Here is a 115,343-nt window from a genome sequence, read left to right on the forward strand (position 1 = left end):
AACGGATGCTAAATTCAATGTCTTCTTCTTCCTTTTGCTTATTGTTTTTGCGTTCAGCTTCTTCGGATGGTTCGAACTTCGCTTACCATCTTCTTGGGGCAACGCTGTCGACAACAAGGCTTCTGCGACAACTGGTTTGCTTTCTATCTTCCTTATGGCATTCACCTTGTCATTGGTAAGCTTCTCTTGTACTGCTCCTGTCGTAGGTCTTCTCCTTGTTCAGGCAGCGACAAGTGGAGACTGGGTAGCTCCTGCAGTGGGTATGTTTGGTTTTGCTTTGGCTCTTGCCTTGCCATTTACCTTCTTTGCTCTCTTCCCAACTTTGCTTAAGAAGGCCCCAAAGTCAGGTTCATGGATGAACATGATTAAGGTCGTGTTGGGTTTCATCGAGTTAGCATTCTCACTGAAGTTCTTGTCAGTAGCCGACCTCGCATACGGCTGGCATATTCTTGATCGTGAGACATTCCTCTCTATTTGGATTGTACTCTTCGGTCTCTTGGGTCTTTACCTCATTGGTAAACTTAAGTTTCCACATGATGATCCAGACCAGAAGGCTATGCCTGTACCTGCTATCATGCTTGGTCTTTGTTCATTGGCATTCTCTGTTTATATGCTTCCAGGACTCTGGGGTGCTCCTTGTAAGGCAGTTAGTGCGTTTGCACCACCTATTAATACACAGGATTTTAACCTTGCTCCACAGACGGTGCACGCTACTTATACAGATTATGATGAGGGTATGCGCGCAGCTGCAGCAGCAGGAAAGCCTGTCTTAGTTGACTTTACAGGCTTCGGATGTGTGAACTGTCGTAAGATGGAGGCATCTGTATGGACTGATTCACGAGTAGCAGATAAGTTGAATAAGGACTATGTTCTCATCTCACTTTATGTAGATGATAAGACTCCATTGAAGCAGCCTGTTGAGGTGAAACTCCCAGATGGAACTTCACGTACACTGCGTACTATCGGTGATAAGTGGAGCTACTTGGAGCAGACTAAGTTCGGTTATCTTGCTCAGCCATTCTATGTGCCATTGGATAATGCGGGTAAACCATTGAATGGTAGCTTTAGCTTTAAGGAGGATGTACCTGCTTATCTTGAGTTCCTTGATAAGGGATTGGAGAATTATCGTGCACAACAGCAGTAAAATAATAATGAGATAATGTCGCTCTTGGCTGTCTTTAGATAGTTAAAAGTCGAATAGTTATATATCCAATAAAGGGGTTGTATCAAAGAAACTGTTAATAGTTTCAATTTGATACAACCCTTTTCTTTTTTGTAATTGAATGGCTTTTGGTTCGCAATTTTGCTTTTGTGTTATCTAATAAATGCTTTCTAAACGAGTTAATCATACATGTCCTTTATAAATAATAACAACTATAATGAACGGTTCAATCCATTTTTTCTTGGTGTATTGGTGATTAGCTCCCATCGTGTTAATGGTCCGCACCAATGGTGTTAAGCCTTAGCACCATTGGTGCGGAGGGTAAAATGCGTTTCAAAACATAGTGGAGATGTGTGTAAACTGATGTAAGTATTTTGCTATATGACTCTTCTGAAAGTAACAAATGTTTGTTTTGATGAAATTTAGATTTTAGAAATAGGATGCTTTTGTCTATGGTATGTGAATGTTGGTATATATTAAGTGTGTGTTTATATTTGATAGAATAGCTTTGAAAGCATAAAAGTGAAAAAGTAAAAGAAAATCTTATATGATTCTGACATTTGGTTCAAAGTTTACTAACAATTAGTAAAGAAAATAGCATTAAAACGTATATTTCACTATCAAAAATCAATAATAATGGTAGTTTTTCTTTATTTTTAATAATAAAATCGCTTGGATTTTTATTTTTTTTCGTACTTTTGCAGAATAATATATAAATAGGTATTGTCTACCTGTGAAGGTGACTATCTCAATAGTATTAATAGTTATAAAGAAATCTTTTCTTCTCTCTGAACAATTATTAACGTAAGGGTTTTCGAGTTTAAAAGGATTGTATTTTCAAGTAACAAATTCATAATTTTAGAGAACGATGCAGAAGATTAAATTCCTCCAGCGCGTAATATGCGTTCTACTTCTGAACCTTTTATGCTTTGGACCATTAAGTCTCCCCATGTCAGCGCAAGAGCTGAATGGTGCAAAAGTAACTCTCTCTATGCACGATGCCACAGTAGAGGATTTCGCTAATGAGGTTGCTAAGCAGACAGGATTGAATGTAAAGTTTGCAGATGAAGATGTGAAGGCACTAAAAGGTGTAACCCTTGACGTGCGTGATCAGTCTGTTTCAAGTTTGTTGTTAAACTTGGCAAACCAGTTCCCACTTTCATACACAGTTGAGGGTAATACCCTGACGCTTGCAAAGAAGGAAGCTGTACAGCGTAAAGGCGGCGTTCGTGGTCAGGTTACTGATAGTAGCGGTGAGCCTATCATCGGTGCGGTTATCCGTGTGGATGGCGTAAATGGTGGTTATGTGACCGATATCAATGGTGAATATGAGATTAAAACCGATCTTAAAGAGGTACACATGAATGTGTCATATATCGGTTATAAGACTGTTACGAAGACTGTAAAGAATGGTGCTACAGCTAATATTACTTTGCGTGAAGACTCAAAGGAAATGCAGGAAGTCGTTGTAACGGGTTATCAGACTAAGAATAAGAATTCGTTTACAGGTTCTCAGGTTGCTGTAACACGTGATCAGTTGATGAACGTGGGTACAAAGAATGTACTGCAGAGTATTTCAAGCTTCGTTCCTGGTATGGTTATCGCAGATGATAACCTCAAAGGTTCTGACCCTAATAAGGTGGCAGAACTCAATATCCGTGGTCGTGCAACTTTTGAAGGTCAGGCTAACACACCTGTCTATGTTGTAGATGGTGCACAGGTAAGTGCTGAGTATGTTGCCGATATGGATATGAATGATATCGAGACTGTTACTGTATTGAAGGATGCTTCTGCGTCTGCTCTTTATGGTGCGAAGGCTTCTGCCGGTGTTATCGTTATCACGACAAAGACATTGAAGGGTGGTAAGTTGAAGCTGAATTATAGTGGAACAGTACGTTTGTCAACACCTGATTTGTCTGACTATAACTTGTTGAATGCAAGTCAGAAACTTGAATATGAGCGTCTTGCAGGCTTGTTTACTGACACAAGTCCAGCAACTCAATATACACTTGACAAGGATTATGCACGTATATATAATGATGTTCAGAGAGGTGTTGAGACTGACTGGCTGTCTAAGCCACTGCATAATGCCATCTCTCAGTCACATAGTTTGAGTGTAGATGGTGGTGACGACCGTGCAAAGTATAACCTCGGTATTCGTTATGGTAATGACGCTGGTGTTATGAAGGGTTCTGATCGTACCCGTCTTTCAACTAATTTCCGTCTCTCTTACAATATTGCAGGTAAGTTCTTTGTGTCAAATAGTTCGACACTTTCGTCTGTAACAAGTAACGTGTCACCTTATGGTGATTTCTCTGATTGGGTTAAGATGAATCCTTATGAGAATCCATATAACTCTGACGGACAGTTGCGTTCTTCACTCTATCATGACTTGGCGAATCCATTGTATGATGCTTCGTTGGGTAGTTATAGTAAGTCAAATAACTTCGACTTCCTTAATACGACCAGCGTACAGTTGTGGTTTGGTGAGAAGATTCGTTTGGATGGAGACTTTACTGTAAACCGTAGCAAGCAGGATAGACGTACTTTTACATCTCCTTTTGCTTACAGTGAGATTCGTAATAAGTCGGCTGACCAGCGTGGTTCATTGACAGATAATTGGGTGAATAGCACAACATTGCAGGGTAAGGCTATGTTGTCATATAACAACTACTTCTTTAAGAAGCTCTTCCTTACAGCAATGGGAGGTGGTAGTATTGAGTCTACATCATCAGATGCAGCTACTTATACCTCAATAGGCTTCTATTCTGATAAGCTCGGACACCCAGCTTTCGCCACATCGTACGCTGCTACGCGTCCAAGTGGCTCTGATACACAGACAAGAGGTGTAGGTTTCTTTGTTAATGCCAATACAATTTGGGATAATAAGTACTTCCTTGACCTTATCTATCGTTATGAGGGTTCATCTCGTTTCGGTAAGAATCAGCGCTTTGCTCCTTTCTGGAGTGTCGGTGGTGGTTGGAATGTTCACAACGAGAAGTTCATGAAGGGAACACCAGTTTCGCTTTTGAAGCTTCGTGCCAGCGTAGGTTACTTGGGTAACATCAACTTTAACCCATATCAGGCATTGACCACTTATAGCTATAACAGTTCTTACTTCTATGGTAAGGGTACTGGTGCTACACCAATTACTATTGGTAACCCAGACTTGAAGTGGGAGCGTACGTTGAGTACCAATATCGGTGTTGACTTCACTGCTTTCCGTGGACGTGTAGACCTCTCGGCTGATTATTATATCAAGAATACTGATAACCTGCTCTTGGATATTACCAAGGCTCCATCAGTAGGTGTGACAACTTCACGTGAGAACATTGGTGAGGTACAGAACTCAGGTTTTGAGCTTCGTCTGCGTACTTTCCCAATTCAGAACAAGGATTGGCAGTGGTCACTCGGTCTTACCTACGCTTATAACAAGAATAAGATCAAGAAGATCAGTAATTCTCTGCGTGAACAAAACGAGAAGAACAAGTCTGATAATGGCGTTGCACCACTTCCTATCTATGAAGAGGGTCAGTCTTTGACAGCCTTGAAGGTTGTTCCTTCTGCTGGTATCGACCCAGTAACTGGTCAGGAAATATTCATTAAGCGTGATGGTACTTATACCTTCGTGTACGATTCAAATGATAAGGTAATCTTCGGTGATACCAATCCTTTAGGTACGGGTTCTATCACCTCATACCTTACTTATAAGCGTTTTGCGTTGAGTTGTTCGTTCTTGTACTCTTTCGGAGGTTCTCTCTATAACGAGACATTAGCAACAAAGGTTGAGGGATCAAACCCTAAGTACAATGCTGATGAGCGTGTATTGAATGACAGATGGAAGACTCCAGGCACTGTTGCGAAGTATAAGCGTATTGATGATACAACAACTCCATATCAGACATCACGTTTCGTAGAGAAGAATAACTTCCTGCGTATGAGCAGTCTGTCACTCTCTTATGAGGTTCCTACAACCTTTATTCAGAAGTACGGATTGAAACGTATGTTCTTGGAACTTCTTACCAATGACCTCTTCTACCTGTCAACAGCGAAGAGAGAGCGTGGTTTGAACTATCCATACGACAGAAGTTTTGAATTCTCATTACGTTTCTCACTCTAAAACTAAATAGGATAACAATGAAGAAGATAACGAAATATATAGGAATATCTATGGCGCTTGCACTGCTGACATCGTGCAGCGACTTCTTGGATGTACAGTCAAAAGGACAGCTAACAGATGACGAGATGTTTACTGACCTTACTGGTTATGAGGATGCTATGTTTGGTATCTATGGTAAGTTGGCTTCATCAAATCTCTATGGTAGTAACCTTTCATGGGGTATGGTGGATGAGTTAGGTCAGCAGTTCGGTTATGACAACACACAAGATGTTAGTTATTATCTTAACCGCTATCAATATACCAATCAGCAAGCACGTAACATCGTGGATGCTGTTTGGAACAATATGTACAACAATATCTCTAATGTCAACAATGTGTTGAAGCACATTAATGATATTAGTGCAGGTGCACAAGAACGTAAGATGATTCATGGTGAAGCCTTGGGTCTGCGTGCCTTTATGCATTTCGACCTCGCTCGCCTCTATTGTACAGACTATACGCGCAGTGATGCAAGCACTCTTGGTCTGCCATACGCAACAGAGTTCAATTTGAAGAACCGCCCACGTTACACCTTGCAGGCAACATTCAACCTTATTCTTAAGGACTTGAATCAGGCTGATTCATTGTTGACTGATGACAATGATGTTACATACGATAATACTTTCGTACGTGATTACAGTAAGGGTCGTGTGATACTTTTCAACAAGTATGCTGTAAAGGCGACCAAAGCTCGTGTCTACTACGCTATGGGTAAGTATACAGAAGCTGCACAGTATGCTCGTGAAGTCATCAATGCAACACAGAATTTTAAGCTGAATACAAGTACATCACTTGATTCTGTGATGCGTTTCCCTGCAAGTAAGGAGATGATTTTCGGTGTTTATGCTGCCGACCGTTCAATGTCAATTCGTACAGCGTTCTTGCGCTCTACTGGTTTTGGATCGTTTGTTGAGGGTCGCCGTGATACACGTAGTCTCTATGAGACCGACCTCTTTACAGCACTTAGCTCTGACCTCCGTTTTACCTCTTTCTTTAGAGAGAATACGTCAGGTTCAACCTCATCTTTCAGCTTTATCCGTTTGATTCAGAATGATGCTGAGGCTACAAGAGGTGTATTGAAAGGCTTTGTGTTAATCAGTTTGCCAGAGATGTATTACATCTTGAGCGAAAGTCTTTATGACTCAAATCAGACAGAGGCAATCAATCTGCTCAATCAGGTAAGAAAGAGTAGGGGATTGGGTGATGTTGATGCAACTAAGGTGGCTACACGTTCTCTCTTCGAGCAGGAGATGATGCGTGAACGTATGCGTGAGTTCCCTGGTATGGGACAGACATTCTATGCGTTGAAGCACTACAACCGTAGTTTCACAGACTTCAGAAATATTGACACGTATCAGCCTTCTGATGCTATCTTCAACCTCCCTTGGCCAGAGAGAGAGAAGGAGTATGGTGATCAGGCGGTACACAACGAATAGTTCATATCAAAGAGTCAGTTTGGTTTAGCACTGCTAAATGACAAGAACAAGACAACTTGTAGAAAGCGTTCAGCATAGCTAAATCACTGACTTGAATGTATAAAAGAAGAGTTATAAACATAAAAACGAATATTGTAATCCGATAATACTTAAAAAGTATAGGCTTTTAAATGGGCTGATTAATATGCAGCACCATTGGTGCTAAGCAAGAGCACCATGTGTGTTAGGCCTTAGCACCACCCGTGTTCGACCTTAACACATCGGTAAAACATAGAAAGTTCAGTTTCTTATAAGCCTATATGGTAAGAGAAGAAAGGCTAACCTACATGGGAGATGCTTATCGGATAACACTAAAAAACAAATGATTATGTATAAATCAATCATAAACTTCTTCGCTATCGGTGTCGTTGCACTGTCGTTGACAGCGTGTTCAAACGATGAATACAAAGGCGAATATTCAAAGGATGGTACTTATGAAGGAGGAAATCAGGTTTATTTCGACCTCACAAATGCTTCTGACACATTATATAACTATTCGTTCGGAACACAGCCAGTCAGCGTGACTACTGAAACTGTTACAGTAAAGGTAAAACTTGCTGGAGTAAGAAAGTCACAGGATCAGCATTATAAGGTTGTTGTTGATCCAAGCAGTACTGCGAAGTCTGGTGTACATTATGAGGCAATCAATAGTGATCAAGTAATCCCAGCTGATAGCCTTGCATCAAGTTTTCGTGTAGTACTCTTACGTCAGAATCTTAGTGATACAAGGAACGATAGTATTCGACTTGTTTTGCGTTTAGAGGCAACTGACGACCTTGGTGTTCGTTTCCCTAATGCAATTAAGAGAACGATTACGTTTGACAACGTACTTGAGAAGCCTTATTGGTGGGATAATCCTACGTTGCAGGCTATGGGTCTTCCAGCTTATACACCAGCTAAGTTCCGTTATCTCTTAAGTTTGTATAACTCAGATTTAAGTGAACTTGAGTCAGCAATACGTAACAACAGAAAGTGGACACAGCTCTATCGAAATATTCAGAAGCTGAAAGCTTACTTTGCTGCTAATCCAGAGTAGTCAGGTTCATAGGCATAACCATTAATATAATTGCACGAATTATGGTAAAGAAATATTTATATATCTTAGCTGCTACAGCTCTTACCTTCTCTTCTTGTATTAAGGATGATTCAACAGAAGGAGGCGATGGAGTATCTGTAATCAGTTTGCAGACACCTTTGAACAGCAGCTACACGCTCAATCAGGGTGATACATTGAAGATTACTCCAACAGTATTGCAGAGCAATGGAAAGCAGAAGCTCACTTACGAATGGGAGATTAATCATAAGTTGGTTTCAAGTGATACTGCACTTGTTTATCCTATTCAGAGTTCTGGTACCTATGCTGGACGTCTTCGTCTAAGCAATGGTCAAAATATTCAGATTTATGAGTTCAATGTGAATGTTGAGTATGCTTATACAAAGGGTGTTTATCTCTTGGCTGAAAACAACAGCAAGGCTATCCTTTCATACGTACCAACAGAGGATGTTGATAAGAGCTTCCACCTTGACGTATTGGCTCCAAACAACCCTAACATTAACTTTGGAACACCTTGCTCAATGGCATGGAATAAGACTATCGGTGGTCAGGCAAATAATGTTCTCATTATTGCAGCAGGCAATCCATCAACACTTTATCAGCTTGATGGCTATGAGATGTTGTCACTCTTCCAGACTCCAGTTGGTGAGAAGGTGATACAGGTAGAGGCTAACTCTGATCCAGGTTCACCAAAGACAATGGCTATCACAAAGAATAACTTGTATTCATTGGGTCTGAACACAACCAACTTGATTTCACAGACTTCACGTTTCACAAGTTCTACTGGTGGTTCAGTTACATTTGCAAACTGCATGACTCCATGGTGGAGAGATGACCTCTTCTATGCACATGGCGATGCTTACTTTGACAATGCACGTGGTTCTTTGTTGGCAATGGCTATTGAGAATACATCTGTTCCAGCAGAAATCTTGAAGGGAACCTTCACTGGTGATACATTGGTAGGTATGGGTAGTGTTAACAAGCAGCGTAACCTTGCTTTGATTACTAATCAGACAAGCACTGGTATGTTCTACTTTACATATATCTTCCCAGGCTATTACTCTTCAACAGCAGATAAGAGAATTGCAGCTAATGTACTTTATCGTGTTGCAATGCCTTCTACCTCAGGTATCGCTAACGGTTCTGTAGTACGCTCTGCTCGCAGCAAGAACATTGTTTATTACACCAATGGCAATGCTGTCTATGCACATAACGTACTTGCAAATAGTAACTTCCCAACTGCAGCACTGTTCACAGTGGGTAACAGTTCTGAGACAATTGTCGATATGGCTTTCTCAGATGATGATAATCTCATTTATGTTGCTACAAATGATGCTTCGGCTTCTATGCCAGGTAGTCTTTACTGTTATGATACACAGACTAACTCACTGCGCTGGTCTAAGCAGAATATTACAGGACGCATTGTGAAGGCATTATTCAGAAATAAATAACTTACAAATGATAAGAATGAATTTCTCATTTAAGAACTCTGTACTTGGAGGGGCATTATTGCTCCTCCTTGTATTGCAAAGTACTGTTGCAAAAGCTGATGATGACAAGTCAAAGTCTAAACCAAAGAAGGAGACGAAGTATGACCGCCTCTTCAAGGATAGAAAGACAGAGACAGCACGCAGTATGTTTATTACTGTTCATAAGCTTGACAACAAGATTTATTTTGAGTTGCCACGTACTTTGTTGAAGAAGCAAATGATGCTTGGTGGAGCGATTACCTCAACAACCGACGCATCTACAGTTACTGTTGGTTCAACAAGTTCTAATCCTGTGTTGTTCTATTTTGACATACAGGATAGCTCTGTGGTGATGAAGACTCCAAACAATGTTCTTTTCAAGGAGAATGCAAACTCTGCTGACCTTGATGCGGCATTGGCTCTGAACTATCGTGATGGTATTTGGCAGGGCTTTAACATTATGGCTTATAACAACGACAGCTCTGCAGTTGTCTTTGATGTAACCTCTTTGATGGGTAAGCCAAATAACCTCATTTCTGTTATGCCTACAAAGAATGGTAACTATAGCATCAAGGCTACTCCAAAGTCTGAACTTTCGTTCATTCGCGGCATAAAGAGTTTTGATACAAACGTTATTGTTAATAATGACTTCACTTATGGTGTGTCTACTTCTTTGATGTCTATGCCTATCGGTGGCGAGCGTCCTACAACTGTTGGTGTTAGTTATAGCGTAGCGCTTGTGTCAGAGTCTGCAATGCGTCCACGTATTATGGACTCACGCATCGGTGTGAATTATTCTGCTCGTTTGGGTATACCACAGGAGGGAACTGGTACAAAGCGTATCTTCTTCTCTCATCGTTGGAACCTTGTACCAAAGGATAAGAAGGCTTATGCAAAGGGTAAGTTGACTCAGCCTGCTAATCCAATCCGTTTCTATTTGGATGATACCTTCCCTGAGGCATGGAAACAGCCAATCCGTGAGGGTGTTCTTGAGTGGAACAAGGCTTTTGAAAAGATAGGTTTTAAGAATGCTATTGAAGTAGTTGACTTCCCACAGAAGCAGGGCGATTTTGACCCAGACAACATTCAGTATTCTTGTATTCGCTATATACCAAGTGGTTCTTCATCTGCTCCAAAGAGTGATATCCATGTCAATCCTAATACAGGTGAGATTGTGGCAGCTTCTATGTTCATCTATTCTGATGTAGAGAAGTTGTTACATAAGTGGCGTTTGATTGAAACAGGTGCTGTTGACCCATCAGTACGTAGCAATCGTTTGTCAGCTGCTAAGTTTGCTGAGGGCTTGAAGATGTTGGTTACAAAGGAAACTGGTAGTATGTTAGGACTCTTGGATAACCTTGGTGCTTCAGCTACTTATTCTACTGACTCTTTGCGTAATGCGCGTTTTACCACAACAATGGGACTTGCTCCTTCTGTTATGGATGACGTTCATTATAACTATGTTGCACAGCCAACAGATAATGGTGTACGCCTTGCTCCAACAGGACTTGGTATGTACGACTACTTTACAATTGATTGGAACTATCGTTACTTTGATACTGACAATGTTTCAATCAATGAGGAAAAGAATACACTTGAGGCATTTGTTGACAAGAAGGTAACAAACCCACGTCTTCGTTATTATGCTGAGCGCAATGCTAAGTGGGACCCACGCCTTGTAGCTGGTGCACTTGGTAACGATATGATTGCGAGTGCAAACCTTGCAAATAAGAACTATACTATTGTTGAGAACAATCTCTCTAAGTGGATTAGGAACGATGAGGACACTCGTATCAAGGAGCAATTGTATCTTCAGATCTCACAGAATCGTTACTCTTTGTTTAAGCAGGTGTTGAGTAATGTTGGTGGTATGTATCTCAACAATATGAAGATTTCAGCAGGAGTACCACAGTATCAGGTTGTTTCTAAGGATCTTCAGCGTCGTTCACTCTTGTGGTGTTTGCAGGAGGCGATGAGCTTCAAGAAGTATGCTAACCGTGACTTCGAGCGTAAGGGTTACTTGGCAGTAAGCTATTATGACCAGAGTTTGGAGTTTATGGGTTACGATTTGATGGCAGCACGTATGCGTGTAGCTATCACTTCTTACTTGAACCCAAACAGTTACACACAGAAGGAGTACTTTGATGATATGTACAATACGCTCTTTAAGAGTGTTGCTGAGATGCGCGCACCTTCTCAGGGCGAGCGTGTTTTGCAGCGTGCATTTATGAGTCAGGCACAGAGTGTTGTCTCTAAGGCTACTGGTAACGGTGGCTCAGGTGGTGGCTCTGGTTCAAGTATGGCTTTGAAGGGTGATGACCTCGGTGCTACTCCGGGCTTTGGTGACCCTTCTCAGAATCTTGCTCCAGCTGTTGATATCACCCTCGCAGACAATTCAGAGCTTTACTTCTACAACTGTCTTTTGAAGTTGAGAACTGCTTTGGAGAAGTGTTTGAAGGCTAATTTGCCACTTGAAGCGCGTACACACTACGAGATGATGCTCTTCAAAATCAATAAGACAATGGAGGTGAAGAAATGAAAAAGACTTCATTTTTATCAATGAAATCGGTTCATGTAACCATACTGGCAGTGGGATTCTTCAGTCTTTCACTGTCAGCACAGGCTTTCCCTTTCTTTAAGAAGAAGAAAAAGAAGGCTACAACCACTACCTCTGTGGTGAAGAAAGATGCCTATGAGCGTATTCTAACCGAAGAGAAGACGGATTCTGCAAAGGGACCATTTGTTTCGTTCTATAGAACAGGTGAGAAACTCCTCATGGAGTTGCCACCTTCTTCTATCGGTCGTGATATGCTTATTGGTGCAACGATTTCATCTGTATCAAGCCCACAGTTTGCAGAGGTAGGTACTCGTGCTGGTTCTGTTTCACACGTTCGTTTTGTAGAGAAAGATAGCTCTATCGTTATGCAGGCAATCAATTCAGAGTTGCTCGATGCACTACCAACGGACAAGGCAAAGCAGGCACAGGCTACGAACTATCGTAACCTTGACTTCTATAGCTTTCCTATCAAGGCAAGAAACAAGAAGACTGGTGGTATTCTTTTTGATGTTTCCTCTTTCTTCTTGAGAGAGAGCAAGTACTTCCCAGTTATCGCAAAGGTAGCTGGTCCATATCGTGTGGATGCTGACTTAAAGCCAGAGTGGATTAAGGTAACTTCTTTGAAGTCGTTTGCAAACAATGCTTGTATCTCGATGGAGCGCAACTATGTTACCAACATGAGTGGTAATAGTGGCAATGTTGCTATTAGTAATCATCCAGTTTCTGTTGGTGTACAGTTTACTTTGGCTCTCTTACCAGAGGATAAGATGATTCCTCGTCTAAGTGATACTCGTCTTGGCTACTTCCTTACACCGAAGTCTATCGTCAATGACAGTCTTATCGACCATGCAAGCTTTATCAATCGTTGGCGTTTAGAGCCTAAGGATCCAGCAGCTTACTTTGCTGGTCAACTTAGCGAGCCTGTAAAACCTATTGTGTTCTATATCGATAATGCGTTCCCTGAAAAGTGGAAGCCTGCGATAAGACAAGCTGTTCTAAGATGGAATAAGGCTTTCGAGCGTATCGGTTTCAAGAATGTGATGCAGGCTGTGGACTTCCCAACCAATGATCCTAATTTCGATCCAGATAACTTCTTGTATTCTACTATTCGTTATCTACCTACTGCGACAGAGAATGCAATGGGTCCTTCATGGGTTGATCCACGTACAGGTGAGATTATCACAGCGACCGTATTGGTTTATAATGACGTTGTGAATGTTATCAATAGCTGGCGATTTATTCAGACATCACAGATTGATCCTGCTGCACGTACATTGGATATGCCTGACAGTCTTTTGCTACCATCACTCGAATACATTGTGACACATGAGGTAGGACATACACTCGGCTTGATGCACAATATGGCTTCATCGGCTGCAATCCCAACTGATTCGCTTCGTTCTGCAAGCTTTACACAGAAGTATGGTACAACAGCATCTATTATGGACTATGCTCGTTTCAACTATGTTGCACAGCCAACAGACAAGGGCGTGTCACTGACTCCTCCTGAGTTGGGTGTCTATGATAACTATGCTATCGAGTGGGGATATCGTGTTTTCCCTAACTCAAAGACTTTCCGAGATGACGTGAAGCCATTGATGGCACTCGTAGAGTCTCATGCGCACGATCCAATGTATCGTTACGTACTTCAGCAATCACGCTATCGTTATGACCCAACTGCCATTGAGGAGGACCTCGGTGACGATGCTGTGAAGTCAAGTACATACGGCCTTAAGAACCTTGAGTATATTCTCAGTCACTTCGATGAGTGGATTCCGGATGGTGCTGATGGCACCCGTAAGGCAAAACTCTATCGTCAGATTGTCTCACAGGCATACGGTTACGTTCGTAATGTTTATCCTATCATTGGCGGTATCAAACTGAATCAGAGTACTGAGTCTTCAGGCATACCTCGTTATGAGGTGATGCCTAAGGAGAAACAACGTGCTGCTGCGATGTGGTTGTTACAGGAAGCACGCAAGTTTGGCAAGCGTGGTGTTGAGAGTATCGAGAATCGTCTACCTCAGATTAACTCTCATCCTTACAAGACATTGGCAGGTGGTATTCAGGAAATGGCTCTTTCTGCAACCGCGCGTTTAGCATTGAGCTATTATGCTGACTCTACTTCTTATTCTCCATTGGAGTATTGCGAAGACACGTATAATAATGTTTGGGCTAAGACAATCGCTGGTGATGAGAATCTTGACGATGATGATATCGCCATGCAGCAACTCTATGTTGAACGTTTGAAGGCTAACATTGTTGAGGTTAGACAGGTTGGTAAGGTGCGTAGCTTGCGTGATGACATGCAGGATGTGGCTTTCCTTGGCTTTGGTGTTGGTTATGGTGAACCAGAGACGATGTGGACAGAGACCATCGACCGCACAGCTGAATATGTGTTCCACTATGCACAGAAACTGCAGAAACTACTTGAGGAGCGCATTAAGACAACGAAGGATACGACCGTTAAAGCTCAGTATGAGTTGATGTATGCACGTGTCCAGCGTTATATGAATGATTAATCTTCCGTGTTAACATACATTTCAGAGGGTATATCTTAGACGTTTGTATCTTGGATATACCCTCTTTCTTTTGCTTTTATTATTTGTTGGTTTTCAAATGATATACATTCTTGTGTAAGCATTGCTTAAGTAAGAAATTGTATTGTATCTTTTGAGTTACTTAACACTATCATTTCACACTTGCTTCTATTTCTCTTGCTCTATCTTGGGAGATACCATTTAGTTTGAGGATTTTATCTAAAAGGCGACGTTCTTTTTCTGTAATCTCTCCACCTACTATTATTTCTTTGTATTCGTTTAGATACTCTTGTTCTTCTTCTGTTAGTTGGAGTGTTGTCAAAGAATCTTCTAATTCTTTTGCTCTTTGCTCCGAGATTCCAAATTGAATACGTATTTTGTCTAAAAGTCTTCGCTCTCTAGGTGTTATATCTCCATCTGAAAGAATCTCTTTTAATTCTGTTATATATTCATCCTCTTCTACTGTTGTTATGTTAGAAGATGGTGTCTGAGATTTACTTGTGTTGTCTAAGAGTTGACTGATAGGTGCAAACTTTACTTTGATAGCTAATACAGCATTCTCTTGTTGTGCAAACTTTGATTCTTCAGTCTTATCTATTGCAATATCCATATCAGCATAAAGAGATTTTACTTCAGCCTTAATAGCAGATAACTCTTGTCCTTCTAACATTTGGCTTTTTTTTGTTTCAATTCTCTCTTCGTGTGAAGTAAGACATCCAGAAAGACGCTGTGAAACCAAACGTTGCCATGATGGTTCATTATCATACCAAACCATTCCCTCTGGTATTGTTGGTTTATTGCGAGGCTCAAAAGTTTGACGTAGGCTGACAGAACGACTAAGTTCATCTATCATGTGTCTACTACGTTCAATATGTTGATTTGCTTTTCCATCTACCCATAGAGTCTCAACTGATCCACTATTATTTACCTTAATTCTATTATTCTGATTACTATTTGTCGAGTTTAAACACTCAATAGAGATTTCGGTTGCTCCAAGACTTTGGGCAAGCATACAGAACTCTCTGATTCGATCTTCTACTAATTCTAACTGGTAATTTTCGAAAGGAATGTACTTAGTTGGAGTGAGTGGGTGACCAACATATAATTGATTTGCTATGGGATGCCCCATAGGGAAGTTTATGTTAGGTAAGTTCTGTATGTTAAGTACAGCTACATGCTCTTGGTATAAATCTACGTATTTCTTGACAGGCATAATGACTTTTCTATCATTATATGGAAAAGATAGAAAATTGTCTATATAATTTTTTTCATATAATTGGAAGTCTTTTACAGCCTTATCTTTAATTAGTAAATTGTTATCATCAGTCTGGTCGGTTGCATTTAACATTACATTTAGACAATCTTTACGGGCTTTATTGTTATTGCCTAATTCATGATGAGCACAATACAAACTATATTGTGGATAGATTATTGAATGACTAATGGATTCGACCTCACATTCCTTAATTGCAATAAGAGAATACTCAATGCTTTTTTGCCAATTTTTCATATATCCATATATGTCAGCCATCCATGAATGGAAAAGAAATTGGTATTCTTTGTGGTTTTTAATGCATTCATCGCAAAGTTCTAAAGCTTCTGGATAGTTTTTTTGTTGGATTAGTTTTTTGTGTTTCTCGTCAATAGCCTCAAAAATATCTGATGTGGTCGTAATAACACTTTCTGACATTTTCTTGAATACACGGGCTAGCAATCTACCAATACGTGCTATATGATTTTCATCAGAATTTTTTATAAAATAGCTCATATGAAGCGGTACTTCGTCTCCTTGATTTTTAAAATGTAGACATAACTCTTGGTATGTTATATCGGTAAAACTCTCCCACCCAAAATTAAATAGCTCTGGTTTATCATTATCTACGATACAATAGAAGCCTGCATCTGTGACAACAAGTCCTTGATCGCGCGAATTCCAGAAACCAGTATCTCTAATTAATAAAATGGTTTCATCCTTGCTGATACCAAAGTTAGATCGAGTAGCAGCTCTGTCTTTTTCTGATATTTTAGGATAAACAAGGCAATCACTACCATTATGTTCATCTCTCATGAATGAACATTCTCTCTTAAATAAATCAACGATACTCATAGGGCTTTATTTAAATTAGTTTGTTGTTTGTAAGTCTAATATTCTTTTGTCTTAATTAAGTAATTAGATGTCTTTATACTCTATGTATGAATAGCCTTTTTCTATATTTTTATTACCTCTAATTCTGTGGTGTTCAGGCATCCAGCCTTTTTGATATCAATACCATAAATGCGGTGGAATGCATCAATTACAGGCTGTCCTCCATTTGTGGTAACAGGATTGCTCATACTTTGTGTAATTACTTCTACTTGCATACCTGGTTCTATGCGAATACCATTTACATTTTTTGTATGCTTGGTCCTAATAATAAAATGTGCCATATCAATTTTTTGTTATTTTAGGTTGCCAATGAAGTCCTAATTTGGCTTATAGTTATTTATCTGTTTAGAAAAGCATGGACCTCTATTCTTTCTCCTCGTGTATTAGTTATTCTGAAATAATTATAGGGGAAATGAGAGGTTAGTTGTACATAATATGTAAATAGAATATCCATTTGAGGTTGTTATATTTTACATATTTGGTAGTTCTATTCTCGGTTTACGCTACTATAATTTTGCAGAATGTCTAATATAAAAGTTCATGGTAATATGCCCTTCCTAATGTTTTTAATTTCTTTGTAATGAATCGAGATTATTTAATTAATATGTAGCAAAGATAGTAATAATATTTGAAATAATTAACTAAATGAATAAAAATAAAATTTAATCCTTGTGTAGCATGTTGATTTCGGTAGTTTTTTATAATGTAGTATAAGTTTATTCTGTGATTGAACTAATGTAAATCAAAGTGTTATTTTATTTATAAAAATGCTTTTTAAAATTGTTTATTGTAATCCCCAAACATTGTGTTACAGGTTGTGTATATTCCTTTCTAACCTTTATTATATGCCTGATAGCTGTTGGGCTATGGCTTTTTGCAATCTATAACCTGCCGTTCAGGCTGTCTAACACTAGTTGTTTGTATCCATTATCATACCCATAAAGTCCTTTCTTCTCACTTTTATCCGTTGTGTTGTTGCTGCGCACATGACGTGTTAAGGCTTCGCACATATCGTGCTAAGGCTTCGCACCAATGGTGCGGAGTACTAAACAACATTTAATATCTTATTAAAGCAAAGCCAATTGGGGGTAAGTAGGGAGTTATTCAAGCACAAGTAAACTTAGCCTATTGGGTCATAGGCTAAGTTTACTTGTGCTTTTCTGCCGTCTATAATCTGTTCTTTTCAGCCTGTCCGGCACCTGTGCCCTTGTATTTGCTTCGTGAAGTATTGAACTTATAGGTGACAGTTAGAACAAATTGACGGCTGTCGTATGTACTAATCTGTTGCGTCTCCATTGACTCTGTGTAGCCAATTCCTCCTTCTTTTTGGGTATGGAATAAGTCTGTTCCACCAATGCGAAGTGCAAGTCTATCCTTTAGGAAGGATTTGGTAAGACTGATGTCGACGCTTCCTGAGTTTCGTACAATGGCTCCAATTTCAGCATCACCTCTCTTGATGTAGTATGACTCCATTGACAACAACCAACCTTTTCCAAAGTCAAAGTTGTTGTTGAAGCTGAATTGCCAGATTGGCTTGTTCAGTTTATAAGTCTTTGTACTCGTATGTAATGTGAGCCATTGCTTCTTCATTAATGCCGTGAATTCAGGTGTCCAGATACCGATTGTTGGCGAAAAAGCTAATTGAGTAGATACCGTCTTGATGCTTGGAAGATTCGTGTTGGTAAGACGTGTGATAGCTGAGTTATGGCTGTCTTGTTCGCTCCAGAAGACGATGGCGTGGCGACGGTCATTGTAAGAGATGCCAAATTGGATGAACTTCCACATAGCTCCTAAGCTTATCTCGTGGATATATTCGTGCTGAAGTAGTGGGTTACCCGACTGCATCAAGAAACGATTGGCGTATGTAACGTTATTGCTTAACTGACTATAAGAAGGGCGACGTGTCCTTGCTGCATAACTCAATTGCATCTGTAGGTCTCCTATCTGTGTAGCTGCAGAGATGCTTGGAAATAGGTTGCTGAACGAACGACTTTGATTAGCAATGTGCTGTCCGTTCTCATAATAGTTGAAGCGTACCGCCTCCCATCGCAGACCAGCTGTCAACTGACAGAATGATAGCATGTGTTTGTATTCCATGAAAGGGGCTATATTCGACTCCTTTAGCTGTGCGGATGAGCTTGGGACATAGTTTTCAGGATTGCTATACGTGTCATTGCGGTTCGTATAGGTATATTCTGCACCCACTGACAGATTACCTCCTAAAACGGGATAACCCAAGGTTAGCTTAGAAGCAATGAGCCTATTACGCTCTTGGTTGTCGGAAGTTACGGTGCGACTGACCTTGTTGCGACTTTCTTCTCGATAGGTAGTATGGTCACCTTTCTTGTTGTAAAGATAATCAGCATTGAAGTCTATATCCATCTTTCCTATCTTTCCAACATAGTAGAGATTAATGAATTGGGAAGGACGATGGGATTGCTTGCGTGTTGCAAAGGTGTTAATATGGTCGTAGAAAGTCCCGTTTGCCTTTACATCACTACTAAGAAAAACAGATTTGGGGAAGTCATGAGGGAAGTTAAGCATGTATTTGATACCGACAGAATTACTATCATTTAGCTGATAGTCTGCTCCTATAGTATTTTTGAAGATAGAATTCTTTTCGGGGACTTTTAGCGTGAAGTCCTGCTTCCAAAGAGTGTCAGCGTGAACAATTGTGGTTATTTCGCTGTGTTCGAGGCTGTTGTTAAGTGAATAGCCATGCGCACCAAAGAGTTCCAGATGCTTATGGCGGTATTTCCAGTTAAGCTGTTCTGAGAGGTCTACATTCTCCGACTGGTAGTAGGCAGAGCGTACATCGAAGCCAAAGCCGTCGCCAACAGCCTTCTTTGTGCGTATCTTTACGACTGCTCTTACTGCTGCATTATATTTGCTTCCAGGGTTGCTTATTACCTCAACGCTCTTGATATCGCTTGACTTTAGGCGTTCAAGCTCTGTCGCATCACGCATCTGACGACCGTTAATATAGATGATAGGTGTACCTTTACCAAAGACTTCATAGCCATCTTTCTTCTTCGTCAGTCCCGGGACATGTGCAAGAACATCCTCACAAGTACCGAGCTTGCTCAGTATGGTGTTTTCTATGTTCGTTTGTATGCCCTCAGTTGTCATCTTGTGTAGGGGAGCATTGCCTTTGACAACTACCTCTTTCATCATTTTTGCATCTTCTTTCAGAACGATGGTCAGGTTGTCTTGGTTGGAAAGAACCGTAGTGAAGGGTTCATGACCTACGAAGGAGGCTTTAAGGATATTACCTAATGTAACCTCCTTGAAGTTGAAACTACCATCATCAGCGGTTGTTGTACCCACAATGAAGGTAGAATCCTTGGCTGAAAGAATAATGACATTTGCGTAGGGGATAGGCTTCTTGTTTTCATCAAGTACCTTTCCTGATACGGATTGTGCATTAGCTCGAAGTCCAGTGCAGAACAGAAGGAGGATAAGTAATAGTTTTTCCATAACTCATAAAGTTAAGTGATACGAAAGGTTCAAACTCAGTTATGCTTTTGAAAAGCGATAGGTTTCTATCGCAAAGATATAAAATTATATGATTGCTAATAGAAAAAAAGGAAAAACTTTCAGCTTAATGTATCTTTTTTAGTTGTGAGGTGGTTTAGATGTGAGGTTTTATACATAAAATAATTATCGTGTTGAGCATCAGTGATGTGCGATGTTATGATGTTAGATTACTCATGGATTGGGTGTATCTTTTGTATTATACCTCTTTTATGTGTCTTTTCATAGATAATGTTTTATAATAGAAAGAGGTTTGAAAAACGTGATAAAATGAAAAAAGCCATACCAGAATCCTGTCAAAGGATTACTGATATGGCTTTATATTTATAAGTGTTTAGCTTAGAGCAGAGCGTCGAACTTCTCTTTGAGAACGTCCTTTGAAGCTGCACCAACAAACTTGTCTACCAACTGACCACCCTTAAAGAAGAGGATGGTTGGGATGTTACGTACACCGAAGTCAATGGCTACGTCATCATTCTCCTCAACATCACACTTGCCTACAACAATCTTACCATCGTACTCTTCAGCGAGTTCTGAGATGATAGGACCAATCATCTTACAAGGGCCACACCATGTTGCCCACAAATCAACTACCAATGGTAATTCACCATTCTTGTAAGTCTCTAAATTCTCGTTAGTAATTACTACTTCCATTTTTATTCTGTTTATAAGTTTATTAATATAGTCTTTTCTATCTATTTACTCATCATCAAAGATTGTGCCACTTTCGATTTAATTAATATGGAACTCCATCTTCTCATTCGATGAGATAAAGTCTATCAGCGTACGGTCGACATTAACGCCACCATTCTTACTCCGTAGCATAAGTACAGTGTTGTCAGGCGTTCGCAACTGTATGTAAAGCTGTGTGTTGCCGATGTGTTCTTCTATGACTGTTGCTAATTCCGAAACGAAGGCATCGTCTAATGCTGTCGCATCCATAGAGATGGTAAAGCGTTCCAAACGATTTTGTTTCACGTCATAGAGTTGCTCAATCTTCTGCACCTTTAGCTCTAACATGTCTGGATTATTGCGGTAACGAGGCTGACACTTAGCTGTTATATAAACGGTGTAGTTCATTTTCAAGAGGTTGTTCCATCGTGCCCAATCGTCACCAAACAATGCTAATTCGCCCGTTCCCTCAAAGTCTTCTATCGTGACAAAGCCAAAAGGCTTACCAGTCTTTTGTGAGAAGCGTTCGTTAACGGATGTGACAATACCACCAAATGTCACTTCGTCAGCTTTTGCCAATTCTGTCATATTCGCATTGCGACCAATCTTAGAGCAGCGAGTGTTACACATATTATTCAGTACAACACTGTATTCATCGAGTGGGTGGGCTGACAGATAGATACCAACAAGTTCACGCTCCTTGTTCAATTTCTCAATAGTAGGCCACTTCTCTGCCTTTGGTGCAATAGGATGGACTACATCAATAGCATCCATTCCTCCGAAGAGGGAGTTCTGTTGTTGTGCTTTTTCAGCTTGGAAAAGCTGACCATAACGGACAATGGTATCTAAGAACAAATCACCCTTTGCAGTGACTGCAAAGTATTGTTCTCGCTGTAAACCAAAGCTGTCAAAGCCGCCACTATAAGCCAAACTTTCAAATGCTTTGCGGTTCACATTACTGAGGTCGACACGCTCAGCAAAGTCATATATATCCTTATAAGGGCCATTCTCCATGCGTTCACGTACAATACTATCAGCCGCACTTGCTCCCATTCCCTTGATAGCAGAGAGTCCGAAGCGAATCTCACCATGCTTATTCACACCAAAGCCTATCTGGCTCTCGTTGACATCAGGACCAAGTGTTGCAATCTTCAGTGCCTTACATTCCTCCATCAACTTTGTGATCTCGGTAATCTGACTGAAGCGACGTGTCATCAACGCAGCCATATATTCGGCTGGATAATGCGCCTTCATGTAGGCTGTCTGATAAGCAACCCATGAGTAGCAAGTGGCATGTGACTTATTGAAAGCATAGCTGGCAAACTTCTCCCAGTCGCTCCATATCTTCTCAAGAACTTGTGGATCGTGTCCGTTCTCTTGTCCTTGCTTAATGAACTTAGGCTTCATCTTGTCAACGATAGCCTTCATCTTCTTACCCATTGCCTTACGAAGGGCATCACTCTCACCACGTGTAAAGTTGGCTAACTGGCGACTCAAGAGCATTACTTGCTCCTGATAGACCGTGATACCGTATGTGTCTTTGAGGTACTTCTCCATACATGGGATGTCGTACTTCACCAAAGAAGGATCGTGTTTACGCTTGATAAAGTCAGGAATATAGTCCATTGGTCCCGGACGATAGAGCGCATTCATGGCGATGAGGTCTTCAAACACGGTTGGATGAAGCTCTCGGAGGTACTTCTGCATACCTGCCGACTCAAACTGGAAAGTACCAACGGTTTGTCCACGTTGATAGAGTTGGTAGGTCAATTCGTCATCAATAGGAATCTTCTCAAGGTCAATCACGTCGCCAGTTGTCTGCTTAACAACCTTACAAGCTTCCTTTAATTCGGATAGAGTTTTCAGTCCGAGGAAGTCCATCTTGATAAGACCAGTAGACTCAATCACGTGACCATCATACTGGGTTACAGGTACCTTCTTCTCTGGGAAGTCTGGGTCTGTTGCTGTAGAGATAGGCACCCATTCATCAATTGGGTTACGACAGATAATGAATCCACAGGCATGGATACCCGTTCCACGCACAGTTCCCTCCAGCATCTTGGCGTATTTAATTGTGTTGCGCTCCCTTATGTCTTCACTTACCTCTGCATGCTGTAACTCAGGGGTACACTTGATGGCATTCGTTAAGTTCATCTTCATGCCGTCAGGTAAGCGCTCTGGAATCGCCTTACAAAGGGCATTAGACACGTCTAAAGGTAGTTTCTCTACGCGGGCAACGTCCTTAATGGAGTTCTTTGTAGCCATCGTAGAGTAGGTAATAATATGTGCACAGTTTTCGTGCCCATACTTATCCATGACCCACTGCAGCACTCGTCCGCGTCCGTCATCATCAAAGTCGGTATCAATATCAGGGAGATTGACACGGTCAGGGTTGAGGAAACGCTCAAAAAGTAGGTCGTACTTCAATGGGTCAATCAGCGTGATACCAAGGCAATAAGCCACAACAGAGCCTGCCGCCGAGCCACGACCAGGACCCACCATTACGCCTAATTCTTCTCTTGCCGCATTGATAAAGTCTTGTACTATAAGGAAGTAACCAGGGAAACCCATCGTTTTCATGACATGCAACTCAAAGCGGATGCGGCTGTCAACCTCATCAGATAGTGGTTCGCCATACAGCTTTTTAGCACCGTCATAGGCTAACTTTGCAAGGTAATCAGCTTCAAACTTAATACGATATATCTTCTCATAGCCACCTAAACGATCGATAACGGCTTGTCCTTCTTCAGGTGATAGCGGATTATTTCCGTTCTCGTCCGTTGTAAACTCCTTGTATATATCTTCTTCGCTGAACTTCTTTTCCCACTCTTCTTCTGTTCCAAAGTCTTCTGGAATAGGGAAGAAAGGCATGATAGGACCATGATTAATATTGTAGGTCTCTACCTTATCAAGAATCTCCAGCGTATTTGTCATTGCTTCTGGGATGTCTGAGAAAATCTCATTCATCTCTGCACGTGTTTTGAACCACTCTTGTTTTGAGTAGCGCATACGCTTTGGATCATCCAAATCTTCATTCGTTGAAAGACAGAGTAAGTGGTCATGTGCCTCGGCTGTCTCCTTGTCTTCAAAGTGACAGTCATTGGTACATACTATCTTTATACCATATTCCTGAGCAAACTTCATGAGAACTTTGTTCGCTTTCTGCTGTAAAGGATAAGCCTCACGATTTGCTACCAGACTTGGGTCTTTTACTTCATGACGTTGCAACTCAAGGTAGAAATCATCTCCAAAGACACGATGATACCACTCGCAAGCTTCTCTTGCACCCTCGATATCATCATGAATAATTTTGTTAGGAACTTCACCTGCAATACAAGCTGTACACACAATCAGTCCTTCATGATACTTCTCAAGCTGCTCACGGTCTGTACGGGGACGATAGTAATAACCATCTACCCACGCATTAGATACAAGTTTAATAAGGTTCTTGTATCCTGTGTAGTTCTTTGCCAACACGATAAGGTGGTAGCCTGAATTATCATGCATACTCTTATCCTTATCATGCATTGTGCGACGGGCTACATACATTTCGCAACCAAAGATAGGTTTGAAAGGTTCTTCGCCCTTCTCTTTCCTACCTTTATTGACCTTAGCACAATAATCAGCAAACTCTTTTATGCCGAACATCACACCGTGATCTGTAATCGCCATACCCTTCATTCCGTCTGCAATAGCCTTATCGACAAGGCGCGTTACCTTTGACTGGCCATCAAGAATAGAATAATTAGTGTGGACGTGTAAATGTACGTAATCTTCCATTGAACTTATGCGTTTTTGAGCTGTAAAGTTACTATGAAAAGCCGACATAGCAAAAGATTGAGAGTGAAAATTTGTGGAAACGACAAAAAAGAAGTACCTTTGCAACAAAACAAATACGTCGTTTATCGACCATGGGAAAAATAAAGAAGAAACTCAAAAAGATTAGAATCCATCACGAAGGGACAAATACATTACTCTACGGAGGTATAGGTCTTGCCCTTATCGCCTTGGTTCTCTGGTTTGCAGTTCCAACGAAGATACCATTTTGGATTTTTGTAGTTGTGTTCGGTACCGTTTATGGTATAGTACTTAATTTCTATCAGTGTCCTATCCGCTATTTCGGTAGTGAGGATACTGAGGGTATTGTCGTGGCTCCAGCCGACGGCCATATCGTTGTGATAGAAGAAGTAGACGAAAACGAGTATTTCCATGAGCGCCGATTGATGATTTCAATCTTTATGAGTCTATGGAACGTTCATGCCAATTGGTTCCCTGTAGATGGAGTAGTAAAGTCTGTACAACACTTTGATGGTAAGTTCCACAAAGCTTGGCTCCCTAAGGCAAGCGAGGAAAACGAACATGCTGACACAATCATCACAACTCCTGATGGCACAGATATCCTCTGTCGTCAGATTGCTGGTGCTATGGCACGTCGTATTGTGACATACGCTAAGCCAGGTGAGGATTGTTATATTGATGAGCATCTTGGCTTTATTAAGTTAGGAAGTCGTGTTGATATCTACTTACCAGTAGGCTCTGAGGTCTGTGTTAAGATGGGTCAGACGACAACGGGTGACCATACGGTTATTGCTAAGCTGAAGCCAAACAATAAATAAAGATGAAGAAACATATCCCTAACAGCATTACTTGTTGCAATCTTATCTCAGGTTGCATCGCTACAGGCTTTGCTTTTGCTGGTAATATAAAGGTAGCGTTGCTGTTGATTATCATTGGTGCAGTGTTCGACTTCTTTGATGGAATGTTTGCTCGTTTACTGAATGTAAGTTCTCCTATCGGCAAGGAGTTAGACTCTTTGGCAGATGTGATTACCTTCGGTTTAGCACCTTCAACTATCATTTTTTCGCAGTTGCACGTGATGTCTTATCCAACATTCCTTGAGCCATTGCGTGACTATTTGCCTTATGCAGCTTTCATCATGGCAGCTTTCTCGGCATTACGCCTTGCTAAGTTTAATCTTGATGAACGTCAGGCATTAGGTTTTATAGGATTGCCAACACCAGCGAATGCACTCTTTTGGGGCTCACTTCTTGTAGGTGTAGGAGAGAAGTTAGAAACCCGTCCATGGGCTTTATACTTTATTCTTGCAGGTGTTCTTATTAGTTCTTGGCTGCTCGTATCAGAGATTCCAATGTTTGCTTTAAAGTTCAAGCACTGGTCATTCAAGGGTAATGAGGTGAAGTATCTCTTCTTAATTACTTGTTGTCCATTGGTAGTCATCTTTGGTATCTCGTCATTTGCTATCATCATTGCATGGTATGTGATACTATCAGCTATCGTAAAACAATCCCCAACACAACAGTAAGGGGTATAAGTTCAAAACTATGTCAATTATTGCTTTTATTCTGAAGTTTGCGTTCTTCTTCTTCATAGCGTTTTTTGTGATTATCTTATGGGTGGCTTTTGCATTCTATAAGCAGATGACACGCGCACGTCGTCAGTTTAATCCTAACAACTATCAGTATCAAGAACCAAGCTCTACAGAGAATACTATTATCGATAATCGCCCAATAGAGGAACGCCGTAAGCAGGTAATTCCAGATAGCGAGGGTGAGTATGTAGACTTCACGGAGTCTGATGATACTCAATCATAATAAGATATAATAGAACCATTATATACAAAAAATATAGGACAAGTCAATGTGATTTGTCCTATATTTTTATCTTTGCTTTTCCAATTGATGCTCAATTGCATTCGAATTAAGCCTTAATTACCTTCTAAAAGATGCTCTTTTGAAGTCTTACTAACGCCCTTTTGGAGTCCAATTAAGCACCTTTTCTTAAGCTGTTTTGTAACGTTTTGAATAGCAATTAGTTACAACAGTACTTGAGAAAGCCTTTTTATCCCTTTGTATCATGCTATAAGCAGTAATTTATGTAAATATATTTCGCAGTCAAACAAGGTGCTTTTCTCCTCCTATTTTTCGTTAACAAGTCAGTTTGCGAGTACCGTCAGGCTGCTCTTCGATAGTTACCTTGATGACATTCTCAGGAAGTACCTCCTCAATCAGCTCTGGCCATTCCAGCAAACAGAGGTTACCACTGTAGAAGTAGTCCTCATATCCCATGTCATATACCTCTTCCAACTTCTTGATACGATAGAAGTCAAAGTGGTAAATAGGGTCATCGTTGCCGTCAGTATATTCATTGATAATAGCGAAGGTAGGGGAGGTGATAACATCTTCTACGCCCAAGACCTCACAAAGAGCTTTTATGAAAGTAGTCTTTCCAGCACCCATCTTTCCGTAGAAAGCGAATACTTTTCCGTCGCCCATTGCATTGACAAATTCCTTTGCAGCCTCATGGATAGTGTCGAGGCTTTTGATTGTAATTTCCATATTGTTTTCTTTTTATTCTGTTTATGCGGTAGGTGGTTGTCTGCCGTTCGTCCAGTCGTATAGAACTATAGCCTTTCAAGAACTTCATAGACTCCTATGTGCGAACAGCCTTATACAACCTATGTTTATGCTATTCAGTACGCTTTTCCTTAAATAAGATATATTCTCCGTCTCATTATTTTCCTGATTCTTAGGAAACCTCCCCTCCTTTCGGAGGGGGCGGGGGAGGCTTTCTTATCTCTTTCTCGGACTAAGCGTTGCCAATGGCACAATCATCTCTTCCATAGAGATACCTCCGTGCTGGAAAGTATCTTTATAGTAAGAAACGTAATAGTTATAATTATTCGGATAAGCAAAGAACGAGTCGCCAGTAGCAAAGACATAGCTTGTACTGAGGTTTGGTGCTGGCAGCTGTGCAAGGTGAGGATTCTTGATAGCGAATACCTGACGTGCATCGTAGTTGAGGCTCTTTCCTAACTTATAACGCAGGTTGGTATTCGTATTGCGGTCACCGATAATCTTGACAGGATTTGTCGTGCGAATAGAGCCGTGATCGGTTGTAATGATGACCTTATAGTCAGACTGTGCCAACTCTTTGAATACATCTGCCAATACGCTATGTTGGAACCAACTAAGCGTGATAGAACGATATGCGCTCTCGTTGCTTGCTAATTCGCGTATCATTTTCATCTCTGTACGGGCGTGAGAAAGCATGTCGACGAAGTTTACTACAAGTACATTGAGGTCGTTCTGCGCAAGGTTCTTATATTGCTGCATGAACTTGTCTGCACCGGTAGAGTCGTTAATCTTATGATAAGAGAACTTGTCATGACGACGATAGCGTTCTATCTGTGTCTGAATGAGAGGTTCCTCGTTGAGGTTTTTACCTTCTTCTTCATCTTCATCTACCCACAGTTCAGGGAACATTGTTGCTATCTGCTTTGGCATAAGACCACTGAAGATAGCGTTGCGGGCATACTGTGTGGCAGTTGGAAGAATACTCATGTAGAGATCTTCTTCAATGTCAAACATGTCGCCAATCTCTTTTGAGAGAATACGCCATTGATCGAGTCGGAAGTTATCAATGACGATGAGGAATACCTTCTCACCTTTATCAATGAGTGGGAATACCTTGCTTTTGAAGATATCAGTACTAAGCAACGGACGATTATCAGCGTTGTTAGTCTGCTGCTTCTTCTGTCCAGCCAGCTTAGAGAAGCTATTGTTTATCTTATTGTCTTGTGGTGCGACCCAGTCAAGATAGTTCTTCGCAATATATTTAGCAAAACCATTGTTGGCTTCTTCCTTCTGCATCTTCAACATCTCGGTCATATTGCTATCTGCACTGCTTAGTTCCAGTTCCCAATGTACAAGCTTCCGATAAACTTCCTTCCAATCATTGAATGTTCGGCAGTCGGCTATCTGCATGGCAATTTGCTGGTAGTTCTGTTGATAACCGCTTTGGGTTACTTCCGTGACAATCTCCTTTTGGTGGATATTCTTCTTCAGTGTAAGGAGAATCTGGTTAGGGTTGACAGGCTTAATAAGGTAATCGGCAATCTTCGCACCGATAGCCTGGTTCATAATGTCTTCCTCCTCACTCTTCGTTACCATAACGATGGGTGTGGCAGGTTGAATCTCCTTAATGTGTTGCAACGTTTCTAAACCAGATAAACCAGGCATCTGCTCGTCCAAAAGGACAAGATCGAATGTTTGTGCTTGGCATTGGTCAATGGCATCTATGCCATTGCTGACCGTTACGACTTCGTATCCTTTCTTCTCAAGGAAGATGATATGAGCCTTTAACAACTCAATCTCATCATCTACCCAAAGTAACAATCCATTGCTCATAGTTGTTGTCTCCTTTCCTTAGAACCCTTCCAAATCGTAGTATTCATCTTCGATATTGTTCTGGATGGGTTGGTTCTTTTTATTATTTTTGTTGTTTGTCTTGTTCTGTTGAGGAACTTCATCACCAAAGTAGATTATCGGACCGTCATCCGAAACCTTCTTCTTTGGTGTAGGTGTAGCCTGTGGCTTCTGCGTAGCAGGCTGTTGAGGCTTTGCTGTTGTAGGCTTAGCAGACTTGTCCGTAGCCACTGGCTTTGTTGTTTTTGCAGGTGCTACTGGAGTTGTAGGCTTAGCTGGTACAACAGGCTTAGCCGTCTTGTTAGGACTCGTTGGTACTGTAGGCTTAGCTGGTGTCATAGGAGTAGTTGGCTTTGCAGGTTCCTCCTCTGGTATGAAGTAGGTGCTATTGTCGTCCAGTATAGGCTTTTTCTCCTCCATTATAGGCTTCTTTTCTTCTATTACTGGCTTTTTCTCAGTTGCAGGTTTCTTATCTTCTACAATAGGCTTCTTATCCTCTACTGGAATCTCAAAGGTGTTAGTGTTCTGTTCAATCACCTTTTGTTCTGTCTTTGTTGGCTTGGCTTCCTCCAATGGGATAGTCATCGTGTTGTCAACAGGTACGTCTTGTGTATCAGGATAGAGGTCAGGATCATTTGCATGTTTCTGTTCAATCTCTTGCTGTATGTCACGTTCACGCGGTGTTGCAACCTCAGCAGGCTCACTAAGTAAGTATCTTTGTGTCACTACTAATGGGGCAAAATGCTTTGCATAGAATGCCTCGTAGTCCTTGTAACTATAGGTTGTTCCTATCAGTTTAAGGTTCTTATCGCTGATAATGATGCCCTTGGTACTCTTACCCATTTGCTGTGCTACAGCCTGTGATGCAAATAGTTGGCGTGCATATTGATAAGCCTCATCAAAGCTACGGAAGCCCGATACCTGCATTTGATGTAAACCATTGAGGTCTTCTATCTCAATTTCAAAGTTACGAACGAGGAAGTTTGTGAAGTTGAATCGTGCCAATTCAAATAGCAACTTGTTCTCCTTCAGGGAGTCTGGATGGTAGACAAGCAGGAACTTAAAGTCTATGTCACGCTCTGAAGAAAGCTTAGCTTGTTGTATGCTATCGCTATCTTTCATTACGTTTGCACGATAGTTCCAGATGTCGTCAAGGTCAAACTTACCGCCACGCAGTTTCTTACCAGCTTGCACACCATTGACAATCATACCTGCCATCTCGCTGATTCGGCTGCTTGGATAGTTCTTAACAACCTCCTTCATATCGTTGACACAACCCGTAGGATCGCCATTGTTCAACTTACCTAATCCTCCAATGAAGAGGAACTTATCCCTGTTTGCACCCATTGGGAAGCGTGAATCAGAGATGCGAGTATTACCAGCTACCTCGCTATATCGGCCTTGTTTGAAGGCTTCGTAGGTTGCTGCATAGAGAGAGTCCTCTATCTGTACGCCAAAACGAAGATTCTGTTTGTAGTACGGATCGGTAAGGAGAGCAGTCCACTTGCTCTTTGGGAACTTCTGACTTAGGCGTGTAACATAGTTCTCTGCTACCTGTGGTTCGTTCTTACGCATATAGAGTAGATAGAGATGATAGTACACATCATCCATCTGTTCATAGTCAGGATAGCTGTCACTCACACGTCGCAACGCCTTTTCTGCTAACCGAAGGTTGTCAAGTCTGTCCTTAAAGATGACGCCAGAATGGTGCAATCCGTCTTCGAGAATCTTGTTACTTGCCTCCAACTGTTCCGCAGTGAAAGGTATTTGTGATAGATAATACTCACGTTTATGGGGGTCGTTCTTGAGAGAATCAGCCGCTTGTTTGATAGAATCCTGACGTGCTTCAGCACGCATGATAGAGTCCCTTTGTTGCTCCGTAAGTTCAATAGGCATATTGGTATTGCCTACTCTGCCCACAACACTTTGATTAATGCGCTGCCAGTTATCAACATTCTCTCGTTTACCCCATAGTTGTTGGAAGGTAGTTTTACCTTGTTGAACTGCTGTTGGGTTATAGAAATACCACGTACTTCCTTGCTGTTGTCTGTTATTTATAGGCTTAGGCGTCCCAAGGTTATTATTTCCAAAGTCGCCATCCATACCTTGCTGTTGTCCATTATTCAATGCAGTCTGCAAGTCTCGTTCTTCCTTTTCCTTCTTTTTGAGTGCTGTGATGACACGATCAATAGCAGCATTGCGCTCTTGTTCAGAACATTTTGCAAGATACTGAAGCGAATCTTGGAGCTGTACAGCATCCGTATAAGGAGCTAACTCGTCTAATATCTTAGAACGTTCAGATAGTTGCTCGTAGTCTTTACGGTCCTTGTCAAGCAATCCAATAGCTTCTCCATAGCATCGTTTAGCATCTCCAAAGCGCTCTTTTTCCCAGTAGAGATCACCGAGGTGGAGCAGTAATACGCCTTTCTCAATACCACTTCTTGTAGCCTTCTTATTGCCTTGCTCGTATGCATTAATAGCTGCAAGCGTATCTCGTGCAGCAAGGTGTATGTTACCCATTGCGTAATACACTTGGTCAAGATACTCCTTGTTATTGTCCGAAGCAGCCATTTGCTTGAGCTTACTAATCATCTTCTTGGTCTGCCCCTTAGCGGTAACTTCTGTCTGAGCAATACGTGCATTAAACTCCAATTCGTAGGGAGGATTGGTGCGAATAACACGTTGGAAAGTCTTGTAGGCTTCCTCATTTCTGCCAAGTGAAGCCAATACCTGTCCAAGCAGATACAGTTCACGAGCCTTCTGCTTCTTACGCATTTCATGCTTGATAACCTTTTGGAGATAAGGAACAGCCTTTTCCAACTCACCTGAGTGGAGGTAATAATCAGCATAAGTATAGTCCCATTCTTTCACAGCTCGCCAGTCCAAAGAGTCGCGTTGCATATTACGGATGATATCCTCTGCGTCATAGAGCCAGTCTTGTTCTATGTAACACTTAGCCAACCAAGCCCTTGCTTTTCCATAAATAGCAGGTTGTCCTTTGTAGATACGACTCATATAAGCAAAGGTTGCAGCCGCTTCCTCAAAGGCTCCTTTGTGGAATTGTGAACGTCCCATGAGCATCCACGCTTTCCATAGGAAGGGGTTATACTCACGGCGTGATAGCCATTCTATGTCCTTTTCAGTCTTTCGTCTACTCTTTGTCCACTCCGGTCTTTTCTTGATACTATGCTTTGCAATAGCCTTCTCTGCCTTTTCTATCGCTCTATCAAAGTTGCCCTTTCCAATATCACGACTATTCTTATTGCCGACAGTATAGAGTGGAATGAGTTCAGTGAAGTTATCTTTATTTCCCTTCTCCTTCTCCAATGAGCCATCAATATAAGCTTGTGCACCGTTATAGTAGACATTATAGCGTGTATTGAAGGCATGCCACCAGCGCGTTTGCGAGGTGTTATTCTTTGTTGAGCAACTGATTATAGTTAGTACACTGATTGCCAACAGAGAGAGGATAATATGTCTTAATATTCTTTTCTTCACGTTTTCTTTGATGTTCTGTTCTGAAGTAAGCGTCTTAAAAGTGGAGATAAATACAGATAACAAGCTTAACCTTCTATCATTGCTATCAACTCATCTTTAATTTGATTTGGTAGATTGATTTCTCGAAGGATAAGGCTTCTGTTCCAACCTTTCACTTCATGGGGCTGCATTGTATAGAGAATAGTAGCAAACTCTTCAACCTCTTCATCTGTATATTGGTCAGACGGCCTACCACGAAAACGATCAAGTTCTTCATCATCATAGTATTCTACGCCTTTCACAGCAGCCTCCATCATACATACCTGTTCGCATTTATCGTCTGTTCCATCACAAGAAGAACAATCGCCAGATGTCGGCATAACTACATCAGGCTCACCTTCTTTCTTCTTGGTGAGCTTTGTTGCTATAGCTGCAATAATCGCTAAGATTAAAAGAGAACCTATACCAATGAAAAATATATCCATTCTTTACTTCAATTTTATTGTTTGAACTTCAATTTTATTGTTTGAGCGGCTCCAAGGAGTTGGTTAATCCACTTGTTGTATATGGAAGCCCGCTTTGCGCAAATCGTCCCAATAGAGGGGATAAGACTTAGACACTACTTCTGGGTTATTGATACGTATCTCACCCAATTTGATAGCGAGTGGTGCAAACGACATTGCCATTCGATGGTCTTCGTAGGTTTCAATGATGGGTTCTGCCATTGGTTCACAGCGTTCACCATTCCACGAAAGCTCTGTTCCATTCTCATCATAGAGGATATAGCCTAACTTCTCCATCTCTCTCTTCATAGCTTCAATACGGTCAGTCTCTTTAATCTTCAGACTGCCTAAACCTGTGAAACGAAAGGGTATTCCTAATAATGGACACACTGCGATGAGTGTTTGGGCTAAGTCTGGCTGGTTGGTAAAGTCATACTCCATTCTATTCAGCATTCGTGAATGGCGTGTCAATATCGCTTCCGGTAAGCCATTAGAATCTTTATCCTTAAAACTTGTCTTTATTCCTAATAGTGAGAAGATGTAACGCACAGCCGAGTCACCTTGTCGTGAGCCATCTTTCAGTCCCTGTAATGTCACTTTTGAAACAGTGTCATCAGCCAGAGCAAGTATCTCATACCAGTAGCTTGCTGCGCTCCAATCACTTTCTATCGTATAGGCACGTTGCTGATAGGCTTGCGGCTTCACACTAATCGTGTCAAAGTCTGTCCATTCTGCCGATACACCAAATTCATGCATAAGATGCAATGTGAGGTCTATGTAAGGTCGAGAAATAATGTTACCCGTCAACTTTAGTTCTAATCCTTTTGTCAGAATAGGCGCAATCATCAGCAGTGCAGAAATATATTGCGAACTGACGTTACCTGGTATCTCCAGTGTCCCTCCTTCAAGTTGTTTGCCACGTATGTGGAGTGGGGGAAACCCCTCTTCGCCAACATACTCAATTTCTGCCCCTAAATCACGCAGTGCATCTACAAGAATACCAATCGGACGGTGTTTCATTCGCTCCGTTCCAGTGATTGTATTTTCGCTATTAGTTGCACTTAGATAAGCTGTCATAAAGCGCATAGCCGTGCCTGCTGCTTTAATGTCGATAATATCCGACTGCTTGTTTAACCCATGGATGATAACCTCTGTGTCATCGCAATCCGATAGATTTTCTGGTATCATTCCTCCCTTTGTTAGTGCTTGAATAATCAGTGCACGGTTACTGATACTTTTTGAAGCTGGAAGCGTGATAGAAGTATCAATAGGTTTGGGGCAAGTTATGATGTATTGCATGTGTATTTAGTGCAGATTTATAATAGGACAAAAGTACAAAATAAACTTGGGATAAGAGAAAAAGAAGTCCAAAAGTTTGCTAATACGGTGGAAAGTAACTAATTTTGCATTGCTTTAAAAGCAACGGGATGTAGTTCAGTAGGTTTAGAATGCTGGTCTGGGGGACCAGTGGTCGCCAGTTCGAGCCTGGTCATCCCGACACTGAAATGTAATTACAAAAGAGGCTATTATGGCCTCTTTTTTTGTTGATAAGAATCAGATTGATGACCTACTTTATGTCACATGTGCCTTTACTCCATGTTGAGAGTGGACAATAATAAATCCTTTCTTTCCTTTCTTTTCAATGTGTGGGGGCTTAGCACCAATTGTGCGGAGGCTTAGCACCAATGGTGCGCATGGTGAACACCAATGGTGCGGACAGTTTATAGCCTCGCAAAAAGCCTACTATATGTAGTGAGAAAAGGACTATTTACATCTTATACCATGGTGGAAAGAAAGCGTGTCACGAGTGATAATGTAGGGTTAACAATCTTCTTTGTATTATAGACTGAAACGAACAATACCCTTTGTGTTTAAGAAGTATGCCGATAGAAAATGTTTTTATCTCAAATCTTATTTGTATCTTTGCCTACTCTATTGGGATGATAAAACCAAAATCTATTGTATTACGTAATTAAAACAAATGAAGAAAATGGCTACAATGAGCGTAACCTCTTGGGCAAATCTATTGGAGAATTCTCTACAGTTTATTTATAAAAAAAATGTGCTAAATAGCTTCCCATCTTGGAGAAGATATGCGGGGAAAGGCATATCAATGCTTTTCGCTTGTCTTTTGTTAGGTCAGTCAGCTAATGCTCAGAATTTCAGAACTTTGCGAGATGTAAATGTGAATGAGACTGTACTTGACCTTTCACAGACAGACTGTAAAGTGATTCCTCGCAATGCGATGCACTCTTGTCATCGTCTTACATCACTTACACTCCCTCCAAAACTTGATTCTATCGGTACGCAAGCGTTCTTTGCTTGTGACGGAATAGGTGGAAAACTACATTTCCCTGCAACTACACGTGTGGTAGATGCTTCTGCTTTCAATAGTTGTAAGCAATTGACAGAACTTGTGTTTGATGGCTCTACACGCATAGGGGCATTCGCTTTTGCTAATTGTAGTGGACTCCGTGAAGTTCGTCTTTCGGCATCAGTGCCTCCAGTTTGTGCTGACAATGCTTTTGATGGTATAGACCTTAGCCGTGTGAAACTTGTCGTTCCTGCAAAAGCAAAGAAGGCATATCGTAACGCACCGGGCTGGCGTAATTTCTTTGCACGTCCAAAGTTGGAGAATGTATGCGATCCAGAGAATATTCTTGTACCTCGTCCTCTCAAATTAGAAGTCTATAAAAATAATCTTCCTCTCAAATGGCAAGATGTTGTAGGGGTAGAAGCTTCACCCGAATTGGGTAATGAAAAGATGCAAGCTGAGCGCATTCTTGGTGAGCGAACAGCATATAAGAAGGGACGTAAAACTGGTTCGATGGTGCGTTTGGCACTTGATAAGTCGCTTACAAATGATGAGGCTTACACCTTGCAGGTAAATGATAAGGGAGTAACTATCAAGGGACGTACAGCTACGGCAGTGTTTAACGGACTGATGACACTTGAACAACTCTGTATTGGTAATGGTGTTTCGGCACGTTCTACGAAGATACCTGCACTCTTTATCGCGGACCAACCACGTACGGCAATTCGTGAGTTGATGGTTGACCCAGTGCGTCATTTCATTCCATTTGAAGATTTGAAGGGCTTTGTCGTTGAGATGGCACGTTATAAGTTTAATGCACTTCATCTTCATCTTGTAGACGATCAGGCATGGCGTATAGAGATAAAGAAATATCCAGAACTTGTCGAGAAGGGTTCTGACCGTGTCGGTATGGATGATATGCCAGAGCGTATCAGCGGTTATTATACACAAGACCAGATGCGCGAATTGGTTCGTTTCGCAGCCCAGTATCATGTTATGGTGATTCCAGAGATTGAACTCCCAGGGCATGAGGTAGCTGCTGTTCACTGCTTTCCACAGCTCTCTTGCGCTAAGAAGCCTGTGCCAATTCGCTTGACTTGTGGTGTGAGCAATGAGTTGCTTTGTCCTGCAGAGCCATTTGTTTATGAGTTCCTCGATAATGTCCTGACAGAGTTAGCCGATGTGTTCCCTGCTCCATACGTTCATTTGGGCGGTGATGAGGCTGGTCAGCCACCATTGGGTGCATGGTCTGACTGTGCTGCTTGTACGGCATTGAAGCAGAAGGAAGGCTATACAGAGAACTGGCAATTGCAGCAATACCTCTTTGATCGAGTAATTAACAAACTTCAGTCTTTGGGAAAGACACCAATGTATTGGTATGAACAGGAGTTTAAGACTATTCAGCCGGGATGCGTTGTTTACGCATGGAGACATGGTCTGACGAAGACAGCTATTGATGCTGCCGTCCGGAATAAGGCGAAGATTATGCTTTGTCCGGGTGAGCACTGCTACTTAGACTATCCTCAGCAGCGGGGTGATATGCCAGAGAAGAACTGGGGTATGCCAGTTACAACACTTGAACAGACCTATCGTCTTGACCCAGCATGGGGGCAGGATAGCATCTTTGTAAGTGATAATCTGCTTGGTGTGAGTGGAACACTTTGGAGTGAATGTATTAACTCTACAGAACGAATTTATTATCAAGCATTCCCACGTGCTGCCGCTTTGGCTGAAGCTGGTTGGAGTGTACCAGAACGTAGAAGTTATAAGGAGTTCCTCACACGTGTTCGTCCATTGACAGATGATATGCAACGTCGTGGTGTTGCAGTCAACGTAAGATAGATTCTAATTGATGGTCTTCGGGATGTAAAATGAATGTCTTTACGGCTCCGACTGATTATTTATAAAAGAATTATCATCACGTAGATAATGATTTATTTACGTGATGATAATTCTTTTTTTGTATGAAAGTAAATATTTATTATCGTGAAGAAAAATATTTATTTTCATGAAAATAATTCATTATAGGTTGAAACTTATACCTGTAACGACCCATGCGCCTGGCTGTGGAACATTGCCATAGTCAACGTAATGGGCACCAAATAGGTTGTTTGCTTCAACGTATGCAGTCCACTTCTTTGCATTCCAACTCATACGACTATCAACAACGCCATAGCTCTTGTAACTTTGTCGTTGGTTATTCGTATCAATATAGTTTCCCATACGATGTTGGAAGCGATAGTAGAAACCAAGGTCAAGATGCTGCCAGAGGTTTAGTTGAAGATTGCTAACAAACTTATTCTTTAGATATTCCAAAGCATATTTGCTCACATAGCCCTGTTCGTCAACCTTCTCTTGGTGGATATAGCTATAAGCAACCCCAAACTTCTTAAAGAACTTTTGGCTTGGAAGAAGTTGATGGAGATTAAAGTCGAGTGATGCTTCGGCTCCAAAGTCTTTTATCTTTCCAAAGTTCACACTCTTCCATATCAAAGCTCCGTCAGCATCCAATGTGCCGTCACTAATCCAGTCGATGAGGTTCTTGTGGTTGTTCCAATATAGACTTGCCTTTGCAGTAATACCTTTGTTATCGTATTTTACACCAGTTTCAAATGCAGAGAGTTCTTCTGGGCGAAGGTGTTTATCTGCCTTATGACCGCCAACAGAGTAGAATAGCTCGGTGACTGACGGCATACGGAGGGATGTATTGTAGGAAGCGTAAATCTTCCAAGTGTTTCCTATACGATAGCTTGCATCAACTCCAGGATAAACACGCATTGGCATATCTGCTTGACTGTTCTTGACAGCGGTCAGACCAGCTGACAGTGTGAAGCGGTCAAGGATGATATTATGTTCAAGGACAAACTGAATGTTCGTGCGGTTCAGCCCAACTGTATAGTCTCTGTCTGTTCCATGGATATGCTTTGGACGAGAGAGTAGCTCGCCAAGATTACCACTTACGAGGTCTTCATTGCGTAGTTCTGCAGCGAAGGCTGTACGTCCAAGTGTCCAATCAAAGTAAGCATTGAGGTTTACACCATAGATATCAGTGCGGTGATAGTTGAAAGGATACTTGTTACTTGCGCCACGGAAGAGTTCAAAGCGGTCCATACTGCGGTTCCAGTAGATAGAAGGACGGATGTGAAAGCGTCCACGTAGGTTCTCTGCTTGGATGGCAGTGAAGGTCTTAAAGGTGTGTTCAAACTGGTCGTCGAACTTTGCAGAGTAGAAAGTATTTGAGCCAAAGTCTTTCAGACTCATGCCAGTATGCCAGCGTACGGCAATGTCTTCATCCGTATAATTACCTTGGTAGAAGACTTTTGCAGTGCGATAATCAGCGTTGAGGCTACCCGCTTTGTTGCGAAGATAACCATCGCTGCGCGTGTAAGACGCTGATAGCTGATTGTTCCAACGGTCTTTTGAAGCAATGTTTCCACGTATGCCAGCACTGAGATAGCCGTAGGAGCCACCTTCAATATGGGCAGAAAGACTTGTCTTTTGTGGAGTTCTGGTTACGATGTTTATAGCACCTAATAACGAAGATGTACCATAAACGCGGGCTGCTGGACCCTCGAGGACTTCTATTCGTTCGATTTCACTGATGTCAACTGGGAAATCAAAGGAGTTGTGTCCAGTCTGTGCATCACAGATATTGATACCGTTAAGGAGGACAGTGATTTGTTCTGAGTTGCCACCACGGATACTTACGTCAGTCAAGGCACCTAAAGGTCCTTTCTGTCGGACGTCAACACCGACGGCATACTTTAGCAAATCGTTTACACTTTGTACTGGTGCCGCCTGGATATCCTCACGACTCAGTACAGTTACCATTCTCGCCTGCTGACTAACTGTCAGCGGTGCTCGCGTTCCTGTTACGCTCACTTCCTCCATCATCACGCCTCGGTTAGTGATAGTTGAGTCTGTCTCTGCCTTCTCTGTCTCAACGCTAATGCCTTTGGCAGTAGCATTTTGTAAGGTAGCGACGCTCAGCACACCAATCAGAACCTCTTTCCCAAGAACAGAAAAGAGCGAATAGCCGTGGTTGGTGAAGTGTTTGAACTTCAGAACGCTGCGCTTTTGAAATGTTGGTTTGTACATAAATATAATTAAAGAAAACGTCGGAAGAGAGAACTTTTCTCCTACCGACAAACGAGTGCAAAAGTACTAAAACTTTTTGTAATGGCGTGGATTAATCGGTGATTATCAACTTTTATGTGGTTAAGGAGTAGAAAAACCTTCGTTTATGTACGTTATATTTGAGATTTTTACTACTTTTGTAGGCAATTAATTCTCGAAACAGACAAACGATTAATTGCACAATGAAAGCATTACGTGACCGTATCCTTAAGGATGGAAAGTGTTTCCCAGATGGTATCTTGAAGGTAGACAAGTTTATTAATCACCAGATGGACCCTAATCTGATGAAGCAGATTTGTGTGGAGTTTATCCGCCGTTATGCATCAACGGAAATCAACAAGATTATCACAATTGAAGCGAGTGGCATTGCTCCTGCCATTATGATGGGCTTTCTTCTCGACCTTCCTGTGGTCTTTGCGAAGAAGAAAAAGCCTTCGACAATGGGCGATATGCTTTCAACAAGCGTCTTCTCATTTACCAAGCAAAGAGAGTATCATGTCGTAATATCGAAGGAATACTTGGGTGAAGGTGATAAGGTGCTGTTTGTCGACGACTTCTTGGCTTATGGTAATGCAGCAAAAGGAATGATAGACCTTTGCAAGAAGGCAGGTGCAGAGTTAGTTGGTATGGGCTTTATCATAGAAAAAGCATTCCAACATGGTCGTGATGCGATTGAAGCAGCAGGTGTTCGCTGTGAGAGTTTGGCTATCATTGAGTCGCTTGAAAACTGTGAGATTAAAATGAGAGAAATATAAACGAGGTGGGCTTGTGTGCCCACCTTTCTTGTTTTATATGGTAATCATCTTTAATGCAAACGCTTCTTTAAAGCATTGAGATTACTCTTTAAGAGGCGTAGAACTAACTTTTAAGAAAGATGATGCTGTACTTTGGAACTACCAAAGCTACCCTCTTATTTCAGTAAAGAATAACATCTTACCTTTATTATATCGTTTTAAATAACAAAAAGAATGGAAAAGTCTAAGGAACTTATCTATGGTCTGAATGATCGTCCACCAATTCGTGAAACTATTTTTGCTGCTTTGCAGCATCTGTTGGCAATCTTCGTGGCCATTATCACACCACCACTCATTATTAGTTCAGCATTGAAATTTGATTTGGATACCACTGGTTTCCTTGTGTCAATGTCTCTCTTCGTGTCAGGATTGGCTACTTTTATTCAGTGTCGTAGGTTTGGTCCGATTGGAGCTGGTCTTCTTTGTATCCAAGGAACCTCTTTCTCTTTTATCAGTCCTATTATTGGTGCAGGTATGCTGGGTATGGTTAATGGCAAGATGAATGTAGAGATGGGACTCAGTTATATCTTTGGTGCCTGTCTTGTTGCATCTGCTGTAGAGATGATTGTGAGTCGTCTCTTGCCTTACACACGTAAGATTATCACACCATTGGTATCAGGTATCGTTGTTTCCCTCATCGGTATGTGTCTTATTAAGGCTGGTATTAACTCTTGCGGAGGTGGTCAAGCCGCTGTTGATGGTGGTACATTCGGTTCATTGCAGAACCTTGGACTTGCTTTACTCGTATTGGTTAGCATCATTTTCTTCAATCGTTCAAACAATCGTTTCCTACGTATGGCATCTATTGTGTTGGGTTTGTTGATTGGTTGTATAGCAGCGTATGCACTGAAGATGATAGACTTCTCAAACCTTACTGGTGGTGAGAGTCTAAATGTTCCAGTTCCTTTTAAATATGGTTTGAACTTTGATTTGGGTACCATCATTGGTATTGGACTTATTTATTTAGTAACAGCAGTTGAGGCTTTTGGTGATATTACAGCCAATTCGCTCATCTCTGGTGAACCTGTTGAGGGTCCTGTCTTTATGAAGAGAGCGCAGGGAGGTGTTTTCGCAGATGGTTTCAACTCTTTCTTGGCTGCTGTCTTCAATAGTTTTCCAAACTCAATCTTTGCCCAAAACAATGGTATGATACAGCTTACAGGTGTTGCCAGCCGTTATGTTGGTTATTTTATTGCAGGTGCTTTGGTACTTTTAGGACTCTTCCCTGTTGTTGGTAAGGTGTTCTCACTTATCCCTGACCCTGTACTGGGTGGTGCAACCTTGTTGATGTTCGGTACAGTTGCTGCAGCAGGTATTCGTATCATAGCTTCTACTGAGATTACTCGTAAAGCAGTGTTGGTTATGGCTATCAGTTTTGCAATGGGTCTGAGTGTAGAGATGGTGCCTGGTATTCTTGACAAAATGCCTGATATCATCAAGAACATTTTCTCAAGTGGTATCACCACAGGAGGTCTTACAGCCATCCTTGCTAATGCTCTTATCCGTATCAAGGAGTAAACTTGAACAATATTGAAAACCAAAGAATCAATAATGATTTAAGTGTTTTCAGTAAGAAATAAGCAGTTTTTTACTATCCTTTCGGTACATTCTCCTTTTAAATGTTTATCTTTGCAGAAGATAGAAGGAGAATGTACCGATTGTGTTTCTCCGTGAAGTATAAATTATTTCTTAATAGAACAGAATAATAACAAGACTATGTCAAATCAGAATAAGCAGCGTAAATTCACAAAGTCGCTGACCTTTAAAGCTCTTTGTGTACTGGTTGTCCTCGTATTCTTGGGCTTAATTTATAATTTTATTGTGTCTTCCAATGATGGTCCTATGACGGAACAAGAGCAGGAAGAGGTACAGAAGCGTAATGCAGATGTAGATACAATAGATATTGTAGGTAATTATTTATGGCCTAATATGAAGCCTTCAAAAGAAGATTTGATGACTGATGAGGAGAAAGCTGCTGAGGCTGAAAAGGCTAAGGCGGGAAAAGAAGATAAGGGGAAGGAGGCTTCTGATAAGGTGCATTCTAATGAATACGATGCTCCTATTGCTGCACCTGCTCCAGACATTACTCCATCTTCAGAACTTCCTGCTAAGCAGGCAGCACCTTCTATTGAGAAGATGGAGGCTCCAAAGATTGAGAAGATTGAATAGTATAAGAACTGTTCTTTAGGCTGAACAGTAGACTATAAGAATCTTCACAACTTTGTGTAAACATTGTTCTAACACTTGTAAAGTAGAAAGAAAAATACTATAACGACTTAAAAGAAAGAGAGGTATGCAATGAAACGTTTAGTTTTATTTCTTTTTGTAGCTGTTCTAATAGTGGGCTGTGCTACAACTTATTATGACTCAGAGGGTAATCCTGTACCAAAGGAGAAGATGGAACAGTTGCGTACAGCTGCTGTGAAGGCTCACTTGGCAGAACATCGTTACCGTATATTTGTAGACCGAATGTATCCTATGCGTGGTCCTGCTGTCTATTTGCAGAATGAATGGGGAATGGAGGTAAGCGGTGATTCTGTTGGTCTTTTCCTTCCTTACTTTGGCAGAGTCTATCATGTTCCTTACGGACGTGGTGGCGGCTTGACGCTTGTTGAGCCTCTGACGAGTTATAAGGAAGAGCCAATGAAGGACGGACGTCGCATCTTTATGACAACACGTAGCGATTTTGAGAGCTACCAGATTGTTCTTGAAGTATTCAATAATGCCACTGTTTCGCTTGTAGTTAATCCGAGTGGGAAAGAAACTATTAGCTTCTCTGGAGTGATGGAACTCAATGATACTTTTACGCCAAAAGGTCATAAGACAAGTAAGAAGCGGCAGACAACATTTATGAAATTATGATTAACCGACTTTATACTTTGTTCCTGTCACTGTTCGTAAGCCTTGTGGCTTTCGCACAGTCGGCAGGAACTGTTGCGTCTAAGGATGCCATGCTTTATGAGTCATCCCGTCACCTCTATGAAAAGGGCAATACGCTGACGATTATCTCTAATGATTTCGAATGGCCAAAGGGGTTAGATGGCTCTGTTTTGCCAGAATTACAGCATTATCTTACATCCTTTTTCTTTGGTCAACCCTCTGATAGTTATGCGGCTGGCTGGAAGCAGTTTGAGTCTTCGTTAGGTAAAGAAGTGCGAGCGATAAAGGATGATGCGGGTGCTGAAAGGCGTTTTTATGATATGGGGTTAAGATGTCTTTGGTTGGAGCCAGGCAGATATATTTCTTTTCTTGCCCGCTTGGAGGAGCGTAATGCAACAAGTGTCATTACGGCAAAGCATTCTTATTTTACCTTTGACCTTATTAATAAGAAAGTCTTAACGCAGAATGATGTGTTTAATCAGACACGTATGTGGCAGGATCCTAACGTTCGTTATCAGTTTTATGAACTGTTAGATTATACGGCAAATACGCATACTGAGGACTCTATAAATTGGGATATTCTACCCAATCAGTTTGCACTGATAGGACAGAATATACGTTTCGACCTTGGTGTTGATAACGGTGGAGGAGTTTATTCAGAAGTAAGTAATGATATGGTAGATGTGCTTTTCTCTAAGAGTTTTAAGAAGTGGCAGAAACAGTCATTATCTTATGCAGGCACTAAGAAACTTCCTAATGAGGCTGTATATGTCTCTTTATCACCTGATTCTGTCTTCCCAGAAATATTGCCACAGTTTGATGGAAATTTAGCTGCGGCTATTGGGCAGAATATTTCCTATACAGGACTTAGCCCAGCAACAACTCCTGTGGGGAGAACTTATGCCTCTTTTATTGTTGATACGGATGGTTCCTTGAAAGATATAGTCTTTCTAACGGTAAATAATATTGAGTTGAACCGCAGTTTTGCTGCTGCACTTCAATTATTAAGAGGTTGGAAACCTGCAATACATAACGGTAAACCTGTAGCTTGTAGATATAACCTTCCCCTCACTTTACACTTCCAATAAGAGTCGTGCGGAGCCTTAGCACGTGTGGTGCGGATGGTAAGCACCAATGGTGCGGAGGCTTCGCACCAAACAAACAGATGTAGATGTGATTGTCAATAAAGAGATGGTTCAGAGTCGATTAATGCTTGCAGGTTGATTGCTTATTGGAAGTTTAAAAGCTACAAGAATCTGTTGTAAGTTGTTATATCAGTATTGGATGACCTTTACTTAGAATTGTGTGTAGATAAAAGGTTGGATACTATGATGACTAAGATTAATAACTAACTGCATAACAACAGCAAAGATACATAGCTTTATGAGCCATGAAGAATTTATAAACTTACTTTGCAGCCAGTTGTAATCAGCCTCTCGGATGCTATGAAGTTCTAAACTTATCAGCACTACGGCAAGCCATAATGGGTATTCCATTAGGAAGGTGTAGGCATCTGCGAGGCTTATGTTGTGCAGGATATTGTCGATTAATGTTGTAGCAGTCGTCATATCCGCTGCACGGAAGAATATCCATGCAAGGGAAACATAGCTAAATGTTATAAACCAACTGATTCCTTTAGTGTATTTATTGTCTGGTATCTTATCCAGTCCATTGTTTCGACAGAACTTATGAATAACCAAGCCAAAGCCGTGTAGCACACCCCAAACAATGAACATCCACGATGCACCATGCCATAACCCAGCTACAATCATGGCTAAGAAGCTATTGAGATAGGTGTGAAGTTCGCCTTTTCTGTTACCTCCTAATGGAATGTAAAGATAGTCGCGGAACCATGTTGAGAGGGCAATATGCCAACGATGCCAGAACTCTGTGAGGTTCAGACTCTGATAAGGAAATCTGAAGTTGTCTTTTAGTTCGTATCCCATTAGGGCTGCAACACCTATGGCAAGGTCGCTGTAGCCCGAGAAATCGAAGTAGATTTGAACTGAAAAGCCTAATACGCCCATTAAATTACCAAAGCCACTTTGGCTTGCTGGCGCATCAAAAACAATGTTATTGTATTGTGCAATATAGTCGGCGATGAGGGCTTTCTTTATCAGTCCGCAGATAATCAGCCATAAACCTTTATAGACAAGGTTATCGTTGACGTTGTCTTTGGGTGTCTGAACCTGCGGGAGCAATACTTCAGCGCGGGTGATAGGACCAGCGATAAGGAGTGGGAAAAAAGTAAGATAGAAAGCATAGTCAATCAGTTCTGCCGTCTTAGGATAGCGTCCCTTATAGATGTCAACGGTGTAACTGATAGCTTGAAAGGTGAAGAATGAGATACCGACAGGTAGCAACATCTTCTCTGGTGTGAAGTTACTGTGTAAGAGTTCGTGGAAAATCTCAAGTGTGAAGTTTGAGTATTTGTAGTAGAGTAGGGGTAACAACTCAGTTAGGATGACAATGGCAAGTCCAATTTTACGCACTTTTCCACGCTTTAAACGCATCATAAAGCAAGTGAGATACCATGAACTAATCGTAACAATGGGCAATAGCCACATCAAAACTCCATTCGCTTTGAAAGCAAAGAAAAGACTAAAAGCTATGACGTATGCCTTTGTCCATGTTTGGCGATAGCGGTTTAATCCTATGTATATGGCGAAGAAAATGAGGAAAGAAACCATAAATGGAAATGTACACAGCGACCAGTTCTTGTCTTGTGTAGACAAGAATTCAAATAAGGCGGTCGTCAACTGTGTTATATTTACCATTTATTAGTTGTTTGTGTGGTGCTCAGATTCTATTTAATAGCCTTCAAAGGATGGTTGCAAAAGCTTTGTTTTTGTTGCCTTATGATGGGCTTTTGGCTTATTGAGTTGTAGTGGGTTAGCACATTCCTTACTCCCTATAAACTTAGCTGCAGTGTCCATCCAGTAGGCAGCTGCTGCCCATGTAGGATGATAATGGTCGCTACCTCGTTCGAGTTTGAGGTTACGACTATCGAAGAAACGTCCTTTTCCGACATTCTCCTTTATGACATCATTGATGCCTGTGTCGCCATTCCACGTGGAAGGACTAATCCATACGAAGGGTATGTTATCTAACTTCTTCACCAACTGCTGTACATATTGTGTACGAATGGCAAGGTCGTTGATGAAGAGTTCATTGCTACCCAAACAGATAAGAACGTATGTTGGCTTGTATTCTGCAATGAAATGCTCTAACGTATGTGTTGTTCCCCAACGCTCTGTAGAAGAACTATACCAAATGACGGTATATAGTTTATGTCCATTTTCACCTGCGTAATCGCCTAACCGACGCGAAAGACCTTCTACCATTGAGTCTCCAATAAAGAGGATTGTCTGGTTACGACGCACCTTCTTTACGGTCTGTTTTGTTTGTTTTGTCTTTTCAACGATTGGTTGGCTAAGGTTGGCAAGTGTTATTTTGCGGATGGTATAGCTGCCCATTGTTATCTCAGTTGGGATAACAGCATAGACAATGATGGCTGCCATGACAGCAGCCATCAAGAGTAGTGTCTTTATCTGGGCGTGCATGTGATTGTCTTATTTCAAGATAATTTCCACAGGACAGTGGTCGCTTCCCATAATCTCTGTATGAATCTTAGCATCTTCGAGGCGGTCTCTTAGACGTTCTGAGATCAGGAAATAGTCAATACGCCACCCAGTGTTCTTCTCTCTTGCACGGAAACGATACGACCACCAAGAGTAAGTAACCTGCTCTGGATAAAGGGTACGGAAGGTGTCGATGAAGCCATTACTTAGTAATTGGGTCATCTTCTCACGCTCTTCATCGGTGAAGCCCGCATTCTTATGGTTTGTCTTAGGGTTCTTAAGGTCTATTTCCTGATGGGCAACATTCATGTCACCACATACAATAACAGGCTTTTTCTCATCGAGTTTGTGAAGATAGGCTTGGAAGTCATCTTCCCATTTCATACGATATTCTAATCGACGGAGTCCATCTTGTGAGTTCGGTGTATATACAGTAACGAGATAGAAGTCATCCATCTCAAGTGTAATCACACGCCCCTCATGGTCATGCTCATCAATGTCAATACCATAAGTCACGCTCAATGGCTTATGCTTTGTGAAGATAGCTGTGCCAGAGTAACCCTTCTTATCAGCGTAATTCCAATAAGACTCATAGCCAGGGAAACTGAGATCAAGCTGTCCTGCTTGCATCTTCGTTTCTTGTAGACAGAAGAAATCAGCATCCAAGTCCTTGAATTGCTGCTCAAACTCTTTTCCTACACAGGCGCGAAGCCCGTTTACATTCCATGAAATAAACTTCATTGTATTTCTTTCTTTTCTATTGTTCTTAGTTCAAAATCAACAGGTATGCTGAATTTCTTTTCTTGTTTATATTCAATGCGTCCATCTTGATGTTCTATAAGTCTAAATAATCTATTGATTATAAATTTCATCTTGAGATTGGATGTCTTTATATCATAGTGTGCATTAAGTATATCATTTAGTAGCAGAGCATCAACTTGATAAGTACCCTGAGAGGTCTTTATTTTTGTAGTAATACGTGGAGTTGCATATAAATCTGCTGGGTCCTTAGACTCTTGATTGCCTACAAGACGAAACTTAAGGTCGGCTAAAGGAACTTCAATTAATGCTGCACGAAGTTGAGTTGCTTCACTACTGTTGTCCTCAGTAGATATTCCAAATGCAAGAGCTTCATAAGGAAAGTTCTTGCAAACAACTATACCATCTTTATAGATGTCCCATTTGATATTACCACTAAGCCCCTGATTTTTTGCATCAGCACTTATTAAACCTTTGTAACTGCCAGGTATACTATTTAAAACCTTCGAACGTGCTTCAAGGAATTGTTCTTTTGTTAGTTCTATATTCTTATCCTCTATCTTTTCGTTATTGTCGTCTTTTGAGCAACTTGCCATAAACAATGTTATTACAAGTGCGCAAATAGCCACTACAGTGGTTCTTATAGTCCCTTTCATGCTTTTGAAATTTATATTTATTGTTTGGCTTATTCTATATTCTCTTGGTCTCACCACGCAGTAAGTCCATGAACTCATTGCGGGTCTTACTTGATTCAAATACACCGCTGTAAGCACTTGTTGTGGTAATAGAATTCTGTTTTTCTACGCCACGCATCTGCATACACATGTGCTTTGCTTCGATGACAACCATTACGCCTTGTGGCTTCAAGGTGTCATTGATGCACTGCATCACCTGCTCTGTTAGGCGTTCTTGTACCTGCAGACGGTGTGAGAAGATATCCACTACACGTGCTATCTTGCTCAATCCCGTGATATGTCCGTTTGGAATATATGCAACATGAGCCTTGCCATAAAAAGGAAGCATGTGGTGTTCGCACATAGAGAAGAAGTCAATATCCTTCACAATCACCATTTGGTTGTACTTCTCTTCAAACAATGCGTCGGTCAATACCTTATGTGGATCTTGTGTATAGCCACGTGTGAGTACCTGCATTGCTTTTGCAACACGCATTGGAGTCTTCTCCAAACCTTCTCTTTCTGGGTCTTCTCCTAAGAGTGTAAGTACCTGCTTGTAGTGTGAGGCAAGTTCGTCTAATCCTTCACGGAATGGTATTTCAGGAGTCATATTACTTTTCTTTCTGATTATTTGTATATGTTAGGGTTCTCTTTAATATTGTAGAGTAGGATAACCCTTAGTAATTAACAGGTTGTGTTGTTTTTACTGTCACCATCATACGGATGACATTAGCATGCGGATAGCCCTCTTTTCGGAGTGTTCGCATAATCTTCTTTGCTGCGTCATAGTTAGTAAAGTTACCAACAAGACACATCCAGCGTGGTGGATAGAAATGTACGTAAACAGGCTGCTCTGGGAAGAGCTGCTTAGCTTTCTGTCCTGCTTTGTCCGCTTGCTGGTGTGCAATGCGAGTGTTACCACCGCTATACACCTGTACACGGAAGCCTCTAACTTTCTGTACACCTTTCTTGACACGTTTGGTCACAATCCGCGTATCTTCAATCTCATCCCATGTAGGAATGTGCGGCTTTCTGACTAAACGCTTTACTATTTTTGTTCTGACAGGTTGTAAAGTGTTGTTTTCAGGTCGTGCTATCTCTGGCTTGTGCTCGTTTAGCTTTGGGACAACCAGTTGTTTTGTGTCTGGTGTCTTGATAGTTGGACGTGCAGGTTCGGTTTGACTCTCTACTTTCTGTCGGTCTTTTTTGTTTTTCTTGTCTGCCTTTTTGCCATTCACCAATGCGTCAATCTCGGCACTCTGAGATACCGTCACCGACCCTTGGGCATTAACAGCCACAACAGCAGTCAGCATAACAACTATGATTGTAAGGAGTCTTTTCATTCTTTAGTGTATAAAAATTGAAATAGAGGTTGTATCAAATATGCTAATGGTTGTTGACCCAGTAGAATTTTGATACAGCCTCTTAAGTTTTCTTTGAATTACTTCTTCCAAGCGTCGATGATACCCTTGAAGTCAGCAGCCTTCAATGAAGCGCCACCAATCAAGCCACCGTCGATATCAGCCTTGCCGAACAACTCAGCAGCGTTGCTTGCGTTACAGCTACCACCATAGAGGATTGATGTCTCCTCAGCAGCCTCCTTGCCGTACTTCTCAGCAACGATTGAGCGGATGTAAGCCAACATCTCCTGAGCCTGATCAGAAGTAGCAGTCTTACCTGTACCGATAGCCCAGATTGGCTCGTATGCCAAGATGATGTTCTTCCACTCCTCAGCAGAAAGGTGGAATACAGAACCTTCGAGCTCAGCCTTTACTACCTCGTTCTGCTTTTCAGCCTCACGCTCCTCAAGAGTCTCGCCGCAGCAGAAGATAACCTTCAAGCCATTAGCCAATGCTAACTGTACCTTCTCTTTCAGAATCTCAGCTGTCTCACCATAATACTGACGACGCTCAGAGTGACCGAGGATAACGTACTGTGCACCAGTACTCTTTACCATAGCGGCAGAAACCTCACCAGTATAAGCACCCTTCTCCTTGTCAGCGCAGTTCTCAGCACCGAGAGCAACACCCTCTGCGTCCAATACCTGTGCAACACTTGCAAGGTGAATGAATGGAGTACAGATAACAACATCACAGTTTGGCTTCTCTGCCTTCAATGAGTCGTTAATTTCCTTTGCCAATGCAATACCTTCCTGCAGGGTCTCGTTCATCTTCCAGTTACCTGCAACAATTTTCTTTCTCATTTGTCTTTTACGTTTTAAAAGTTGATATAATTTATTTGATTGTTCTTTTTGTAATATCCATTCCTCCTTTTGCTTCAACCATTCCTCTCGTTTTCTGACCCATCGTGTCCATGACCAAATGCGGTCGGCAACAATTAGGAGTGTCAGTGGGAAGATATAGCAAATAAGAATCAAGACAATCTTTGTCCATGTCTTATTCTCTGGTTCACGTCCTGCTTCAATAAGTGATAATGGGGCGTTCAGCTCTGCCTGCTTAGGAAGGGCATTGTGACTCCACTTATTGATGATAGTACCTTTGTAAAGTAGCACCAAACCAGGATTACTACGGATGATTGTTTTCAGCGTTGTACCATCAGTTGTATAGAAAGGATACTCGGCTCCAGTAATATCTCGCCAGTGTTTAACGGCTTTATCCGTACTTGCTGTGAGTCCATAGAAACCATAACCATTCTCTTTTGCATATTCATAGATTGCATCAATCTCACCAAAGTTACTATCGTCGGCACGTTCCAATACTGGGGCTACGAGTAGGAAAGTATATCCATCTTTGGTTAGTATGCTATCAGTAAGGTCTTCTCCCGTCTTCTCGTCTGTAATAGAGAAGTCGTGAATAGGGGGTTCATAGCCTTTTTCAAGTATCTCTTGGTGTGTATCTTTGAATACCCATGTTGAGTCATCGTATGGGTAATCATTCTCTGTGAACTCCTTTGTTACACCATCTTTCTCACAAATAAAGGTTGTCTTGTAAGTTGTCTGCTTGGCACCTTCAGGAATCTCCATAGCCTTCTTGATATTCTGACCAATGTAATATGGACGGAAGTCGAAGATAGGCAAATGATAAAGACTCAGTATAGATGCCGTGAATATAAAGACAATCGTGAAGTAGAAAGCAATCCACTGATTAGTTTTTGATACAAAACGTATCTGATAAAGTGGCCAACGTGCAAGGATGAAGGCAGCAATCAAGAGTATAAGGTTCTTAATGAAAGTCTGTGTGTTTGTGAGGTGAATCGCATCACCAAAGCAGCCACAATCCTGTATTGGATTGCTTACAGTAAGCCAAAGGGTCACAAGCGTCATCACAACCATAATGATGAGTGAAAGCTTGCTGGCAAGTCGTCGACGGATAGCAAGCAGGAGCATCACACCTAAGGTGAACTCTATAGCTGCCAGTCCGACAGATAACATCAATTGCGCCCAGTCTGGAATATAAGCCGACAACTGTACCGCCTCTAAGTATTCTGCAATCTTATATTGCGAACCTAAAGGGTCAATCGCTTTGACAAAGCCCGAAAAGATGAATGTCAAAGCAAGTAGGGCACGGCTGAAGTTTACCAGTATGGACTTTATTTTATTCATGTAGTTTGATTGCTCCAAAAACAGCGTAGTTCATTATATCCATATAATTGGCATCGATACCCTCGCTGACAAGCGTTGCACCGCCAAGGTCTTCAATCTCCTTAATACGTTCAATCTTTGTTAGGATTAGATCGGTATAGCTGCTGACACGCATGTCGCGCCAAGCCTCGCCATAGTCGTGATTCTTCTTTATCATCAACTCGTATGACTCCTTTGCGTAGCTATCGTATAGTGCTAATGCCTCATCAGGTGTCATATCAACGCTGTCGACAAAGCCTTTTTCCAACTGGATAAGTCCTACGATACTGTAGTTTATCAGTGCGATAAACTCTGGGCGGATGCCTTCACCCACCAAACTCTCACCTGTAATCTCCAAAGAACGGATGCGTTTTGCCTTAATAAAGAGCTGATCAGTGAGGGAAGAAGGGCGCAGAATACGCCATGAAGCACCATAGTCATGGAGCTTCTTCCCAAAAAGACTTCTGCACTCGGCGAGTACATCTTGAAATTCCTGCTGTGTCTTTGTCAGTTGACTTACCATAGTCTTATATTGATTTGACTGCAAAAATACGTAATTTCGCTGTAATAAACGAATGAATTAACAACTATTCCTGTCATAAGGGGTGGTTTGTAAATGATTGTGAGCGATTGTAAAGTTAGTCTGTTTTTCTGTTTAATCTTTGTGTTGAGACTTTATTGCTACCTCCGCACTATTCGTGTTTACCGTCCGCACCATTGGTGCTTAGCATCGACACAATGCGTGCGGAGCCTCCACAAATAACCAAGAAAGGTTCTGTGATGTAAGAGACTATTCTTTTTTTATTTTATCTATGCGCTTTTCTATGACAGAGGAAATCCTTCAAAATTAAATTTCCTGTCATCTCTGTCATCTGCTATTTGCTTATAACTAATTGGATTACAGATGGGTTGTGTGAAGTGTTAATTGTGACAGCAAAAGAAAATTAAACTTTTATTGTAGTATATGTGTATTTCTCTGAAAAGGGAAATTCGACATTCTCTCACAAAATAAAATACAGATTGACTCGTTCAATGTTTTCATTTCTTTCGTTGAAGTGTCTCTTAATGTTGTGGCTTTTAATACTCCACATATTAACCCCGAACTGTTCATTATACCGTAATGTTTAGTTCTTAAAGACCAATTTGAGTTTATAAAAGAAAGAGAGAATATGTCACTTTCCTATGAACATATCCTCTCTTTTGAAGTATTATAACCAGATTATTGTTTAATTATGACCTTGACATTGCTATTTGGTTTATTCTTGTCACTATTGTTAGTTATGATATTCTCTGTGAATATTATACCCTTACTGTCGAAATAATCCTTTTGCTGCTGAGTCATTGTTACTTTTATCTGTTTATCACCTGTAACATCAGTTTGAAGTCCTACAGCTATATTCTCGATTGTCCCAGCTTCACTTATGTCGAGAGATGAGAGTTTACTATTTGAAACATTTATATTTTTCAATCCGTTTTTACTCCCTAACTTCAACTCGCGAATACCTGAATTATTCGTTGTTAGTTCTGTTAAGTGTGTATTATTACTTAAATCTAATGTTGTTATTCCTTTAACATAACTGAGGTTAAGTTTTTGCAGTTCTGTATTCTTGGTTACGTCTAAGGAACTTATCTGCGTACTGCCCAACTCAAGTATTTTTAAGTTAGTGCCTGCAGCTGCCAATCCTTTTATCTCTTTTACTGCAGAACCGAGGAGATTGATAGACTTCAATTTAGTCATTTTGCTAAAGTCGTAGCTTTCTATCTTATTACCCCAAGCAACAAAGTTTTCAAGTTGATCTTTATCGGATAATCCCTCTATTTGGGTCAGTTTCCCAGTTGCACTTATATTGATAGAATTTATCTTTGGTGAGTTTAAAGTGTTGATGTTTGTCAGTTCCCCATTGTTATACGCTTGCAATGTTGTCAGAGCAGGAAGATTACTTGCGTCAATCTTAGTAAGCAGTTTGTTATTATATAACGCAAGTGTAGTCATTTGAGGGTTGTTACCCACTTTCGCTTCTGTCAGTCCATCCATATGATGAGCTGATAAGAATTTTAGATCTTTCAATCCTGAAATATCAAGTTTTGTTACTAATGGGCTATTGCTGACTACAATAGTATTATTCAAATATGGGTTTTTGTTAAAATCAAGTTCTCCTGCAAGATTTTTGTTACCTTGAAGTGATACAGATGTTATATTGCGATAATATTGTAGCTCATCAATAGATGTGAGTTTGTCGTTATCTGTAATTGTCAATATTCCCTTGTACGAAAGGATTTTCTCAAGGTTGTCTCCATCGTAAATGTCTAAGTTGCCGTCTGGTTTTCTATTCAGACCTGAAACTTTTGCAGCGACAGCATCAATTATAGGCTGATTCTTAAGAATGAAATCCTTAGCTTTAGTAGGGTCAAGTGTCATCTCACCGAGGTTATAAACCTGAGCACGTTGGATATTTACTTCCTGCTTAACCTTTTTCAGGATAGCCTTGCCATTCTGTAAAACAAAAATAAGTGTCAAACCCTGTGAAAGCTTTTGCTCTGGGAGGGCTATGTAATATGACTTATTCTCCTCAAGGCTGCCAGACTCTGCTGTAAGGTTTACTACTGGAGAAGCTGCAGTGAATTTGTTTTGGGCAGCACTAATCTTACCATCATTAGCAAAAGTGATGGTTGAATTTATTGTACCTGCAAGATTTTCCTGTCCAACAGCAAGCAATTTAACCTGCTTTACGTCAGAAGTACCTTTGATGGTAAAGCAAAGTAGTCCGCCAACATTGTATGCAATGAATGGTTTTCCACGCTGTGGAATGATACCAACAGAAACATTTGCCTTTGGATCAAAGCTGCCTGCAACAGCCTTTTGATTCTTAGGGAAGTCATACTGATATTCTGCTTGAGAATTACTCTTAACTGCAATCTTTGCATTCTCCTGATAAGGATACATCATGAAGTAGGGGTTTGGTTGATCATCAGCTTGCCCCCAGAAACGTACGTCACTTCCCGTTGTCGGAGTTTTGAAAGGATAGGTTTTCTGATACCTGGCTGTCTTATAGCCAATACCTATTTGGTCATTAGTCTGCCAAGTTACAGTTGAGCCGTCTGTGCCAAGTACAGTACGTGTAACAGGCTGTGAAGAGCCTGCAATAAAACTCATGTCAACCAGTTTCTCGCTGGTTGCCTCAGTGCTATCAAAGTCGTCTTGTGAGCATGATGCTGTGGTGAGGGCAAGTCCTAAACACAGCAAGTATGTCTTAAAATGTTTCATTTTGTTCTTTTTGATTTAATTCGTTTTTGTGATAAGTTTAATCTCTTTTGATTAAAATGGTGAGTCATCATCAGTACCATCATCAACTACAGGGGTAGTGGTATTACTATTTGTGAATCCCTCGTGTTGAGTGCTATGAGCACTATCCATTAAGAAATCACCTTCAGTCTCCATTTTCACCAAAAGAGTGAATGGCTTTTGATATTCCTTCTTCATTTTGTCTTGTTTTATTATCCCTAATTATTTTTATTGATGTCGTTAACCCTTTAGGTTCTTTGTTATCCTTAAAGAACTTTGTTAAAATAGTTTTATTTAGGTTTGATTCTAAATACTTCTATTAAATAACGTGCCTGGGTTATCGCATCACAAACATATATTTTGTTGTTATTTTACTTTTAACTGGTCTTAAAGACTTGTTATCAAGTTTTTTACCTAATTTCTTTTAGTGGGGTGCAAAGTTAATTATTCTTTTGTAAATAGCAGATAGTCAATCTGGAAAGTTTCTAAAACAAAATTATAATTAACATATAAATCGTAATATAGCTGTTTCTATTAGTTCTTATTAACAGCTATTCAGTAGCTCATTCTCTTCTAAAATTTCTTTTATTATATGAATGAGTTGAGCTTGTTGTATAATCTTTTTTATTCAAATACTTGACTTATATTATGCGAATTTAATTATCATAGAACAAAGTGTAGTGAGTAAAATAGATTCTCCCGTTAAATTCATAGAATTGGAAATAGAATAAGGACTTGTGTACTTGCATAGTATGACTATCTAAAAATAGGTGAACTTAGAAGAGGGATGAGCAACGCGATAAATGCAGATAGGTATTATCTCTATCTGTCTTCTATAAATAATATTCTCTTATAGTATTTATGCTTGTAAACTATTTTCATGTAGCTCAAAATCAATACATGGTCTTTTGGCTTTTAAAAGATGCCTAATAGACTTGCAAAAGATGCCCTTTTAAGGTCTAACTAACGCCCTTTTGAAGTCCAATTAAGCATCTTTTCCTATGCCACTTTATAACTATCTGATTTTCTGTTGGTTGTAAATATGCTTTTTATGCGTGTTTTTGCCATAATTTATTGATGTTTTATTTGAAGTTATGTAATAATACTTTACCTGCTCCTTCTGTGTTTTCAACGTACTAAAATGAGGATGTTTTCAGTGTTGGTGGATGGTAACAGAATAAATAGTTGACAGTCTCTGCTATGTTTTTGTTTAATGAATAACTTTGTTTTCTCGTTAAAGCTGTACGAAAAGTATTCACATATTTAAGCGGAAGAAGCATAAAAAGCACATCCATTTAGTTTTGAACTTGTGAGAGTTGTGGAAAATATGTATCTTTGCATGATTCTTATTATAAAGATAACATTATATGCGAGATCTCTCAGATGCCGAATTGGCACAGCTTATAGACAAAGATATATTTCATCATATTTCAACAGCAGCCGATAAACTTGGCTTGGAATGCTATGTTGTGGGCGGTTACGTGCGTGATTTGTTCTTGGAACGTCCGTCAAATGATATAGATGTTGTGGTTGTTGGAAGCGGTATTCAGGTTGCAAGTGAATTGAAAGCCATCTTAGGTAAGAAGGCTCATCTGTCCGTTTTCCGTAACTTCGGAACAGCACAAGTAAAGTACAAGAATATCGAGGTTGAATTTGTCGGTGCACGAAAGGAAAGTTATAGCCATGACAGTAGGAAACCAATAGTTGAAGATGGTACATTGGAAGATGACCAGAATCGCCGTGATTTCACGATTAATGCGATGGCTATATGTTTGAATAAAGCACGCTTTGGCGAATTGGTTGACCCATTTGATGGTGTTGATGACCTTTGGGATGGTATTATCCGTACACCACTTGACCCTGATGTTACTTTCTCTGATGACCCATTACGTATGATGCGTTGTGTTCGCTTTGCTACACAACTTAATTTCTTCATAGAGGACGAGACCTTCGAGGCTTTGGAACGTAATGCTGAACGAATCAAGATTATAAGTGGGGAACGTATTGAAGAGGAGTTGAATAAGATTATGATGACTGCAACACCAAGCAAGGGATTTATAGAACTATATCGTTGTGGTCTTTTGCAGCTTATTCTTCCAGAACTTGTTGCACTCGATGTCGTGGAGACAAGAAACGGACGTGCTCATAAGAATAATTTCTATCATACGCTTGAGGTATTGGATAATATCTGTAAGTACACGGATAATCTATGGTTGCGTTGGTCTGCGTTGTTGCATGATGTGGGCAAGGCTAAGTGTAAGCGTTGGGATGCTACAGCAGGTTGGACCTTCCATAATCATAACTTTGTAGGTGCAAAGATGGTTCCAAACATCTTCCGTCGTCTTAAACTCCCGATGGATAGTAAAATGAAGTATGTGCAGAAACAAGTTGATTTACACATGCGTCCGATTGCTATTGCTGATGAGGAGGTGACCGATTCTGCGGTACGTCGATTGCTGAATGATGCTGGTGATGATATAGATGACTTGATGACCCTCTGTGAGGCAGATATAACAAGTAAGAATGCAGTTCGTAAACAACGTTTCTTAGATAACTTTCGTATTGTTCGAGAGAAATTAAAGGATTTGAAAGATCGTGATTATAAGCGTCTTTTACAGCCTTGTGTTGATGGAAACGAGATTATGGAAATGTTTAATTTGAAGCCGAGTAGGGAGGTTGGATTGCTGAAACAAACATTGAAAGATGCTGTACTTGATAACAGAGTTCCTAATGAACGTGAACCGCTTTTAGCTTTGTTACGAGAAAAGGCAAAGGAATTGGGTTTAGTATAGCCAATTATTGTTAAAAAAGAAGCTATGAACTGAGGCGATTTAAATATTAATATGTATATTTGTACGCTGAAAACTATAACGTTATCGCATAGTTCTCAGCGTACTTTGCTTAGTAACAAATAAACTTTTCGTATATAGGTTAAACCTTAGTTTTCCGATTGAATTGAGATAATAAAGAATATATTTTAATAGGTATGAAGAAAAAAAGTATCTTATTGTCTGCTATAGCAGCAGTGACAGTGTTACTTACCAGTTGTGGTGGAGGAGGAAGACAAAGTCTTCCAACAAACAATGAGTATCCAGTAGTTACAATTGGTGCAGCTAATGCACAGTTAAAAACAACATTCCCTGCAACTATTAAGGGTGTGCAGGATGTTGAGGTGCGTCCGAAGGTAAGTGGCTTTATAACAAAGCTGTATGTACATGAAGGTGAGTATGTTCGTGCAGGACAGGTTCTTTTTGTGGTAGATAACTCTACTTATCAGGCTGCAGTGCGTCAGGCAGAAGCTCAGGTCGTATCAGCGCAGAGTGGTGTTGCAAGTGCGCAGGCTCGTGTCGTACAAGCTAATGCAAGCCTTAATTCTGCCAATGCACAGGCAGCAACTTCACGTTTGGCTTATAGTAACAGTAAGAACCTTTATAGTAATAAGGTGATTGGTGATTATGAGATGGAGGCAGCTAAGAATACTTACGAGACAGCACAGGCTGCAGTTAGTCAGGCACAGAGTGGAGTTGAGTCTGCTAAGGCTGCTGTCGTACAAGCGCAAGCTGCTGTTCGTCAAGCTCAGGCAATGCTTGCAACAGCTAAGGATAACCTTGGTTTCTGCTATGTGAAAAGTCCAGCATCTGGTTATGTAGGTAGTCTTCCTTATAAGGAGGGTGCTTTGGTTAGCGCGTCTTCTGCACAGCCAGTTACTACTGTTAGCAATACTTCTTCTATCGAAGTTTATTTCTCAATGACTGAATCTGATGTATTGAAGCTTAGTCGTACTAATAATGGTTTGAACAATGCTATCAAGTCTTTCCCAAGTGTTAGTTTGTTGTTGGCTGATGGTACGACTTACAATCATGAGGGAGTAGTTGTTAAGACCAGTGGTATTATTGATGCAACAACTGGTACAGTAAGTGTTATTGCACGTTTTCCTAACCCAGAGCACTTGTTGAAGAGCGGTGGTAGTGGTCAGATTGTTATTGCAAAGACTAACAATCGTGCTTTGTTGGTACCACAAGAGGCTACTGTACAGGTTCAGGATAAGATCTTTGTATATAAGGTTGATGCTAAGAGCAAGGTTCATTATACTGAGATTACAGTTGATCCACAGAATGATGGAATTAACTATATCGTGACAAGTGGTCTTAAGATGGGCGACCGTATTGTGAGCAAGGGTCTTTCAAGTCTTGAGGATGGTGCAGAGATTACTGCACTTACTCCTGCTGAGTATGACAAAGCCATTGAGAAAGCAGAGAAATTGGGTGCAAACCAAGGTTCAGCATCAGGCTTCCTTAAAGCTATGAAGGGAGAAGATAAGTAGGTGATAGATGTTGAATGATGGGTGATGAAGAATTCTTTAACTCATTCAATATTTACAAACCCTAAATAAACAATTAGGTATTATGACATTTACGAATTTTATCAAACGACCGGTATTGTCAACGGTTATATCAATCTTCTTTGTACTCTTGGGTATAATTGGATTGATATCACTGCCTATTGAACAATATCCGAATATTGCTCCTCCTACGATTTCTATTCAGACATTTTACCAGGGAGCTGATGCCCAGACTGTATTGAACTCTGTTATTACACCGTTGGAGGAAAGTATCAATGGTGTTGAGAACATGACTTATATGGAGTCAACAGCAACCAATGCTGGTATGGCAATGATTACTGTTTACTTCAAGCAAGGAGCAGATCCTAACATGGCAGCTGTGAACGTGCAGAACCGTGTATCACAAGCACAGGCGCTGTTGCCTGCTGAAGTAACACGTGTGGGTGTGACGGTGTCAAAGCGTCAGAGCTCAAATGTGGTGATGTATTCTCTTACGACAGATGATGGACGATATGATGATGAGTTCCTTACGAACTATAACAATATCAATATCGTACCAATGTTGAAGCGTATCAATGGTGTCGGCGACGTACAGACACCTGGTATGAAAACTTACTCCATGCGTATCTGGCTATATCCTGATAAGATGAAGCAGCATAAGCTTGTTCCATCAGATGTTTCTATGGCTTTGGCTGAGCAGAATATCGAGGCTGCACCGGGTTCGTTTGGCGAGCAGAGTAATCAGAAGTTTGAATATACTATGCGTTATAAGGGTCGTCTAAAGACCCCAGAGGAATATGGTAATATCATTATCTCAAGTAATACTAATGGGCAGACCGTTCACTTGCGCGATGTGGCAAAGGTTGAGTTAGGTGGTTTGCAGTATTCTGTTATGATGAAGAACAATAGTCGTCCTGCTGTTATTGGTATGATTAATCAGGTTGCTGGTTCTAATGCTACACAAATTGCAGATGACGTGAAGACAGCCTTGGCGGATGCTCAGAAGCAGATGCCACCAGGTATGAAAGTTACTATTGAGCAGGATGTTACCGAGTTCCTCTTTGCTTCTATTGAAGAAGTACTCTTTACCTTGGTAATTACGCTTTTGTTGGTATTCTTCGTTGTGTACATCTTCTTGCAGGACTTCCGCTCTACGGTTATTCCAATGATTGCCGTACCAGTGGCTTTGATAGGTACCTTCTTCTTCCTTTGGGTATTTGGTTTCTCCATCAACCTATTGACACTTTCGGCATTGCTGTTGGCGATTGCGATTGTGGTCGATGATGCCATCGTGGTCGTTGAGGCTGTACATGCAAAACTTGATTTAGGTTATAAGAGTGCGTTGACCGCTGCTATTGATGCGATGAACGAAATCTCTGGTGCTATTATTTCTATTACTTTGGTAATGGCAGCTGTATTCGTGCCTGTATCATTTATGGGTGGAACCTCTGGTACATTCTATCGTGAGTTTGGTGTGACGATGGCTGTGTCTATCGTTATCTCTGCTTTGAATGCTTTAACATTATCTCCAGCACTTTGTGCTATCTTCTTGAAACCACATAGCAAGGATGAGGAGCATAAAAAGCTGTCACGTATTGACCGCTTCCACATGGCTTTCAATACGCAGTATGACAAGATTAATAGTAAGTATCAGACGGTTGTAGAGAAGATTATCAATCATCGTTGGATTTCGAGTGTTACGGTCATCTTGGGTATTGTAGCACTTGTTGTTACAATGAAATTCACCCAGACTGGTCTTGTTCCAAATGAGGATACAGGTACATTGTTTGCAATGATCAGTATGCCACCAGGTACATCACAGGCTGAGACTCAGAAGGTGACTGACCAGATTGATAGAATGTTGGCAAGCAACCCCTATATTGAGCGTCGTGAGCAAATTGTAGGTTACAACTTCATGGCAGGGCAGGGTTCTAACCAGTCAACCTTTATTATTAAGTTAAAGCCATTTGCCGAGCGTGAGTATGGAATGATAGATCGTATTAAGTCTGTCTTTGATGGCGCAGGTATAGCTGGTTTGTTTATTGACCCGACATCGTCTAATATGATTTTGGGTATGATATACAAGCAGACTGCAAGTATCAAGGGAGCACAGATTATTGCTTTTGGGCCACCGATGATTCCTGGTTATGGTCTTTCAAATGGTGTGTCATTTGTATTGCAGGATAAGACGGGTGGCGACCTTAATAAGTTCTATAAGGTAGCACAGGATTATTTGGCTGCATTGAACAAGCGTCCAGAGTTTAGCCGTGCACTGACCACCTATAACCCTAACTATCCACAGTATATGGTTGACGTCGATGTGGCAAAGGCAAAGCAGGCAGGTACTTCGCCTTCTGCAATCCTCGCAGTATTGCAGGGATATTATGGTGGTATGTATGCATCAAACTTTAACTCTTATGGTAAACTTTTCCGTGTTATGATTCAAGGTACGGTTGAGAGTCGTATGAGTGAGGATGGACTGACGAATATCTATGTAAGAACTACTGGCGGGATGGCACCTGTAAGCGAGTTCTGTACATTGAAGCGTGTTTATGGTCCATCAAATATCACACGTTTCAACCTCTTTACCTCTATCGCAATCAGTGCTACACCAGCTGATGGTTATTCTTCTGGTCAAGCTATTCAAGCAGCTGAGGAGGTTGCAAAACAAGTATTGCCACAGGGTTATGGTTATGAATTCTCTGGTCTGACTCGTTCAGAGAAAGAAGCATCTAACTCAACAGCAATGATCTTTGTTCTTTGTATCGTTTTCGTTTACCTGATTTTGAGTGCGCAGTATGAGAGCTACATTCTTCCATTGGCAGTAATTCTATCTATTCCAATCGGTTTGGCTGGTGCATTTATCTTCACGATGATCTTCGGGCATAGTAACGACATCTATATGCAGATCTCATTGATTATGTTGATTGGTCTGTTGGCAAAGAATGCCATCCTTATCGTAGAGTTTGCTCTTGAGCGTCGTCGTACGGGTATGGCTATCAAGTATGCAGCAATCTTAGGTGCTGGTGCTCGTCTTCGTCCTATCCTTATGACTTCACTTGCGATGATTATCGGTTTGTTGCCTTTGATGTTTGCAAGTGGTGTAGGTCGTAATGGTAACCAGACATTGGGTGCTGCTGCTGTCGGTGGTATGCTTATCGGTACACTCTGTCAGGTGTTTGTTGTGCCAGCTCTGTTTGCCTTCTTCCAGTACCTGCAGGAGCGTGTTAAGCCTCTCGTATTTGAAGATGAGGCAAGCCGTGATGTTATCAAGGAACTTGAGCAGTTCTCAAAGGGACTTGCAACGGATTATAAGATAGAAGAGTAGACACTAATAAAGGAATAACAATGAAAAAATTAAATATAATCATCATAGCTCTTGCAGGCTTGTCACTGACAGGCTGTAAGAGTCTCTATGGCAATTACGAACGTCCTGACGTTAAGACGAATGGCATTGTTCGCGACCCTGTTGATGACAAGGCAACACTTGAAGGTGCTAATGACTTCGGTAATCTGCCATGGCGTAGTGTCTTCACTGACCCACATCTGCAGACACTCATAGAGAAAGCTCTTAATAATAACCCTGACTTGCTCAATGCTGCACTGAACGTAGATATTGCTGAGCAGCAGGTTAAGGCGGCTAAGTTGTCATTCTTGCCGTCAGTTGCTTTCGCCCCAACAGGTACGATTTCCCATTTCGGTACGCATACATCATCAACACAGGCTTATACGCTTCCAATCTCAGCAAGCTGGGAGGTAGACCTTTTTGGTAAGCTTCGTTCTACTAAGAAGTCTGCTCAAATGGCGTTAATGCAGGTACAGGACTATAAGGTTTATGCACAGACAAACCTCATCGGTAGTGTTGCAAACCTTTATTATACACTCTTGATGCTCGACCGTCAGAAGCAGATAGTTGATAATATGTTGGGCCTAACCAAGAATACTTGGGATGTGATGAAACTGCAGATGGAGTTCGGTCGTGCTCGTTCAACGAGTGTACAGAGTGCTGAGGCTGCTTTCTATAGTGTTCAGACACAGGCTGCAGACATTCGTCGTCAGATTCGTGAGACAGAGAATACACTTAGTTTACTTCTTGGTGAGCCTGCTCAGACGGTTGCACGTGGAAGTCTTGAGAACCAAAGTTTACCCGCTAACTTCGCTGGTGGTATCGGTGTAGAGTTGTTGAGTAACCGTGCTGATGTTCATGCTAACGAAATGGCTTTGGCACAGTGCTTCTATAATGTTCAGACAGCTCGCAGCCGTTTCTATCCTTCATTGACCATTTCACCTACTGGTGCATGGACAAACAGTGGCGGCATGGTAAACCCAGGAAAACTTCTTTTAAGTGTTGTAGGTAGCCTTACGCAACCTATCTTTATGCGTGGTCAATTGGTAGCAGGATTACGTGTTGCAGAGGATAAGTATAAGCAGGCATACAATACATGGCAGAATAGTATTCTCAAGGCTGGATCTGAGGTGAGCAACGCACTTGTTGCTTACAATGCAGCTACTGAAAAAGAGCAGTTGCGTAAACAGCAGATTGATGTCTTGAATAAGAATGTTGAGCACACACAGATGCTCTATACACAGAGTTCAAGTACTTATCTTGAGGTTATCACCGCACAGCAGAGTCTACTTAATGCTGAGATTTCACAGGTTCAGGAGCAGTTTACAAAGCTTCAGTCGATTGTCAATTTGTACAAGGCCTTGGGTGGAGGTGCGAAGTAATTCAGAATTCATAATTCAGAATTATTCTGTGCAAAGTTCTCATTAGTACGTCATAATTATGATTACCGACATAACTGATAAGTCTATCCTTGAAGGTGATTGTCGGTAGATACTGAAAAAAATAATATTTAAGATTATGAGTAGCGAAATTAGTCCAAAAGCTGAGATTTCTCCAAAGGCAAAGATTGGAGACGGCTGTAAGATATTCCCATTCGTATATATAGAGGATGATGTTGTCATTGGTGATAACTGTGTCATCTTTCCCTTTGTGAGCATCTTAAACGGTACTCGTATGGGTAACGGAAACAAGGTTCATCAAGGTTCAGTACTTGCTGCTTTACCACAAGACTTCGAGTTTGTGGGTGAGAAGAGCGAACTGATTATAGGTGATAATAATATAATTCGAGAGAATGTTGTCATCAATCGTGCTACACATCGTGGTTGCAAGACTGTTCTTGGTTCAAACAACTTCTTGATGGAAGGTGCACATATCAGTCATGACACTGTCGTTGGTGACCGTTGTGTCTTTGGTTATGGTGCAAAGGTAGCTGGTGATTGTCACATTGGTACTGGTGCTCTTATCTCGTCCAATGTTGTTGAAAAAGCCAATACTCGTGTTGGTGAGTATGCTGTTGTACAAGCTGGTACAACCTTCTCTAAGGATGTCCCTCCTTATGTTATTGCTGGTGGGTCACCTATTAGTTATAATGGTGTAAATACAACTATCAGCAAGACTGCAGGTGTTGACGAAAAGGTAATCAAACACATAGCGAATGCTTATCGTCTGTTATTCCATGGTCAGACTTCGATTTTCGATGCTTGTATCCAGATAGAACAGCAGGTGCCAGACTCACCTGCAATCCGTAATATCCTCGAATTCGTACGAGGTACAGAAGAAGGAATCATCAGTAAATTATAATTTTCATACCTATAAATTTTTGATGATGGGAGAGCAAGCTGTGAGGTTAGCTCTCCTTTTTTTATTCGTTTATTAGATATGGGTTAAACTGAAAGCTTGATTTGGGCTTATGTTTCCCGTAGATAAGGTTTTGAAAAATCATGACATAAATTTGGGTAAAATAGCATCAAATAAAGGCAAAAACACGTGTAAAAAGTAAGTTTGCAATCAACAGGGAATCAGTTAGTTACAAAGTAGTAAAGTAAAAGGTGCTTAATTGGACTTCAAAAGGGCGTTAGTTAGACCTCAAAAGGGCATCTTTTGCAAGTCAATTAGGCGTCTTTTAGAAGCCAAAAGAGTATGTATTGTGATTGTAGTATTAGGAAAATTTATGACATTTCAGAAGGCTCTGTAGGTTCCTGGTAATGCAAGTAACCCTCAACAGAACTTAAAGTAATTTGTTTTATAAGTAAGAGAAACGGAGGATTTATACATTCGTTAAAATAAAATGGGCGCATCTGAAGTGCGTCCATTATGTTTGGTTGATACTTTCGTATTGGATATTTTTTCTATAATAGGAATCTTTCCGTGATAGGCATATTAAGAATAGAGAAACGTTAATATGATGCTGTGCAAGGGATTCCCAATGCGATGACACGATCACGGATGGCATCTAATTCTTCGTGTGTCGCCTTTTGTAGGTGTTGGTCGGGCGTCTCACGATCGATGGTGTATATCATTACTTCACGTGGAGCAATCTCTTTGATTGTCTCAAGCCACGGTGCAACAAAGGCTTCAGTTGTATTGTCAACATTATATCCGTCTTCCGTTGTCCCTTTCATAAACATTGTTTGGATAATTGCTTGTCCGTTGAAAGACTTGATATCTGCAATGATTCTGTTTACATCATAGGAAGGCTGCGTTGGGCGGTCTACTTTTTTGATATACTCGGCATTGATTGTATCGAGTTTCAAGATGTTGTTATCTACCTTTGATAAAGCCTCATGAATTTTCGGACGATGGATGAACGTAGAGTTACTGAGGACGGAAATCTTTGCTTGTGGGCAATATTTGTTACGTAGGCGGATAGTGTCGTCAATGATTTCATCAAAGTGTGGGTGGGAGGTAGGCTCGCCATTACCTGCAAAAGTCAATACATCAGGGTGAATATTCTCTTGTTGCATCTCCTTTAGCTTTGCTTCCAAAGCCTCTGCAACACGCTCACGGGTAGGGTGGGGTGTCTTTGTGCGGTGGTCTTTGTTGAATCCACATTCACAGTATATGCAGTCGAAAGTGCATATCTTGCCGTCTGCAGGCATTAGGTTGATACCTAATGAAATACCAAGGCGGCGGCTGTGAACAGGTCCAAATATAGGGGATGGATAGATAATCGTGCTCATTAAATATTTATTTTATAACAACAAAGGTAAGTATTTTTGTTGAATGTTATGTTGTTTCTTATAAAAAGAAAAGAATAAAGAGACATATACCTTAATGCAAAAGGTTTCATCTTGATAAACTTCCCCTTCTGTTTTAGCCTATCTTTCTCATTGTGTTGCGGTCTTTCTCACCATTGTAAAATATTTTTAGAACTTCTGCAAAGATATCATTTGGACTAATAGTATCGAACAATGTCATTGAGGATTTTAGCTTTAAGGCATCAACATAGCTACCCATGAGATGTTCTATCTTTCTATCTTTATGCGTTAGTAGGGTGCTGGTTATTTCGCGTAATCGTTCATTCAAGCATGAGTTTGCAAGGAATGTACGGGCTTCGTCAGTATCTGCCAAGCCGTAGTATTGTGAATAGGCACTATGTCCAAGTCCTTTTAGTTGTGGGAAGATATACCATATCCAGTGAGAGGCTTTATGCCCTCGCTGCATTTCTTCCAACGCTCGTTGGTAGGTGTTGTCAGCATTCTGAGCCTTGATAAATCTTTCAATGTGGAAAGGGTCGGGGATCAGTGTGCCAATACTTTCTTCAAACTTACAGAGAATAGTTCGCAAGTCAGGTGTCAGAAGGGCATAACAGTGAGTGGCAAGTTTTTGAGGAAGACCATAAAAAGTTTGTGCAATACTTCCAGCCATCGCTGCTAACGTGTCTGAATCTCCACCCAATGAAACTGCAATTCTTATTACATCTTCAAAGTCCTCACCTTTCAAAAAGGCTAAAATAGCAGCAGGGACAGTCTTTTGACAAGTCAGATCAGTGGTGAGAGCGGGCCAGATATCATCTAATTGCTGATTTAAATTGTACTTGTAGTCCTCCTCTATATAAGCCTTTATCTCTGCTTTCGTAGCTCCTGTGCGAGCAAGATAAGTTGCGGCAGCAATTGCTTTAGCACCTTTGATGCCTTCTGGATGATTATGCGTAACCTCTGCAGAGATTGTAGCAAGTCTTAATGTTTCCTCTAAACTCTGTGCATAGAAAGCAATAGGACTGACCCGCATTGCCGAGCCATTGCCATAGCTGTTATAAGGCTTTGGATGACAATCATTCAGCCATCGCTTGAAACCTCCGCCATACCCAGCGTTAGGATATCGTTTTCCTAAGCTTTGCATTCGCTGTACAAGTCCTTCTTTGCTGTGTTCTTTGTCTTCTGTCAGCCATTTTGCAACAGCCAAAGTCATCACAGTGTCATCTGTAAACCTACTCATTGGTGTGAAAAGAGGAAAGTTCTTTTGCTTTTTGTTCTGGAACTCATATACTGAGCCAATGATATCTCCAATGATTGCTCCTAACATAGTTGTTCTTTTTACTTGCTTAGTGTTTTGTAGTAGAAGTTATTGCTTTAACTCATCTTCAGCCCACTTAGACACTAAGCTTATTCATGGTTGAGTTATTTAAATCAATTCTTCTTATTAGATGCAAATATAAACAAAAAGTAGCATAATAAGTAACCTATATGATAAATAAAAAGAAGTTTATCTCTTTTTAAGACGAAAAGAGGCGGCTATCCGTTGTGGATTGCCGCCTCTTGGTTTATGATTAGTAAAAGAATTAATCTTTACTCTCACGCTTACGATCATTATGATCGAGCGTAATCTTACGCATACGAATGTTCTTTGGAGTTACCTCAACATATTCGTTACCCTTAATGTACTCAAGACATTCCTCAAGGCTCATCTCAGTCTTAGGGATAACGCGTGCCTTCTCGTCAGAACCAGATGCACGGACGTTGGTCAACTGCTTTGCCTTAGTAACGTTAATGACAAGGTCATTGTCGTGAACATGCTCACCAACAACCTGTCCGCCATAAACCTCCTCACCTGAATCGATGAAGAACTTACCACGATCCTGTAGCTTGTCAATTGCGTAAGCGTAGGCAGTACCAGCCTCCAAAGCAATCATTGAACCATTTGTACGTCGTACAATTTCGCCCTTAAATGGCTGATAATCTTTGAAGCGGTGTGCCATGATAGCTTCACCCTGACTGGCTGTCAATACGTTGGTACGCAGACCAATGATACCACGTGAAGGGATTTCAAAGGTGATATTCACACGCTCACCTTCTGCATCCATACCAAGAAGTTCGCCCTTACGACGAGTTACCATATCAATCATCTTACTTGAGAAGTCGGTAGGAACATTGATTGTCAACTCTTCGATAGGCTCACACTTTTGGCCGTCAATCTCCTTGTAGATAACCTGTGGCTGACCTACCTGCAACTCATAGCCCTCGCGACGCATAGTCTCAATGAGAACAGAGAGGTGAAGTACGCCACGTCCACTAACAATCCACTTGTCCATTGAGTCCTCCATAGGAAGTACACGGAGCGCAAGGTTCTTCTCAAGTTCCTTGCTCAAACGGTCACTGATATGGCGAGAGGTACAGAACTTACCTTCCTTTCCGAAGAATGGAGAGTCGTTGATGGTGAAGAGCATACTCATAGTAGGCTCGTCAACAGCGATTGGTGGCAGTGGTTCAGGATTCTCAAAATCAGCGATAGTATCACCAATTTCAAACTTCTCTAAGCCGATTACTGCACAGATATCGCCTGAATCAACGGCATCAGTCTTCTTATGTCCCATACCCTCAAAGGTATGTAGTTCCTTAATTCGTGTGCGTTCCTGTGAACCATCACGGTGACAGATAGTAATATTCTGTCCGTCCTTCAATGTACCACGGTGTACACGACCAACAGCGATACGTCCAGTATAGCTTGAATAGTCCAAAGATGTAATCAACATCTGTGGTGTTCCTTCAATCTGCTTAGGCGCAGGGATGGCCTCAATAATGAGGTCGAGCAGATATTCAATATTATCTGTTGGCTTCTTCCAATCCTCACTCATCCAGCCGTTCTTAGCTGAACCATAGACAACTGGGAAGTTCAACTGATCTTCTGTAGCGTTAAGATCGCACATAAGATCGAACACCATCTCATATACTTCCTCTGGACGACAGTTTGGTTTATCAACCTTATTGATAACAACAACAGGTTTCAACCCCAGTTGTAAGGCCTTTTGCAGCACAAAACGTGTCTGTGGCATAGGTCCTTCAAAAGCATCTACGAGCAACAGACAGCCGTCTGCCATGTTCAGTACACGCTCAACCTCACCACCAAAGTCAGAGTGACCTGGTGTGTCGAGAATATTGATTTTTACTCCTTTCCAATTAATACTTACATTCTTACTCAGAATTGTTATCCCTCGTTCGCGCTCCAAGTCATTAGAGTCGAGAACTTCTCCGCTGTTGTCTTGTCCGTCACGGAAAAGTTTTCCAGCGAGCATCATCTTGTCAACCAAGGTCGTCTTACCATGGTCTACGTGCGCAATAACTGCGATGTTACGAATATCTTGCATTTAAATATCTTAAAAAGCTTACGCTAAATTTATGCTGCAAAATTACGAATAAAAAATGGAAAACGTTTGTGGTTCCAATAAAAAGTTGTAACTTTGCACAGCATTTTCGGAACGTCCGATGCATTTGATGTCGTAACCCGTTGTGATTAAGGCGGCTAACGACGGAAAGATGTAATTGCAAATCACATTAATCAAAACAAAATTATGTATTTAGACAAGACAAAGAAGGCAGAAATCTTCGCACAGTATGGTAAGGGTCAGAGCACAACAGACACTGGTTCAGCTGAGAGCCAGATTGCACTTTTCTCTTATCGTATCAAGCACTTGACAGAGCATGTTAAGAAGAACCGTAAGGACTACGTTACTACTCGTTCATTGACACAGCTCGTAGGTAAGCGTCGTGCATTGCTCGATTACCTCTACGATCGCGACATTGAGCGTTACCGTGCTATCATCAAGGCTTTGGGTCTCCGTAAGTAAGATTTCTGAAAGCAAAAAAATAAAAGGTAAGAAAGTCAAAGTTGGTTTATCCATACTTTATTTTCTTACCTTTTTTCTTTTCTTCTTATACTATCTATATGGACTTTTTAAAGATAGTATTTCTCTTTGTTCGGACTCATATTAAAGTTTCTTTTTATCAGAATCCTTAATCTATAAACGTTCTAAAGCTTAATGGTACGTGTTGAATTTTCTTTACATTGCTTCTTGGTGTTTTAGCTTTAAATGAACGATAAAGTAAGGTTTTGTACGCTTTTATAACTGTCTTGTTATGAGAAGGTTACACGAGTGGTTGTGAAAAGGTGCTTAATAAGACTTCAAAAGGGCGTTAGTTAGACTTCAAAAGGGCATCTTTTGCAAGCTTATTGGGCGTTAATTCGAATGCAATTGAGCCTTAATAAAATTCGGTATAGTGAAAAATGTTTACAATAGTGTTGGTGATTATGTTTCTTTTTGCCTTTTCAGAAAATCGGTCATTGCGTATTATGAGATAATACACAATGACCGATTTAGTTTTTGATGTTTTTGTACGTGTTTGAAAACTCAATATTATCTGTATCTGTTATACGGATAGTCAATTCCTATTTCTTAATCACTTTCTTACCATCAATGATATAGATGCCAGCTGGGAGTTCTTCCCAAGTCTGCGATAGGCGAATACCTTGTAGTGTAAAGATATTTTTTGCGGTATTTTTGTTGTAATTAATCGGATTGATTCCAGTAGGAGTGTTTAACTCACTGATGGTGTTGAAGACGTTACGTAGTGCAAGGGGGGTCCATGTATCTTGTCGTTGTCCGTTTCGCTCAAGCTCTAAATGTATTTCGTATGAATGGTTAGGTTCTAACAGCGAAGCAGAGAATGTGATACGTGTTTCGGCTGCATTGTTGTCTACATCACAAGGAAGATAAACATTATGAGCTGTTCCTAATTCAATCCACTTGTTACTTGTCAAATCAAGAAGACGATAATGGATTGGACCGCGGTAGCCATTCTTAATCTGATAGCCAGATACTTTTGAATGTACTTGCAGACTGATATTCTTTATCTTATCGAGATTGAAGGTGCTATAATTAGCGTATGCATTATCAACATAGTAGTCAAGGAATGTTAACTCAATATTTCCATTATTGATATATGGTAATACTTCAATCTCAAATGGCTCTTTCATGTCAATAGGAAGAATGGTTTCTGTTCCTTTTCGATTGACCTTTATAGATAGTGTAACGTTATATTTACCTTTTGGAAGGTTACCTAAACTTGGTTTGTTGTAATATAGTGGAAGCATATTAATGACAAAGGTAGTTCGTCCAAGACGTTGTGCAACAACGTTTGGAGTAAGTAGATAACCATTATATTCTTTCTTTGTCTCTTGATTTGTAAGTGTCATCACAAGCTCACCACGCACCTCTTCACGTCCAGGGTTGTACATCGTGAAACTGAATGCACCTTTAAATCCAGAACCTTCATAGTAGGGTGCAAGTAGACTTGGAGCCTTCTCAATTACAACCACATCCTTAGGATTATTTGTGTTGATGTGAACAGCATCTGCAGTGAGTTTTACCTCTATTTCATTAGCATGATTGATTGGCTTCCAGTCACCGTGTTCCTTCGTCTTGATATCGAGCATCTCAGAGAATACTGGTACCAAACGGTAGTTTCCGTCAGCAATACCCTTAAAGTTAATATCAGCAACATCAAATGACATGGCAGTAAAGATGGATACCCATGTTTGGTCGCCAGCAGTTGAATCAAAGATTTTTACTCGTTCGTTCTTATCATTATAAAGGGCAAGTGCTACCTTTCCTGAGAATACGCCAAGTTCACCTTTAACTGAACTATATGAGCCTAACCTCTCAATCTTTGCACTGAAACTTTCAGAACGGCTTGCCTCTGTCTTGTCCATAGTGAATGAAGTGGTGGTTCTTGCGTCCAATCCACGCTCTATATCCTTAAAAGGTACTGCCTTACCATCGTTAGGATGGGCAAAGACAACTGAGATGTCGTCCCAGAATGTTCCGCTATTGAGAGCAAAGCCTGAAACATTAAGGGTAACTATGTTGATGTCGAAGTATCCATCGTTTTCACCTCCCCAGCCCCAGTTGGTATGAATGAGTCCCTGCTCGTCATATCCATCATAAACAAAGGCATGAGGACCACCTACTACTAAGACCGGATATCCGTCTGAGATTTCTTGCATTACCTCATTGAGGAACTCATTGGCTGGAAGGAAGTTTTTATCAAGATAACGCACAGTATAATCAAACTTGTCTCGAAGTGCATTGCAGGCACGCTGTAGATTTGAGTCACTTCCTTTAATGTAGTATCTCATGTGGACAGCCTTACCAATATCATACATCAACACGCCAACAGCCTGTCGAGATTGTTCCGTTCTCATCTTATTAGTCGTGTTCTTCATCTCATCCCACCAATAAGTAGCACTCTTCTTAGCATCATCACCAGTTGATGCTATATAATCTTGTGGTCGATTCTTAGGCCATTTATTGTAGAACATCACTTGTGCTGTGGCTGTAGCAACGCAACCAGTAGGTGTATGCTGTCCATTACTTAGTGGGGTGTACTTATTAAATGGGTCATACTGGCTCCACTTACAAGTAAGCAATGGTTCTACCTTTCGTTTGATAGGACGCTGTAGGGTTGTAGTTGTAGCTTTAGCGCGCACCTCCTTTACTACACGTTCATATTCTTTTAAGAATAGTTTGAAGTATGGGGGCTGATCGTTGGGGTTTTCTATCATCTTATCTCCATAACCCACGACCTCGTTGAGTTTACTTTCTCCAGAGATAATAACGAATTTCTTATCGTTTGGATTTGTAAAGATGTAATAGGCTGGTTGCTCATCGGCTTTTGATGAGCGGGTTTTTGGAGTATTATCCGATAGCTTTGGATTGTTGATGTATTTAGTTGCAATACTCAAAGCGCGTGCTTTGGTGATGGGTTCTGCGTTAGCAAGTAGAATGTTTGTAAACGCAGTTAGCACTAATAATAAAGTTCTTTTCATTTGTTTATCTTATTAGTCAATTATATTGGTTTGTTATATTTTATGTCAGGGTTGTGTAAGTTTGAGAATACTAAAAACGAATAGATTTAGTTTGTTTTATGACATGAGATACTCTAATCTTCCCATATCTCCTTTAAGGGAAGCATCACAAAGTCACGTTCCTTCATCAAAGGGTGGGGGATGATAAGGTCTGGTTCGTTGATATTTAACTTGTCATATAGAAGAATGTCAATGTCTATGATGCGGTCTGTATATTGTGCATTGATAGATTTCTTAACTCTTCCCATCTCTTTTTCTATGACTTGTGTAGCCTCTAATAACTGTCGTGGAGCAAGAGAAGTAGATACACATACGCAGGCATTGAGGAAGAGGTTAGGACTCTCAAATCCCCAAGGCTCCGTTTCATGGAAAGAAGATTGGCGCAAAACTGTGCCAATCTTTTCTTCTATCCGTGCTATCGCCTCATGCATGATGGCTTTTCTATTGCCAAGATTTGTGCCGAGGGATAAGTAGACTGTATGCATCTTAATCGTTGAGAATCAACAATGAGTCGCCGAAACAACCAAACTTATAACCATTCTTTACAGCCATATCGTATGCTTCCATAACAAGGTCATAGCCACCGAAAGCTGCTGTTTCCATCAACAAGGTTGAATATGGATGATAGAAGTTAACTAACATAGAGTCAGCAAAGCCAAAGTTATAAGGAGGGAAGATGAACTCATTGGTCCAACCATCATACTCCTTCAACATACCATCAGTACCAACGGCTGTTTCTGTAGCCTTAACAACACTCGCACCGACGGCACAAAGGTGATGTCCAGCTTTCTTTGCACCATTAGCGATACGACAAGCATCAGCGTTGATGTGCATTTCCTCTGAATCCATCTTATGTTTTGTAAGGTCTTCTACTTCAATGTCGTGGAAGTTACCCAAGCCACAGTGTAATGTGATGAATGCTTTTTTGATTCCCTTAATATCCATCATCTTCATCATGTGTTCAGAGAAGTGGATGTTTGTACCTGGTGCAGAAACAGCGCCTTCGTTCTTTGCAAAGACAGACTGGAAATGTTCCATGTCGTCAGCTGTTGCGTGTGCAAACTCTTCTCCGTCCTCTTTTGGACGATTATCAATGATGTATCGTGGTAATGGAGCTTCTCCCAATGCAAACAATTCACGCTTGAACTCATCGTGAGGACAGTCATAGAGGAAACGAAGAGTACGGCCACGTGAGGTTGTATTATCAATAACCTCAGCCACCATTGTGCCAGACTCGTCAAAGAAAAGCTTGTTTCCAATACGAATCTTACGTGCAGGCTCAACCAATACGTCCCAAAGGCGCATCTCCTGATTTAACTCACGAAGAAGGAATACCTCAATCTTAGCATCAGTCTTCTCCTTTGTTCCATACAGACGAGCTGGAAATACCTTAGTGTCATTGAAGATAAAGGCATCACCCTCATCAAAGTAATTGAACACATCTTTGAAACGGATGTAGTCCTCTTCCTTTGGTTCGCCATTAACCTCACCCTTAAACATGTCAATCTTACCAGACTTACGGTGTAACACCATCAGTCTACCTTCGTCACGACGTGTAACGGTAAAGGTCTGTGTGCTGCCATCAGTACGAGTCAGTACACGTTCAGATGAATGTGGATATAAGGCTACCTGCTCTTTTGGCAAGTTGAATTTAAACTGTGAAAGCTTCATATTTCTAATTTGGGGAGTTTGTTATTTTTCTATTGTTTGTTGTTGGAGCCATGTGTCAAACTGGTCATAATTGACGCAGTCTTCCACTCTTACGTTTCCAACACGTGTGCGGCGCAATGCTGTAAGATAGGCTCCGCTATTCACTGCACGACCCAAATCGCGTGCTAATGCACGGATATAAGTACCTTTACCGCAGACTACACGAATTGATAGTTGCATCTTCTCTGCATCGAAGTCTAATACTTCTATCTCATCAATGCGAATGTTCTTAGGTTTTAACGTTACATCCTTGCCCTTTCTACGATAGTCGAAAGCACGTTTACCATCTACCTTAACAGCGCTATATGTTGGTGGAATCTGCTCAATATCACCCACAAACTGTGGTAGTGTTGCATCGATCAGTTCTCTTGTGATATGTTCTGTCGGGAAGGTTTCATTCACTTCATGCTCCATATCGTAGCTCGGTGTCGTAGCTCCTAACTGTAGAGTAGCTGTGTATTCCTTTGTATGTGTCTGCAAGGTTTCAATCTGTTTTGTCATCTTACCCGTAGCAAGGATGAGTACTCCTGTAGCCAAAGGGTCTAATGTACCAGCATGACCAATCTTAACCTTTCCGTCATTAGCTTGTGTGCAAAGGTAACGTACATGTGCCAATGCTTTGAAACTGGTAATTCCGTAGGGCTTATCAATAGGGATGATTACTCCTTCTTTGAAGTTCATTAGGACGATAAATATATAAGATTAGTCAACCATATTCAGTGGAATATCACAGAGCAGCATTATAATGATGATAACGCCAACGATGATACGATACCAACCGAACCACTTGAAACCATATTTTGCAAGGAAACTTACGAACCATTTCATTGCTAACAAAGCAACGATAAATGATACGACACAGCCTACAGCGAGCATTATAAGGTTATGAGCAGACGCCCATGTGCTATCACCTTTTAATAAATCAAGCAGGTCAAGCAGTGTTGCGCCAGCCATAGTAGGTACTGCAAGGAAGAAAGAGAACTCTGCTGCACGCTTACGTGTCAATCCATTTGCCATACCACCAACGATAGTTGCCATAGATCGGCTTGTGCCAGGGATAACCGATAAGCACTGGAAAAAACCAATACTTAATGCACGTTTCTCTGTTACCTGGTTTTCTTCTTTTCCTTTGTTGAAAATCTTGTCACAGAAAAGCATGAATATACCACCCACAACAAGCATGATAGCTACAACCCAAACTGAGTCGAGTAGCCAGTCAAGTAGTCCACTCTTTTTAGCTGCCAAGCCTATGATGACTGCTGGTAGGACACCAATAAAGAGTAACCAATAGAACTTTACTGGGTGGATAAGCCTTTTGAAGGCGCTCTTCTCATCTGCTGGTACTGGTGAATGGTCAATTTGGAAAAATCTCTTCCAATACAGACATACAACAGAGAGGATAGCACCAAACTGTATGATGAAGGTAAAGGCATGCACAAACTCGTCACCTGATGGTACACCTAAAAGATTCTGTGTGATAATCATGTGACCAGTAGATGACACAGGAAGGAACTCCGTCAGTCCTTCAACGATAGAGATGATAATCGTTTGTAAAAGTGTCATTATTCCTCCACTTCTTTAGTTTCTTTCGGCTGATAGAGGATAGCACCAATGATAGAGATAAAACCAATAAAGGTAACAATAGGTGCAATCGTGATATGGCGTGCACTGAAGATGTCTGGATCAAATACGGTTTCTGTAGATGTTCCACCACTCATAAGGATAAAGCCGAGAATAACAACGGCTATACCTATAGCCAACAAAATAAAGTTGGTCTTACCAAAAGCTAAATTTCTTTTGTCCATATTATTTTTTTGAGGAGTTCAAGAGGCTGGCATTGAGAAGCTAAAGAACTTAGTTGGTGTTAAGAAGATGTTTCCTTATCCATCTAAAAGTACTCTTACTCCCTTATTTCCCCTTTTTACTGTTCCTTTTAAATCTTATATAAGTCACCTGCCTTCATACGCAGGAACTTGTTTACTGACAACCATGAGCAGAAGGTGGCAATAATCACACCAAAAGCTAACATGACTATTGCTGTGATAACCAAAGCCTCCCATGACAATACTTTCGTAATCTCAGGCTCATAATCATAGAGGAAACACATTCCAATACCCAAAACTACGATAGCCAACAGGGCAGAGACAAGTCCTTCCAATACCGCACGACGCAAGAATGGAGCACGGATGAAATTCCATGATGCGCCAACAAGCTTCATTGTGTGAATTGAGAAGCGGCGTGCATAGATACTTAATCGAATAGTGTTGTTAATCAGAGAGAATGATACGATGGTGAGCAAAACAGCAATAACCAATAGTACCAAACTAATCTTACCCAAAGTTTGATTTACACTTTCTACCAGACTCTGTGGATAAGTGATGTCGCTCACACCACGATAGGTACGCAACTGCTGAACAATATTGCGAATAGAGTCATTGTTGGCATAGTTTGCCTTCAACTGTACTTCTATCTCACCCGTAAACGGATTCTCACCTGCAAATTCGGCAGGGTTGGCACCTAATTCGCGAGTTCCTTCCTTCAATGCCTGCTCTTTACTGATAAAATTAAGGCTATTGATATAGTGCAAGTTGCGAATACGCTGACAAAGAGCAGAACTCTCTTCCGTATTCATATCGGGCTGGAGAATCATTGTAATAGTCAGATTCTCCTTTACATAAGAACTAAGATTGCGACTGGTAAAGCCTGTAAGTACAACCATACCAATCAGCATCAGCACCATAGCTGTACTGATACATAGTGTGACAACCTGCAGGCTATGACGACTGCGGGCTTTGTTTCTTTTTTTTGCCATTTCTTTAATAAGGTATAATACACCAAAGTTGTTGCAAAGATACTGCAAAATAAGATAATGACAAAGGAAATTATACTTTATTTAGAGATAAAAGGTGAAACTTGTGAGCATATTACTATGGAAGGGAAGGTAGGGGAGATATGCTCGAAAGTTTTAAAATAATTACGTTGTGTTTTTCTTTCAACCGCCATAGAGGCATTTAATATCTTTATTTTATGCATATAAGTAGGCTAAGTTTAAAGGTGATATTTTCCTGTTTTGTAATAAAAAACTCATGCTTGAAAATAAAAAGATGCTCTTTAAGACTCTTAAAGACGCCCAATTGGCTTCTAAAAGGTGCCCTTTTGAGGTCTTATTAACGCCCTTTTGAAGTCCAATTAAGCACCTTTTGCATTGTGGCTTTGCAACTATCTGATTTGTATTAAGTTACAAAGATGCTTAAAAAGGATGTTTTTTATCTTTTTAGATGAATGTTTTAAGAAATGATGTAAATAATTTTCGCAGCTCTTAATACGGTGAAACTGCTGTTGTGTTTCCGTATAAAATATTTATAAATCGTATGTGCTTTGCAATAAAATCATGCAAAATACGTTTAACATATATAGTTTTAACAAAATAAATTGCAAAACCTATGAAACGAATAGCTATTCTAATCGTATTAGTTACATCAACTTTGGTGTCAATGGCACAGAATAAACCAGGTACATGGTCAGTGATACCGCATGTTGGAGTGTCAATTTCTTCTTTGTTAGGTGGGTCTGGTATTTATGAAGTTGCTGACAATGAGGTTGTTGAGGTTAAACCCCATGCATTATTAGGCTTTATTGGCGGAGCAGATGTGATGTATCAAGCATCAGATGTTGTTGGCGTTTCAGCTGGTTTATCTTTTGTTCAAGCAGGTTGTAAGTTTAAAGATGATAAAGAGAAGAACTCTGTAGTATATAATCGTAATTTGCGAATGAATTATGTTGCTATGCCGATTTTAATCCATAGTTATCTATTACCGGGGTTTTCTGTAAAGGCAGGTATAGAGCCAACTTTGTTACTTGGTGCAAGAAGTCATGAAGTACAACAGTCGTTTGATGTGGATAAAGAGGGTAAAAAGTCTAACTTCTCTGAGGATGAGTTTACCATTGATGTGAAGAAGGGGATGCGCAATATAGGTCTTTCTATACCTATTGGCGTCAGCTATGAGTATGAAAACGTTGTGTTAGGAGCGTTATATCATGTGGGCGTATTTAATATTTACAAGGTAGGGGACTCTTCTCGCAATAGTGTGATTGAGCTATCAGTAGGTTATAAACTTAATCTTTAGTACGACTTATAAACTTTTTTCTTTTTCAAAAAGCGTTAAATTCCCGATCGGTTTCAAAAAGCATTAACCCCCAATCGGCTTGTATGATTTCGTTTCATAGTGAAGTGGAAAGAAGTTGTCTGTGCGAATAATTACTTGTAACAATTAAGTTTTTTAGCAAATAGGACTGAAAATTAAAAAAAATGCAGTAAGTTTGCACATTATATTAATGTATGATGAAACGGAACTTTTTAATCACATTGTTTCTAATAATGGGCTTGGGTGCTATGGCTCAAGTACATCATCCTATCTCTGTTCGTAGCGATGAACGGCCGTCAATGGATAAGATACAAGCGTATATCGATTCGTTAAATTCGCTGAAAGATAGCGTGTTTACAAGTAAGAATCCAAAGGGTAGACGTGAGCAGAGGCTACGTCGAAATGACATGCGATTGTTTATGCCACTGACCTATTATGGTAATGTGGCTGAAGGTTTGTTCACACGTGATAGAAAAGAAAACCCAGTTCTGTCAGAGTTGATGCACCTTTATTTGACACGTCCTGACCTTGTGCAGGGGACTGATCGAATGGTACAGCAACAGCAGACGAAGTTAGATGATATTAAAACGCCAATACATCATGATGCAACATTGGTAGAGAAGGTGACTGAGCGTCCTGTTGAGCCAACAACTGTACCAGTAGAAGTCATGGTGAAGCGTCCTAATTTCTGGACGATAAACGGTGATTATGCCTTGCAGTTCCTGCAGAATTACGTTTCAGGAAACTGGTATAAAGGTGGTGAAAGCAACTATTCTGCGTTGGCATCATTGGTTATGCAAGCCAATTACAACAATAAGCAGAAGGTGAAGTGGGAAAACCGATTGGAGTTGAAGTATGGTATGCAGAGTAGCCGTTCAGATTCTTTGCATAGTTTCAAGAGTACAGAGGATTTGATTCGTCTTACTTCTAAACTTGGTTTGCAGGCAACAAAGCGTTGGTATTATACGGTGCAGTTTGTTGGTAATACGCAGTTTAGCTACTCTTATCGTTCGAATGATCCAAAGGTTTATTCAGCTTTTGCGGCTCCATTGAACATAAACCTCTCTATCGGTATGGATTACTCGGTAGATTGGATGAATCATCGTTTGAAGGGTAATTTCCATTTGGCTCCATTGGCTTATAATATGAAGTACACTCGTATGTTAGAGTTAACTCGTCGTTTGGGCATCAAGGATGGTAAGCATTTCTTGCATGACTTCGGTTCTGAGTTTACTGTTGATTTGGAATGGAAGTTGATGGAATCGCTTACTTGGAAGACACGATTGTATGGATATACTACGTATAAGCGTACAGAGTTGGAATGGGAGAATACATTCACCTTCCGATTCAATCGTTATATCTCAAGTCGTGTGTTCATCTATCCTCGCTTTGATGATGGTGTTCGTCGTGATAATGACCATGCTTTCTGGCAGTTGAAGGAGTTTGCTTCTATCGGATTCCAATATAGCTTTTAATAGATAGCTCCTTGTTATAAGACTAATACTCTTTTAAAAATGCTTGTTGTCAGTGTTTTTCTAAGTGTAGAGGAAATTTTCAAGCTAAGCCCTATTTAAAATTTTGCAGATTAGAAACTTATAATATCTTTCAATCCCCTTCTCTTTTAGAGAGGGGGATAGTATGTTTTATTATAACTTATTTCTTTTACTTTTTTTATATTCAATTGGCTTTGAGATTCGATAAATTTATGTACATTTGCAGCGTAATCAATATTAATACCTTTTTTATGTAGAATTTGTTGAGTGCACATTTGTGAAGAGATCTAATTCTTTTAATAAGTTAATATCAAAAATAATAACAATAAAGACTAATCAATGAAGTATCATCAACACATGTTTAGAACTTTAAGAAGCTTGCCTTCTTTGGTGTTTCTGACAGCTTTTATCTTGATGATTTCGTGGAGTTCTCCTGCTTCTGCACAGACGCCAGGAAAGAAGTTCTCGATTTCGTTTAAGGATAAGAGTGTTGCTCAGATTTTGGATTTCATTTCTACAAAGGGAGACTACAAGATTAATTACTCAGACGATGTTAAGAACGACACATTGCTTCTTACCATCTCGTTTGAGGATGTAGACGAACTGAGTGCTGTGGAAAAACTATTGTCTCATTCTTCTTTCGTCTACAATATTGACGGAAAGGTGATTGATGTGTTCAAAATGAAGAACGCAACGCAGGGACAATACACAATTCGTGGTACTGTAAAAGACAAAGATGGATTGGGTGTGCCTTTTGCTATTGTGCAGATTAAGGGTACGTCGCAAGGTGTTACTGCCGATATTGATGGTAACTTCTCTATGCCTGTAGAAAAAGAGGAGGGAACGGTTACAATCTCCAGTGTGGGCTATGACGCTAAAACACTGAAGTATCATACTGGTAAGGCAATGAATGTTATCTTGACTTCTTCAGCTATTGCAATGGGTGAGGTTACGGTTGTTGCATACGGTAAGCGTAATACACGTGAGCAGGTAGGTGCTATTGCTTCTGTGAAAGTTGAAGATTTGCAGAAGGCTCCAACCGCAAGTATTGAGAACCTCTTGCAAGGCCGTATGGCAGGTGTGGATGTAAGCAATCTCTCAGGTTCACCTGGTGGTGGTGGCTCTCGTATTACAATTCGTGGCTTCAGTTCTCTTAATCAGAAGGGTATCAATGATGGTTCTCCACTCTATGTGATTGATGGTATTCCAGTGTCAAGTAGTGCTGGAGATGCAACAGGTGGTATTAACCCATTGTCAGGACTTGATCCTTCAAGTATTGAGTCTGTACAGGTTCTCAAGGATGCTGCTTCTGCTTCCCTCTATGGTTCACGTGCAGGTAATGGTGTTATCCTTATCACTACGAAGAAAGGTAAGTCTGGACGTTCTGAGGTTAGCTTCAATGTGTCACAGTCTCTCTCTTGGTTACCAAGTACACCAATGCAGACACTTGGTAAGGGTGAGCGTGATATAGCTCTTCTCCTTGCTAAAAGCCAGAGAGGTGCGCATTATGACTACATTACAGATAAGTTAGTTTATCCTGGTTCTTATAAGGATTCATACGGCTGGGATGCTGATAATGATGGTGCGTATGACTATTTGTGGCGTAACGGTAAGGTGTTGGATTCAGAACGTCGTCTGCCAGGTATTGCACAGGACTCACTTAATACCTTTTATAATAACAGAACAAACTGGTGGAAGTATGCCTTTCGTGTAGGTAGAGTTACAAAAGCTGATATGTTGTTGGCTGGTGGTACGGATAATATTAGATATATGGTTAATGCTGGTGTCTATGATGAAACTGGTATTATGATTAGTTCTAATTTCCGTCGTTTCAGTTTGTTGAGTAACCTTGACTTCAACTTGTCAACAAAGTTGAGTGCATTCACACGTATCAACCTTACATACGCTACGCAGAAAGCAGGAGCTGATGGAGGTCGTGTGCAGGGATTGACATTTGACCCGAAACGTACATCGACTCTCTTGCCAGGTAAGGGTAGTACTGCTGAACAAGTGGCGTTGAGACAGTTGAAAGATATTGATAAGACCAACTCGAACTATAATGTTCGTCTGAGTGTTGGCTTGAACTATAACATCTTGAAGGGTTTGAAGTTCTCTTCTACTTATTCACTTGACCATTACTTCACACGTGTGTACACATTCACACCTGATTACTTGAAGTATGATAAGAAGTCTGAGGTGCAGGCTTCTAACATTGCAATGACGAATGTTCAGACTGAGAATATCCTTACTTATAACCTCGCATTGCCAAGTGAACATAAGTTGGAGTTGATGGCTGGTATGACTTATAACTATGATTTGTTGCAAAATTTAAGTGGTACAGCAAAGGGTGGTCCTACTAACTCTATCAAGTATGCTGGTGAGGGCTGGCCTTCACTCTTCAATGATGGTGGAACGGTAAGAGCTGCACAGAGCTTCCTTACGAATCAGCAGGAGCAGTCATTGCTCAGTTTCTTGGGTCGTGCTGCTTATAGCTATAAGAAACGTTATATGGCAGAGCTTTCTATTCGCGCAGATGGTTCAAGTGTGTTCGGTAAGGATGTACGTTGGGGAACCTTCCCTTCTGTAGGCCTTGGCTGGGCATTCAGTGAAGAACGCTTTATGAAGAAGTTCTGGTGGTTAAGCTTCGGTAAACTCCGTGCTTCTTGGGGTAAGTCTGGACAGAAGTTTCAGGAGCCTTACTTGGCTTTAGGTGTGATGGAGGAGAGTAACATCTTTAATGGTTCGTTAGGTCTTATCCCACAATCTATGGCTAATAAGAAGTTGACTTGGGAGGAGAGTGATCAGTATGACCTCGGACTTGACTTGCAACTCTTGGATTATCGCTTGAAGTTCAAACTTGATTATTACTATAAGTATTCAAGTAAGTTGTTGATGCAGTCTTATTTGCCAGGTAATGTCTTCCTTGCAACAAATATGTGGGACAATGCTTCTGCTATCTCTAACGAGGGTATTGAGTTTGAGGCTCAATATGATGTTATCCGTAAGAAGAATTGGAATTGGAGTGTTGGTTTTAACCTCTCTCACAATAAGAATATGCTGCGTAAGACATACAATGGTGAAGACCTTAATGATAAAGTCTTAGGTCGTCCTGTTTATGGTATTTATACTTTCAAGGATGAGGGAATCGTTCAGAAGGAGGAAGATATCCCAATGTATCTCAATGCGTCTGGTAAGCAGATTCCTCTTTACTTCCAGTCTATTAACAATCCATTGCGTGTGGGCGGAAGAAAGATTAAGGATCAGAACTATGATGGTGTGATTGATGATAAGGACCTCTACTATGCTGGTAGTACACTTCCTGCAGTTTATGGTGGTTTGAATAGCCATCTGGAATGGAAGGGTTTGAGCTTTGATGTACTCTTTAGCTATACTATTAGCCGTAAGGTAATGAATATGTATAAGAACAGTGCTTTCACCTTTACAAAGGACTTTGGTGTTATTATGAACTACTTCCATTCTGGTGACTTCTGGACTACAAGCAATAGAGATGCGAAGTATCCATCACTTGAGTTCGCTGATAAGGATTATGTTGGACAGTTTGATGGTAACGTAGATTCTAACATTGAGAATATTAGTTTCTTACGTCTTAAGCAGTTGGTTATTGGCTATCAGATACCTAAGAACTGGTTGAAGGGTTCTTTCATTAAGGATGCTAATGTCTATCTCAGTGGTGAGAACTTGTTCTTGCTTACCAATTATTCAGGAGTAGACCCAGAAATTATCAACCCTTACTCTGGTAAGGACGATGGAACACAGTATCCATTGAATAGAAAAGTTACTTTGGGCCTCAACTTAAAATTCTAAGAGAAATGAAGAAGATTATAATGCTCTCAATATGTGGTTGTCTTCTGTCCTCTTGCAGCCTTGACTTGCAGCCAGAGAACGGATTGACTTACAGCAACTCGTTCAATACAGAGAAAGAGTTGAATGCAACAACCACTTCTATTCTATATTATATCAACACTGTCGTAGGTAACAACTACGTTCTTTCAACAGCAGGCATGAAGGCTGACGAAATACTCGATGGTAAGCAGTTACGCCAGTGGAATCCACGTACTGTGATTACAAGCGAGTATTCTTGGAAAGGTCTTTACGACATTATCTTTGAAGCTAACCTTCTGCTTGATAATATAGATAAGACAAAGGACTTGACAGAAGACCGTCGGAAGTATCATGTAGGACAAGCAGAATTTGCTCTTGGACTATCTTATTTCCTCTTGGCACAACGATATGGTGAGGCAATCATTACAGAGAATTCTACTGAGATAAAGCCTTACTCTTTGTCTTCTCAGAGTGATGTACTCAATGCTGCAATAGAACATGCAAAGAAGGCATTAGATATTTTGCCTACATGGGATAAGTTGACGGATTTGAATGGTGTGGCAATTACTAATCGTCAGACGGCTTCAAAGGGTACTGCCGCTGCCTTGCTTGCACAGATTTATGCGTGGAAGGGTAGTGTAACAGAACTTTATAAGTTGCAAGGTAATGCACAGGAAGATTATCAGAAGTCTATCGATTACTCAACACAACTTATCGCTGGTCAGGTTGGTAACTATCAGCTATGTTCTTCTCCAGAGGAACTCTGCACGTATTTGTCTAATGAGAAGTCTCCTAACCCAGAGGTAATCTTTAGCTTGTACTTTGACAAGACACGCTCAGAGAATGTTGTTTCACCTAATGAGGTGGCACAGAACTTTGTTAGTTGGCCTGTTAGAGAAGACCAGACCTTGGCTGATTTGCCTTCAAGCAGTATCTATCAGCTTTATACTTCAACAGTAGAGTCTCTCTTCCCTGATGCTACTGATCAGCGTTTGCAGGCATTCTTCTATGAGTGGGGTACCTCACATGAGGTAGATGGAACAGACTATGCTATCATGTATAAGTTCAGAAAAGCAATTATGGATGCCGATCAATATTCTGCAAGTGGTAAGACCTATCGTACGGTAGATGCTAATTATGTTTACTGGCGACTTGCTGATTTCTATCTGTTGAGAGCTGAGTGCTATCAAAAGTTAGGTAATGAAGCAAAGGCTATTGCTGACCTCAATGTGATTCGTTCGCGTGCTGGTGCGCTTTCTTATCCATCAACATACGATACAGAGGGCTTGAAGAAAGCTATCTTCCGTGAAAGAGAGAAGGAGTTTATTGGTGAGAATGATGCACGTTATGCAGATGTTATCCGTAATGGCTACGTGAAAGAAGAATTGCAGGGTAAGTTCCTTTTGCTGACTAATCAAGACATTCAGGGTGGTGCACTCTTCCTTCCACTTCCAAAGGATTCATGGCAGGATAAGGATGGACATATTATTAATACCCAGTTGCGCCAGAAGCCTTATTGGCAGGCTTATAACTAATATTGGGTAAGGGATGTCACAATAAATATATGTTTGATATATGAAAAAGATTATATATATAATAGCAGTGTGTCTTACAATGGGAGTACTCTCCAGTTGTACCAAGTATAATTTCGATGACACAGGTCTTGCTAATGGTAAGCATGATATGACCATGTGGGAATACTTTAAAAGCGATAGCTATAACTGGGATTCTCTTCGCGTGATGGCTGAGCGTGCTGGTTTAGTTTCTCTTTTCCAAGGTACAAGTCAGTATGGCAAGAACTTCACTTTCTTTGGTCCTACCAATCATAGTATCCGTCGTTATCTCTATGATAATGGGATGACGAGAGTATCAGATATTCCTGTTGCAGATTGCAAGAAGTTTATCTTGAATTGTGTTCTGCCTAACAAACGTGTGATGCTTGATGATTTTAAGGAAGGTGTTAAATCTTCTGATGCATCAACACCTATTGGTAAGGGAGGTGAGACTGTAGAGATGGCTTCAGGCAATCAGTTGTGGATTTATACTTTCCGCGAGTCTTACAACAGCGTTCCTGGTGCTGGACCTTTGCGTATCCACTTGGTCTCTCCTACGACAACTAAGACGTCGGACGTTGCTTCATGTAATATTGAAACAAACACGGGAGTGGTTCACTCACTTGTTTATGACTTCAACTTAACTGACTTTTAAAAAATGAAACAGATGAAGAAAGGAATCGCATTGCTGTGTCTTATGGCTCTTACAATAGGTTTTATGGTATCATGTAGCAAAATGGATGTAGGCTATTTGAGAACAACGGGTGCATCGTTTACTCCCGACTCTCTTAATGCCTTTCATAACGTTGATGCAACGAGTGAGCGTGGTATCAATAAGTTACCATTCGTTTCAACACGTATTCAAGGTGTTGCAGGTACTAACCCTATCAATTATGAATTGTCTGGAGTTAAGGCTGACAACCAAGAACAGGCACAGTTGTTTATGAAACTCTATAAGGAAGGTAAGATTTCAGTGACAGGTGGTTTGATAGTTGTTACACAAGAAGCTACACAACAGTTGTCAAATGGCAGATATCGCCTATCACTCAAGGTGTATAATCAGGACCATGAGGCTGTGCTGGAAGATATCTTTAAGGTTGTCGTAACAGATGATGAGTTGCTTGTTGACTAATATATTATAACCGTACATACTACATACAACATTGATTTTATGTGTGTCTTTATTAATGTTTGGTAGAGATAAAAACGAATAGACTCAATGCTGTAAGTAGGGTATAGTTAAATAAATAACTTGAATAAAATAACCCATTATAAACAGATTAAATATGAAAAGAAGAAGATATATCTTACTGCTCGTATCCCTTTTAATGATGGCAGTACAACTTCGTGCACAGCAGGGTGCAGAAGCAACAAATGGCATAAAATTCTTTAAGGGTACTTTCAGTGAGGCCTTAGCACAAGCTAAGCAGGAGAATAAGATTGTTTTTGTTGACTTCTATGCAGTGTGGTGTGTTCCTTGTAAGAAAATGGCAAAGACTGTTTTCACACAGGAGGAAGTAGGAAAGTATTTCAATGAGCACTTCATTAGCTTGCAGTTGGATGCTGAGAAGGGTGAGAATGTTGATATTGCTAAAAACTACAAGGTAGCTGCATATCCAACAGTAGCTTTCATTGCACCAGATGGTAAGGCTTTGTCTGTGAATACAGGTGCAATGGATAAGGACGAACTTATGGAGGCCGCTAAGATTGCAGCCGGCGAGAGTGTAAGTTTTGAAGAGCTTTATAATAAGTACAAGGCTGATAACAACGATCTTGATGTTCAGCAGCAACTTCTTCTCAAGGCACCATCTTTCTTGCAGGCACAGGAGGGTATGGATGCAGACAAGTGGGTAACACGTTTGCAGAAACTTTATAAGAGCTATGTAGCTGCAAAGGCACCATTGAAGCTTATCAATGAGAATGATTATTGTATCATTCTTACATTGGAAGGTGATGAAGATAAGGAGCACAAGCAGTATATGATTGACCTTATGAACGACCACCTTGATGATTGGATGAAGACCCTTGGTAAGGCACCAGCTTACTACATTGTTGAGGCTAACGACATCTTTGCTGAGGATATGGCAAAGGATGGCAACGTAAAGTATAAGGACTATGTAGAGAAAGTTAAGAACCAGTATGCAAAGGCATACGAGGTTGTAGGCTTGACAGGTATTACTCCATACGAGAAGGCAAAGCTTTACTTTGACGCTCTCTTCAACTTGTATAAGAACAAGGATGTAAATGGCTATGTGAAAGCCATGGAGACCTATTTCGATAAGATGGAGAACAATCTCCGTTCAGCTGACTATGGTAAGGCTGCACAGAACCTCTACATGGCAGCAGGCAAGAGTCTGAAGGCTAAGGATCATGAGGTTGCTATCAAGTGGGCTGAGAAAGCTTTGGCACAGGAAGATGCTGTGATGGATCGTGTAAACTATATGGTAATGATCGGTGACTCTTATCGTGAGTTAAAGAACTATGGTAAGGCACGTGAATACTATAACCAGGCATTTGCTGAGACACTCCGTTTAGAGAATATGGAGATGCCACAAGCTATGTTGCAAGGTGCAATCAAGCAGAAGCTCTCTACGCTCGAACTCCTTGAAAAGTAAACAATGACTATGTTCAAGAATATTATTAAATGCCTATCGAGCGTGCCAGTGGCACTGCTCATAGGCTTTTTGCTTTTTCCCCTTAGTCCTGCTAATGCGCAGATGAAAGGACTTAAAAAGGGGAAACTGGCAAATGGGCTTACTTATTATATCTACAATGATGGCTCTGCAACTGGTGAGGCACAATACTACCTCTACCAGAACGTAGGTGCTATCTTGGAGAATGATGACGAAATGGGATTGGCACACGTGTTAGAGCATTTGGCTTTTAATACGACAGACCACTTCCCTAATGGTGTGATGAACTTCCTTCGCAGCAATAACCTTAATGACTTTGAGGCTTTCACGGGTGTTGATGATACGCGTTATGCTGTTCATAACGTACCTACAAATGATGCGAAGCTTAATGAAAATATGCTTTGGGTGCTCCGTGACTGGTGTCATGGCGTCAAGATGACCCCTAACGATATCGAAAAGGAACGTGGAATTATCCTTGAGGAATGGCGTCATCGTTCGGGAGTAGACCGTCGTCTGACTGATGCTATTGCACCTGTTGTTTATAATCATGCAGGTTATGCTACTCATAATGTGATTGGTTCACAGAAGATACTGGAAACCTTCCAGCAGAAGCAGGTAAAGCAGTTCTATGATAAGTGGTACCGTCCTAATATGCAGTTTGTTGCTGTTATTGGTGATGTGGATGTAGACCAGATGGAGAAGAATATCCAGACTGTCTTCAAGACATTACCAGCTAAGCAGGCCCCTGCTGTAAATCCACAGACAAGACAGATACCTGATAATACAACACCGCTCTATATGCGTTTCATTGACCCAGAGAACAAGAGTGCTTCTTTTGGTCTTTATCAACGCTATGAGGTGAAGGGCAATGCTCCAGAAGAGGACCGTGTGCGTCAGTTCATCTTCACTAAGTTCTTCAACACATTGGCTCCAAAGCGTTTTGTGATGTTGAAGAATGCTGATAAGGAGAGTTATATAGCAGCTGAGGTGAGTCTGTCTCCTTTGGTAAGAAACTATTATCAGATGGCATGGGATATGGTTCCATATCAGGGCAATGAACAGAAGGCTCTTCAGCAGATGTTGGCTGTACGTGATAATCTGCGTGACCAAGGCTTTACAGCTGCTGAGTTCAATGCTGAGAAGGAAAAGATGTACAATGGAATGAAGGATGTTCTTGAGGCACAAGGATTAGGTACGCCAGACAATGCTTTAATGCTTTTCCGTCAGAACTTCCTCTATGACATTCCTGTACAAGACTTCCGTGGACAGATTAACCGTAACCTTGAGACTTTGGTTGAGTTAGAGGTTGAGGATATGAATGCTTGGATGAAGTCATTACTTAATGACAATAATCTTGCTTTTGTCACCTATTCCAAGTCACAGAGTGAGATGAATATTACCGAGAACGACCTTATGGCTGCATTGAAGGAAAAGAGTTCATTCAGCGATATGGCTCGTGCTGATGGTATGAAGCCTATCAGTCAGTTGATTGACTTCCCTCTGACAGGAGGAAAGATTGTTTCTGAGAAGCAGTTGAAGACTTTGCAGGCAAAGGAGTGGACACTCTCTAATGGTGCAAAAGTTCTTTATCGTAATGTTCCAGAGTTGAGTGGTAAGTTCCTCTTTGCTGGTTCTGCAGAAGGTGGTAAGTCTATTGTTCCAGCACAGGATATTGCTAACTACACTGCAATGCGTTCGCTCTTGATGCAGTCTGGTGTCTATAATTATAATAGAAATCAGTTAGCACAGTGGTTGCAGGGTAAGAATATTAATCTTTCTCTCTCGTTAGAGGATTATAGTGATGGTGTGGGTGGTAATGCACCTGTTGACAATGCTGACGATTTCTTCAGCTATCTGTATTTGATTCTCTCACGTCAGAACTTCTCAAAGTCAGCCTTTGACAAGTACATCCAGCGTAACCTCTACGTCTATGAGAATCGTGCAACAACAGGTATGGCAGCCGTACAGGATTCTATCCAGCAGTTACTCTATCCGGTTAGTGCGATGAATCCACGTCAGGATGAGACTTTCTTCAAGTCTGTTCAGTACGATAAGTTACAGGAACAGTTCCAAGCACATCTTGGTGATGCGTCACGTTTTACCTATTGTCTTATTGGTGACATTCCAGAAGCAAAGGCAAAAGAGTTGGTTCTTCGCTATATTGGTTCTCTCAAGGGCGAAGGTAAGCCTGTGAAGACAGCTATTCAGCCATTGGACTTCTCTTCATCTACGCCAGTCATTAAGCGTACCTTCGAGACGGAAACAGAAGGTGGTATGGCTGAGATTGAGATTTCCTTTGCTAATAAGCAGAAACTTTCTGAGCGTGAGCAAGCTGCTTTGGAGGTGATGCGTGGAATCTTGGAGCGTCGTTATTTTGATGTATTGCGTGAGAAAGAGCATCTTACTTATACCGTAGGTGTACAAAGCAACTATACCTCACAGCCGGTAGCTGGCGAGAGTCTTAACATCCACCTCTCTACAGCAAAAGAGAATGCAGACAAAGCAGTCAGCCTTGTTTATAGTATTCTTGATGATGTAAAAGCTGGCCGTTTCACTGCTGATGAGTTCAAAGCAGCAATGGTTCCGTTGGCTGTTGATGAAGAACAGGCTGCTGCGGCACAGTCAAGCAGCGACCCATCAGTTTGGATGGCTTTATTGAACATCTATGCTGAAACAGGCAACGAACTATCACCAAATGACAGTGCCGCTTCTGCACCAGTATTCAAGACGCTCACACCACAAGATATCACTGCTGTGGCTATGAAGGTGATGACAAACGCTAAGCAGCGTGAGATTATTGTTAAGCCTGCTGCGCAAGAAGGTAAGCATACTTTTAAGTAATTAATGGTAAGTAAATATAATAAAACAGAGGTGTACCAAGAGTGCACCTCTGTTTTTTTTGACTTTGTTCAAGATGTATTGAAACTGTCAACTGTTTGCTCTATTGTCATTCTCCGAAAAAGAAAACCTTTTTATTTTAATACTTATAACATACAGCTATAGCTCTGAAAAATCATTACATATTTTCAATTAAAACATCTATAAATAACAACAAAAATATACATAAAGAGCAGGTTTGTAACCAATAGGAAATCAGTCTGTTATAAAGTAGTATAGGAAGAGATGCTTAATTGAATTTCAAAAGGACGTTAGTTAGACCTCAAAAGAGCACCTATTGCAAGTCAATTAGGCATTTTTTATAAGCCAAAAGAGCATGTATTGGTTTTGAGTCGAGTGAAAATAGTTTACAGATGTCGCTTTGTCTGAGAATAAATTGTTTGTAGAAGTCGGATAGACATAGTAACTATTTGCCTTTTTTGCATTTCATCTTGTAGTTTATCTTCCTTTTTTTTGACCATTTAATTTGGGATAGTTATACCATACAAGTGTATAGGTCTTTATCCAAATACCAATCTATCCATTTAGTGGAAGAAACCATTATTTCCCGTTGGATACCTTTCCCATTTTTCGATAAATAGGAGAAATGTTTATTTTCTATTGTGTCCAGCACTCCCCTCTCTCTCGGAGAGGGGTTGGGGGAGAGGTTTTTAATAATCTTCCTTATATTTATCTGTCTCAATATAGATGTAAATCTTGTAGTCAGGGAAAGCGGCACGCATATTCTTCTCAATGTCGTTAACCAACTGAGGTGCTTGCGCTTCGTATTCGTTCTTGACGTCAATCTTTGCAGTGACAAGGATGTCATTAGGACCGAGGTGGATAGTCTTGACGTTGATGAGGCGGTCGACTTCTGTTCTGTTAAATACCTCCTTAATACGTGATAGGTCTTTTTGTGTAACACTCTCTCCAATAAGCAGACTATAGAACTCACGTGCCAAGAAGAGGGCTGCAGCACAGAGGAGCACGCCAATCAGCACACCTGAGAGGGCATCATAGAAAGGATTTCCCGTGAAATGGGTGAGAAACGTACCGCCTAAGGCTATCAGCAAACCGAGAACAGCACAACTGTCTTCTGCGAAGATGATGAGGATTTCACTGTGACGGCTCTCTCGTAGGAAACGATAAAGTGAAAGATTGTCCTTATTCAGTTCCTTTATTTCCTTGAAGGCAATGCGCAGGCTGCCCAATTCTACTAAGAGTCCAAAGACAAGAATAGCGATGATAAGCCATGTATTCTCCAAACTGTGTTCTGGGTGAAACATTTTCTGTGTTGCTTCCATGATACCTAATGCACCACCAGCGAAGAACAACATCATTGCAACAACCAAGCTATAGAAATACTTAGCACGTGCCTGTCCGAACGGATGCTGCTCCGTTGCCTTTGCTGTCGACTGGCGGTTACCTACCAATAGCAGTATCTGATTGCCACAATCCACAACACTATGGATAGACTCATTCAACATCGCAGCTGAGCCAGACACTGCAAAACCAACAAACTTTGAAATCGCTACCAAGATGTTTGCACCTAAGGCAGCAATAACACTCGTCATTCCTTCACTTTTCTTTTCCTTTTCCATATCCTATTTTAAGCGTTTTGATATTGTTCTGTTATTACCAGACGTATTGTATAACTTGCTTACTACTATCTTGTTTGTTATTTTTATCTAATGTCATCAGCACTTCCTCAATGCGGGTGGGACGTCCTTCCTTATCATACTCCGTTGTTAGTTGTGCCTTGAAATCCCACTCTTTCTTTATTGAACTGAAGCTATAGCTGCTAATATCTCCTTTCGGAATAACACCCATATAGCCTAAGGTGATGAAAGGGATGGGTATGCTTAAGCCACTACCATACATCCACAAGAAATAGAAGTTGTGGTAGGCTGCCTTCTGTCCAGTCTCTCTGTAGGTAATATTAAATGGTTTATGAAGAAATATCTTCTCCCCCTTCCATTGGAAATCATAGGTTGTTCTCCCACAGCTAACATTAGGTGTGTCACGACAAACGAGTCTTCGCTTATTATCGTAGCTGTATGTATAATAGCTGGGAGCGTTATTCGCTTCTACGATAAGTCCGTTCTTAACTATATAATAGCCATCAAGGAGTTCGTCCAACTGGTCTTTAATATGCGTCTTATGAATGTGAATGGTATCACCAGTGTAGGAGTAAGTGTAATCATCCAAGCTGTCTGTACCCACACGCTCTATGATGAGCTGTCCTTTTTGATTACAATAATAGGTGATAGTGTCCTTACTCTTCTCCGCTTTCGATGTTACGTCTTTGATAATCGTCAGATAACGATGCAGTTGTTCTCCGTGATAAGTTATCTCTTCTGCTATTCCAGAAGGAACAGACGAACATGAGAAAAACAAATTAACAGCTATGATAGCTTGTAAGAGAAGTCTGATGTCTTTGTATAAGTCTTTCTTCATTTGTTCTTGATGGTTAAGGAGTTTGTTTGTATATGCGGAGTTTTGCAATGTTGAATAGGAAATAGTGAGTAGCAGTAAGGGGCACATACTTCTCTTTTAGAGGGAAAACGAGCTTGTTCAAGTCTTGTTCTTCGTACAGTTAGCCTTACTTCTTTGCCGCCTTCTGTGCCTCTTTCACCATCTTTAGACGTTCCTCGTAGATGGGGCGCCACTTGTTGATCATTGCTTGAAGGTCCTTACTTCTCTGCTCCAAGTCACGGTATTCGTCTGTATTAGTTTCGTTGTTCTGACTCTTCATAAGCATCTGTTGCAGCATTAGTTTCTGCTGTTCATCAGCCTTTTGAAGCTGTGCGCCAAGCTTTTCAAGATTCTCCATAAAAGCTAATGCACGGTCAATATGATTTTCTTTTTCCATCTTTTGACTATCTTTTAATGTCTTTTTTCTGTGTGCAAAGTTACGGAAAAAGTTCAGTATCACCACTACTTCCAAATTATTTTCACGAAGAAAAGAATTTCTTTTCATGCAATAAATACTAACATTCATTATATCAGCCATTTATGATTTTACGCACATTCTGAATATGTGGGAATAAGAACCAATATTAAGAACGTCCCCAAAAGGGAAAAAAGTGTGTAAAGTATGGAATTAAATCAATTAATTAGTGTTAATTTCAATTTGCGTAAACCAAAGAGCAGCACCCCAACCCCTTTATATATGGTGGTGTACTATGTTGATGACAAAGGAAAAGCAATTCAAGCAAAGATACCAACGAGAAGGAAAGTACACCCTTCTTTATGGGATAGCCGTAAACAGCAGCCAATAATGATTAATAAAGGTATTGACCTAACAACCAAGCAGTTACAAGAGCAGGCGGAATTAACCGCCTATATTGCTAATTGCCGTATTTTGGTATATTCAGAAAAAAATCTTAACTTTGACGAAATAAAAGAAAGTATAACCCAGCAAAGCAGTAATAACGATATGTCAGTAACACCGCAATTCAAGGCAGCCACACGAACAGCCAAGGCAACAAAGTTAATAAGTGAAGCACTAAAAAAATATACCAAAGACAGACAGAACAAGGCAAGCACCGCAAGCGAATATCAGAAAAATGTTAAAGTGTTCTATAATTGGATTGTAGAAACCAATCAAAGGGATAGCGCAAAGGCACTTAGTCAATCATCATTTAATGCTTTTGTAGAGTGGATGAAGGCAGCGGGGAACAGTCCCCAAAATGTTAATAAAATAGCCAGTGTTATAAGGCAGTTAATTAAATATATTGCAGGCAGTACACAAGGCAGCAAGTACGGAATAACCCCCGTTACGTACACACCAATTAAGCAGGTGAAGGAAGAAAAGAAATGCGAATTAACCAAAGAGGAAATAGAAGCATTCAAGGCGGTAAAGGTCAAAAATGATAAACAACAATATTACAAGGATGTGTTTTTATTACAATTACTTACGGGTCAGCGAATTAGCGACACGCTAAAGTTAATTAAAGGAGATTATAAGGTACAAAAAGGAACACCATGTAATACAATCATCTTAACTACTATTAAGCGTAATACAACATCATATATTACTGAAACAAAGGAAGTTACAGATTTATTGGAAAAGATAAGAAGTAATAAAGAAAATGAAACAGAAAATGAAAAAGATACATCATTAACACGTTATTTGAAGGTGTTTTTTACACGTGCCAATATAACACGATTAACACCAAGTGGCAAGCCGTTAAATGAAGTTATAAGCAGTCATTTTGCCCGTCATACGTTTGTAACTATCAAGTTAAGAGAAGGTTACAAATACGAACAAGTCGGTAAAATGATTGGGGATAGTGCATTAATGATTGAAAAAGTATACGGACACCCCACGGACACGGATATAATTGCTACATTGCAGTTGCAGCCAGCCAATACCCCAGCAATCCCAGCAGAACAGCCAGCAACAAAAGCAGCCCCACAAGTGGCAGCAGCCCCAGCAGTGGCAAAAGATAAAGATTTGGACTATTATAACGACTTGTCGGACGATGATAAATTACTGAACATCAAGAAGTTAAATGATTATAATGTGTTAAAAGATGATTTTTTCAAGTCATTAGAAAGACAAACAGACAAAAAGCGCAAAGCAACAGCAGAAGCAAAGATAAGGGAGATATTACAAGTATGGGGCTTTGAGGGTTATAACAATATGAATTACAATAAGTTATGTTTTTTATTGGACTTGATAAAGCATGATATTAACGACTTTATACTAACTTATAAGGTATACAATGAGAAAGCCCCACAAGGCAGTATATCAGCAATAAATGATTATGAACGATTGCTTATAAACATAGGCAAGTTAGCCCGTTATTGTCATTTGTAGGCAGCAAGCAAAGGGAAGTAACCAAATAACGGCTATTTCCCTTTTATTTTCTGTAGGGGTTGTTAGCATTATATCCCACCACCTTTAATTAGTGGTGGGGATATAATTTGGGTTGGTATGTTTATTTTTATTTTATTCTTTCCCTTTCTTTCTCCTTTCCCTTTTACCTACCTTCAGCAGCAGGGACAGACACAACAACACCCAGCACCCCACAAATACCCCCTTTATTAGCGTTCTAACGGCTTATCTTATTAATTCCCTTGTACTATACCAACCATAACATTATAACGGCTAATATCGCTTTTATTTTCTATATTAATAAGGTGTAATAAAAAATGTTTAGTAGGGGTAATAAATTACCCCCTATATAGTCATCTAATAGGAAGTATCTACATAGGTAATATAATACCTATCCCTTCATAGTTAAAAGTAACCCTATAACCAATTTTGGGTACAAAGATACATATATACAAGTATACCCTTAGGTACTATGACACCTAACTATATATGAAGTATACCCATAGGTATATTTATATGATGATATAAAAAAAACTACCTATACCCTTAGGTACTATAATACCTATACCCTTAGGTACTATAATACCTAACATAATATAATAGTAATAAAATAATAATAGATTATAGCATTATATCCCACCACCTTTAATTAGTGGTAGGGATATAATTTGGGTTGGTATTATATTTTATATGATATATTATGCTATTGTACTGATGAGTGTATAAGTGCAAGGGAATAACACAGCAAGGCAAGAAAGCGAAGCAATGAAATAAACAAACCAACCCAAGTTATATATAACAACCCCTTCAAGGGTTGGAATATATAACGCTATATCAACCCTATTACAACCATTATTACACCCAAGCCACTATATAAACGTATATATTGCGATTTAACGGCTTATTATCTCCTTTGCTTGCAACTTGCTACTACAGCAGCAAAAGCCCCTTATACGTGCTTATTTTGCCTTATTCCCAATATTACCACCACCAGCAACACAATACACCAAGCGAAAGGGAAAATAATACACCCCAGCCAGCAGCACCCCCAGCCACTTAATACACCAAATATCCCCTTATTTATCCTTAATATTCAAAACTGATTAGAAAACTCAAAATTATTTTCAATTATTTTTAAATTATTTTTCCTTTGTTTTAGCGGTTTTCAAGAAGATTTGTAGAAAACTTTATAAAATATACTTGACTTTCTCGAATTAAATTATACTTATTTATATAGAGGGGTACTTAAAATATACACTCCAATAATAACGATTTAGAAATATAAAGAAAATGGAAAAAGAAAAATATAGACATTCAGAAGAAACAAAGAGAAAGATAAGCGAGGCGCAAAAGAAAAGATATAAGAATATGACACCAGCCCAAGAGGAAAAGCGTATTAAATCAATTAAGGCAAAATGGGAGAAGATTAATGCAGCCCGTAAATTGTTAGAAATGAATGAATTATATAAAAAGTGTATGTTTGAAAATTAAGAAAAAGATATAAAATAAAGGTGGTATAAAAGGGGGCTTTTTGTTTGGGTTTGCCCCCACCACTTTTTTAATATAAAAACAACCCAACACAGATTAATAATAATAACTTTATAACCCAAACATTATGAGTTATCAAATAAATGAGTTTATTATACTCAATCAATTACAAGACCTAACAAGTGCAAACGAGATAATAACAATGTTGCACTTAATATCACAAGGTAAAAGAGAAATTCAGACCCAAAAGTCACACATTGCCACCCTTTGCGGACAAAGAGGAAAGGACAAAAATAATAACACAAAGTTAGTAAATAAGATTATAAAGGGGTTGACGGAAAAGGGCTATTTAACCAGCACCAACACCGATTATATTTTAATCAAGGGTATAAATAAAACTACTACTAAATGGGTGTTATCTGATAAATCAATGTCGATTATAAAGTCGTTGAATAGCAAGCAAAAGCAAGCGAAAGCAACAAGTAAAATAAAACCACCAACCCAAGCGTACCAAGCGACCACCAAGGAAGCGAAGGAAGCGACAAAGGAAACAGACACCAAGACAGAACAACAGCCAAGTTTGGCAGAACAAAGAAGACAATTAGAAGAAGCAATAAAAGATTAAGATTATGTACAATTTTATTACAACAAGCGATTTTATTACAAGCGCAAAAGCGTATAAATCTTTTGAAGGTTATCGTTGTGGACTGAAGGACTTTGATAATATAATGCGAATTGATAAGCAAACGTTAACTACCTTAGTATCAACACCTTGTAGCGGTAAGAGTACATTTACAAACTTTTACGGATATTCTATGGGGGTAACTCATAATTGGCGTACTTTATACCTTGCCACAGAAACAAACCGAAACGACCAAGCAAAGAAGTTAAGCACATTATACGCAAGTTACCAGCAGGCAAGCGAACACAGCATTATCTTAGAGGGTGCATTATCTAATTGGGAGGAATTGTTAGAAGCAATCAAGGTAGCCAAGGAAGCGTATAATATTGATTTAGTAATAGTTGATAACATGACAATGTTAAAAAAATTGATTAAGGGCAACGATACCGAGACGGAAAAAATCGGAAGGGCTTTGAGTGATTTAAAGCAGGCAAGTATAGATAACGATATAGCGGTTATTCTTGTTGCACACACGACTAAACTTGATGAAGGTCAGAAGGTTACGGCTTATTCGGTTAATGGTTCAGCCAATTATTACAATATTAGTGATTTTATGTTTTCAATCGAAATTACAGATTGCAAACAAAAGGAAACGACAATTAATGTGTTGAAATTGCGTGATGACGCAAAGGGTGTTATGAATGGAAAATGTACCCTTAAATACGATGACATTACAAGGAAGTACAGCGATGACAGCAGCACCGAGGACAACACCCCAAAGGGTATTAATTATGACATTGCAAGGGAAGTAATGGAGGAAATAATGGAGGAAAAAGCAAAGGAAGGCAGCCAGCCAGCAGCACAAGCAACCCCAACAGCAACACAGCCAGCAGGAACAACCAAAGCAGCCCCAGCAGTCAAAGAGGAAGTAACCAAGGAGAAAGCAAATACCGAGGAAGTAAAGAAAGAAAAGCAGGAGGAAGCAAAGGAGGAAGCAAAGCAGCATATAACCCCCGATTTTTTGCTTAATACTAAAGTGTCAATAATGAAACAACATAAAGTACTGAATAGCAATTCTTTATATAATGCTATAATAACGGGCAGAATTTGCAAAGAAGAAATAAAAGCGGTTAGACAGATAGACAGAAGCAAAGACGAAATAGCATACAAGAAAGCAAAAAGCAAAGTATTATCATTTACCCCTTCATGTTATTGCACTATAGGAGGAACAGCCAAGGACGTGGAACACGTTAACAACTTGATAGCCATAGATTTGGACGCTAAAGATAACGAAGGTGTAACAATAGAAGAAATGCGTAAAAGGATAAATTCACTACCTTATGTTATGTATAGTAGTATGTCAGTAGGAGGCAAAGGGATGTACGCTTTAATACCAATTTTGGAAAGTAATAAAAACGACTTTAAGGCGGTGTTTAAAGCGTTGGAGGAGGACTTTAAGGCGTTGGGATTAACTTTAGATAGTTCATGTATTAACGTCAATCGTGAAAGATATATGAGTTATGATGATAACGAATATTGGAACACACAATGCGAAATTTACGACAGAAAAATATCAAAACCAACCCAAGTTAACACCCACCCTTCAAAGGTGGGGGAGAACGCAAAAACAACCCTTACAGCAAGGGAGTTTAGCAAAGTCAGGGACATGGTAAAGGATATAAAAGAAAACCGCTTAATACTCACAAAAAATCATACTGATACGCTAATGATTGCGAATTGTTTAGCCAACATTTGGGGAGAAGAAGGACGGCAACTATTACACATAATCAGACAGCAAAGAAGCGGTTACGATGAGTTCAAGACAGACGAAAATTATACGTATGTGTTAGACCACTTAGATGAAGGCGAAAAATTTAATATTGGTTTCCTTTTCTCAAAATACAACCAAGCAAAGGGACACCAAACACAAGTAAATTAAAAGAAATAATATAATAAAGAAATAAAAAATATAATATGGAAAATATGGCTAATGAATTGACAGACAGAGAGTTTTATAAACTCAAAAATGGAATAATGCACCAGAATTTCAAAGGGTTTGACTTTAAATGGAATGAGAACCGAATATATTGCGCAAAGGTACTACAAAATGGTGAATATCAGTGGATAAGGTGGAATGATAACAACGGCTACGACCTCAACAGCATAAAAAGAGGGGACGTTATAATGCTGCAAAAAATGCACCATACCAAAAACAGAACAATAGATAAAATCTACTATAAGGTAATAAGCAGAACAAAAGATAAATTAGTGTGCGAATGGGCAAGCGGAGATAACGTTTACACCACATACAGAAAAGCGTTAAAAGCACCTTTACCAAAAGCAAAGGAGTGTAAAGAACTAATTAAAGAATAAAGATAAAAAGATAAGAATATGTTATTTTTAATTTTTATGATAATTGCCGTGTTTTGCGGTATATCATTATTCAGCATGGGAATAGATGTTGGCAAGGAGTTACAAAGAAAGGAAGACGAAAAGCAAAATAAAATATTAAAGGAAATTAGACAAAAAGGATATGATGTAAACTATTAATAATCAATAAACTAACCAATAATATAAGATATGATAAGTGAAAAACTTAACCTAAAGGAAATGAAGGAAATAGCGAGAAAGGAAGTTGAGAAAAGACGCAAAGAAGAAATAAATATATTAAAGGAAAAAACAGCGAAGGAAAGAAAGATAATAAATGAGAAATACGATACATTTATAAAGCAGATTAACGCACTTTAATTGAATTAATATACCAAATATATTCTTTTCAAATCAATATATAATCAAAAGGGAGATAACTAATAATGGTTATTTCCTTTTTTTGTGTTTGATACTAACCAAGCAGAAAGAAAAGATAAATAATAAAATAAACATACCAACCCAATAATACAATATAAGGAGATAACACACACTATCAAAGTGTTGTTATCGTATATGATACCAGCAACACCAAGGGGATAAATAGAAGCGATATAAAGCGGTATATATTAATTAGTGGTAAAGTTACAAGGTAACAAAGGAACAAGCCAGCAGGAACGAAATAAACAGCATATAGCCAATATCAACACCACGCACGACAATAGCAAATACAACACCACGCACACAGATAGCCAATATATAACACAGATTGAAGTAATAGTAAACACCAATACACCAAGCAAACATAACATCAAGTAGACAAGCAGGCAGGCAAGCAAACAACACTACCAATTAAAAGAGAGATAGAAAGATAAGGAGCAAAGTAATACACCACATCAACGTATTAGCCGTTTAATAGCGTTCTGTTGCGTTATAATGATGTCAGTAACACAACACACCACAACGAATAAAAGACACGCTTACAACGGCTTAGAATAGATATAATAACTTGATAATAAGATATTTAAAATAAATAACTTTTTCATGTATTTGTAAGTTTATTAGTTAATGTTAAGGAGAGAGTTAACCACCCTTTGAAGGTGGTAACTCTCGACTGACTTAATGAGTAGTTAAGTATTACCAACTGACTTAATTATGAATGAATTGTAAAAGGGTTGGTATTAGATTGATTGTATAATGATTAGTGACACCAAGGCAGAACAACATCAAGGGAATAACACACCAAGACAGCCAAAGAGGAAGTAAAGACACAATACTATTATATTACTTTATTAGTGGTTTATTTGCGTTATAACGTATTATAATAGTGATTATTAATACTATATCAATAGAACGGATATAAACGCTTATAAGCGTATTAAATGGGTTGTTTAGTGCTATTATAGTTAATTAGTAAGGCAGTAACACAGCAAGCAACTAAAGGACACACCAAGGCAAGTAAAGGACACAGACAGCACAACAGCCAGCAAGTAAGGAAGTAAGACACCAGCAAGACAGCAAGCAAGCAAGGAAAGCAACACAGCAAGGCAAGTAATGTAATTAATCAAGGCAGGCAGGGGGGGGAGCCCTTTTTTTTGGAGGGGGCCTTATTTTAAACCCCCCACTCCCTTTTTTTCTCGCAAGCGCAAATTTTCTGAATTATTGGAACGAGCACTATTTATTAGTATTTTTCTTTTTTCTGATTTTAGTAAAAAATCTATTTCAAAAATTATTTTTTCTATTATACTTTAAGAGGACAGCAGGAACACACGATTTAATTAACGTGTGTACGCTTGTAAGGGTTGGTATTTGTGTTTAGATAAAATATAAAGGTACAACAGCAGCAGGGAAACAATACAATCAAGCCAGTACAGACAGACACCAGCAACACAGCAAGGGACACAATACACCCCAGCAAGCACGGCAATAGTAAGCACAAGCCAGCAGCACAGACGGCAAACACAACATCAAGCACAACAGCCCCAAAGGGGAACTAAATTATAATACCAACCCAAGTTATTAATGTCACCCTTTATAATAGGGTGTCATTAATAACGCTACATAACATTAATATATAACACCCCCACACACCTATATTATAAGGTGGTGGGGGCTTTTCTTTTCTTATTCTATCCTTCTTTATCTTTTCCTTCCTTTAGTGGGTTGGTGTTTTTATTTGCTAATAAAAGTTAACGATTTGGAGGTTACACCGCAAAAACTTATCTTTGTACCATACATCAATAAGAACCACATTTAGAATATGTGCAAGCAATAAATGTAAAATGTGTTGATATTCAATGAATTGCATAAAATCGAAGAAAAGAATTTCTTTTCATGAAAAAAAATATTTTTCTTCACGTAAATAAATATTTCTTTTCATGAAAATAATTCGCAGTTGGTTGTTTTCTTTCGAATCTTCGTGTGTAAGACGGGATTTTATAGTATCTTTGCAAGTAGATAAAAGAACACATTTTAGATGGAAAAGAAGAAACAGATAGATTGCTTTCTACCGTATAGTACAGCTGCAATGATGCAGTCACTTGCTGCGCAGTTGTACGAGTCAGGTGTGGTAAAGAATATATATACGTTAGCTGCAGATGTCCTGCCTACTGAGGCATTGCCTCAGTACGTCCGTCAGCTACAAACAGGCGGCTTGCTATCCTTGGCAACCATGCGCCTTATTGCTACAACAGCAACAGCCGATTATGCTCTGCTTTATCTGAAGCAAGGGCCTGTCACGTTAGGCTATCATGCGCTTGAGCGAATGCTGCAGGTGGCTGAGGAAACTGGTGCAGCAATGGTTTATGCTGACCATTACTCAGTGGAAGCAGGCAAGACAGTGAAGCATCCTGTTACTGCTTATCAATTGGGTAGCATCCGTGATGACTTCGATTTTGGTTCTGTCGTACTTCTCAAGACTGAGTATCTGAAGGAGTATGCAACAAGAGAGGTGGAAAAGGACTATCAGTTTGCAGGCTGGTACGACCTTCGTCTCTTCCTTAGCCGTAAGGGAGAACTCTTTCATCTGAATGAATATCTCTATACAGAGGAAGAAGACGACCTACGTGCAAGTGGTGAGAAACAGTTTGATTATGTGAATCCTCGCAATCGTGAGGTACAGATTGAGATGGAGCAGGCAGCTACAGCACACCTCTCTGCTATCAAAGCTTTGGTAGATACAACGCAATATGCACAGCCTGACTTCTCTGGTGAGGCTTTCCCTGTAGAGGCTTCGGTGGTGATTCCAGTCTTTAATCGTGAGAAGACGGTGCGCGATGCGGTTGTTTCTGCTCTTTCGCAGAAGACAGACTTTCCTTTTAACGTTATCGTTGTCGACAACCATTCGACAGACGGAACAACGGAGATTCTCTCTTCTTTGGCTGCCGATGAGCGTCTTGTACATCTTATTCCTACACGTACAGACCTCGGTATAGGTGGCTGTTGGAATTATGCTATCAATGATGCACATTGTGGTCGCTTTGCAGTTCAGTTAGATAGTGACGACCTTTATTCTTCAGAGAATACCTTGCAGGCTATTGTCAATGCTTTCCATGAACAGAAGGCTGCAATGATTGTAGGCTCTTACCGTATGTGCGACTTCGATCTTAATACTCTTCCACCAGGCTTGATTAGCCATAATGAGTGGACAGAGGATAATGGTTGTAACAATGCCTTACGTATCAATGGACTCGGTGCACCACGTGCTTTCTTCACTCCTTTGGTTCGTCAGCATCAATTCCCTAACACAAGTTATGGCGAAGACTATGCAATGGGCTTGGCTTTCAGTCGTCGTTTCCGTATCGGACGAATCTATGATGAACTTTATCTGTGCCGTCGTTGGGGTGGAAACAGTGATGCCGTACTGAGCATTGATAAGGTAAATGCTAACAATCACTATAAAGATCAGCTGCGTACAGTTGAAATCTTAGCACGTCAGAAACAAAATCAAGATAGAGAGAAAGGGCTAACTGATTTTTTTCATAACCAGCTGAACCAATGGCAAGACGTTGGAAAACGTTTTGAAGAGTTGAAAGGTGTGCAGACGCGTGAGGTGGGTTCAGCCCTTGCGCAATTCAATCCTGCACGCTTGGTGAGTACAGGGGCAAAGATTGATAAGGCTACATTAGCTAAGCGTCCTTGCTTCCTTTGTGAGAAGAATCGCCCAGGAGAGCAGATTGTTCTGCCTTTTGGGAATGACTTCGATATCCTTGTCAATCCTTTCCCAATCCTTCCTGTTCATTTCACTATCCCTTCTCGTCATCATCAACTGCAGGCAATAGCAGAGAATTATGTACAGATACATCGTTTGTTGAGGACTTATCCACAGTTGATGGTGTTCTATAATGGACCGAAGTGTGGGGCCAGTGCACCTGACCACCTGCACTTTCAGGCTGGAACAAGCGGAATACTCCCTTTACAACGTGATTGGCAGCGACTCCGTGAGACTTCTATTCCTCTTTTAAAGCTGAATGGTGCAGAGGGAATCTATGAGATAAAAGACTATATTTGTCCAGCTTTCGCCATCGTGAGTCATACAGAGAAGCATGATAAAGAGTTGTTCAGCTATTTATATGAGTCATTGCCTTTGAAGGAAGATGAGATAGAGCCAATGATGAATATCGTTGCTTGGCGCAGCGAGGAAGGCTTTGTGTCGGTTGTGTTTCCACGTGAGAAGCATCGCCCCGATTGCTATTCGGCAGAAGGAGAGGCGCAGCGTCTGGTCAGTCCGGGCAGTTTAGATATGGCTGGATTGCTGATATTGCCTCGTCAGAGTGACTTTGAAGGGATGACAGCGGAACGCGCTGAGGCTATTTTACGTGAGGTGTCGCTGTCGAATGAAGCGATGGTCGAAGTCGTAAAGCGGATTTGCAATAGGGCTGTTGACCTTTCCTTTGATGATTGGAAACAGGAACCTGTGGTTTCAGTAGGTATTGTTAGTGGTGACGAAATACGTTTTCAGTTAAATGGTACTTATACGATAGCAAACAAGGAGGTGACAGGTAAGCAGACTGTAAAGTTCAAAGACGGACAGATTCTGTGGGATTCTGTGGCCTATCAGGAACTTTGTTTTACTCCGCAAAATGATGATATATCCTTCACTTTGGAGGATGTTACTATCGGTGTAGACTTCCATTGGGAGCGTAAAGAGGCACAGACCTTCCTCGGCAAGCTACGCTTTGTTGTCGATGGAGATAAGCTTTGGGCTATCAATGAACTACCTGTAGAACGTTATTTGGCAAGTGTAATTTCAAGTGAGATGAGTGCAACGTCTTCTCTTGAGCTTTTGAAGGCACATGCTGTAATCTCTCGTAGTTGGCTTTTGGTACAGATGAGACGACGAAAATCTATTGAAATGGGTGTTCAGACAGCATCTGCACCAGTAAAAGTATCGGATGAAGAGGGTGTTGTTTGGTATGATAGCGATGCACATACATTGTTTGATGTCTGTGCAGACGACCATTGTCAGCGTTATCAGGGTATTACAAAGGCAACAAGTCCACATGTTGAAGAGGCTATCAAGGCTACGCGTGGCCAGTTGTTGATGAATGGAAAAGAAATCTGTGATGCCCGTTTCAGTAAGTGTTGTGGCGGTGTTTCGGAGGAATATGAGTACTGTTGGGACAATACTCATAAGCCCTACCTGCTCTCGGTAGTAGACAATGCACCTTTGGGGACAACCCCTACAATAGATCTCACTGATGAGAAGACAGCACAGAAGTGGATTCTGTCTTCTCCAGAGGCGTTTTGTAATACAAAGGATGCGGTAGTCTTGGGGCAGGTGCTTAATAACTACGATCAAGAAACACAAGACTTTTATCGCTGGACAACAGACTTTACGCAAGCAAAACTTGCCGAACTAATCCGTCGTAAGAGTGGTCTTGATTTCGGAGAGATTATCGACCTTCAGCCTTTGGAGCGTGGTAAGAGCGGTCGTATCACTCGTTTGAAGATTGTAGGAACAAAGCTTACCCGTATTATTGGTAAGGAGTTAGAGATAAGACGTACGTTGAGCGAGAGCCATCTTTATAGCTCTGCTTTTGTCGTAGAACGTAGTGAGATAGTGAATGACGTCCCACAGCACTTCTGTCTTGTTGGTGCAGGATGGGGACATGGTGTAGGTTTGTGTCAGATTGGTGCCGCTGTGATGGGCGAGAAAGGCTATCGATATGACGAAATCCTCCATCATTATTACCAGACAGCAGCTATTCAAGCACAATACAAATAAAGCATAAGGAGATGCACGAGGAGCAAAAGATTATCAATGGAATACCAATTGTAGACCAGTGGCGCAGTCATTGGCTCTGCCTTCCTACGCTCTATTTGACACGTGGACTACCGTATGTTATCTTGTTGATGACTTCACTGGTCTATTTCAATAGAATGGGCTTAACGAACGGTGCTATCACACTGACTACATCGTGGTTTCTTCTACCGTTTATTCTTCGCCCTTTGTTGGGAAGATTTGTCGTTGGCTATTGGAGTAAGTATGCTTGGATTATCCTGACAGAGTTGGTGATGGCACTGAGTCTTGGTGGATTAGCGTATACTGCATCATCTGCAGACTGGTTTGAGTGGACAGTCTTCTTCTTAATGATAATCGCAACGATGGCTGCTTTACATGATGTGGCTATCGAAAGACTGTATAAGCGTGAAACGGCCTTGCATAATCGCCCTGCTTTCTTTGGAACTCGAGCCATTTCTTATATGCTTTCTATCATAGTGGGAATGGCTATTCCTATAACGATAGCGGGTAACTTAGAGGTTATTTATAGGACTGTTGCACCTTCATGGGCAACTATTTACAGGGTTCTGTCAGTTTTAATGACTTGCTTGATGATATTTCATGCAATTATACTTCCCAAAGATAATATTCATGCGAACCTCCCGATATGGACAGGGGTGACACGTCAATGGTGGCATGATGTCAAGGCAGCCTTTGTACGTCGTCCTCATTATGTGGCAAACTTGTTTTTCCTTTTTGCCTTTCTTATACCCGAAGGAATGTTCTTTAGAATTGCTCCTCTCTTCTTGGTTGACCCGGGAAGTAATGGAGGACTGGCTCTTTCACCACAGGAGTTAGGATTAGTGCTGGGTACAGTGGGTACATTCTCATTAATAGGCGGTAGTGCCTTAGGAGCAAGTTTGGTGCGTCGTGATGGCTTAAAGCGATGGTTGTGGCTTTTTGTCACGGCTTTGACTTTGCCAAAGTTTGTCTTTGTCTACCTCAGCTATTACTTTGTTTCCACCTTGTCAATCATCAATTTCTGTATGATTGTTGAACAGTTTGGAGCAGGTCTTGGATTGACGGTTTATGTTGTATGGCTTGCTCACTGTACGAAAGGGGAACACTCTACATTTACTTATTCTATAGGTACGGCAATAACAGCCTTCTCACTGGTGATGACAGGATGGTTTACAGGCTTCTTACAGGAGTATGTGGGCTATCGTCTGTTCTTCCTTCTTGTGGCTATGTTGGGTGTTATCAGCTTTATAGTAACCTACTTTATACCCGTAACAAAGGAGATAGGAAGACGAAAAAGGATGGTTTAATTATATTTGAAATGGCGGCTTAGATGTTTGTTTTCAGCCGTTAACCTTTATAAAAAAGTCATGATTTTGTTTGTGTCTCACGAAAAATGTTGTACTTTCGCAAATAGATAGTTATAGAAAACAGTAAATAAAATGAAGATTAAGTATTTCTTAATGGCAGCTGTTGTCGCTTTGATGACAGCTTGTGGTACGGCTTCAAAGGTTCCTTTGATAGGTCGTACACATCGTATCAGTATTTCTGATGCGCAGCTTCTTAGCCTCAGTAATCAGGAATATACAAAGTTTATGGCATCAGCAAAACGTTCTACTGATGCAAAGAATACTGCTATGGTTCAGCGTGTAGGTCGCAACCTTGCCAATGCGGTGGAGACTTACTTACGTAATAATGGTTATGCCAGTGAGATTAATAACTTCAAGTGGGAGTTTAATCTTGTTCAAGACAAGCAGGCTAACGCTTTTTGTATGCCTGGAGGTAAGATTGTTGTTTACGAAGGATTATTGCCTTACACACAGAATGAGGCAAGTCTGGCAATCGTTTTAGGTCATGAGATTGCGCATGCTGTAGCTAAGCACAGTGCTGAGCAGATTACAAAGCAGATGAATCAGCAGATGGGAACCAATATATTGGGTACTGTCTTGAACTCTGCTGTTGGTAGTGGAGTAGGCGATATCGCTTCACAGGTAGCGGGAGGATACTTCTCTTTCCGTAACTTGAAGTATAGTCGTGACAACGAGAGTGAAGCTGATTATATGGGACTTATCTTTGCTGCAATGGCTGGATATGACCCAGCAAATGCCGTAACATTCTGGCAACGAATGGCTGCAGCAACGAATAGTAGCCGTTCTGAGATTCTGAGCGATCACCCTTCAGATGCTCGTCGTATTGAGAATATCAAGAAGTGGCTGCCAGAAGCTGAAAAATATTATCGTGGTCGTGGCTCTAATCGTGTCTCTTCTGCGGGATATTCACAGTCGTCTGGGACATTACATATAGGCGGTTCTTCGTCTTCTAAACGTTCAAACAAACGTTGATAATTTGAACGACCATCATTTTATGATATCTTATTACGGCTATTTGCTTTTTTAAGAACGAAAGCAAATAGCCGTAATTTTTATATAGTCAATATTGTTTGATAAAAAATGTAATGACATTCTTTAGTATATGAAATTTCTATCAAATAAACTTAGTCGTTTTAGGCTCTGAAAAGTAATATTCTTCTGACCGAACAAGTCGTGCTGTTTTATGCTTGAATAACTTCCTTTTGACAACCGATTAATTCCATTTTGATGGTATATTATAAGCTGACGAGTACTCCGCACCATTGGTGCGAAGCGTTAACACGACATGTGCTAAGCCTCAACACATCATGTGCTAAGCACCAATACGTTGGTTGTATATATGCAGATAGAAGCATTATGGTCATCATAAAGGCTCTCAAAAGCACTAACGGAGAACATATACGTAATGTTTATTAGACGTTATGATTTGTATTATATCGTCATCTTATAAAGAAATACCTTTCTGATAGTTGGTAAGTAGCCGCTAAAGTGTTATTTTTTTCATTGAAAGATTTGATAGAATCATCTTTTTTTATTATCTTTACAAGCGGAATTAAACCTTTATAACGATGATGGATTATCTGATACAAAACCTGTGGTTAACATGGTTGTTAGTAGGTCTTGTTTGTCTAATTTTAGAGATGATGAACGGAGATTTCTACATTATGTGCTTTGCAATAGGTAGTTTCTGTGCTTCACTTTCTTCTGCATTCACTGATAGTATTGTTGTTCAAGTTATCGTGTTTGTAGTCTTCTCGGTATTGAGTATATTCTTGGTACGGCCGATAGCGTTGAAATACCTGCATCAAGGTGCGGATAACAGACTTAGCAATGCTGATGCATTGATTGGTCGTGAGGGAAAGGTAACAGATACGATAGAGGCTGGTGGATACGGCAGAGTAAAGATTGACGGTGACTCATGGAAGGCGCAGTCGGTTGACGGAATGGAAATAAGTTCGGGTGCTGCTGTGCGTATTTTACGACTTGACTCTATTATCGCAACGGTTGAACGTTGTTAAATAGTAATCAGAAAATAATTAAATAACAAATAATAACCTTCGGTTTCTCCCCCTCATTTAGGTAATAAAATACCTGGGCTGAGGAATTAAAAACTTTAATGCTTATGGATATGATAGCTTATGTGCTGATTGCAATTGTTGTGTTAGCACTCGTTTTTGCCAAGATGTCAATCGTGATTATTTCACAGAGTGAAACAAAGATTATCGAACGTCTTGGTAAGTATTATGCAACCCTTCAACCAGGTATTAATATTATTATACCTTTTATTGACCATGCAAAAGATATTGTTGCATTGCGTGCTGGACGTTATACCTATACAAATTCCATCGATTTGCGTGAGCAGGTGTATGACTTTGATCGCCAGAATGTAATTACAAAAGATAATATTCAGATGCAGATTAATGCGCTGCTTTATTTCCAAATCATCGATCCTTTCAAGGCTGTTTATGAGATTAACAACTTGCCAAATGCGATAGAAAAGTTGACACAGACTACACTTCGAAATATTATCGGTGAGATGGAACTTGACCAGACATTGACTTCTCGTGATACGATTAATACCAAACTGCGTGCCGTTCTTGATGATGCTACAAATAAGTGGGGTATCAAGGTGAACCGTGTCGAGCTTCAGGATATTACTCCTCCTGCAAGTGTTTCTGAGGCAATGGAGAAGCAGATGCAGGCTGAACGTAACAAACGAGCAACCATCCTTACCAGTGAAGGACAGAAGCAGTCGGCTATTCTTCAGTCAGAAGGTGAGAAGCAGGCAGCTATTAACCGTGCTGAAGCTAACAAACAGCAGCAGATTCTCATCGCAGAAGGTGAGGCTGAGGCTCGTATTCGTAAAGCTGAAGCTGAGGCAATTGCCATTCAGAAGATTACTGATGCTGTTGGAAAGAGCACGAATCCAGCAAACTATCTCATTGCACAGAAGTACATTCAGATGCTTACAGAACTCGCTCAGAATAACAATCAGAAGACTGTTTACCTGCCATTTGAGGCAAGTAACCTGATGGGTTCTATTGGTGGAATTAAAGACATGTTTAAGTAATACGCTTGTTAAGCGTCACTTCTGTTGCAAACAATAAATATAAACACTAAAATAGATGACTGCTCCGTAAGATTCTTTTGCTGTAGAGGAGCTTACGGAGTGAGTCTTTGAAGAAATGAAAAAACTTTGTATCTTTTGTGGTGCACGTCCTAACTTTATAAAGGTAGCACCAATTATCAGGGTAATCAATAGACTTTCTGATGAGAATAGTTCTCATAAGGTTTCTTATTCTTTGGTTTATGCAGGTAGCGAGAATGATCCTACACTCGAAGATCAGCTCTTTGAGAACCTTTCTATTCGTAGACCAGATGTTTATCTTGGTGTTGAATGTGAGAACTTGAATGAGCTTACGGGTCAGGTAATGTCTAAGTTTGAGAAGTATCTACAAGAGAATCCATCTGATGTGGTTATCGTTGTAGATGATCTTGCTTCTACAATGGCAGCCGCTATTGTGACTAAGAAGCAAGCAATTACCCTTGCTCATATTGCAGCTGGTACTCGTTCTTTTGATATTACTATGCCTAAGGAAATCAATCGATTAGTGATTGATGGTCTTTCAGACATACTCTTTACTGCTGGATTTAGTAATAACAGCATTGCTAACAAGGAAGGTGCAGAACTCTCGAAGGTTTATATGGTGGGTAATATCCTCATTGATAATATCCGCTATGACCGTGAACGAATTGAAGGAATGAAACTTTCAGATATCGATGAGTTGGCTGGTTTACCTTTGAAGGAGGGCAATTACCTTGTCTTTACACTGAATCGTAAGGCTTTATTAGCTGACCAAGAAAATCTTGAACGTATGTTACACGTGTTGAGTGAGACTGCTGGCGATATGCCTATTATTGCTCCTCTTCGTGAGTCTGCAGTGCAGGTTATCATGGCACTCAGCTTGAAGAAGAATATCAAACTCCACAACCTCCATATCGTAAAACCATTGGGTTATCTTGAATTTGCTTACCTTACAGCTCATGCTAAGGGTATCATTACTGACTCTGGTAATGTTGCAGAGGAGGCAACATTCAATGGTGTGCCATGTATTACGCTTAATAGCTATACAGAGCATATTGAAACAGCGAAAGTAGGTTCTAATGTTTTGGTTGGTGAAGACCCAGAACTGCTTCGTTCGGCGTTGTCTGATATGGTTTCAGGAACATGGAAGAAGTGTGGTGTTCCAGAACGTTGGGATGGCCGTTCAGCTGAGCGTGTTGTGCAGATTTTGCTCGAGCGTCATTAATTAGATTATATACTGCGAGGCATTTTTACGCTTTTAAGGCAGGGATAGATAAGCTTCTTGTTCGGCATAAATATGTTTTGTCGGGCACTGGGGAATATCTATCCCTGTAAAATTATAATCTTTGTACTCAGCATAATGACTTGACTAAAATCATAAATCTGGGTTTTGAGCTATGATTTTTGATTGAAGTCGAATTTGAAACTCATTTATATACTTATCTTTGTATTAAGGGAAAAGGATGAAAAGTTTATGCATGGACATACAGATAATTATACCTTCTTAACGCAAGCACCAGTTCATCGAGTCATTATCACTATGGCGATACCGACTATTATCTCAATGCTTGTGACGGGATTATACAATATTGCCGACACGTTCTTTGTTGGTAAGATTGATACACAAGCAACTGCAGCAGTGGGAATAGTATTCTCTCTAATGTTTTTTGTGCAAGCAATGGGCTTTTTCTTTGGGCATGGTTCGGGCAATTATATCTCTCGTGAGTTGGGCGCACGTCGCCATGAGAACGCTGTAAAAATGGCTTCAACAGGCTTTTTTAGCTCGTTCTTTTTCGGATTAGTTATCCTTGTTCTTGGTGAAATATTTCTTACACCACTCTCTCTGATGCTGGGTAGTACAGCTACCATCCTTCCTTACACAGAAGACTATATGCAAGTCATCCTACTTGGCGCACCTTTCTTGACCTCATCACTTACCTTGAACAATCAGATGCGATTGCAGGGAAACGCCAAGTTTGCAATGTTTGGAATTGTTACGGGCGCTATATTAAACGTTATTCTTGACCCAATCCTCATCTTTACTTGTGGTATGGGTGTCAGCGGTGCAGCATGGGCAACAGTGATAGGACAGGCAGTATCCTTCGTTATCCTTTTCTTAATGACGCGCAGGGGAGAGAATATTGCTATCAAGTTTCGCAATTTTTCGCCTTCAATACAGATGTATAAGGAAATCTTCTATGGGGGTAGTCCTTCTTTTATGAGGCAAGGTTTAGCTTGTATTGCCACAATGTCCTTAAACTTAGCAGCAGGTGTTTATGGCGATTCGGCTATTGCAGCGATGAGTATTGTTGGGCGTATTGCAATGCTTTCTTTTGCTGTTGTCATCGGATTGGGACAGGGCTTTCAGCCCGTCTGTGGCTTCTGCTATGGTGCAGGATTATATGAAAGACTGAAAGAGGCTTATAAGTTTACTGTAACTATTGGTACGATTTTTCTTATCGTGTTAGCTATTATCGGCTGGATGATAAGTGGAACGCTGATAGGTGTTTTCCGTGATGACCCCGAAGTAATTGCTATTGGTGTTGTAGCCTTGCGATGGCAGCTTTGTGTCTTCCCTGTTAATGCACTTATTTTGGCAAGCAATATGCTTGCTCAGACCTGCCGTAAGCCGTGGCGTGCAAACATCTTGGCAGCTGCCCGACAAGGTTTGTTTTTTATTCCGTTGATATTTATTCTTCCATCTTATTTTGGCCTGTTAGGTGTTGAGATGTGTCAAGCCGTCAGTGATGTGCTCTCTTTCATGCTTACAGTACCTATTGTTATTTACACCTTCCGTGAGTTTACACGTGAAGCAGCAGCAAGGAAAGTATCCGTATGAGTACACTTTATATTAAAAATATGGTTTGTGACCGCTGTAAAATGGCTGTTAGCCAAACTTTGCAGCAGCTTGACCTACACCCGACAAAGGTTGAATTGGGTGAGGTTAGTGTTGAAGAAGTCTTATCTTCATCCCAATTAGCTACCCTTCGGACAGCCCTTAAAGAACTGGGTTTCGAACTTCTTGACGACCGGCGTCAGCAAACCATCGACCATATCAAGTCTGCTTTAATTAGACTTGTACATTACCATGATAATCAGAGTTCAACTAATCTTAGCGATTATCTTTCATCTGAACTTCGTCAGGACTATAGTGCGCTTTCAAAACTCTTCTCTGAGGTTGAAGGAAAGACTATCGAAAGATATTATATCGAGTTGCGTATAGAGCGGGTGAAAGAGTTTATTCGTTATGATGAGTTGACCTTGACGCAGATAGCCCTTCGTATGAATTACTCTTCTGTGGCTTATCTTTCCAGTCAGTTTAAGTCAGTAACTGGTATGACTCCCAGTCAGTTCAAGGGGATGAAAGATAATCTTCGAACGTCCTTAGATAAACTTTAGACTGCAATTTAAAAAGTTAAGTCTACTGCTTATAGGTGGAATATAATTTTTGTTCTTACTTTCGGGATGGAAAATAGACAGATGTTAGGAGGAGAGTGAGTATATGTTTAATGATGCAAAGAAGAATCTTTTGTTGTAATATTTTACTCGTCATATTTTAATAGAGCACTAATAGCGTTTCAATTAAGCCTTAATTGTCTTCTTAAAGATGCCCTTTAGGAAGCGAACTAACGCCCTTTTGCACCCTTGTTAAGCACCTTTTGAAATACAATTTTGTAACTAATTGATTTGCTGTTGGTTATAAACTCGACTTTTATATCTATCTTTTAGCATTATTCTAAGGCTTTTATTCGAAATTATGTAATAATTT

At 40.4% G+C, this 115,343-nt stretch carries 80 protein-coding genes and 1 tRNA gene (1 of these 81 only partly in view); 47 read left to right on the forward strand and 34 right to left on the reverse strand.

What is annotated here, in order from left to right:
* The 7 genes from PMEL_RS02335 to PMEL_RS02365 form a co-directional block, all read left to right on the forward strand.
* Positions 1 to 1,144 carry the 3' portion of a protein-disulfide reductase DsbD family protein gene (locus PMEL_RS02335; RefSeq protein ID WP_120173787.1) on the forward strand. The gene continues 956 nt to the left of window position 1, outside the view, so only the last 1,144 of its 2,100 coding nucleotides appear in the window; its start codon lies off the left edge, out of view; the stop codon is at positions 1,142 to 1,144.
* Positions 1,145 to 2,030: 886 nt separating this feature from the next.
* Entirely contained in the window at positions 2,031 to 5,282 is a 3,252-nt protein-coding gene (locus PMEL_RS02340) for a SusC/RagA family TonB-linked outer membrane protein (protein WP_120173788.1), read from the forward strand.
* Between the two features lie 17 nt (positions 5,283 to 5,299).
* On the forward strand, positions 5,300 to 6,757 hold the full coding sequence (locus PMEL_RS02345) for a RagB/SusD family nutrient uptake outer membrane protein (RefSeq protein WP_120173789.1): 1,458 nt from the start codon (positions 5,300 to 5,302) through the stop codon (positions 6,755 to 6,757).
* Between the two features lie 367 nt (positions 6,758 to 7,124).
* Positions 7,125 to 7,832, forward strand: coding sequence for a DUF4843 domain-containing protein (locus PMEL_RS02350; RefSeq protein ID WP_120173790.1), 708 nt, complete (start codon positions 7,125 to 7,127; stop codon positions 7,830 to 7,832).
* A gap of 41 nt (positions 7,833 to 7,873) precedes the next feature.
* On the forward strand, positions 7,874 to 9,301 hold the full coding sequence (locus PMEL_RS02355; RefSeq protein ID WP_120173791.1) for a PKD-like domain-containing protein: 1,428 nt from the start codon (positions 7,874 to 7,876) through the stop codon (positions 9,299 to 9,301).
* A 7-nt stretch (positions 9,302 to 9,308) separates the two neighbouring features.
* Complete coding sequence (locus PMEL_RS02360) at positions 9,309 to 11,858, forward strand: zinc-dependent metalloprotease (protein WP_120173792.1); 2,550 nt, start codon at positions 9,309 to 9,311, stop codon at positions 11,856 to 11,858.
* A gap of 20 nt (positions 11,859 to 11,878) precedes the next feature.
* On the forward strand, positions 11,879 to 14,398 hold the full coding sequence (locus PMEL_RS02365; protein ID WP_120174614.1) for a zinc-dependent metalloprotease: 2,520 nt from the start codon (positions 11,879 to 11,881) through the stop codon (positions 14,396 to 14,398).
* Between the two features lie 169 nt (positions 14,399 to 14,567).
* On the opposite strand, the gene PMEL_RS02370 is transcribed toward PMEL_RS02365, so the two are convergent.
* The 5 genes from PMEL_RS02370 to dnaE all read right to left on the reverse strand — a co-directional run bounded on the left by PMEL_RS02370 (position 14,568) and on the right by dnaE (position 24,548).
* Positions 14,568 to 16,523, reverse strand: coding sequence for a hypothetical protein (locus PMEL_RS02370; RefSeq protein ID WP_120173793.1), 1,956 nt, complete (start codon positions 16,521 to 16,523; stop codon positions 14,568 to 14,570).
* A 101-nt stretch (positions 16,524 to 16,624) separates the two neighbouring features.
* Positions 16,625 to 16,843: a DUF6140 family protein gene (locus PMEL_RS02375; RefSeq protein WP_120173794.1), complete on the reverse strand. Its 219-nt coding sequence runs from the start codon at positions 16,841 to 16,843 to the stop codon at positions 16,625 to 16,627.
* An 886-nt stretch (positions 16,844 to 17,729) separates the two neighbouring features.
* The gene (locus PMEL_RS02380; protein ID WP_120173795.1) at positions 17,730 to 20,039 is read right to left on the reverse strand and encodes an outer membrane beta-barrel family protein; all 2,310 of its coding nucleotides are present in this window, start codon (positions 20,037 to 20,039) and stop codon (positions 17,730 to 17,732) included.
* A gap of 396 nt (positions 20,040 to 20,435) precedes the next feature.
* Positions 20,436 to 20,750 carry a thioredoxin gene (trxA, locus tag PMEL_RS02385; RefSeq protein WP_004360465.1) on the reverse strand — a complete coding sequence of 105 codons (315 nt, stop codon included), beginning with the start codon at positions 20,748 to 20,750 and terminating at the stop codon, positions 20,436 to 20,438.
* Between the two features lie 78 nt (positions 20,751 to 20,828).
* Positions 20,829 to 24,548, reverse strand: a complete 3,720-nt coding sequence (gene dnaE, locus PMEL_RS02390) for a DNA polymerase III subunit alpha (protein ID WP_120173796.1) — start codon at positions 24,546 to 24,548, stop codon at positions 20,829 to 20,831.
* A gap of 131 nt (positions 24,549 to 24,679) precedes the next feature.
* Here dnaE and PMEL_RS02395 point away from each other — a divergent pair, with 131 nt between their 5' ends.
* Genes PMEL_RS02395 through PMEL_RS02405 form a run of 3 tightly spaced genes read left to right on the forward strand, consistent with a single transcriptional unit; the run spans position 24,680 to position 26,380 of the window.
* Positions 24,680 to 25,384, forward strand: a complete 705-nt coding sequence (locus PMEL_RS02395; RefSeq protein ID WP_120173797.1) for a phosphatidylserine decarboxylase family protein — start codon at positions 24,680 to 24,682, stop codon at positions 25,382 to 25,384.
* A gap of 2 nt (positions 25,385 to 25,386) precedes the next feature.
* Positions 25,387 to 26,091, forward strand: a complete 705-nt coding sequence (gene pssA, locus PMEL_RS02400) for a CDP-diacylglycerol--serine O-phosphatidyltransferase (protein ID WP_120173798.1) — start codon at positions 25,387 to 25,389, stop codon at positions 26,089 to 26,091.
* 19 nt (positions 26,092 to 26,110) lie between these two features.
* On the forward strand, positions 26,111 to 26,380 hold the full coding sequence (locus PMEL_RS02405) for a DUF4834 family protein (RefSeq protein WP_120173799.1): 270 nt from the start codon (positions 26,111 to 26,113) through the stop codon (positions 26,378 to 26,380).
* Positions 26,381 to 26,713: 333 nt separating this feature from the next.
* On the opposite strand, the gene tsaE is transcribed toward PMEL_RS02405, so the two are convergent.
* From tsaE to PMEL_RS02430, 5 genes are all read right to left on the reverse strand, one after another.
* Positions 26,714 to 27,124 (reverse strand): tRNA (adenosine(37)-N6)-threonylcarbamoyltransferase complex ATPase subunit type 1 TsaE, encoded by a 411-nt coding sequence (gene tsaE, locus PMEL_RS02410; protein ID WP_120173800.1) that lies wholly within the window; start codon positions 27,122 to 27,124, stop codon positions 26,714 to 26,716.
* A 234-nt stretch (positions 27,125 to 27,358) separates the two neighbouring features.
* Positions 27,359 to 28,975, reverse strand: coding sequence for a bifunctional response regulator/alkaline phosphatase family protein (locus tag PMEL_RS02415; protein WP_120173801.1), 1,617 nt, complete (start codon positions 28,973 to 28,975; stop codon positions 27,359 to 27,361).
* A gap of 18 nt (positions 28,976 to 28,993) precedes the next feature.
* A complete protein-coding gene (locus tag PMEL_RS02420) occupies positions 28,994 to 32,491 on the reverse strand; it encodes a tetratricopeptide repeat protein (RefSeq protein WP_120174615.1) in 3,498 nt (1,165 codons plus the stop codon).
* Between the two features lie 65 nt (positions 32,492 to 32,556).
* The gene (locus PMEL_RS02425; protein ID WP_120173802.1) at positions 32,557 to 32,955 is read right to left on the reverse strand and encodes a hypothetical protein; all 399 of its coding nucleotides are present in this window, start codon (positions 32,953 to 32,955) and stop codon (positions 32,557 to 32,559) included.
* Positions 32,956 to 33,018: 63 nt separating this feature from the next.
* Positions 33,019 to 34,272 (reverse strand): 3-phosphoshikimate 1-carboxyvinyltransferase, encoded by a 1,254-nt coding sequence (locus PMEL_RS02430; protein WP_120173803.1) that lies wholly within the window; start codon positions 34,270 to 34,272, stop codon positions 33,019 to 33,021.
* Positions 34,273 to 34,396: 124 nt separating this feature from the next.
* Here PMEL_RS02430 and PMEL_RS02435 point away from each other — a divergent pair.
* Together PMEL_RS02435 and PMEL_RS02440 are read left to right on the forward strand one after the other, a co-directional pair.
* A tRNA-Pro gene (locus PMEL_RS02435) sits at positions 34,397 to 34,471 on the forward strand.
* A gap of 492 nt (positions 34,472 to 34,963) precedes the next feature.
* Positions 34,964 to 37,129: a family 20 glycosylhydrolase gene (locus PMEL_RS02440; RefSeq protein WP_120174616.1), complete on the forward strand. Its 2,166-nt coding sequence runs from the start codon at positions 34,964 to 34,966 to the stop codon at positions 37,127 to 37,129.
* Between the two features lie 180 nt (positions 37,130 to 37,309).
* Here the strand turns inward: PMEL_RS02440 and PMEL_RS02445 are convergent, their stop codons facing one another.
* Positions 37,310 to 39,385 (reverse strand): TonB-dependent receptor plug domain-containing protein, encoded by a 2,076-nt coding sequence (locus PMEL_RS02445; protein WP_120173804.1) that lies wholly within the window; start codon positions 39,383 to 39,385, stop codon positions 37,310 to 37,312.
* A gap of 221 nt (positions 39,386 to 39,606) precedes the next feature.
* Here PMEL_RS02445 and xpt point away from each other — a divergent pair, with 221 nt between their 5' ends.
* The 5 genes from xpt to PMEL_RS02470 all read left to right on the forward strand — a co-directional run bounded on the left by xpt (position 39,607) and on the right by PMEL_RS02470 (position 44,186).
* Positions 39,607 to 40,179, forward strand: a complete 573-nt coding sequence (gene xpt, locus PMEL_RS02450) for a xanthine phosphoribosyltransferase (protein ID WP_120173805.1) — start codon at positions 39,607 to 39,609, stop codon at positions 40,177 to 40,179.
* Positions 40,180 to 40,392: 213 nt separating this feature from the next.
* Entirely contained in the window at positions 40,393 to 41,736 is a 1,344-nt protein-coding gene (locus PMEL_RS02455) for a nucleobase:cation symporter-2 family protein (RefSeq protein ID WP_120173806.1), read from the forward strand.
* Positions 41,737 to 41,934: 198 nt separating this feature from the next.
* Complete coding sequence (locus PMEL_RS02460) at positions 41,935 to 42,387, forward strand: hypothetical protein (protein ID WP_120173807.1); 453 nt, start codon at positions 41,935 to 41,937, stop codon at positions 42,385 to 42,387.
* Positions 42,388 to 42,516: 129 nt separating this feature from the next.
* Positions 42,517 to 43,080, forward strand: coding sequence for a DUF4251 domain-containing protein (locus PMEL_RS02465; protein ID WP_120173808.1), 564 nt, complete (start codon positions 42,517 to 42,519; stop codon positions 43,078 to 43,080).
* Entirely contained in the window at positions 43,077 to 44,186 is a 1,110-nt protein-coding gene (locus PMEL_RS02470; protein ID WP_120173809.1) for an energy transducer TonB, read from the forward strand. The genes PMEL_RS02465 and PMEL_RS02470 overlap by 4 nt, the downstream gene beginning before the upstream one ends.
* A 207-nt stretch (positions 44,187 to 44,393) precedes the next feature.
* Here PMEL_RS02470 and PMEL_RS02475 read toward each other — a convergent pair whose 3' ends face one another.
* The 10 genes from PMEL_RS02475 to PMEL_RS02520 form a co-directional block, all read right to left on the reverse strand.
* A complete protein-coding gene (locus PMEL_RS02475; RefSeq protein ID WP_120173810.1) occupies positions 44,394 to 45,875 on the reverse strand; it encodes an MBOAT family O-acyltransferase in 1,482 nt (493 codons plus the stop codon).
* A 33-nt stretch (positions 45,876 to 45,908) separates the two neighbouring features.
* The gene (locus PMEL_RS02480; protein WP_120173811.1) at positions 45,909 to 46,661 is read right to left on the reverse strand and encodes an SGNH/GDSL hydrolase family protein; all 753 of its coding nucleotides are present in this window, start codon (positions 46,659 to 46,661) and stop codon (positions 45,909 to 45,911) included.
* A 9-nt stretch (positions 46,662 to 46,670) separates the two neighbouring features.
* Entirely contained in the window at positions 46,671 to 47,420 is a 750-nt protein-coding gene (locus PMEL_RS02485; protein WP_120173812.1) for an exodeoxyribonuclease III, read from the reverse strand.
* The gene (locus PMEL_RS02490; protein ID WP_120173813.1) at positions 47,417 to 48,094 is read right to left on the reverse strand and encodes a DUF4840 domain-containing protein; all 678 of its coding nucleotides are present in this window, start codon (positions 48,092 to 48,094) and stop codon (positions 47,417 to 47,419) included. Before PMEL_RS02490 ends, PMEL_RS02485 begins: the two co-directional genes overlap by 4 nt.
* Positions 48,095 to 48,128: 34 nt before the next feature.
* Positions 48,129 to 48,722 carry a GTP cyclohydrolase I FolE gene (gene folE, locus PMEL_RS02495; protein WP_120173814.1) on the reverse strand — a complete coding sequence of 198 codons (594 nt, stop codon included), beginning with the start codon at positions 48,720 to 48,722 and terminating at the stop codon, positions 48,129 to 48,131.
* 67 nt (positions 48,723 to 48,789) lie between these two features.
* A complete protein-coding gene (locus PMEL_RS02500) occupies positions 48,790 to 49,455 on the reverse strand; it encodes an SPOR domain-containing protein (protein ID WP_120173815.1) in 666 nt (221 codons plus the stop codon).
* A 98-nt stretch (positions 49,456 to 49,553) separates the two neighbouring features.
* The gene (locus PMEL_RS02505) at positions 49,554 to 51,674 is read right to left on the reverse strand and encodes a BT_3928 family protein (protein WP_120173816.1); all 2,121 of its coding nucleotides are present in this window, start codon (positions 51,672 to 51,674) and stop codon (positions 49,554 to 49,556) included.
* Entirely contained in the window at positions 51,667 to 52,215 is a 549-nt protein-coding gene (locus PMEL_RS02510) for a DUF1599 domain-containing protein (RefSeq protein WP_120173817.1), read from the reverse strand. Before PMEL_RS02510 ends, PMEL_RS02505 begins: the two co-directional genes overlap by 8 nt.
* A 696-nt stretch (positions 52,216 to 52,911) precedes the next feature.
* Positions 52,912 to 54,957: a hypothetical protein gene (locus PMEL_RS02515; protein ID WP_120173818.1), complete on the reverse strand. Its 2,046-nt coding sequence runs from the start codon at positions 54,955 to 54,957 to the stop codon at positions 52,912 to 52,914.
* Positions 54,958 to 55,008: 51 nt separating this feature from the next.
* Positions 55,009 to 55,173 (reverse strand): single-stranded DNA-binding protein, encoded by a 165-nt coding sequence (locus PMEL_RS02520; RefSeq protein ID WP_120173819.1) that lies wholly within the window; start codon positions 55,171 to 55,173, stop codon positions 55,009 to 55,011.
* 1,169 nt (positions 55,174 to 56,342) lie between these two features.
* Between PMEL_RS02520 and PMEL_RS02525 the strand changes: the two genes are divergently transcribed.
* From PMEL_RS02525 to lpxA, 5 genes are all read left to right on the forward strand, one after another.
* Positions 56,343 to 57,767 (forward strand): CCA tRNA nucleotidyltransferase, encoded by a 1,425-nt coding sequence (locus PMEL_RS02525; RefSeq protein ID WP_120173820.1) that lies wholly within the window; start codon positions 56,343 to 56,345, stop codon positions 57,765 to 57,767.
* 194 nt (positions 57,768 to 57,961) lie between these two features.
* A complete protein-coding gene (locus tag PMEL_RS02530) occupies positions 57,962 to 59,299 on the forward strand; it encodes an efflux RND transporter periplasmic adaptor subunit (RefSeq protein WP_120173821.1) in 1,338 nt (445 codons plus the stop codon).
* Between the two features lie 82 nt (positions 59,300 to 59,381).
* Positions 59,382 to 62,645, forward strand: a complete 3,264-nt coding sequence (locus PMEL_RS02535; RefSeq protein ID WP_120173822.1) for an efflux RND transporter permease subunit — start codon at positions 59,382 to 59,384, stop codon at positions 62,643 to 62,645.
* A 20-nt stretch (positions 62,646 to 62,665) separates the two neighbouring features.
* On the forward strand, positions 62,666 to 64,045 hold the full coding sequence (locus PMEL_RS02540) for an efflux transporter outer membrane subunit (protein WP_120173823.1): 1,380 nt from the start codon (positions 62,666 to 62,668) through the stop codon (positions 64,043 to 64,045).
* A 136-nt stretch (positions 64,046 to 64,181) separates the two neighbouring features.
* Positions 64,182 to 64,964, forward strand: coding sequence for an acyl-ACP--UDP-N-acetylglucosamine O-acyltransferase (lpxA, locus tag PMEL_RS02545; RefSeq protein WP_120173824.1), 783 nt, complete (start codon positions 64,182 to 64,184; stop codon positions 64,962 to 64,964).
* A 596-nt stretch (positions 64,965 to 65,560) separates the two neighbouring features.
* Here lpxA and PMEL_RS02550 read toward each other — a convergent pair.
* The 3 genes from PMEL_RS02550 to typA form a co-directional block, all read right to left on the reverse strand.
* Entirely contained in the window at positions 65,561 to 66,343 is a 783-nt protein-coding gene (locus PMEL_RS02550) for a radical SAM protein (RefSeq protein WP_120173825.1), read from the reverse strand.
* 133 nt (positions 66,344 to 66,476) lie between these two features.
* Positions 66,477 to 67,688, reverse strand: a complete 1,212-nt coding sequence (locus PMEL_RS02555) for a DUF1810 family protein (protein WP_120173826.1) — start codon at positions 67,686 to 67,688, stop codon at positions 66,477 to 66,479.
* A 256-nt stretch (positions 67,689 to 67,944) separates the two neighbouring features.
* Positions 67,945 to 69,747: a translational GTPase TypA gene (gene typA, locus PMEL_RS02560; protein WP_120173827.1), complete on the reverse strand. Its 1,803-nt coding sequence runs from the start codon at positions 69,745 to 69,747 to the stop codon at positions 67,945 to 67,947.
* A 204-nt stretch (positions 69,748 to 69,951) separates the two neighbouring features.
* Here typA and rpsO point away from each other — a divergent pair, with 204 nt between their 5' ends.
* Positions 69,952 to 70,227, forward strand: a complete 276-nt coding sequence (rpsO, locus tag PMEL_RS02565; protein ID WP_120173828.1) for a 30S ribosomal protein S15 — start codon at positions 69,952 to 69,954, stop codon at positions 70,225 to 70,227.
* Positions 70,228 to 70,826: 599 nt separating this feature from the next.
* On the opposite strand, the gene PMEL_RS02570 is transcribed toward rpsO, so the two are convergent.
* The 7 genes from PMEL_RS02570 to PMEL_RS02600 all read right to left on the reverse strand — a co-directional run bounded on the left by PMEL_RS02570 (position 70,827) and on the right by PMEL_RS02600 (position 77,826).
* Entirely contained in the window at positions 70,827 to 73,265 is a 2,439-nt protein-coding gene (locus tag PMEL_RS02570) for a C10 family peptidase (protein WP_120173829.1), read from the reverse strand.
* Between the two features lie 113 nt (positions 73,266 to 73,378).
* Positions 73,379 to 73,789 (reverse strand): 2-amino-4-hydroxy-6-hydroxymethyldihydropteridine diphosphokinase, encoded by a 411-nt coding sequence (gene folK, locus PMEL_RS02575; RefSeq protein ID WP_120173830.1) that lies wholly within the window; start codon positions 73,787 to 73,789, stop codon positions 73,379 to 73,381.
* 1 nt (position 73,790) lies between these two features.
* A complete protein-coding gene (locus PMEL_RS02580) occupies positions 73,791 to 74,975 on the reverse strand; it encodes an S-adenosylmethionine:tRNA ribosyltransferase-isomerase (RefSeq protein ID WP_120173831.1) in 1,185 nt (394 codons plus the stop codon).
* 21 nt (positions 74,976 to 74,996) lie between these two features.
* Positions 74,997 to 75,695, reverse strand: a complete 699-nt coding sequence (gene truB, locus PMEL_RS02585) for a tRNA pseudouridine(55) synthase TruB (protein WP_120173832.1) — start codon at positions 75,693 to 75,695, stop codon at positions 74,997 to 74,999.
* Positions 75,696 to 75,716: 21 nt separating this feature from the next.
* A complete protein-coding gene (locus tag PMEL_RS02590) occupies positions 75,717 to 76,577 on the reverse strand; it encodes an undecaprenyl-diphosphate phosphatase (RefSeq protein WP_120173833.1) in 861 nt (286 codons plus the stop codon).
* Complete coding sequence (locus PMEL_RS02595; RefSeq protein ID WP_120173834.1) at positions 76,577 to 76,819, reverse strand: DUF3098 domain-containing protein; 243 nt, start codon at positions 76,817 to 76,819, stop codon at positions 76,577 to 76,579. The genes PMEL_RS02590 and PMEL_RS02595 overlap by 1 nt, the downstream gene beginning before the upstream one ends.
* Positions 76,820 to 76,947: 128 nt before the next feature.
* Entirely contained in the window at positions 76,948 to 77,826 is an 879-nt protein-coding gene (locus PMEL_RS02600; RefSeq protein ID WP_120173835.1) for a cell division protein FtsX, read from the reverse strand.
* Between the two features lie 631 nt (positions 77,827 to 78,457).
* Between PMEL_RS02600 and PMEL_RS02605 the strand changes: the two genes are divergently transcribed.
* From PMEL_RS02605 to PMEL_RS02640, 8 genes are all read left to right on the forward strand, one after another.
* Positions 78,458 to 79,141, forward strand: a complete 684-nt coding sequence (locus tag PMEL_RS02605; RefSeq protein WP_120173836.1) for a porin family protein — start codon at positions 78,458 to 78,460, stop codon at positions 79,139 to 79,141.
* A 215-nt stretch (positions 79,142 to 79,356) separates the two neighbouring features.
* Complete coding sequence (locus PMEL_RS02610) at positions 79,357 to 80,634, forward strand: DUF3078 domain-containing protein (RefSeq protein ID WP_120174617.1); 1,278 nt, start codon at positions 79,357 to 79,359, stop codon at positions 80,632 to 80,634.
* 357 nt (positions 80,635 to 80,991) lie between these two features.
* Positions 80,992 to 84,477, forward strand: coding sequence for a SusC/RagA family TonB-linked outer membrane protein (locus PMEL_RS02615; RefSeq protein ID WP_120173837.1), 3,486 nt, complete (start codon positions 80,992 to 80,994; stop codon positions 84,475 to 84,477).
* Between the two features lie 5 nt (positions 84,478 to 84,482).
* Complete coding sequence (locus tag PMEL_RS02620) at positions 84,483 to 86,030, forward strand: RagB/SusD family nutrient uptake outer membrane protein (protein WP_120173838.1); 1,548 nt, start codon at positions 84,483 to 84,485, stop codon at positions 86,028 to 86,030.
* Positions 86,031 to 86,070: 40 nt separating this feature from the next.
* Positions 86,071 to 86,703, forward strand: coding sequence for a fasciclin domain-containing protein (locus tag PMEL_RS02625; RefSeq protein WP_120173839.1), 633 nt, complete (start codon positions 86,071 to 86,073; stop codon positions 86,701 to 86,703).
* A 3-nt stretch (positions 86,704 to 86,706) separates the two neighbouring features.
* A complete protein-coding gene (locus tag PMEL_RS02630) occupies positions 86,707 to 87,180 on the forward strand; it encodes a hypothetical protein (protein WP_120173840.1) in 474 nt (157 codons plus the stop codon).
* Between the two features lie 154 nt (positions 87,181 to 87,334).
* Positions 87,335 to 88,663: a thioredoxin family protein gene (locus tag PMEL_RS02635; RefSeq protein WP_120173841.1), complete on the forward strand. Its 1,329-nt coding sequence runs from the start codon at positions 87,335 to 87,337 to the stop codon at positions 88,661 to 88,663.
* Positions 88,664 to 88,672: 9 nt separating this feature from the next.
* The gene (locus tag PMEL_RS02640; RefSeq protein ID WP_120174618.1) at positions 88,673 to 91,522 is read left to right on the forward strand and encodes a M16 family metallopeptidase; all 2,850 of its coding nucleotides are present in this window, start codon (positions 88,673 to 88,675) and stop codon (positions 91,520 to 91,522) included.
* 707 nt (positions 91,523 to 92,229) lie between these two features.
* On the opposite strand, the gene PMEL_RS02645 is transcribed toward PMEL_RS02640, so the two are convergent.
* The 3 genes from PMEL_RS02645 to PMEL_RS02655 all read right to left on the reverse strand — a co-directional run bounded on the left by PMEL_RS02645 (position 92,230) and on the right by PMEL_RS02655 (position 94,430).
* Entirely contained in the window at positions 92,230 to 93,159 is a 930-nt protein-coding gene (locus PMEL_RS02645; RefSeq protein WP_120173842.1) for a cation diffusion facilitator family transporter, read from the reverse strand.
* Positions 93,160 to 93,193: 34 nt separating this feature from the next.
* Positions 93,194 to 94,015, reverse strand: a complete 822-nt coding sequence (locus PMEL_RS02650) for a hypothetical protein (RefSeq protein ID WP_120173843.1) — start codon at positions 94,013 to 94,015, stop codon at positions 93,194 to 93,196.
* A 145-nt stretch (positions 94,016 to 94,160) separates the two neighbouring features.
* Positions 94,161 to 94,430 carry a hypothetical protein gene (locus PMEL_RS02655; RefSeq protein ID WP_120174619.1) on the reverse strand — a complete coding sequence of 90 codons (270 nt, stop codon included), beginning with the start codon at positions 94,428 to 94,430 and terminating at the stop codon, positions 94,161 to 94,163.
* A 225-nt stretch (positions 94,431 to 94,655) separates the two neighbouring features.
* Here PMEL_RS02655 and PMEL_RS02660 point away from each other — a divergent pair, with 225 nt between their 5' ends.
* The 16 genes from PMEL_RS02660 (at position 94,656) to PMEL_RS02725 (ending at position 114,973) form a co-directional block, all read left to right on the forward strand.
* Positions 94,656 to 96,383, forward strand: coding sequence for a tyrosine-type recombinase/integrase (locus tag PMEL_RS02660; protein WP_120173844.1), 1,728 nt, complete (start codon positions 94,656 to 94,658; stop codon positions 96,381 to 96,383).
* A 1,308-nt stretch (positions 96,384 to 97,691) separates the two neighbouring features.
* Positions 97,692 to 97,892 (forward strand): NUMOD3 domain-containing DNA-binding protein, encoded by a 201-nt coding sequence (locus PMEL_RS02665; protein WP_120173845.1) that lies wholly within the window; start codon positions 97,692 to 97,694, stop codon positions 97,890 to 97,892.
* A 124-nt stretch (positions 97,893 to 98,016) separates the two neighbouring features.
* Positions 98,017 to 98,514: a hypothetical protein gene (locus tag PMEL_RS02670; protein WP_120173846.1), complete on the forward strand. Its 498-nt coding sequence runs from the start codon at positions 98,017 to 98,019 to the stop codon at positions 98,512 to 98,514.
* 4 nt (positions 98,515 to 98,518) lie between these two features.
* Positions 98,519 to 100,450 (forward strand): AAA family ATPase, encoded by a 1,932-nt coding sequence (locus PMEL_RS02675; RefSeq protein WP_120173847.1) that lies wholly within the window; start codon positions 98,519 to 98,521, stop codon positions 100,448 to 100,450.
* Positions 100,451 to 100,485: 35 nt separating this feature from the next.
* Positions 100,486 to 100,884 (forward strand): hypothetical protein, encoded by a 399-nt coding sequence (locus PMEL_RS02680; RefSeq protein ID WP_120173848.1) that lies wholly within the window; start codon positions 100,486 to 100,488, stop codon positions 100,882 to 100,884.
* 18 nt (positions 100,885 to 100,902) lie between these two features.
* Positions 100,903 to 101,061: a hypothetical protein gene (locus PMEL_RS12175; protein WP_172586734.1), complete on the forward strand. Its 159-nt coding sequence runs from the start codon at positions 100,903 to 100,905 to the stop codon at positions 101,059 to 101,061.
* A gap of 30 nt (positions 101,062 to 101,091) precedes the next feature.
* Positions 101,092 to 101,259, forward strand: a complete 168-nt coding sequence (locus PMEL_RS12180) for a hypothetical protein (protein WP_172586735.1) — start codon at positions 101,092 to 101,094, stop codon at positions 101,257 to 101,259.
* Between the two features lie 255 nt (positions 101,260 to 101,514).
* Entirely contained in the window at positions 101,515 to 101,697 is a 183-nt protein-coding gene (locus PMEL_RS12185; RefSeq protein ID WP_172586736.1) for a hypothetical protein, read from the forward strand.
* Positions 101,698 to 103,354: 1,657 nt separating this feature from the next.
* A complete protein-coding gene (locus tag PMEL_RS02690) occupies positions 103,355 to 107,104 on the forward strand; it encodes a DUF4922 domain-containing protein (protein ID WP_120173850.1) in 3,750 nt (1,249 codons plus the stop codon).
* Between the two features lie 11 nt (positions 107,105 to 107,115).
* The gene (locus PMEL_RS02695) at positions 107,116 to 108,429 is read left to right on the forward strand and encodes an MFS transporter (protein WP_120173851.1); all 1,314 of its coding nucleotides are present in this window, start codon (positions 107,116 to 107,118) and stop codon (positions 108,427 to 108,429) included.
* Positions 108,430 to 108,561: 132 nt separating this feature from the next.
* On the forward strand, positions 108,562 to 109,461 hold the full coding sequence (locus PMEL_RS02700; protein WP_120173852.1) for a M48 family metallopeptidase: 900 nt from the start codon (positions 108,562 to 108,564) through the stop codon (positions 109,459 to 109,461).
* Between the two features lie 596 nt (positions 109,462 to 110,057).
* Positions 110,058 to 110,507, forward strand: a complete 450-nt coding sequence (locus tag PMEL_RS02705) for an NfeD family protein (RefSeq protein WP_120173853.1) — start codon at positions 110,058 to 110,060, stop codon at positions 110,505 to 110,507.
* Between the two features lie 104 nt (positions 110,508 to 110,611).
* Positions 110,612 to 111,559 (forward strand): SPFH domain-containing protein, encoded by a 948-nt coding sequence (locus PMEL_RS02710; RefSeq protein ID WP_036920295.1) that lies wholly within the window; start codon positions 110,612 to 110,614, stop codon positions 111,557 to 111,559.
* Positions 111,560 to 111,674: 115 nt separating this feature from the next.
* Positions 111,675 to 112,799 carry a UDP-N-acetyl glucosamine 2-epimerase gene (locus PMEL_RS02715; protein ID WP_120173854.1) on the forward strand — a complete coding sequence of 375 codons (1,125 nt, stop codon included), beginning with the start codon at positions 111,675 to 111,677 and terminating at the stop codon, positions 112,797 to 112,799.
* 249 nt (positions 112,800 to 113,048) lie between these two features.
* A complete protein-coding gene (locus PMEL_RS02720) occupies positions 113,049 to 114,413 on the forward strand; it encodes an MATE family efflux transporter (protein WP_120173855.1) in 1,365 nt (454 codons plus the stop codon).
* A complete protein-coding gene (locus PMEL_RS02725) occupies positions 114,410 to 114,973 on the forward strand; it encodes an AraC family transcriptional regulator (protein ID WP_120173856.1) in 564 nt (187 codons plus the stop codon). The genes PMEL_RS02720 and PMEL_RS02725 overlap by 4 nt, the downstream gene beginning before the upstream one ends.
* Positions 114,974 to 115,343: the final 370 nt, after the last annotated feature.

Origin of the sequence: Prevotella melaninogenica, assembly GCF_003609775.1 — a bacterium.
Taxonomy (GTDB): domain Bacteria; phylum Bacteroidota; class Bacteroidia; order Bacteroidales; family Bacteroidaceae; genus Prevotella; species Prevotella melaninogenica_A.

Excerpts from the sequence above, each read along its gene's own strand:
- PMEL_RS02340 (WP_120173788.1), top strand. The coding sequence starts at position 2,031 with ATGCAGAAGATTAAATTCCTCCAGCGCGTAATATGCGTTCTACTTCTG.
- PMEL_RS02345 (WP_120173789.1), top strand. The coding sequence starts at position 5,300 with ATGAAGAAGATAACGAAATATATAGGAATATCTATGGCGCTTGCACTG.
- PMEL_RS02350 (WP_120173790.1), top strand. The coding sequence starts at position 7,125 with ATGTATAAATCAATCATAAACTTCTTCGCTATCGGTGTCGTTGCACTG.
- PMEL_RS02355 (WP_120173791.1), top strand. The coding sequence starts at position 7,874 with ATGGTAAAGAAATATTTATATATCTTAGCTGCTACAGCTCTTACCTTC.
- PMEL_RS02360 (WP_120173792.1), top strand. The coding sequence starts at position 9,309 with ATGATAAGAATGAATTTCTCATTTAAGAACTCTGTACTTGGAGGGGCA.
- PMEL_RS02365 (WP_120174614.1), top strand. The coding sequence starts at position 11,879 with ATGAAATCGGTTCATGTAACCATACTGGCAGTGGGATTCTTCAGTCTT.
- PMEL_RS02370 (WP_120173793.1), bottom strand. The coding sequence starts at position 16,523 with ATGAGTATCGTTGATTTATTTAAGAGAGAATGTTCATTCATGAGAGAT.
- PMEL_RS02375 (WP_120173794.1), bottom strand. The coding sequence starts at position 16,843 with ATGGCACATTTTATTATTAGGACCAAGCATACAAAAAATGTAAATGGT.
- PMEL_RS02380 (WP_120173795.1), bottom strand. The coding sequence starts at position 20,039 with ATGGAAAAACTATTACTTATCCTCCTTCTGTTCTGCACTGGACTTCGA.
- trxA (WP_004360465.1), bottom strand. The coding sequence starts at position 20,750 with ATGGAAGTAGTAATTACTAACGAGAATTTAGAGACTTACAAGAATGGT.
- dnaE (WP_120173796.1), bottom strand. The coding sequence starts at position 24,548 with ATGGAAGATTACGTACATTTACACGTCCACACTAATTATTCTATTCTT.
- PMEL_RS02395 (WP_120173797.1), top strand. The coding sequence starts at position 24,680 with ATGGGAAAAATAAAGAAGAAACTCAAAAAGATTAGAATCCATCACGAA.
- pssA (WP_120173798.1), top strand. The coding sequence starts at position 25,387 with ATGAAGAAACATATCCCTAACAGCATTACTTGTTGCAATCTTATCTCA.
- PMEL_RS02405 (WP_120173799.1), top strand. The coding sequence starts at position 26,111 with ATGTCAATTATTGCTTTTATTCTGAAGTTTGCGTTCTTCTTCTTCATA.
- tsaE (WP_120173800.1), bottom strand. The coding sequence starts at position 27,124 with ATGGAAATTACAATCAAAAGCCTCGACACTATCCATGAGGCTGCAAAG.
- PMEL_RS02415 (WP_120173801.1), bottom strand. The coding sequence starts at position 28,975 with ATGAGCAATGGATTGTTACTTTGGGTAGATGATGAGATTGAGTTGTTA.
- PMEL_RS02425 (WP_120173802.1), bottom strand. The coding sequence starts at position 32,955 with ATGGATATATTTTTCATTGGTATAGGTTCTCTTTTAATCTTAGCGATT.
- PMEL_RS02430 (WP_120173803.1), bottom strand. The coding sequence starts at position 34,272 with ATGCAATACATCATAACTTGCCCCAAACCTATTGATACTTCTATCACG.
- PMEL_RS02440 (WP_120174616.1), top strand. The coding sequence starts at position 34,964 with ATGGCTACAATGAGCGTAACCTCTTGGGCAAATCTATTGGAGAATTCT.
- PMEL_RS02445 (WP_120173804.1), bottom strand. The coding sequence starts at position 39,385 with ATGTACAAACCAACATTTCAAAAGCGCAGCGTTCTGAAGTTCAAACAC.
- xpt (WP_120173805.1), top strand. The coding sequence starts at position 39,607 with ATGAAAGCATTACGTGACCGTATCCTTAAGGATGGAAAGTGTTTCCCA.
- PMEL_RS02455 (WP_120173806.1), top strand. The coding sequence starts at position 40,393 with ATGGAAAAGTCTAAGGAACTTATCTATGGTCTGAATGATCGTCCACCA.
- PMEL_RS02460 (WP_120173807.1), top strand. The coding sequence starts at position 41,935 with ATGTCAAATCAGAATAAGCAGCGTAAATTCACAAAGTCGCTGACCTTT.
- PMEL_RS02465 (WP_120173808.1), top strand. The coding sequence starts at position 42,517 with ATGAAACGTTTAGTTTTATTTCTTTTTGTAGCTGTTCTAATAGTGGGC.
- PMEL_RS02470 (WP_120173809.1), top strand. The coding sequence starts at position 43,077 with ATGATTAACCGACTTTATACTTTGTTCCTGTCACTGTTCGTAAGCCTT.
- PMEL_RS02475 (WP_120173810.1), bottom strand. The coding sequence starts at position 45,875 with ATGGTAAATATAACACAGTTGACGACCGCCTTATTTGAATTCTTGTCT.
- PMEL_RS02480 (WP_120173811.1), bottom strand. The coding sequence starts at position 46,661 with ATGCACGCCCAGATAAAGACACTACTCTTGATGGCTGCTGTCATGGCA.
- PMEL_RS02485 (WP_120173812.1), bottom strand. The coding sequence starts at position 47,420 with ATGAAGTTTATTTCATGGAATGTAAACGGGCTTCGCGCCTGTGTAGGA.
- PMEL_RS02490 (WP_120173813.1), bottom strand. The coding sequence starts at position 48,094 with ATGAAAGGGACTATAAGAACCACTGTAGTGGCTATTTGCGCACTTGTA.
- folE (WP_120173814.1), bottom strand. The coding sequence starts at position 48,722 with ATGACTCCTGAAATACCATTCCGTGAAGGATTAGACGAACTTGCCTCA.
- PMEL_RS02500 (WP_120173815.1), bottom strand. The coding sequence starts at position 49,455 with ATGAAAAGACTCCTTACAATCATAGTTGTTATGCTGACTGCTGTTGTG.
- PMEL_RS02505 (WP_120173816.1), bottom strand. The coding sequence starts at position 51,674 with ATGAATAAAATAAAGTCCATACTGGTAAACTTCAGCCGTGCCCTACTT.
- PMEL_RS02510 (WP_120173817.1), bottom strand. The coding sequence starts at position 52,215 with ATGGTAAGTCAACTGACAAAGACACAGCAGGAATTTCAAGATGTACTC.
- PMEL_RS02515 (WP_120173818.1), bottom strand. The coding sequence starts at position 54,957 with ATGAAACATTTTAAGACATACTTGCTGTGTTTAGGACTTGCCCTCACC.
- PMEL_RS02520 (WP_120173819.1), bottom strand. The coding sequence starts at position 55,173 with ATGAAGAAGGAATATCAAAAGCCATTCACTCTTTTGGTGAAAATGGAG.
- PMEL_RS02525 (WP_120173820.1), top strand. The coding sequence starts at position 56,343 with ATGCGAGATCTCTCAGATGCCGAATTGGCACAGCTTATAGACAAAGAT.
- PMEL_RS02530 (WP_120173821.1), top strand. The coding sequence starts at position 57,962 with ATGAAGAAAAAAAGTATCTTATTGTCTGCTATAGCAGCAGTGACAGTG.
- PMEL_RS02535 (WP_120173822.1), top strand. The coding sequence starts at position 59,382 with ATGACATTTACGAATTTTATCAAACGACCGGTATTGTCAACGGTTATA.
- PMEL_RS02540 (WP_120173823.1), top strand. The coding sequence starts at position 62,666 with ATGAAAAAATTAAATATAATCATCATAGCTCTTGCAGGCTTGTCACTG.
- lpxA (WP_120173824.1), top strand. The coding sequence starts at position 64,182 with ATGAGTAGCGAAATTAGTCCAAAAGCTGAGATTTCTCCAAAGGCAAAG.
- PMEL_RS02550 (WP_120173825.1), bottom strand. The coding sequence starts at position 66,343 with ATGAGCACGATTATCTATCCATCCCCTATATTTGGACCTGTTCACAGC.
- PMEL_RS02555 (WP_120173826.1), bottom strand. The coding sequence starts at position 67,688 with ATGTTAGGAGCAATCATTGGAGATATCATTGGCTCAGTATATGAGTTC.
- typA (WP_120173827.1), bottom strand. The coding sequence starts at position 69,747 with ATGCAAGATATTCGTAACATCGCAGTTATTGCGCACGTAGACCATGGT.
- rpsO (WP_120173828.1), top strand. The coding sequence starts at position 69,952 with ATGTATTTAGACAAGACAAAGAAGGCAGAAATCTTCGCACAGTATGGT.
- PMEL_RS02570 (WP_120173829.1), bottom strand. The coding sequence starts at position 73,265 with ATGAAAAGAACTTTATTATTAGTGCTAACTGCGTTTACAAACATTCTA.
- folK (WP_120173830.1), bottom strand. The coding sequence starts at position 73,789 with ATGCATACAGTCTACTTATCCCTCGGCACAAATCTTGGCAATAGAAAA.
- PMEL_RS02580 (WP_120173831.1), bottom strand. The coding sequence starts at position 74,975 with ATGAAGCTTTCACAGTTTAAATTCAACTTGCCAAAAGAGCAGGTAGCC.
- truB (WP_120173832.1), bottom strand. The coding sequence starts at position 75,695 with ATGAACTTCAAAGAAGGAGTAATCATCCCTATTGATAAGCCCTACGGA.
- PMEL_RS02590 (WP_120173833.1), bottom strand. The coding sequence starts at position 76,577 with ATGACACTTTTACAAACGATTATCATCTCTATCGTTGAAGGACTGACG.
- PMEL_RS02595 (WP_120173834.1), bottom strand. The coding sequence starts at position 76,819 with ATGGACAAAAGAAATTTAGCTTTTGGTAAGACCAACTTTATTTTGTTG.
- PMEL_RS02600 (WP_120173835.1), bottom strand. The coding sequence starts at position 77,826 with ATGGCAAAAAAAAGAAACAAAGCCCGCAGTCGTCATAGCCTGCAGGTT.
- PMEL_RS02605 (WP_120173836.1), top strand. The coding sequence starts at position 78,458 with ATGAAACGAATAGCTATTCTAATCGTATTAGTTACATCAACTTTGGTG.
- PMEL_RS02610 (WP_120174617.1), top strand. The coding sequence starts at position 79,357 with ATGAAACGGAACTTTTTAATCACATTGTTTCTAATAATGGGCTTGGGT.
- PMEL_RS02615 (WP_120173837.1), top strand. The coding sequence starts at position 80,992 with ATGAAGTATCATCAACACATGTTTAGAACTTTAAGAAGCTTGCCTTCT.
- PMEL_RS02620 (WP_120173838.1), top strand. The coding sequence starts at position 84,483 with ATGAAGAAGATTATAATGCTCTCAATATGTGGTTGTCTTCTGTCCTCT.
- PMEL_RS02625 (WP_120173839.1), top strand. The coding sequence starts at position 86,071 with ATGAAAAAGATTATATATATAATAGCAGTGTGTCTTACAATGGGAGTA.
- PMEL_RS02630 (WP_120173840.1), top strand. The coding sequence starts at position 86,707 with ATGAAACAGATGAAGAAAGGAATCGCATTGCTGTGTCTTATGGCTCTT.
- PMEL_RS02635 (WP_120173841.1), top strand. The coding sequence starts at position 87,335 with ATGAAAAGAAGAAGATATATCTTACTGCTCGTATCCCTTTTAATGATG.
- PMEL_RS02640 (WP_120174618.1), top strand. The coding sequence starts at position 88,673 with ATGTTCAAGAATATTATTAAATGCCTATCGAGCGTGCCAGTGGCACTG.
- PMEL_RS02645 (WP_120173842.1), bottom strand. The coding sequence starts at position 93,159 with ATGGAAAAGGAAAAGAAAAGTGAAGGAATGACGAGTGTTATTGCTGCC.
- PMEL_RS02650 (WP_120173843.1), bottom strand. The coding sequence starts at position 94,015 with ATGAAGAAAGACTTATACAAAGACATCAGACTTCTCTTACAAGCTATC.
- PMEL_RS02655 (WP_120174619.1), bottom strand. The coding sequence starts at position 94,430 with ATGGAAAAAGAAAATCATATTGACCGTGCATTAGCTTTTATGGAGAAT.
- PMEL_RS02660 (WP_120173844.1), top strand. The coding sequence starts at position 94,656 with ATGGAATTAAATCAATTAATTAGTGTTAATTTCAATTTGCGTAAACCA.
- PMEL_RS02665 (WP_120173845.1), top strand. The coding sequence starts at position 97,692 with ATGGAAAAAGAAAAATATAGACATTCAGAAGAAACAAAGAGAAAGATA.
- PMEL_RS02670 (WP_120173846.1), top strand. The coding sequence starts at position 98,017 with ATGAGTTATCAAATAAATGAGTTTATTATACTCAATCAATTACAAGAC.
- PMEL_RS02675 (WP_120173847.1), top strand. The coding sequence starts at position 98,519 with ATGTACAATTTTATTACAACAAGCGATTTTATTACAAGCGCAAAAGCG.
- PMEL_RS02680 (WP_120173848.1), top strand. The coding sequence starts at position 100,486 with ATGGAAAATATGGCTAATGAATTGACAGACAGAGAGTTTTATAAACTC.
- PMEL_RS12175 (WP_172586734.1), top strand. The coding sequence starts at position 100,903 with ATGTTATTTTTAATTTTTATGATAATTGCCGTGTTTTGCGGTATATCA.
- PMEL_RS12180 (WP_172586735.1), top strand. The coding sequence starts at position 101,092 with ATGATAAGTGAAAAACTTAACCTAAAGGAAATGAAGGAAATAGCGAGA.
- PMEL_RS02690 (WP_120173850.1), top strand. The coding sequence starts at position 103,355 with ATGGAAAAGAAGAAACAGATAGATTGCTTTCTACCGTATAGTACAGCT.
- PMEL_RS02695 (WP_120173851.1), top strand. The coding sequence starts at position 107,116 with ATGCACGAGGAGCAAAAGATTATCAATGGAATACCAATTGTAGACCAG.
- PMEL_RS02700 (WP_120173852.1), top strand. The coding sequence starts at position 108,562 with ATGAAGATTAAGTATTTCTTAATGGCAGCTGTTGTCGCTTTGATGACA.
- PMEL_RS02705 (WP_120173853.1), top strand. The coding sequence starts at position 110,058 with ATGATGGATTATCTGATACAAAACCTGTGGTTAACATGGTTGTTAGTA.
- PMEL_RS02710 (WP_036920295.1), top strand. The coding sequence starts at position 110,612 with ATGGATATGATAGCTTATGTGCTGATTGCAATTGTTGTGTTAGCACTC.
- PMEL_RS02715 (WP_120173854.1), top strand. The coding sequence starts at position 111,675 with ATGAAAAAACTTTGTATCTTTTGTGGTGCACGTCCTAACTTTATAAAG.
- PMEL_RS02720 (WP_120173855.1), top strand. The coding sequence starts at position 113,049 with ATGCATGGACATACAGATAATTATACCTTCTTAACGCAAGCACCAGTT.
- PMEL_RS02725 (WP_120173856.1), top strand. The coding sequence starts at position 114,410 with ATGAGTACACTTTATATTAAAAATATGGTTTGTGACCGCTGTAAAATG.